This window comes from Pseudomonas sp. FEMGT703P (genome assembly GCF_002786345.1).
Classification (GTDB): domain Bacteria; phylum Pseudomonadota; class Gammaproteobacteria; order Pseudomonadales; family Pseudomonadaceae; genus Aquipseudomonas; species Aquipseudomonas peli.
On record NZ_PGCM01000008.1, the window covers coordinates 112,953 to 225,318 of the forward strand.

A 112,366-nucleotide genomic window follows, 5' to 3' on the forward strand; every position below is an offset into this window, starting at 1 on the left:
GGCCTTGGCCTCACCGATGCACAGGTTCAGCGGGTGCAGGTGCATATTGCGGGTGTTCTTCAGTGCGCCGCTGTACAGGTCGCTGGCCAGGTGGCTGCGCACGCCGGCGCGGTCGAGCAGGGTCACGTCAGCGCCCATGCCGCGACGCTGCGCTTCGGCGTAGGTGGCTTCTAGATCCTGCATGTGGGTGGGTTTCATGGCCGCGTGCAGGTGGCCGTGCTTGAGGTCGCACTGAATGCCGTACTTCTCTACGCGGTTCTTGATGATCTCGTGACCGCGCCAGCGCAGGTGCCAGATAAAGTCTTCGACTTCCTCGCCGAGGGTGTTGCGCATCTGCTTGGTCATCGCCGCGTCGCCCGACAGGCTGCCAGTGACCTGGCCGCCGTTGCGCCCGGTGGCGCCCCAGCCGATCTTGTTGGCCTCGACAATCGCCACCTTGAGGCCGCGCTCGGCCAGCTCCACGGCAGACGCTACGCCGGTAAAACCGCCGCCGATGATCACCACATCGACGCTGACCTCGCCTTGCAGGGTCGGGTAATCGGTTTCTTCATTGAGGGTGGCGCTGTAGTAGGACGGGCAGCGCACAGCGGCGGGCGTTGCAGGTTTGAGGGCGGCATTCATAAGCAGCTTCCTGGTAGACGACGGGAATGGACAGAGGGTCAGGGCTGAGCGGTCCAGTCATCCGGCGGGCGCGCGTGGCGGCAATGCCACAACGCCCAGAACGCCAGGGTATGCGGCAGTTTGACCTGGTCACGCGGCGCGGCTGCGTGCAGGGGAACGGGGGAAAACACATGAGAAGAGCGCATGGCCACAAGGTTCACACAGGGCCATGCGTTGGTTAAATGCGGTTTTTTACATGCTTGGTTGCTGTTGGGCTAAACATTACGCGCGTCCATCAGCCACCGCGTAACTGCGCCATCACCCGCTCGGCATTCTCGGCGCAGGGCATGCCCTCGGGTTTGCTTTCGATGCTGGCGATGATGCCCAGCAGTTGCGCCTTGTTCTGCGCCAGCCGTTGCTGCATGACCTCGATCTCACCGACTTTACGCTGCAGGCTGGCCAGCAGCTCCGCGTGCGCCAGGCCCTGTGAGTCGCCTTGCGGCAGCAGACGGCGGATTTCGTCGAGGCTGAATCCGGCTTGCTGCGCGCAGCTGATGATGCCCAGGGTCTGCACCGCCTGTTCCGGGTAGCGGCGGTAGCCGTTGGCCTGACGTTGGGCGCTGATCAACCCACTGGCCTCATAGAAACGTATGCGCGACGCCGCCAGCCCGGTACGGCTGGCCAGTTCACCGATTTTCATCCTAACTACTCCGGGCTATTGACCTTAAAGTTGACTTTAACCTTAGCCTTGCGCCATCTGCTACCACGGAGTACGCCATGACTGCCTTTCAACCGCTGCACCTGCCCAACGGTACTGTCATCCCCAACCGCATTGCCAAGGCGGCGATGGAAGAGAATTTGGCGGACGCCAGCCAAGGTCCGTCCGCTGAATTGCTGCGCCTTTACCAGGCCTGGGCCGAGGGTGGTGCCGGGTTGCTGATCACCGGTAACGTGATGGTCGACCGCCGCGCCATGACCGGCCCTGGCGGCGTGGTGCTGGAGGATGAGCGCCAGCTGGATAAATTCCGCGAGTGGGCCCGGATCAGCCGCGCTCAAGGTGGGCAGGTCTGGATGCAGATCAACCACCCTGGTCGGCAAATGCAGGCCAACCTTGGCCAGCAGACCGTCGCGCCGTCAGCGGTCGCGCTGGAGCTGGGTGGCCTGTCGAAAATGTTCCCCGTGCCCAAGGCGCTGGATGAAGCAGAAATCCAAAGTCTGATTCAGCGCTATGCGCGCACCGCACAGTTGGCCGAGCAGGCCGGCTTTACGGGCGTGCAGATCCATGCGGCGCACGGTTATCTGCTCAGCCAATTCCTTTCGCCGATCAGCAACAAACGCACCGATCGCTGGGGTGGTCCGCTGGAAAACCGTGCGCGCTGTCTCCTTGAGGTGGTCAAGGCGGTACGGGCTGTGGTGGCACCCAGCTTCTGCGTGGCGGTCAAACTCAACTCGGCGGACTTCCAGCGTGGCGGCTTCGACGCGGCCGATGCCAAGCAGGTGGTGCAGTTGCTCAATGAGCTGGCGGTTGATCTGGTCGAGCTGTCCGGCGGCAGCTATGAAGCGCCGGCCATGCAGGGTGATGCCCGCGACGGGCGAACCCTGGCGCGTGAAGCCTACTTCCTGGAGTTCGCCGGTGAGATTGCCGCAGTGGCGAGCATGCCGGTGATGGTCACCGGTGGGATTCGCCGTCTGCCAGTGGTCGAGCAGGTGCTGGCCAGCGGCGTGGCCATGGCTGGGATAGCCACGGCCTTGGCGATCAACCCAGCGCTGCCGAAACAATGGCAGGCCGGGCAGCCTAGCAGCGCCGAGCTGCCAGCAATCCGTTGGAAGAACAAGGCGTTTGCCTCCCTGGCATACATGGCCGTGGTGAAGTATCAACTGCGCCAGCTCAGCCTGGGCAAGCACACCCACGCTGGGGTCTCGCCGCTACGCGCGCTGTTGTTGGAACAGCTGAAAAGCGCGCGACGTACCCGCCACTACAAACGCCTGATGGCAGCGGGTTAATCGGGCAAATGCCCGGTTTTGACCCAGATCAGGCAGCCTGCTTCGCTGAACGGTGTGTGCTGTGACAGGTGTGGGCTGCGCAGCCAGCTGCCGGCCGGGTAGTCGCCGAACTCGTCCTGAAAGGTGCCTTCGAGTACCAGGATTTCTTCGCCGCCCCAATGCCGGTGTGCATTGAAGTAGGTGCCGGGCGCCCAACGCACCAGCGCCACGTGCTCGGTACCGTGCTGGTGCAACGGCAACACCTGAAGGCCCGGCACCATTCCGGGTCGCCATTGCGCCTGGGTGCTGTCGATCACCACTGGTTGATCATCAGCTTCATCGAACTGCATCAGTTTGACGAAGATCGTGCAGCCTTCGCGGCTGAAGGGCGCGTGATGGCTGCCAATAGGATTACGCACATAGGTGCCGGTGGGGTAATCGCCGCGTTCATCGGAGAACACCCCGTCGAGCACGAGAAACTCCTCGCCGCCGGGGTGGTGATGCTCGCTGAAGCGCGAACCTGCCGCGTAGCGCACGATGCTGGTGGCGCGTGCCACCTCCTCGCCGATGCGGTCCAGCATGCGCCGCTCCACCCCTGGCATGGGTGAAGCCACCCAGGGGCTGTCGGCCGGACGTATCAAGGCGCGCTGACTAAAGTCGGCATTCAGTTGCATGGTCGCCCCCTTCACTCCGTCTGATTCAGGCCTGCTTGAGCAGGTGGATCAACGCGTCGGCGGTGGCATCCGATGAGGCCGGGTTTTGCCCGGTGATCAGCAGACCATCTACGGCTACATGGCTCTGCCAATCGTTCGTGCTGGTGTAATGGCCACCGTTGGCGATAAGCATATCCTGCACCAGGAATGGCACCACGTCGGTTAGCTGCACCGCCGCTTCTTCGCTGTTGCTAAAGCCGGTGACTTTCTTGCCGCTGACCAGCGGCAGACCGTTGGCCGCTTTGACATGACGCAGCACACCCGGAGCGTGACAGACCGCCGCCACCGGTTTGTTTTGTGCCTGGAAGTGTTCGATCAGTGCGATGGAGGTGCGGTCTTCGGCCAAATCCCACAGTGGGCCATGGCCGCCCGGATAGAACACGGCGTCGAAATCATCGGCCTTCACCTGGCTCAGCGGCACGGTGTTGGCCAGCGCCTGTTGCGCTGCCGGATCAGCACGGAAGCGCTCGGTAGCGGCGGTCTGTGCATCAGGGGCGTCGCTCTTAGGGTCCAAAGGTGGCTGGCCGCCTTTGGGCGAGGCCAGGGTCAGTTGCGCGCCGGCATCCTTGAACACGTAGTACGGCGAGGCGAATTCCTCCAGCCAGAAACCAGTCTTCTGCCCGGTGTTGCCCAGTTGGTCGTGAGAAGTCAGTACCAGCAGGATCTTCATGGGTATTCCTTGGGGCGCAGGCCCTGATGAGCAAAGAGGCATGCAGCTTACGCGCGTTAGCCGCTGGCGATAATGTAAACGGCTTAATGGTGCCTATCACGTGCAGGCATACAGCGCCGATCAGGGTTCGGGTTTGTATCCGAGACGAATGCCGCCCCAATGCCGACCGTTGACCATAATCGGCACCGACAGGTCATGCATCAGCTCACCGGTGTCGCGCATATAGGTCTGCAGCAGCACCGGTTTCTGATGGCTGCCACAGCGGATGCCAGTGCGGTCGTTGAACAGGCGCTTGCTGCGACTCTTCAGCGTGTCCACCGCGCGGTCACCGCATGGTGGGTGGTTGAAGGCATTGTTGTGCGTTGGCACGTAGCCTTCGGCGGTGCAGGCGATGGCGAACACCAGGCCTTCGTGCTGGCTGAGCAGGGGTTCCTGAATGGCCGGCAGCACCTGATCGGCATAGCCGTCAAAGCGCGTTTTGTACTTGGCCGGGAAGCTGCCGGCAATCGGTTGGTAATGACGGTCGAACAGGTCACTGGCGCTGATCCGTCCGCTTTGCAGGTCAGCCTCGAACTGCGCGGCAATCTGCGCCGCGGCGCTGCGCGCGAGGTCGTAGATGCGCTGGTGGTAGTCATCCAGGCCGACTTCGGCGAGCTGTTCGCTGACGCTTTCGGCCTGCGCGACTAACCGCTCGGCGGCGCTGCTGAGTTGACGGGTCTGCCCTTCGCTGTCGCTGACATCGCCGCGCAGCTGGCCGACCGCCACGGACAGTTCAGCCAGGCGTTCGTGGTTCTGCCGGGTGCCGCTGTCGATCTGGCTGACCTGATCCTCTACATTTGCCGCCAATCCGGCAATGCCTTGCAGTTGCGCGCCGGTGTGCTCGACCTGCTGCGCGGCCAGGGTCAGTTGTTCGGCCTGCTGCTGCATATGGCTGACCACCGCCGCACTCTGTTGGCGGATATCGCTGACGATCTGCCCGACCTCCTCGGTGGCGCTGCTGGTGCGGCCGGCCAGGTTACGCACCTCATCGGCGACCACCGCAAAGCCGCGGCCGAGTTCACCGGCACGGGCCGCCTCGATGGCCGCATTGAGCGCCAGCAGGTTGGTCTGGCTGGCAATCGACTGGATGACCTGGGTGACTTTCTCGATCTGCTCGGTGCGGCTGCTCAGGCCGTCAATCAGTTCGCGGCTGGTGGCGGTCTGCGCACTCAGGTGCTGCATGGCGTCGATTGCCTGACGCAGCTCCTGCTGCCCGCTGCTGCTGTCTTGCCGCACGCTTTGCGCGGCAATCAGGGTCTGTTCGGCGCGCTGGGCACTGTCCTGTTCGGTGTGGGTGATGGCCTCGGCGGCCTGGTTGATCTGCTCGGTGGCGCTCAGTTGCGATTGCAGTTTGCCGGCCAGCTGCTGCGCCGCATGCGCCACTTCAGCGGCGGCCAGGGCGTTGTGGCAGGTGTGCCGCGACAGGTTCTGGCTCAGGGTGCTGAACGCATCATGTGGCGTCTCGGCGGATACGGGCAGCTCTTCATGCTGGCGCTGCCAGGGCCCCAGCCACGGCCACAGGGCCAGCAGCAGAAAGGACGGAATGCTGATAAACCAGGGCAGCTGGATCTGCTGGTATGTCACCATCAACCCGGCCAGCCCGATGGCATGCAGCAGGCAGGCCTTGGGGTAGGTAATAAACGCAGAACGCATGACAAACCTCGTTATTTTTATTCGGGTCGAATCACGACCAGAAACTGCCTGCGGCACGCCAACATGAAGTGGACGGGCCATGCCTGCTGAAATGGGAGTGCGTGCAGCTGGAGATGCCTGGGTAGGCAATCGGCCGCTGTCAGCGAATCTATAGACCATAGCGGGTGTCGCTCCCTGCGGCCAACCTTTGCTGGGAGGATGATTCGAGCACCCGTGGCGGTTCAGGGCCATGGCACTTTGGTCGCAGGTGGATCAGTCCTTACAGGCGATGGCGCTGAATAAAGCCCTTGTCGAGAAAATCCTTCCAGCGCCCGTAGAAACGCCCGCCGGCACTGTGTCCATGCCAGTCCAACAGGGCACCGCCGTCGCCAGTGGCCAGCAGCGCTAAGCTCTGGCGTTGCGGCCGGTAGCGTTTGAGAGGCAGGCCGCGCAAGGCGGCGCTGAGGTTATTCGCCAGCACCGGCCCCTGACGCACCGCGTACACCCCGCTTTTGCGTGCGCCGGGCAGGCTGGCGCAGTCGCCCACGGCGAAAATCGTCGGGTGGGTGTAGCTCTGCAGCGTCGGCGCAATCAATACAAAGCCCTGCTCATCGCAGCCCAGCCCGCTGTGCGCCGGCCAGGCAAAAGCCTTGGCGCCGCTGGCCAACAGCAGCCGTTGACCGCGCCAGACCGGTTCGTCGCCGCTGAACAGGCAGTCGTCCTCGATACGGTTGATTGGGCAATCCTCGCGCACCCACACACCACGCTGACGCAGATGGCCGAGGGCACGCAGACGCACGCCAGCAGACAAACCATCGAGCAGATGGCCGGCACAGAACAGCGCCAATTGCGGCACCTTCCCGGCCAAGGCCAACGCCAGTTCAACTCCCGCCGCGCCGCCGCCGAGAATCGCCAAGGGCTGAGGCTCGGCCTGCCAGCGTTGCCAACCATCAAGAAATGCCGCGAAGGGTTTTACTGCCAACACCTGCATGCCATCACCGTGCTGCGCAGGTGCAGAGACCTGCGCGCCGACATTCAGCGACAGCCAGCTGCCATTCAAGGTTTGCCCATTGGCCAGTTGCACCTGTTGCTGTGCGGCGGACAGGCTTTCCAGCGGGCTGACAATCAACTCGACCTTTGCCGCGCGGCACAGCGCCTGCAGCTCGACCTGGCAATCCTCTGGCCGATGCCGCCCAGCCAGCAGCCCCGGTAGCATGCCGGAATACCAGGCCACCGGACCGGCACTGAGCAGCGCAATGCGCCCTGGCGGCCGCTCGACCAGGGCCCAGCGCCGCAGCACGCCGAGGTGGGCGTGGCCGGCGCCGATCAATAGAAGGTCGTAATGAGTGCTCACACGCGGACGTCCATCAGGTAATCGGTGTGCGCTAATGGTACGAGCTTGCGCCGCGGCCCGTTAGCGCTGCAACTGCGGCAAGGCAAAATAGCTTTCGGCCAACTCCTTGGTGTTGTCGCTGTCGGCGGCAAACACCACACCAAGAATCCTGCGCGGTGCGCTGCCAAAGGCGGCGATGGCATCGGCATTCACATCGCGGCTTTCGCTGAGCCATTGCCCCAGCGGCGCTTCCGGGCCGCGCAGCACGTGCATTTCCACCGTCTCGGTGTAGGCGCTGCGCGCGTGGGTGCCGGGTGTCGCGCGGTTGTCCCAGACATAGCTGAGGGTTGCCGCTGGCAAGTCGGGATCAAAGAACGTACGCGCCAAGCGCAGCTTCTGTCGAGTGACAAAGCTCAGCGAATCCAGCGGGTAATCCAGCAACACATAAACCCGCGCCGCGTAGTCGTCACCTTCACGGGTGGCGAAGCGCGCCTGTTCCAGTTTGCGCTCGGTGCGCCACTGCCAGCTCAGTTGCCAGGGCTGATCGCCGGGCAGGTCCAGCGGATGCAGTAAGCCGCCTGCGGCGGCATCGGCCTGAATGCGCAACACCTGCTGGCCATCCTGCTCGACCAGCGTACGCGCGGACGGTTTGAGTTTGGGGATATCCGCCAGGCGCCAGGGCGCTGACCATTCGCCGTTGGGCGGGCCAGCCGTCCATGGCGTCAGTTGGTTTTCGGCTTGCGCCAGCGGCGACAGCATCAGCAGGGCCAGCAGTAACCCGCGCATCAGCTGCGGCGCCAGGTATGGAAACGCTCGACCAGGCGCAGCAGGCCTTGCGGAGCATGAGCGCGCTTCCATTCGCCGGCTGCGTATTTGTTGGCCTCAGCCATAGTCGGGTAGGTGTGGATGGTGCCGAGAATCTTGTTCAGGCCCAGGCCATGCTTCATCGCCAGCACGTATTCGGCGAGCAGCTCCCCGGCGTGTTCGCCGACGATGGTTACGCCGAGAATCTGATCTTTGCCCGGTACGGTCAGCACTTTGACAAAGCCGTGGGCAGCCTCGTCGGCAATCGCCCGGTCGAGGTCGTCGATGCCGTAGCGGGTCACCTCATAGGCGATATTCTGCGCCTTGGCTTCGCCTTCGGAGAGGCCGACGCGGGCGACTTCGGGGTCGGTAAAGGTGCAGGCAGGAATCACCCGGTAATCCACCTTGAAGCGCTTGAAACCTGAGAACAGCGCATTGACCGCCGCATACCAGGCCTGGTGCGCCGCCACATGCGTGAACTGGTACGGCCCGGTGACATCGCCCACCGCGTAGATATTGGGGAAGCGTGTCGCCAGGTATTCGTCGGTTTCCAGGGTGCCGTTAGGCCGCACCGTCAGGCCCAGTTCCTCGACGCCGTAGCCGCTGACATTGGCCACCCGGCCGAGGGCCAGCAGCAGGCCATCGAAGGCGATGGTCACCTCCTCGCCGGTGTCCACGCGGCGGGCGACCATGCGCTGTTCGCCATTGACCACTTCAAAGCGTTCGGCGCGGTGTTGCAGGCGCACATCCACGCCGTCGGCACGCAGGCTATTCAGTACCAACTCGCTGGCGTCGGCATCCTCGCGCGGCAGCAGGCGTTCGGCCAGCTCCACTTGAATCACTTGGCTGCCGAGGCGCTGGAAGGCCTGGGCCAGCTCGCAGCCAATCGGCCCGCCGCCGAGGACCAGTAGCCAGCGCGGCTGTTCGCGCAGGCTCCAGATGCTGTCCGAGGTGTAACTCTGCACCTGCTCCAGGCCAGGGATTTTCGGCACCAGTGGCCGCGCGCCGGCGGCGATAACCAGGTTGCGGCTGGTCAGGGTCTGGCCGTTCACTTCCACGCTCCAGGGCGAGAGGATCTTCGCTTCGCCCTGAATCACTTCGACGCCCAGGCCGGTGTAACGCTCGACCGAATCATGCGGTTCGATGTCGGCGATCACCCGCTGGATGCGCTGCATCACCGCCGGGAAATCCACCGTGCCCTGCACGCCGGTAAAGCCCAGTGCCGGGCCCTTTTTCAGTTCATTGGCCAGCTTGGCCGAACGCAGCAGCGCCTTGGACGGCACGCAGCCGGTGTTCAGGCAGTCACCGCCCATCTGGTGTTTTTCGATCAGGCTGACCTTGGCCTTTACCGCCGCCGCGATATAGGCGCTGACCAAGCCACCGGCACCGGCGCCAATTACCAGCAGGTTACGGTCAAACGTCTTCGGTTTATGCCAGCCGGCATACACCCGCCGCGCTTGAATCAGCCCCAGCAGCTTACGTGCGATCAGCGGGAATACCCCGAGCAGCACGAAGGCACCCAGCAGCCCGGGCGAGAGGATGCCAGCCAGGGAGTCCAGCTGGCCCAGTTCGCGGCCGGCATTTACGAACACCAGTGTGCCCGGCAGCATGCCGAGCTGGCTGACCCACCAGTAGGTGCGCGCCGGCAGGCGGGTCAGGCCCATGGCCAGGTTGATCAGAAAGAACGGAAACAGCGGCACCAGGCGCAGAGCGAACAGGTAGAACGCGCCTTCACGTTCGATGCCCGCATCAATACCGGCCAGGCGCTGGCCGAAGCGGCTTTGCACCCAATCGCGCAGCAGAAAACGGCTGCTGAGCATGGCCAAGGTCGCGCCCAGCGTCGAGGCGAAGGACACCAGCACAAAGCCTTCGAGCAAGCCGAACAGCGCGCCGGCCAGCAAGGTCATCAAAGCCGCGCCGGGCAGCGACAGCGCCGTGACCGCGACGTAAGCGATAAAGAACAGCCCCGCCGCTAGCCAGGGCTGCGCGGCCACTTGAGCATTCAGCGCCGCTTGCTGCGCTTTGAGTGCTTCCAGGTTGAGGTACTGGCCGATGTCGAAGACAAAGAAGCTGCCCAGCAGCGCGAGGATCAGGCCCATCAGGGCGAGTTTGCGGCTATTCATCAGTCAGCGCCTCCAAGGCGCAAAGGCTTTGGCACAGGCTAAAACCGGCCAGCAGAGCAGTCTCTGGGCGGTCGGTTAGTTGGCCGAGCACCCGCGAACGATAGGACAACGCCGCCGGGCTATGGGCAGGCCACTGGCGGTCGAAGTCGGCGAGAAAAGCAGTGTGGTCGTAGTTCAGCGGCAGCGCTTCGATAAACAGGCCGTCACGCTGGCAACGGTAAAGCGCCGCCGGGTGTGGCGTGGTGGCGATGCGACTGAGCAGGCCATAGCGGCCGCCGGCAAAGTTCGGCAGTCCGGCCGCGCCGTTATTGATCAGCGCGCCATGCTCCAGGTTCAAGGCCGCGGCCGAGCAGGTATGGCTGGTGGCGAGCACTTGCACCCTGTTGGCGGTAAACCAGGCGTCCAGTTGCTCCTGACGCTCCGGCTCGCTGAGCGATTCCCGCGAGCAGCTCCAGCCAGCCAGGGACTGCTCGTCGCCATGGCTAATCGCCACGCGCTGGCCGGCCACGCTGACCAGTGCGGTGCTCGGCCTTGCGGCCAGGCGTTCGGCCATGCCGGGCAAACCCTGCACGGTTTTATTCAATTCCTGCTGAATGGTATTGGAGCGCTCGACCACCGCCTCATCCACCGTCATCGGGTAGGCACAGCCGCAGCCGGCACCGCTGTCTTTGGCACGGCCCAGCTCGGTTTCGACATTGCCACGCAGGGCCACATGGGCGCTGATGCCCTGCTCAATCTGCTGGAAAACCTGCGGGTCGCGGTCGAACCAGTGGGCGTCGCCGTTAAACACCACGTGTGCATTTGGCTCGGCGGCCAAGCGTCGCTGCAGGGCGGCCAGGGCCTGGCGATTGCCATACAGGCCGCCGACCACATAGAGGGTGTCGCACTCGAATAGCGGCTCGCCGCTAAAGGCATCCCGCGTCAGGCGATAGTCCAGCGGGCAATCGCGGCCGGCGCGCATCAGGCTGTACCTGCTTTGCGCTGCTGCAACCAACCTGGCACTAGATAACCCAGCACGCAGAGGCCCAAGCCATACAGGTTGGTGCCCAATAACAGCGCGTATTTACCATCACCGATGGCCCAGCTCTGCGGAATCCAGTTCAAGGTCAGGGCAACGCCCAGGCCCAGGCCGGTCCAGAAGCTCAGGTGAAAGCCCAACCGCGTCGGAGTGGTCAGGCCGTGCAGGACGAATACCGGGGCCAGGCCGATGACCATGGTGCCGCTGATGGTGGTGGCCTTGAGAATATCGGTGCCTGCGATCATTGGCAGGTTACCGAGCAGGGCGAACACCACCATCACCGCCATGCCGACGCCAATGGCTTTCTGTCCGAGGTCGCGCCCGGCCAGCTTCGGCAACTCGCGTCCGGCCAGTTTGGCCAGGCTGGAGAAGGTCGAATCCAGGGTCGAACCAGCAGCGGAAACCATCACCACGGTCATCACCAGTAGCGCGCCGATGCCCAGGCTCTTAGCCAGGGCGGCGGGTACGTTGTCGGAGGCGGCCAGGCCGGTAAGTTGGGCGTGCACGCCGATCAGGCTAAAGGCGAGGATGGCGATAAAGCCCAGCACCCCGGCAATCACGAAGGAGCGGCGCATGGCCTTCTCTTCGCTGATAAAGCCCCTATCTGTCAGTACCGGATCATGGAAGCCGTAGCTGAAGGCCTGCAGGCCGGCGACCAGCAGCAGGTCGACCCCGGCATTCAGCGCCCAATTGCTGGTGCTGGCCAGCTCAGTCGGCGAATGCTGCGGCAGCACCAGGCCGAGCACCCAGACCAGGGCAATCACGAAGATCGCCGCTTGCGCCGCGTCGGTAAGGATCGAGCTGCGCAGCCCGCCGCGCAGGCTGTAGGCCAGAGTCACTGCGGTAAACAGCAAAGCCGAGGCGATAAATTCGAAGCTGCCGGAGTCGCCGTAATAGCCGCCTACCACAGCGGTGTTGCTCCATACCTCGTTAAACAGACGAATCAGAATCGCGGCGGAAAACGCCAGCGCTGCGCCACGGCCATAATGGCTGCTCAGAAAGCTGACCAGGCCGGTCGCCGCAAAGCGCCGACGCAGGCGGTAGATGACAAAGCCAGTGAGCGGAATTGACAGCCAGTACATGGCATAGGCCAAGCCGCCGACCAGGCCATAAGTCGCCCCCAGATTGGCGGCATTGGTCACCGATTTGGCGAAGATCCAGCTGATAAAGATGCTGGAGGTAATCAACCACGGGCTGGCGCTGCGGCCCTGGTTGTCCTCGCCATTAAAGAACCCGCCCAGGGTTACGGCGCGTGGCGACAAGGCCAGCATCAGCGCGCCGTAGACCACAAGAAAGCCCCAGAAGAACAGCCCGGTGAGACTGGTTGGTTGCATGGATTGATCCTTAGGAAGTTAACGAGCCGCCGCAGCTGGAGCCCTGTCCGGCGGTGCAGGCATAACAATGATCACGGGTCACGATGGGGTTGCCGGCCAGTGTTGCACTAAGCAGATCGCGCAGGTGCGGCCGATCACGGCCGATCACCTCTGGCAGTTGCAGCGGCAAATCGAGCATCTGGTTGAAATCGCAGTCGTACAGGTAGCCCTGCCAATCGACGCTGACCAGGCTGCGGCACATCAAGGGTTCGAGGTTTTCCGGCCGGTAGCTGTCGCGTAACAGCTGCATATAGCCGTTGAACTGGCCCTTGCTGACCAGGGTGCTGCCAAAGCGCGCAATCGGCTGGTTGGTGATGGTCAGCAGGTGGTTGAAGACGATGCCGAAGTCCTCGACCAGGTGGCGTTTGTAATCGGCTTCCAGCGCCGCTTGCGGTGGCGGCAGGCTCGGCCCTTGTGGGTTGTACACCAGGTTGAGGATCAGGCCGCTACCCGGCTGGCCGTAGCCCAGGGCATTGAGTTGTTGCAGGCCTTTGATGCTGGCATCGAACACGCCGTCGCCGCGCTGCTTGTCGACGTTATCGCGTGAGTAACAAGGCAGCGAAGCGCTGATTTCCACGCCCTGGTCGGCGAGAAACTGCGCCAGGTCTTCATAGCCCGGTTCACTGAGGATGGTCAGGTTGCAACGATCGATCACCCGCAGGCCTTCGCGGCGCGCGTGGTTGACGATCTCGCGAAAACGCGGGTGCATCTCCGGCGCGCCGCCGGTGAGGTCGAGGGTGTGCACAGGGTGGGCGTCGATCACCTGATGCAGCAGGGCCAGGCTTTCATCGGTCATGGCCTCGGTGCGGGTCGGCCCGGCATTGACGTGGCAATGCAGGCAGCGCTGGTTGCAGCGGTAGGTCAGGTTGATCTGCAGTGCTTCCAGCTGGCCACGGCGGATGGCCGGAAACGCCAGTTGGTCGAGCAAGGGAAGCATGGCATGCACGGTGTCTGTTTCCTTGATGCTGATGCGTCGGTTGATTATGTCAGCCGCTAAGTAGCCACTATAGAGAGTGCCCGAGCGCTTTTGTTACGCGTGTAGGCAGAAGAATGTTACGCAATTAGTTATACAAATCTTATACAGATAGGGCAGTATCGGCTGATAATTCTCAGCAAAGGATGTGTCGATGCTACGTCTTAGCTTGTTCTTTGTAGCGGGTTTTCTGGCCGTGCCGTTCTTTCATCAGCCGGTTTTGGGCGTGTTGCATGCCTTGGCTGTGGTGCCGTTTGCGCCGTTCAACTTGACTCCAACGGCGCCGCTGGGAGTGCCGTCATTGCTTTCGGCATCCTTCTGGGGCGGTGTCTGGGCGGTGGTGATGCTGCTGGTGTTGCGCTGGGATGCACACAAGCCACAACCCTGGATCAAGGCCCTGCTGTTTGGTGGTATCGCCCTGACTACTGTTGCCCTGCTGGTGGTGTTTCCGCTCAAGGGTATGGGGGTTGATCCGGCGCAGTTGCCGGGCCGCTTTTTGATTGGCTTTCTGCTCAACGCCACCTGGGGCGTGGGCACCCTGATTCTGGCCCGGACCCTGCTTCCGCGCTAAAGGAGATCACCATGCTTGTGCGCCTCACCTACGCCAGCCGTGCCAGTCACGGCGTTTCTTCCGAGCTAATCCGCGAGATTCTCGACAGTTCACAGCGCAACAATCCAGGCAAAGGACTGACCGGTATCCTCTGTTGCAACGCGGATATCTTCCTGCAGGCGCTGGAAGGCCCGCGTGCAGAGGTGAACGCCCTGTACAACCGATTGGCAGATGACAGTCGGCACAAGGACCTGACCATTCTCGATTACGCGGAAATCAGCATGCGCCGTTACGGCAACTGGAGCATGGGCTGGGCTGGTGCGAAGCAGGCCAACCGCGAGTTGTTTCTGAAATATTCCTCCAGCGACCGTTTTGACCCCTTCAACATGAGTGCCGAGCAAATTACCGGGCTGTTACTGGAGCTGAGTGAGACCGTCAGCGCAATCAAATCGCCAGTTCTCAGCTAGAATTCTCGAGCGTCAACTCGCTCTAGCCGGCGAGCTGTGTTCACCCTGAGCCTTGGCGCACCTCGCAGTTTATTGAGGCGCCAGGATGCTCCGTTTGCTCAACCTTCCTTTGCTGGCTGCATTGCTCTGCTTTGCACTGGGCAGCGCTTCGGCGTTTGCTGAGCTGCCATTGTTGGTGCTGAGCAACAAACAGCTCACGCGGCCGGTAGAAGTGCCGGCCAGTTTGGTGCTGGAAGACCCCAGTGGCAATTTGACCGCGGCCGAAGTGCAGCAGCGAATTGACCGCGAAGGCACGCGAATGGATGGCGTGCCGCGCCTGGGTTACTCCGCCAGCGCCTGGTGGTTGGCGTTTCGCCTTGATGCACCGGTGGCCGAACGTCTTGACCTGATGATCGACCGGCCTTTTCTCGACGACATCGAAGTCTGGCTATACGACCGTGAGCGGTTGATCGCGCCCTTCTACAGCGGTGACCACCGCGATTTTCTTTTGCGTGGTGCGCCCTCACCACATTTTCTGCTCAATCTGCCGCGCCTTGGCGAAGGTCCGCATACCTTGTTACTGCGGGTGCAAAGCGGTTCGGCGGTGAGTGTGCCGATGCAGCTGGTGGCGGCTGAACAAAGCCCGCTATTGCTGGCCGAACACTGGATGCGCAGCGGCTTGCTGTTGGGTGCGCTGCTCAGCCTGACCCTGTTCTTCCTGGTGAAATACAGCGCGTTGCGCGAAACGCAGCTGGTGTGGTTCTGCCTGACGGTGGCCAGTGTGGCGCTGTACAACGCCAGCATGCACGGCATCATCAGCCTGCTGGCGCCGCAGTGGGTGTGGTTGTCGGCTCAGATGGCCAATTTGGCCAACCCTGGCATGTTGATCTTCAGCAGCCTGTTTCTCGCCAGCTCGCTGAAACTGGAGTTGGGCCGTGTGCGCCATCTGCGCAACGTGCTATTTGCTGTGACCCTGCTGGTGTGCGGTTGGACCATCGTCAGCTATGGCCACTTCCGCTCCTACCAGGCACTGAATGTGCTGATCCTGTTTAACGGCATGTTCCAGCTGCTCTTGTTGATTCTCGGCGTGTACCAGCGGCGGCCTTATGCCATCGGTTACCTGCTGTGCTGGAGTTCGGCCCTGTTGCTGATGCTGTTGGTGCCCCTCGGCCGCACGGGAGTGATTCCCTTGCCGCCGGGGTTTAACTACATGCATGCCTACCTGCCAGTGCTGAGCATGCTGCTGTTTGGAGCCATCCTCGATAAGCAACTGGAGCATATCCGCCGTGCCTTGTTGCAAAGCAAGGCTCAGGCGCTGGGCAATCTGGAGCAGTACCAGGCGTTGTTCAGCAGCAGTGGTGAGGGCATTTTCCGTTGCACCCGCAGCGGCGCCCTGATTGAAGCCAACCCCAGTTTTACCGCGCTATTGGGGCTGGCACAGGACAGCCGCGAGCTGTCCATGCAGCAGCTGTTGGGCACCGAGCAGTGGGCCGAGTACGTGGCCCAACTGCACAACGAGCAACCGGCCACCAGCCAGGAATGTCAGATTCATGGCCTCGACGGGCAGAGCCATTGGGTGTACCTGTCGTTGCACCTGCGCCCGACCCAGGATTGCATTGAAGGCATCGTGGTCGACCTCAGTGAGCGCCGCGCGCTGGAAGAGCGCCTGCAGTACCTGGCTGCACATGACTCGCTGACCGGCCTGCTCAACCGCCGCGAGTTGGAGCGCCTGCTGCGTGAAAGCCTCAAAGGCCAGAGCACGCCGCGCTACAGCCATTTGTTGTGCCTGGACCTGGATCAGTTCAAGCAGGTCAATGACCTTTGCGGGCATTCGGCGGGTGATCAGCTGCTGCGCCAATTGTCTGGCCACTTACGGCACCAACTGCCGCGGCATGCCGAACTGGCGCGCATTGGGGGCGATGAATTCGCCGTGCTGCTGCGTGAAATCAATAACGAAGCCGCTCTGGAACATGCAGAAAATCTGCGCCACTGCGTTGAGCAATTCGTCTTCAGCTGGCAAGGCCGACCATTCCGCGTGCAGGCCAGCATCGGCCTGCTGGAGCTGGACAGCGGCGTCAGCGACTGGGAAACCGCATTGAACTGGGCCGACAGCGCCAGCCAGCTGGCCAAACACCTCGGCCGCAACCGCGTGCAGCAGTTCAACCCGGCCGATGGCGTGCTGCTGGAGCATCAGCGCCAGCTGCAATGGATCACCCGCCTGCGTGAGGCCATCGAACTGGGCCATTTCGAGCTGTTCTATCAGCCGGTAATGGCGCTGCAGAACGCCAGCGATGGCCTGCGCTATGAAGTGCTGCTGCGCTACCACGACCCGCACAGTGGCGAGTGGATCAGCCCGGGGCAGTTTCTCGGTGCCGCCGAGCGCTACGGCTTTCTCGGTGCCATCGACCGCTGGGTGGTGATGCGCCTGCTGCAATGGCTGGCGGACAACCCGCGGCATGTGCAGCAATTGGCTCAGGTGAATTTCAACCTGACTGCCAGCTCGCTGCTCAACGCGCACTTCCACGAGATGCTCCACAGCGAGCTGCTGCGGCACAACTTGCCGGCGCACAAGCTGTGCATCGAAGTGACCGAGATGGTCGCGTTGGGCGAGCTGGGGGTGTCTGCGCAGTGGATCAAGCAGTTGCGCAGCCTGGGCCTGAAAGTGGCGCTGGATGACTTTGGCAGCGGCTTTGCCTCCTACGCTTACCTGCGCCATCTGCCGCTGGATATCGTCAAGATCGACGGCAGTTTTATCCGCGGTATCGAGAGCGATCCGATCAACCAGGCCATGGTCGGCTCGATGCAGCAGATCGCCAGCCAGCTGGGCTTGAGCACGGTGGCCGAGTTTGTCGAGACCCAGGCCACGTTAGACTGCGTGCAAACGTTGGGGCTCGACTATGCCCAGGGCTACTGCATCGGCCATCCGCAACCACTGACTCAGCTAAGCGATGCGGCCGATGCAGAAGTGCAGATGCAGCTCGCCCTCGACCGTCGTTGATCCAGCTCAACCTTTATCTGAGGTTGCCGAAATAAGCTGTATTGCCGGTAGTTCCGGCTGCTGTCTCCTGCCGTCTTTTTGGAGTTGCGTGCACCATGTTTGACCGTAAATGGCGTTTGCGTTGTGAGAGTCTGGAGCAGGAAGTCAGTCGTCTAGGTCAGGAAAAATCCGCCATGCAGCGCGAGTTGGACGAGCTGCGCAGCTGGCATCAACAGAGCCAGCAGGAGCGCAACGAGCTCAATGGTGTGACCCGTTATCAGCATGAGCTGCATGGCAAACTGAGTCGCTTTGAAGATTCCCTCTCGCAGACCCGTGATGGCGTGGTGGCCCAGGCCGAACAGCTGAACCAGGAAGTCGCCAAGCTCGAACAGCACAGCGGCATCTTCCAGCAAACCTCAGTGCTCCTGGCAGGCTTCTCGGACTCCCTGAGCAGCATGGCGGTGCAGGGCGTGAGCAGCGTGCAAAGTGTCGATCTGCTACAGCAGCGGGTCAGCGAGATCAGCCGGATTGTTGAGCTGATCAAGGCGATTTCCGACCAGACCAACCTGCTCGCGTTGAACGCCGCCATCGAAGCAGCCCGCGCCGGTGAACAGGGCCGTGGCTTTGCTGTAGTAGCCGATGAGGTTCGCGCGCTGGCGCAGCGCACCAGTCGGGCTACCCAGGAAATCAGCACCTTGGTCGGCAGCATCAATCAGGAAACCGACAGTGCCAGCCGTTCCATCGGCAGCCTGTCCAGTGAGGCTACGCGCTTATCCGGGGATGTTTCGCACTCGGCGCAGACCCTGGATGAAATGGTCGTGCTGGGCGAACACATGAGCCAGCTGATCGAAAGCATCGCCCTGGGCTCGTTCTGCGAGGCGGTCAAACTCGATCATCTGCTGTTCAAACTCACGGTCTACCAGCGCCTGTTCCTGCATGACGGCAACACCCAGCTGAGCAGCCACACCAGCTGTCGCCTCGGGCAGTGGTACCAGGGCAGCGACACCAACGCGCGCTACGGCAAGCAGCGCAGCTTCCAGCAGCTGGAGCAGCCGCACCGGGTGGTCCATGACAGCGCGCATGAGGCCCTGTACGCCGCCCAGGCGAAGGAGTGGAGCAAGGTGCTGCGCGCCGTCAGCGATATGGAGAAGGCCAGCATGGAGGTCAATTCGCTGATTTCGGAGTTGGCGGGTAGCTGATTCGCTGCTATGCAGCGTTACCTGCACGCTACACCGAAGGCATGCGTTCCAGCAGGCTGAGGTCCAAGCGCAGCATGCGCACACAACGTTCATCGCGCAGCTCTTTGGGCGACTGGTTACTGCGCAGGCGCAGCACCTGGCAGACCAGATTGAGCACCAGCGCCTCGCGACTAAACACCCCGCTGCCCAGGTTGTAGAACGCCGCGATCAGCTCACGCAGGCCAAACGGCAGACGCCAGCGGATGCGCAGCGCCGAGCCGAAGCTGGCGGCGCGTTGCTGGAAGCTCTGGTGAATATCCTCATCGCGCAATACGCCGCCGGCGTCCTGCCAATCCTGCAGGCTGCGCAGCAGGGCCAGCTCGCCGATGTTGTGCAGCAGCGCGGCGGTAAAGCACAGCTCGGCATCCAGTTGCAGCTCGTCGGCCAGCCAGCGCGCCAGTTCGGCGCTGCGCTGTGCGCTGTCCCAGGCGCTGCTGGCCAGCTCGGCGAGGCGCGGATCACTGAGCAGTGCATTGCGTTGTACGGCCATGCCCAGTACCAGATTCAGTGTACGCGCGAGCCCCAGGCGCGGCAGTGCCTGGCTGAGTGTCTGGCAGGGTGCGCCCTGGTGCTGGGCGGCGCTATTGGCGGCGGCGATAAGTCGCGCGGTGATCTGCGGATCACGGGCAAACACCTCTTCCAGCTCACGCAGATCGCTGTCGTCACCGTTGAGGCACTGGCTCACCGAGTCGCGTACCGAGGCCAGCAACGGCGCGCCCTGACCTTCTTCGCGCACCGCATTGAGGTAATCATCCAGGCTGTCGACCAGCAAGGGTGCCGCTATCGCTGTTGCGCTGGCGGCGGCGCTGCCAAGAATGCCGAGCAGGCGCTGGCGCAGTTGTTCGGCATTAAACGGCTTGGCCAGGTAGGCCGCCGGTGCCAGCGGCCGCGCAGCGCGCACGCTGCTGGCATCCAGGCGACTGCTGATCAGGATAAACGGCAGCGCCGGAGTGCGTGGATGGCGGCGCAACTGGCGCAGCAATTCCAGACCATCAAGGCCCGGCAGGTCGCCATCGGCAATCACCAGCGCCGGCAGGCGGCGTTTGCATTTGGCCAGCGCTGCCTCGCCGTCGGTGACTCTTATAACTCGCGCATCAGCGCGTACATCGAGTACCAGTTGCACGAGCAGATCGGCAGTCCAGGGGTCTGCTTCGGCGATCAGAATCTCCGGAGCGTTGGCCAGGGCAGTCATGAAAACCTCAGGGAAAAGCGTGATGGCAAAATAATGGCGCCATCGATATGGCGGCGCGCAGTGTACGGGTTGGTTACTTTAAAACCAGCGTCGCCCGACGAAATGCTGAGTCTTTAGTCAACTTTGTAAGTTTGCCTGAAAATACCGCAATAGAGCGGTCTGGTTGTCCTACAAAGCGCTTTTTGAACGCTTCAGGGACAGTAATGGAGGGATGCTGCCTTGGGTGCTTGTGCACTGGCGGATAGCGCCGTGCTGACTGTTTGATCACCGGGGCAGACGCAGAACGCAAAAGACCCGCCGAAGCGGGTCTTTTGTATGAGCGCTGCGGGCTTACGCCAGTTCGTCGAAGCACTCGGCGATGATCGCCAGGCCACGGTCGAGCAGCGCATCTTCAGCGGTCAACGGCACCAGCACGCGCAGGACGTTGCCGTAAGTACCGCACGACAGCAGGATCAAACCCTTCTCGCGCGCCTTGGCAACAATCTGCCCAGTCAGAGCGGCGTTGGGTTTGTGCACGTCGCCACCTTCACAAAGCTCCATGGCAATCATGGCGCCCAGGGCGCGCACTTCGCCGATGCTGTTGTGCTTGGTTTGAATGGCCTTGAGGCCAGTGACCAGGCGCTCGCCCACTGCTTTGCAGCGATCCAGCAGCTGCTCTTCCTCAAACACTTCCATCACGGCCAGGGCTGCGGCGCAGGCAATCGGGCTGCCGGCGTAGGTGCCGCCCAGACCGCCTGGGGCGATGGCGTCCATGTATTCAGCTTTGCCGCACACGCCCGCCACCGGGAAACCGCCGGCGATGGATTTGGCAAAGGTGGTCAGGTCGGCGGCGACGCCCATCTGTTCCATGGCGAAGAAGGTGCCGGTACGGCCCGCGCCGGTCTGCACTTCGTCAGCGATCAGCAGGATGCCGTGCTGATCACACAGGGCGCGCAGGCGCAGCATGAAATCTTTTGGCGCGACGTAGAAACCGCCCTCGCCTTGCACCGGCTCGATGATGATCGCGGCGATGTCGCGCGGCTCAGCATCATTCTTGAAGATGCGCTCGATGCTGGCGATGGCGTCATCGGTGCTCACGCCGTGCAGCTCGCACGGGTACTGGGCGCGGAAGATGCCGCCCGGCATCAGACCCATACCGGCCGAGTACGGCACGACTTTACCGGTCAAACCCAGGGTCATCATGGTGCGGCCGTGGTAGCCGCCGGTGAAGGCGATCACGCCAGCACGGCCGGTGGCAGCGCGGGCGATTTTGATCGAGTTTTCCACGGCTTCGGAGCCGGTGGTGACCAGCAGGGTCTTCTTGGCGAAGTCGCCTGGCACGCGTGCGTTAACTTTCTCGCACAGTTCAACGTACGGCTCGTACGCCAGCACCTGGAAGCAGGTGTGAGTCAGTTTGGTCAGCTGTTCTTGCACCGCCGCCACCACTTTCGGGTGCAGGTGGCCGGTGTTGAGCACCGCGATGCCGCCGGCGAAGTCAATAAACTCGCGGCCTTCAACGTCGGTTACGGTGGCGTTCTTCGCCGATTCAGCAAAGATCGGGTGGATCTGGCCCACGCCGCGTGGAACGGCAGCGGTGCGGCGTTGCATCAAAGATTCGTTGGTCTTGCTCATGATGTCCTCATTCGCCGGTTAATCTCGGCGTGGTTCAAGGATGTGTTACCGGCGGCGGCTTGGCAGTATTCGATGATCGACTGCCACAACACGCCCGGCCACAGCTATGTCCATATAAAGCCGAAGGCGCAGCGCTCTCGTGCGTCTTCGGCGGGGTTACTGCTACGTCGCCGGGATTAGATACCCAGGCAGAGGTATTTGATTTCCAGGTAATCCTCAATGCCGTACTTCGAGCCTTCGCGGCCAAGGCCCGAGGCCTTCACACCACCGAACGGCGCGACTTCATTGGAGATCAAACCGGTGTTGACGCCGACCATACCGTATTCCAGGGCTTCCGCCACACGGAACACACGGCCCAGGTCACGGGCGTAGAAATACGAAGCCAGGCCGAACTCGGTGTCGTTGGACATGGCGATCACTTCGGCCTCGTCCTTGAAGCGGAACAGCGGCGCCAGTGGGCCGAAGGTTTCTTCCTTGGCCACCGCAGCGTTCTTCGGCACGTCGACCAGAATGGTCGGCTCGAAGAAGCTGCCGCCCAGGGCATGCGGTTTGCCACCGGCGAGCAGGCGCGCACCTTTACTCAGGGCATCGGCGATGTGTTCCTGCACTTTGGCCACTGCCTTGTCGTCGATCAGCGGGCCAGTCGTGGTGCCTTCATCCAAACCGTTGCCGATCTGCAGTTTGGCCACGGCGGCGGCCAGTTTCTCGGCGAAGGCGTCGTACACACCGTCCTGAATGTATAGGCGGTTGGCGCAGACGCAGGTCTGGCCGTTGTTGCGGTATTTGGAGATCAGCGCGCCTTCGACGGCTTTATCCAGATCGGCATCGTCGAACACGATAAACGGCGCGTTGCCGCCCAGTTCCAGCGAGACCTTCTTGATGTCCTTGGCGCATTCGGCCATCAGCTGGCGACCGATTTCGGTGGAGCCGGTGAAGCTCAGCTTGCGCACGATCGGGTTGCTGGTCAGCTCGCCACCGACTTCACCGGCGCTGCCGGTCACTACGCTCAGCACGCCTTTTGGAATGCCAGCGCGCTCGGCCAGAGCAACCAGAGCCAGGGCGGAGAACGGCGTCTGCGAAGCCGGCTTGATCACCATGGTGCAACCGGCGGCCAGGGCCGGGCCGGCTTTACGGGTGATCATCGCCGCCGGGAAGTTCCACGGGGTGATGGCGGCAGTGACGCCGATCGGCTGCTTGATCACGATCAGGCGCTTGTCCGGCTGGTGGCCAGGGATCACGTCGCCATACACGCGCTTGGCTTCTTCAGCGAACCACTCAATAAAGGAGGCTGCGTAGGCAATCTCGCCCTTGGCTTCGGCCAGTGGCTTGCCCTGCTCCAGCGTCATCAGGCGGCCGAGGTCGTCCTGGTTCTCGATCAGCAGTTCAAACCAGCGGCGCAGCTTATTCGAGCGTTCTTTGGCGGTCAGGGCACGCCAGGCTGGCAGCGCACGGTCGGCGGCTTCGATGGCGCGACGGGTTTCCGCTGCACCCATTTTCGGTACGGTACCGATGATTTCGCCGGTGGCCGGGTTGTTGACCTTGATGGTCTGGCCGTTGTCGGCGTCCAGCCAAGTGCCGTCGATATAAGCCTGCTGACGGAACAGCTGGGTGTCTTTCAGTTGCATGGCAGTCTCCTAAATTCCGACACCCTGGCATCGGTACGTGTCATCGAATGTGCCGTACTGCAGCGCAGCTGGGCCTAATTTGTAGGGCTGGTGCTGGCCGTGGGCGGGCATGAGGTGCGCCGCGCACAATTTCAGCAAGAGCGTTTGAAATCTCAAACGAATCCTAGGGTCAAGAGGGGTAAAGGGCAATAGTCTGTTCGAAAAAATTAACGGAATATTGTCCTTATTCAAGGGATTTATACGAATAGACAGCTGGCGGTCGCTTAGCGTGCAGAATCACGAACAAGGCAGCAGCATGGACGCCCGCCAGCGACATGCGTATGATTGCGCCCGCGCTGCACCAGTAGCTCAGCTGGATAGAGTACTGCCCTCCGAAGGCAGGGGTCGTGGGTTCGAATCCCGCCTGGTGCGCCATATAAAACAAGGGCTTAGGTGAAAACCTAGGCCCTTTTTTTGCCTGAATGATTATGCGCGATGCCGTCTTTTGAGCCCTGCCAGTGATCCGGTGTTGAAAAATCGGTTCATTGTTTGGCCATATCGATCCGTCTGCTCAATCGCTGCACGCCATTGCCTGATGTGGCGCGCGTTCTGGCGATGTGCTGAATCCAGGCACCACAGGCGTTCAGTGCTTCGAGAGCTGAGGCCGTTTGCAGAGGCTTGTTGGCAGAGCCGCGCTGGGCCTGCAACTCAGTGCGCATTGGCCAATGCTTTGTTGATGTCGTCCGCCAGATCGGCCGCCACTTCATCAATGTTGCGGTTCAGTGCGCGACGTTCCAGCAGGAATTTTGCCGCTGCCAGCTGAGGGTTGCGCGTAACCAGCGCACCCGGCAGGCGTTTGGAGCGGTCCTGGGCTGTCAGTTGCTGCTGTTCTTCGGCGGCAAGGTCACTGATCCAGGCGTGCGCTTCAACATTGCTGGCACCTGCGCCGAAGCCAACAACCGTGCGTACCAGGCGCCGACCGGCTTCGCTGGACACCTGCCCTTGCACTAACCAGCCGCGGGTCGGCAATGCCGCCTGCGGACTGACGGGCTTGACCTGAATCTGGCGAGCCTGCAGCGCCCGAAGGAGCGCCTCATCCAACTGCGCCGCACGCTCACGCTGTTGGCTGTCTGCCGGGTTGTCCACCGCGAAAGCCGTCAGGTAGATGACGTTGGTGGGTTCAGTGGCGGCCGCGATCATCGGCAGCAAGAGGGCAAACATAGCGAGCAGAATCGGGCGCATAGAAACCATTGGCAGAGTGTGGAAGCTGCGACGCTAGAACATGCACGAAGAACTGTCGAGCCGCAGGCAGCGAGTTGCTCAGTGGCTGTGATGAGCGAAGCACGGCGATACCGTGGCGACCCTCAGAGTGTGTTTGGGATCACCAAGCCTTTGCGTCGGTATGCCTCTATATCAATGCCAAAGGCGCCGCTGCTATGCACCTCATGGATGCGATAGGGTTTGCCGCTGGGGTCCTTGGCGGTTTTGCCCAGGTCGATGATGCTTTCCTTGCAGGGTTGCTTCTGCCCGTCGAGCACGCGCAGTACCCTGGGTTTGAGTTTGTTGCCAGGCGGGCAGCCGATGATGATGCCGACTTCGCCATTGGTCAGCTCGACGATTTCCCCTGGCGGGTAGATGCCGACCATGCGGATAAAGCAGCCCACAATCTCTTCGTCGAAATGGCTGTTGACCGCTTCCAGCAGGATGCGCAGTGACTCCAGGCTGGATTTGCCCTTGCTGTACACGCGGTCGCTGTTGATCGCGTCATAGCTGTCGGCCACTGCGATGATCTTGGCGAAATAAGGGATCTTGCTGGCATCCAGGCCGCGTGGGTAACCCTGGCCATCCAGGCGCTCATGGTGTGAGTAGGCGACGTCGACGGTGGCGGCAGTGACCTGCTGGTTACTCATCAGCAGTTTGCGGCCCTCGGCGGCATGGCTCTGCATGATGCACAGCTCTTCGGCGGTCAGCGCGCCGGGTTTGTTGAGGATTTCGTTGGGCACCTTGATCTTGCCGACATCATGGAGCATGCCGCATACGCCGATTTGCTCAAGCTGATAGACCGGCAGACCCAGTTCCTTGGCCAGGGCAATTGAAAGGATGGACACACGCAGCGAGTGCTCGGCGGTGTATTCGTCGCTGTTCTTGATGCGCGCCAGCCAGAGCATCGCCGCAGGGTTGCGCAGGATGCTTTCAACACAGTCTTTGATGACGGCTTTGACCGCTTCAACATCCAGCTCCTGGCCGAGCTTGACCGCCTGCAGAATCCGCAACGACTCGTCGCGTGCAGCGCTCCAGGTGGGAGCGGCCTGGAGCATTTCCAGGTTGAAATCGACCTTGGCGATGGCCGGTTGCAGGGCTTCGGGCTGGGCGATATTGGCCGTGACCTGATCGTGTACCGTCACAGATTGCCGAGCATCCACCCAGACGTAGCTGCAGACTTCCTGCAGCAGGCGTATGTCCAGCTGCTGGCGGATGCGAAAGCCTTGAAAGAGGAAGGTGGTGTCTGTCCAGGGCCGGTCCAGCTCCACCACGTACATGCCGATGGTCAGTTGCGCAGCGTCAACTTTGATACGGTCTGGTTTGGCTTCGTCGGCCATGGGGCTTTCCAAAGGAAGTCGCGAAATACTGGCCATTAGCTACCCGTGGTGTGTGGGCAGCAAATTGCATTTACCTATTGATGGCGCTGGGTTGCAGCATCAGCGTGCTGAACGTGTGCCACTTCCTCAAGATTAGCCACCAATCGGCTGTTGTGGGGCACACCGTCGGCTGCTGTGCGATTAATGCGACAAGCCCAGGCGCTTGGCCAGGCGGATCAGATTGGCGCGGTCGATGCCCAGCTCGCGGGCGGCGGGGGCCCATTTGTGTTGATGGCGCTCCAGCGCCTGGCTGATCAGTTGTTTCTGGTAGGCGTCGATGGCTTCGCGCAGTGGCCGTTGGCTGTGTGGCTCTGCTGTGCGTTGAGTCTCAGGTGCTGCTGTTGGCTGGCTGCTCGGCAAATCCAGATGGGTGCTGTCAATGCTGAGGATCCGTGGGCGCTCGCTGCAGCCTGCCAGTGCCTTGAGCGCGGCGCGGCCAATCAGGTGTTCGAGTTCGCGCACGTTACCCGGCCAGTTGTACGCCAGCAGGCTGGCCTGAGCGTCGGTCGTCAGGCGCAGGCTGCGTAGGCCCAGGCGGGCACGGTTTTCTTCGAGGAAGTAGCCGGCCAGCAGCAGTACATCACGGCCGCGTTCGCGCAGCGCCGGCACTTTCAGCGGGTAGACGCTGAGGCGGTGATACAGGTCGGCGCGAAAACGCCCGGCGCGTACTTCCTCTGCCAGGTCGCGGTTGCTGGCGGCCAGCACGCGTACGTTGACCCGCTGCTCCTGGTCGGCACCGACGCGTTGCAGTTGGCCGCTCTGCAGCACGCGCAGCAGCTTGGCTTGCGCGGCCAGCGGCAGCTCGCCGATTTCATCGAGAAACAGGCTGCCGCCATCGGCCAGTTCGAACTTGCCGCGCCGTTCGTTGTGCGCGCCGGTAAAGGCGCCGCGCACGTGGCCGAACAGTTCGCTTTCCACCAGGTTGTCGGGCAGCGCCGCGCAGTTGAGGCTGATCAGCGGCTTGGCTGCGCGTGTGGATGCGGCATGCAGGGCTTCGGCAACCAGCTCTTTACCGACCCCAGTTTCACCGCTGATCAGCACGCTCAGTTCACTGTTGCCGACCAGCGCAATCTCCGCTGCCAGGCGTTTGTGCACGGCGCTCTGGCCGATCAGTTCGCGCGGGCGTTGCTGGACGGCGGCCTGCTTGTAGGCTTCGGCCAACTGGTGCTGATCCTCGGCGCGTTGCAGCAGCGCGTTGATCCGCTCGCTGGCCATCACGGTGGCGGCAGCCAGGCTGGCGAAGGCCTGCAGGTTGTCGAGATCGACCCGGCCGAAGCTCGCCGGATCCAGCGAATCGAGGGTCAGCAGCCCCCAGGGCTGGTCCTGCACATACAACGGGCAGCCGAGGCAGTCATGCACGGGCAGGTGGCCGCGATGGCCGTCGACCAGGCCGTCATAGGGGTCGGGCATCTCGCAATCGGTGGCAAAGCGGGTCGGTCCGCGTTGCGCCAGAAGCGCTTGCAGGCGCGGGTGTTCGTCCAGCTTGAAGCGTCGGCCGAGGGTGTCGGCGCTCAGCCCTTCAACGGCCAGCGGAATCAGCACATCGCCGTCGAGCTTGAGCAGAGCCACGGCGTCGCACGGCAGCAGCTGCCGCAGCGCCTGTAGCAGACGGCGATAGCGCTCGACTTCCGGCAGCTCACGAGACAGATCGGCGACCAAGGGAATCAGCGCGGTAAGCAGTGGATTTGCTGTCATAAGGACACGCTAGTTGTCATTAAGACTCAAAATTATTGCTGTCATAAAGACACAATAATTCGTAAGCCTATGATCTATATAAGTAAAATAATTGGCACGCTTCCTGTAGTAGTCAGAGTGATATGAACCGAACCGCTGCGCAAGTGCAGCGTGTCGCCCTGACGAGGAAGCGCTATGTTGACCCCTGCACAAACCGCCCTGATCAAAGCCACCGTACCGCTGCTGGAAAGCGGCGGCGAAGCCCTGACTCGGCACTTCTACCAGATGATGCTGAGCGAGTACCCCGAGGTGCGCGCGCTGTTCAATCAGGCGCACCAGGCCAGTGGCGGCCAGCAGCGTGCCCTGGCCAATGCGGTGCTGATGTACGCCCGGCATATCGATCGGCTGGAGGCGCTGGGGCCGTTGGTTGGGCAGATCGTCAACAAGCATGTGTCGCTGCAGATCCTGCCCGAGCATTACCCGATTGTCGGCAGCTGCCTGTTGCGGGCGATTCGTGAAGTGCTCGGTGCGGAGATTGCCACCGATGCGGTGATCGAAGCCTGGGCCGTGGCGTATGGGCAACTGGCAGACATCCTGATTGGCGCTGAAGAGGCCGCTTACAGTGCCAACGCCAATGCCGAGGGTGGCTGGAGCGGGGCGCGCAGTTTCCGCCTGAGCCGCAAGGTGCAGGAGAGCGAGGAGATCGTCTCGCTGTACCTGGTGCCGGCCGACGGTGGCGCGCTGGCGGCATTCCAGCCCGGCCAGTACATCGGCCTGCGCCTGCTGCTGGACGGCGGCGAACAGCGCCGCAACTACTCGCTGTCGGCTTTGAGCAATGGCCGCGAGTACCGCATCAGCGTCAAGCGCGAGGTCGGCGGCAAGGTCTCCAATTACCTGCATGACCAGCTGCAGGTCGGCGACAGCCTGGAGCTGTTCGCCCCAGCGGGGAATTTCGTCCTGCGCGAGTCGGCCAAGCCGCTGGTGCTGATCACCGCTGGCGTCGGTATCACTCCGGCGCTGAGCATGCTGGAAGCGGCGCGCGACACGGGCCGCGATATTCACTTTATCCACTGCGCGCGTCACGCCGGCGTGCATGCCTTCCGCGACTGGGTTGAGGCGCAGCGTGCTGAGCGTCCGCAGCTACGTCATTACGTGTGCTACAGCGAGCCGCGTGCGGGCGATCAGGGTGATGCCGAAGGCTTGCTCAGCCTCGAGCAGTTGGCTGAGTGGCTGCCTGAGCAGCGTGATCTGGATGCCTACTTCCTCGGCCCCAAGCCGTTTATGGCGCAGGTCAAACGGCACCTGCACAGCCTCGGCGTGCCGGCGGCGCAGAGCCATTACGAGTTCTTTGGTCCGGCCAGCGCGCTGGACAGTTAACAACGCGGCCTAGGAGGTGATTATGTTGGCGTATCTATCCTGCCCAGCGCGGGTACTGCAACTGGCGAACCGCATGCTGCTGGCTGGTGTGCTGCTGTTGCTCAGCGGCTTGCTGGGCGCTTATGGCCTGGAGGCGCAGCTGAGCATGGGCAGCCTGGTTACGGCGCACTCGCTGACGATCATTGGCCCAGGCCTTCTCAAGCTCGGTTATGTGCTGCGCCTGGCCGCGCAGCAACATCTGCGCAAGCAACAGGAGCCCTGCTGTGCAGTTGCGTGATCGCCAGCAGGAACTGGCCATTGCGCCACTGTGGCGGCTGGGTTTTCGCCCGTTCTTTCTCGGTGGCGCGCTGTTTGCCGTGCTGGCAATCGGTCTGTGGGCGGCGGCATTACTGGGTTATCTGCCGGGTTGGCAGCCGGTGGGCGGCAGCCTGGCGTGGCACCGGCATGAGCTGCCGTTTGGTTTTGCCGGGGCGATCATTGCCGGCTTTCTGCTCACCGCCGTGCAGAACTGGACGGGGCGGCCGGGCCTGAGTGGTTGGCCGCTGGCGGCGCTATTCGGCCTCTGGTTACTGGCGCGGCTGGGCTGGTTGCTCGGTGCGCCGTTGCCACTCTTGCTGGCGCTGCAACTGCCCTTTCTACCGCTGCTGGCGTTGTTGCTTGGACGGCAGCTGTGGCAGGTACGCCAGTGGCGCAACTACCCGCTGGTGGTTGTGGTGTTGCTGATGGCTAGCTGCGAGTGGCTGCTGTTGTATGGGCTGGCGCTGGGTGATGACGCTTTGCAGCGGCGCGGTGCATTGGCCGGGTTGTGGCTGATTGCTGCGCTGGTGAGCATCATCGGTGGGCGGGTGATTCCGTTCTTTACCCAACGTGGCCTTAATCGAGCGGAGCCTGCTGCACCGCGGCCGCGCTTGGATCTGCTGGTGCTGGTGTTGTCGCTAAGCCTAGCGCTGCTGTTTGCCAGCGGCTTGGCTTTGCAACCCTCGCTATGGCTGCTGCCGCTGTTGCTGGCTCTGGTTGCGCTGCATGGTGTGCGTTCGTGGCACTGGTACGACGCCGGGATCTGGCGCGTACCGCTGCTCTGGTCGTTGCACTTGGCCTATGCCTGGCTGCCGCTGGCGTTACTGGCCCTGGCGGCCTGGCATACCGGTTGGTTGCACAATGTCAGCCTGGCCTATCACGCCTTGGCATTGGGCACGGTGGGCGGGGTGATTCTGGCGATGTTGGCGCGGGTCAGCCTTGGGCATACCGGTCGGCCGTTGCAGCCGCCGGTCGCGATGGGCTGGGCGTTTGCCAGTCTGCAGCTGGCGGTTTTGGCACGGGTGCTGCTGGTGCCGTTTGCGCCGGCAACGGGGTTGGGTCTGTCCAGCCTGTTGTGGATCGCGGCCTTTGCCCTGTTCGTACGCTACTACGCGGTGATGTTCTGCACTTCGCGCGTGGATGGGCAGCCGGGTTAGCGCGCTCTACAGCACCCCAGCTTCACGCAAGGCGGCGATCTGCTCGGCGCTCAGGCCCAAGTGACGGGTGAGTACCTGCTCGGTGTGTTCGCCGAGCAGGGGTGGTGCGTTGCGGTATTCCACCGGGGTTTCGGACAGGCGTAGCGGGCTGGCGACCTGGGGTGTTGTGCTGCCCAGGCTATTGGGCAGGTCAAGTCGTAGGCCGCGCGCTTGTACTTGAGGATCGGCAAATACCTGAGCCAGGTCGTTGATCGGCCCGCAGGGTACGCCGGCGGCTTCCAGCAGCGTCACCCATTCGGCGGTGGTTTTGAACACCGTGGCCTGACGCAGCAGCGGGATCAGCTCGGCGCGGTGGGCGACGCGGGCCTTGTTTGAAGAAAAACGCGGGTCATCGGCCAGCGCCGTCAGGCCGGCAACCTCGCACAGCTTGCGGAATTGTCCGTCGTTACCCACGGCGATAATGAAGTTGCCGTCGGCCGAGGGGAAATCCTGATAAGGCACGATATTCGGGTGGGCGTTGCCCAGGCGTTTGGGCGCGACGCCAGTGTTAAGGTAGTTCATCGCCTGGTTGGCCAGGCAGGCGACCTGCACGTCGAGCAGTGCGACGTCGATATGCTGACCGAGGCCGGATTGTTCACGTTGGTTGAGTGCCGCCAGCACGCCGACCGTGGCGTACAGGCCGGTGAGAATATCGGTGAGGGCGACGCCGACCTTTATGGGGCCGGCGCCCTCCTCGCCGTCGGGCTTGCCGGTCAGGCTCATCAGCCCGCCGAGGCCCTGGATCATAAAGTCATAACCTGCTCGCTTGGCGTAGGGCCCGTTTTGCCCGAAGCCAGTGATGGAGCAGTAGATCAGCCGTGGGTTGATGGCTTTCAGTGAGGCGTAATCGAGACCGTAAGCCGCCAGGCCACCGACCTTGAAGTTCTCCAGCAGCACGTCGCAGTTCTGCACCAGCTCGCGTACCAGGCGCTGGCCTTCGGGCTGGGTGAAATCCAGGGTCACCGACTGTTTGTTACGGTTGGCGCTCTGGAAGTAGGCCGCCTCGCGCGAGTCATTCCCTTCGGCATCTTTCACATAGGGCGGGCCCCAATGGCGGGTGTCATCGCCGCTGCCGGGGCGTTCGACCTTGATCACCTCGGCACCGAGATCACCGAGAATCTGCCCGGCCCAGGGCCCGGCGAGTACGCGGGACAGGTCGAGTACGCGGATATGCGAGAGTGCGCCGGGCATAGGGATATCTCGAAAGTGGAAACGTAGGATGGGTCGGGCCGTGCAGGTTGAGCGCAGCGATACCCATCGGCCGAGTGATGGGTTACGCCGCTGCGCGGCTAACCCATCCTCCGAAGCGTTTTAGAAGAACGCCTGCAGGCCAGTCTGCGCGCGGCCGAGGATCAGCGCGTGGACGTCGTGGGTGCCTTCATAGGTGTTGACCACTTCCAGGTTGACCAGGTGGCGGGCCACGCCGTACTCGTCGCTGATGCCGTTGCCGCCGAGCATGTCGCGGGCCATGCGCGCGATATCCAGGGACTTGCCGCAGCTGTTGCGTTTCATCATCGAGGTGATTTCCACCGCAGCGGTGCCTTCGTCCTTCATCCGGCCCAGGCGCAGGCAGCCTTGCAGGGCCATGGTGATCTCGGTCTGCATGTCGGCGAGTTTCTTCTGGATCAGCTGGGTTTGCGCCAGCGGGCGGCCGAACTGTTTGCGGTCGAGGGTGTACTGACGCGCGGTGTGCCAGCAGAACTCGGCTGCACCCAGCGCGCCCCAGCTGATGCCATAGCGGGCGGAGTTGAGGCAGGTGAACGGGCCTTTCAGGCCGCGCACGTCGGGGAAGGCGTTTTCTTCCGGGCAGAACACGTTGTCCATGACGATTTCACCGGTGATCGACGCACGCAGGCCGACTTTGCCGTGAATCGCCGGGGTGCTCAGGCCCTGCCAGCCTTTTTCCAAGACAAAGCCGCGGATTTCGCCGGCATCATCTTTGGCCCAGACCACAAATACATCGGCGATCGGGCTGTTGGTGATCCACATCTTCGCGCCGGTCAGGCGGTAGCCGCCGTCGACCTTTTTCGCGCGGGTGATCATCGAGCCAGGGTCGGAGCCGTGATCCGGCTCGGTGAGGCCGAAGCAGCCGATGTATTCGCCGCTGGCCAGTTTGGGCAGGTATTTCTGCTTGGTCGCTTCGTTGCCGAATTCATAGATCGGCACCATTACCAGCGACGACTGCACGCTCATCATCGAGCGGTAGCCGGAGTCGATGCGCTCGACTTCGCGAGCAATCAGGCCGTAGCACACGTAGTTCAGGCCGCTGCCGCCGTACTCAGCGGGGATGGTGGCGCCGAGCAGGCCGGTGTCACCCATCTCGCGAAAGATTTTCGGGTCGGTCTGCTCATGGCGGAAGGCTTCGAGCACGCGCGGGGCCAGCTTGTCGGCGGCAAACTGCTGTGCGCTGTCGCGCACCATGCGCTCTTCTTCGGTCAGTTGCTGGTCGAGCAGCAGCGGGTCGATCCAGTTGAAGCTTGCCTTGGCCATCGCGAAAACCTCGAAATCAGACAGTGAAAGGGCGGGTATCTGCGCAGCCGTGCTGCGCTCGCCGGTGAGTGGATTGATCCTAGGCCGCTTGTGGCAGGCAGGCAAACGAGTATTGCGCACGCAGTTGTGCAATTTGCTCACTTCGAGATAGCTTTAGTGGGCCTATTTAACCGATCAAAGTGAGGGTGACGCACAGATGCGCCGCAAGATTCCCAGCACCGCCGCCCTTATCGCGTTCGAGTCCGCTGCTCGGCACCAGAGTTTTACCAAGGCGGCGCAGGAACTCAGCCTGACTCAGGGCGCTGTATGCCGGCAGATAGCCGCGCTGGAGGCCTTCCTTAATATCGAGCTGTTCCGCCGTTCGCGCCGTGGCGTGGTGCTGACGGAGGCCGGGCAATCCTACGCGCGGCGAGTGGCCGGACAGCTTGATGCGGTGGAGCGCGACACCCTGGCGGTGATGGGCCAGCAGGGCGCGATGAGCATCGAACTGGCGGTGGTGCCGACCTTTGGCACGCAATGGTTGCTACCGCGCTTGAAGGACTTTCAGCGACTGCATCCGGAGATCACGGTCAACCTGACCAACCGCACACGGCCCTTCCTGTTTGCCGATACCGAGTTCGACGCGGCGGTGTACTTCGGCGATGGCGATTGGTCCGGTACCCAGGCCCATCTACTGATGGGCGAAAACCCGATGCCGGTGTGCAGCCCTGCCTTGCTGGCGGGGCAGGCGGCGCTCAGTGCCGAGCAGATCGCCAGCTTACCGCTGTTGCAGCAGACCACGCGGCCTTACGCCTGGCGCCAGTGGTTCAATGCCCAGGGGGTGAGTACCGTGCGAGACATGACCGGGCCGCGTTATGAGCTGTTCTCCATGTTGGCCCAGGCGGCCATGCATGAGATGGGAGTGGCGCTGATCCCGCCGTTTCTGATTCGCCATGAGTTGGATGAAGGGCGGTTGGTGATTGCTGCGCCACTCAGTCTGCCGACGGATAAGGCGTATTACCTGATGATTCCGGAGCGCAAGTTGGAGTCAGCAGCTCTTATGCTCTTGCGGGATTGGCTGGTGCGCGAGGCACACGCTTATGCCTTGACCCATGGCCTGAAATAGACAACAGCCTGTCAGGTTGTTGGCGAAAAAGACCGTCAAGGCTTCGGCGGCAACTGGTCGTAAAATACTTTATCTCCCGAGACTGGCCGTCTAGAGTACGCGCCGGAGATATGTTGACCCCGTAGTCAGCTATCTGGATGGCTACACTTTCGCTACCTACAGCAGGTACAGGGTGTTGCATTTTTTGCACACAAACACCGCTGCAGCCCACTGAAACAGGGGTTTACTGCGCGAATAACCGCAACGCCGTTGATCTGATGGCGCTGTATTTGTTTCAAGAATGCATCGGTCTCGATTTATCCCAGCGAAAACGCTGCAGGCCTTTATCCAAAAGGCTTGCAAGGAATTGGCTGCCTATAAGGTCATGCAGTGACTTGTAGTTATCGCAAGGTTTTACTTCATAACGCCTTGAAGGCAATGGCTATCGCCTGCAAAATGCCGCGCCCCGCCATTGTGCAACTGAAGCCTGAGCGGGTTTGTGCTGATCCTCCCTAATGCCCGCGTGCCACCCGCAGTGCGCCGGTTCACCAAAAAGATCACGCAGGAGAATTGAAGTGCACATCGGTGTTCCTCTCGAAACCCATGCTGGTGAGACGCGCGTTGCCGCAACTCCCGAAACCATCAAGAAGCTGATCGGCCAAGGCCATCAGGTGACTGTTCAGACCGGTGCTGGCGTTAGCGCGAGCATTCCGGACAGCGCCTATGAAGCGGTTGGCGCGGCTATCGGCAACGACGCTGCTGCTTTTGGTGCCGATCTGGTGCTGAAAGTGGTTGCCCCAACCGATGCTGAGCTGGCGCACATGAAAGCCGGTGCCGTATTGGTGGGCATGCTCAATCCGTTCAGCAACGAGACCATCGCGCGCATCAATGCTCGCGGCGTGACCGCCTTCGCCCTGGAAGCTGCCCCGCGCACGTCCCGCGCGCAGAGCCTGGACGTGCTCAGCTCGCAGGCCAACATCGCCGGCTACAAGGCTGTGCTGCTGGCCGCGCATCACTACCCGCGCTTTATGCCGATGTTGATGACCGCTGCCGGTACCGTGAAGGCCGCGCGTATTCTGATTCTCGGCGCTGGTGTAGCTGGCCTGCAGGCCATCGCCACGGCCAAGCGCCTGGGTGCGGTGATCGAGGCTTCGGACGTACGTCCGGCGGTGAAGGAGCAGATTGAGTCGCTCGGCGCCAAGTTCGTCGATGTGCCATTCGAGACCGATGAAGAGCGCGAATGCGCCCAAGGCGTGGGCGGCTATGCCCGTCCGATGCCAGCCTCGTGGATGGAGCGTCAGGCCAAGGCGGTGCATGAGCGCGCCAAGCAGGCTGATATCGTCATCACCACTGCACTGATTCCGGGCCGCAAGGCACCGACCCTGCTGCATGCCGCCACCGTGGCGGAAATGAAGCCGGGCTCAGTGATCATCGACCTGGCTGCAGCGCAAGGTGGCAACTGCCCGCTGACCGTCGCTGAACAGGTGGTGGTGCAGCATGGCGTGACCATCGTCGGCCACAGCAACTTGGCGGCTCTTGTGCCGGCTGATGCTTCGGCGCTGTACGCACGCAATCTGCTGGACTTCCTCAAGCTGGTTATCGACGGCGAAGGCAAGTTCCACCTCAACCTTGAAGACGACATCGTCGCTGCGTGCCTGATGTGCCGTGACGGCAACGTCGTGCGCACTAACGGCTAAGGGGAGCACCGCTCATGGATATGATTTCTGACGGCATCTACAACCTGATCATCTTCGTGCTGGCCATTTACGTGGGCTACCACGTGGTGTGGAACGTGACACCGGCCCTGCACACCCCGTTGATGGCAGTGACCAACGCAATTTCCGCCATCGTTATCGTCGGCGCCATGTTGGCTGCCGCGCTGACCGTGACCCCGCTGGGCAAGACCATGGGCACCCTGGCGGTGGCTCTGGCTGCGGTTAACGTGTTCGGTGGCTTCCTGGTAACCCGGCGCATGCTGGAAATGTTCAAGAAGAAAGCGCCTAAGGCGCAGGTGGAGAAGCACTGATGAGCATGAATCTGATCACTGTTCTCTACCTCGTCGCCTCGATCTGCTTTATCCAGGCGCTTAAAGGTCTGTCGCACCCGACAACGTCGCGTCGCGGCAACCTGTTCGGCATGATCGGTATGGGCATTGCCGTGCTCACCACCGTAGGCCTGATCTACAAGCTGGGTGCGGAAATCGCCACCCAGGGCATTGGCTACGTGATTGTTGGCCTGTTGGTCGGCGGTACTGCCGGTTCGATCATGGCCAAGCGCGTGGAAATGACCAAGATGCCGGAACTGGTCGCCTTCATGCACAGCATGATCGGCCTGGCAGCGGTGTTTATTGCCATTGCCGCTGTTGTTGAACCGCAGTCGCTGGGTATCGTTGCGGCGCTGGGCGATGCGATTCCGGCCGGTAACCGTCTGGAGCTGTTCCTCGGTGCGGCCATCGGTGCCATCACCTTCTCCGGATCGGTGATCGCCTTCGGCAAGCTCTCGGGCAAGTACAAGTTCCGGCTGTTCCAGGGCGCACCGGTACAGTTCAAAGGCCAACACTGGGTGAACCTAGCCATCGGTCTGGCGATTCTGGGCTTGGGCTTGGTGTACACCTTCACTGGTGATATCACCGCCTTCGCCATCCTGCTGGCCCTGGCCTTCGTCATCGGCGTGCTGATCATCATCCCGATTGGCGGCGCGGACATGCCGGTCGTCGTGTCGATGCTCAACAGCTACTCGGGCTGGGCAGCGGCCGGTATCGGCTTCTCGCTGAACAACTCGATGCTGATCATTGCGGGTTCGCTGGTAGGTTCTTCGGGCGCGATCCTCTCGTACATCATGTGCAAGGCGATGAACCGTTCGTTCTTCAACGTGATCCTCGGTGGTTTCGGTGGCGCGGCTGAAGCAGCTGGCCCTGCCGGTGCTCAGGAAGCGCGTCCGGTTAAGTCTGGCTCATCTGACGATGCGGCTTTCCTGCTGACCAACGCCGACACCGTGATCATCGTTCCGGGTTACGGCCTGGCAGTAGCCCGTGCCCAGCACGCGCTGATGGAGCTGGCTGAGAAGCTGACCCACCGTGGCGTGACCGTGAAGTACGCGATCCACCCGGTTGCCGGTCGTATGCCTGGCCACATGAACGTACTGCTGGCTGAGGCTGAAGTGCCTTACGAGCAGGTGTTCGAGATGGACGACATCAACTCCGAGTTCGGCCAGGCCGACGTGGTGCTGGTGCTCGGTGCCAACGACGTGGTCAACCCGGCGGCGAAGAACGATCCGAAGTCGCCGATCGCTGGCATGCCGATCCTCGAGGCTTATAAAGCCAAGACCGTGATCGTCAACAAGCGCTCGATGGCCAGCGGCTACGCCGGCCTGGACAACGAACTGTTCTACCTGGACAAGACCATGATGGTCTTCGGCGACGCCAAGAAAGTCATCGAAGACATGGTTAAAGCGGTCGACTAAACCTCGCTGCGACGCTGTAGAAAAAGCCCGGCTCAATAGCCGGGCTTTTTTCTGTCCACTCGATCAGAAAAGTGTTTTTCTCAAGGCAAAATCTGAAAAACAGGTCAGCTGTCACATAAGTGCAATTTGAAACTGTACCTATATGGTTTCACTGAAATTCAGTGCTAACCGCAGGTCTTTCATCTGCTTTTGTACCGTTTTTAGGCTAAAGCACTTATGGCCAGTACAGCTGAGTGTAAAACAGGTCAAGCAGTTACAAAGCAAACTATCTATTTGTGCTGCAATTTCATTCAGCTGTGGCTACAGCGAAGTGGGGGCAACAGCAATAATTCTCCCATCGCAACACACCACTGACCCGCCACAAGCGGAAGGATGACCACCATGGAACGTACCCTCAGTTCCGACCTGTTTTTCGATCACAGCCAATCCACCGGCTCCAGCGCTCTGCCGCTGCGCATGCTGGCTTCTGTTCTGCAATGGCAGCGCCGCGTTGTTAGCCGCCGCCAGCTGGCTCGTCTGGACTCCCGTCTGCTCGCAGACGCCGGTATCAGCGAAGCACAGCGTCACGCTGAACTGAGCAAGCCCTTCTGGCGTTAACTGCTGCCAGACACCGATTTCTGCTCCTCCCTTAATGGGATTTTTGAAAGCTCCAGCGCCCTGCGTGTTGGGGCTTTCTTTTTATGTGCCGTGGAAAGCGCTGAAGCAATTGCGTAGCTGCAACAGTCTGCTGTGCTGTTAAGCGGTACAGTTCTTATAAAAAGCTTACTGCGCCATAACAATTTTCAGGTGCTGTCTCTGACCCTGCTGTCAGCTTGCGCGCACCATGGACTGCCCTCTTCTGTCTCTGACAAGGAATTGCGCCATGGAACGCACGCTCAAACACCCATCCAACGCAACGGCTCGGGTAAATCAACCGCTCTGGTTGCGTGTCTATGCCGCGCTCTGTGGCTGGCAGCGTAATCTGCGGACTCGAAGCCAATTGGCGCGCCTCGATAGTCGTCAGCTGGCCGATGCAGGTATTACTGAGGCGCAACGACAGGTGGAGCTGGCAAAGCCGTTCTGGAGATAAATTGCCTGGCAACCAACCCGCATCGTCAAGGTCTACACTGAACCCAGCCTGTCTGTTGGGCCTTTTCAGGAGCGTGGATATGAATGCGATAAAGACCTTGAGCCTTGCGGCATTACTGGCGTTGACCGGCACGGCTAGCGCCACCAGCTTTGTGGTCACCACTGATGCGGTTGTGGGTGCGGTCGGGGCGACCTCGGAGGCGAGTTCCGATGTGTCGTCTTCCTTTACCGACGATAAGATCGTCTTGGCCGCGCGCGACGATGCTGCCGCGTTTGTTGCCAGCCAGGGCGACATCCGTGGGGCGCGCCTGGAGGCCGCTCTGCAACATATCCGTCAGCAGGTGCCGACGTTACAGGGCGACGATATGCAGTTGGCGACGGCCATCCTCAGCCTTTGAGCGCACACCGCCGGCGCTTAGCCAGAAGCGCTGGCGGAACTGTGTGGCACACTGCTCGTCTAAGCCAGTCCAAACGACGTGATGGCTGATTATTGGAGATGTATATGCGCCCTATCTTGCTCAGTGCCGTAGTTGCAGTTGTTCTGTTCAGTGCCACTGCACAGGCGCAAACCCTGGTAGCGACCAGCAATATCATCGTACGCGCGCTGGATCGCACCTTCGACTTCACCTCAGATACCACCACCTCGGTGCGCGACTCGAAAGTCGTGCTCGCGGCGCGTGACGATGCGGCCAGTTTCGTCGCCAGCCAAGGGCAGATCCGCGGCGCTCAGCTGGAAGCCGCTATAAGCACCATCCGCAGCCAAGTGCCTGAGGCGCAAGGCGCTTCCGACCTGGTATTGGCCGAAGCCATCCTGGCGCTGTGAGTTGGCCGCGTACCTGGCTGCTCGGGCTGGCGTTACTGGCCAGCACCTGCAGCCAGGCTGAGTTGCGCCTGCAGCTAGCGGACGCCGAGCTCAGCCCTGCTGAGCGCCAGGCCAGCCAGCAACTGCTGCAAGACGCCTTGGCTGCTTTGCCACCACGCCTCAAGCAGCAACTCGACCGCCGCGTCAGCGTGCGCTGGCGCAATCTGCCCGCTCAGGTGTATGGCCGCGCCGGGCGTTTCAGCGGCATCGAACTTAATGCCGCGTTGCTCCAAGGGTTAAGCGACGGCAGTAGCGCCACCACCCTAACCAATCGACCCCATGGCAGCGTTCGCCAAGAGTTGCTGGCGACCGTGCTGCATGAAATCACCCATCTATATGACCGTGCCCAGCTCTGGCCGCCGGAGGATCGGCAGTTGCAGCGCCAGTGTCGCCAACGCGAACAGAGTCTTGGAGCCGTTGGCTTGCCGGATCACTGCCGCGGGCAAACCACGCGGCGCTTCACCCTGAGCGATGATCCGCTACTGCTGGACCTGGCCGGCTGGCCACAGCAGGTCGGGCGCCGTGGTGCGCGCGAGCCGGACAATCATCAGGTCGCGCGCAGCCCGGATAGCTATGAGCTGAGCAACTCGCGCGAGTTTCTTGCGGTGAATATGGAGTACTTCCTCCTCGACCCCAGCTACGCCTGTCGCCGGCCCTCGCTGGCGCGTTACCTGAGCGCGCATTTCGCCTGGACACCGGCCAATCAGCAGCCCTGCGCCGAAGGTCTGGCTTACCTGAATGCCGGGCGCGACTTTGCCCGCCAACCGCTGGGCAGCATCGATCCGCAGCGGATTTACCAGGTCGATTACCTGCTGGCCGAAGCCAACGATGCACTGGCCAGCCGCTGGGGCCACAGCATGTTGCGACTGGTGATTTGTGCGCCTGGTCGACCGCGTGGGCCGGATTGCCGGCTGGATCTGCAAGAGCATCTGGTGCTGTCCTACCGCGCCTTTGTCGGCGACGTGCAGCTATCGAGTTGGGATGGTCTGACCGGTGTTTATCCGTCGCGGCTGTTCGTTCTGCCGCTGGAGCAGGTGATCGAGGAATACACCAAGGTCGAGCTACGCAGCCTGGCCTCGGTGCCGCTCAAACTGGACCGTATGCAGCTGGAACAACTGGTGACCCGCGCTGCCGAGCAGCACTGGAGTTATGACGGCAACTACTGGTTTATCTCCAACAACTGCGCCGTGGAAACCCTCAAGCTGCTGCGCAGCGGCAGCCAGCACCCGCGTCTGCACGCGCTCGACAGCATCATGCCCAACGGCTTGCTCGACACTCTGGTGGCGCGCGATTTGGCCGACCGCAGCGTGCTTGACGATTCCGCCGAAGCCCTGCGCCTGGGTTATCGCTTCGACTCGTTCCGCGATCGCTATCAGGCTATGTTCAGCGTGCTGCAGACGCAGCTGCCGATTGAGCAAACGCAGGTTGAGGACTGGCTGACCCAGCCAGCCGAGAAGCGCCAACCCTGGTTCGACCGCGCCGATCTGCGCACCAGCGCGGCGCTGTTGTTGCTCGAACAGGCGGCACTGCGTCGGCAACTGTTATTGGCTCAGGATGAACTCAAGCGCCGCTACCTCAGCGGCCGTGATGGCGTTGATCCCACGGTGAACAAGGCCGGCGGCGCGCTGCAGCAGATCCTCGCCAACAGCGGCTTTCTCAGTCGCCCGGCCGAGTTGCTCGAGGGTGGCTACGGCCTGCCACAGCGCGCCGAATGGCAGCGCCTGGAAACCGAAAGCCAGGCGCGCCAGCAGCAACTGCGCCAGCTCAGCGACAACCTCGACCAGGAAGTGCGCACCCTGTTGGAGCCGGCTCGCCTGACCGAATTACAGGCCACTGAAGCCAACCTGACGCAACTGGGCAAGCATCTGCGCACGTTGCATAAAGCCAGCGGCGGCCTGCAGTTGCCCTAGTCCATGAGTTCCTGATCTTCCTCGGGCAGCTGCGGGTCGAGGTGCAGCCACGGCAGACGGCTTTGCACCCAGATATGCCGATCCGCCGGGGCCTGCTCCGGCTCGTCCAGCGTCGCCACGGTCACATCCAGGGTCTTCGGACTGAGCTGGGTGAACAACGCCAGATGCGCGCCGCATTGCCCACAGAAATAACGCGTACAACTGGATGATGAGGCGTACTCACGTGGTGTGCCGGCCAGCCAGCGAAAGCTCGCCAGCGGCACGGTGATCCATGTGGTGACTATGCCCCCTGTACTGCGTCGGCAGATCGAGCAATGGCAGTGGGCAATGTCCTGCAGTGGCGCCGCGAACTGATAGCGCAATGCGCCGCACTGGCAGCCACCTTGATGAATAGCAGGCATGGCGTGTCCTCATCGCAACGGGCAGGTAAGCCAGCCTAATCCCGACATCATCCTTGCGTCACCCCTGTTGGCTGCTCAAGATGGCGGCTTAGCTGTGGCTGGAGGTTGCCGTGCTGGAGTTGCTGTTGGCCTTGTGGCCGTTGTTTGCCTTAATCGTCGCTGGGTATTACCTGCGACGCTGGGCGTTCCCCAATGAGGCGTTCTGGCCGGGTGCTGAGCGGCTGAACTATTTCATGCTGTTCCCGGCGCTGCTGTTCAGCAGCCTGGCGACGGCGCCACTGGATAATCCAGCGTTGCCGCGCCTGGGTCTGGCCGTGCTGCTGGCGCTGGGCATCGCCTGGCTGGCGCTGTTACTGGTGCGGCGTTTGCGTGGCTGGCCGGCGGGGCGCTTTGGGGCCTTTAGCCAGGGCATTCTGCGGTTCAACACCTACCTCGGCCTGGCAGCGGTGGGCAGCCTGTTTGGTCAGGACGGCCTGACCCTGGCTGCCATCATGCTCGCCCTGATGGTGCCGACGGTTAATGTGCTGTCCGTCTGGTCGCTGACCGCCGAGCGCGGCGTCAGCGCGCGCAGCCTGTTGCTGCCGATCCTTAAGAATCCGTTGATCCTCGCCTGCCTTTGCGGCGCGCTGGTCAACCTCAGCGGTCTCGGCCTACCGGGCGGCAGTGACCGGCTGCTCAGTCTGTTGGCTGCCGCCAGCCTGCCGCTGGGCCTGCTTTGCGTGGGTGCGGCGCTGAAACCTGAACAGTTGGGTGGTGAGATTCCGGCCCTGGGGTGGAACAGCCTGCTGCGTCTGCTGGGCATGCCGATGCTGGCCTGGGCGGTGGCCTATGGTCTGCACCTGCCGGCGATGGAGAGCACTGTATTGGTGCTGTTCTTCGCTCTGCCAACTGCACCAACGGCCTATGTCTTGACCCGCCAACTGGGCGGCGACAGCCAGCTGATGGCCGGCATCATCACTCTGCAGACGTTGCTGGCAGCGGCCAGTTTGCCGCTGTTGTTGCTGCTGGTGGCTGGCTGACTCATATTCCGGGAAAGGTCGGGCGGACGGTCGGTGCTTGGTGATGCATACAAATTACTGTATTTATATACAGTAATTTATGGAGCCAGCCCATGTCCGTTTCTTTGCCGCCGCGCGGTCGCGGTACCGCCAGTAATCCGCATAACCGTTTTGCGCCGCTGCGCATTATCGCCAGCGATGACGGCTGGTTTCAGGAGGTGCCGGCGAGCCGGGCGACCGAGGTGCGCAGCGAAACTGCAAAAAGCATCATCACCCGCAACCAGTCGCCGGACCTGCCGTTTGACCGCTCGCTCAATCCCTACCGTGGCTGCGAACATGGCTGCATTTATTGTTACGCCAGGCCCAGCCACGCTTACTGGGATCTGTCGCCGGGGCTGGATTTCGAAACCAAGCTGATCGCCAAGACCAATGCCGTGGCCCTGCTCGAACAGCAGCTGAGCAAGCCTGGCTATGTCTGCGCGCCGATCAACCTGGGTTCCAATACCGATCCCTATCAACCGATCGAGCGCCAGCACCTGCTTACCCGCAACAGCCTCAAGGTGTTGCTCGACTACCGTCATCCCGTGACCATCATCACCAAGGGTGCCTTGATTCTGCGTGACCTTGATCTGCTTACTGAGCTGGCGCAGCAGCGGCTGGTGGCGGTGATGATCAGCCTGACCACCCTGGATGACGAACTCAAACGCATCATGGAGCCGCGCACCGCTGCGCCGGCAGCGCGCCTGCGGGCGATCCGTGTGTTGCGTGACAACCGTATTCCGGTCGGCGTGCTGTGCTCGCCAATGATCCCGATGATCAACGATATGGAGCTGGAGCATTTGCTGGCAGCGGCCAAGGACGCTGGCGCGCAGAGCGCCAATTACATGCTGCTGCGTCTGCCGCGCGAAGTGGCACCGTTATTCGAGGAGTGGTTGCAGGCGCACTACCCGCAGCGCGCTGAGCATGTGCTCAGCCTGATCCGGCAGAGCCGTGGCGGTGCGCTGTATGACAGCCGCTTCGGTCTGCGTTTTCGGGGTGAAGGGGCGTTTGCTGAGCTGCTCGCGCAACGCTTTGCCCTGGCCAGCAAGCGCCTGGGGCTGAATCGACGTGAGGGGTTCAACCTGGACTGCACGCGCTTCTGTCCGCCGGGTGGTCAGCTGGCGCTGCTCTAATGGGCAGGTAGCGTTAAAGATTGCCGTGAGGGTTCAGGGCAGTAACACTTGGCATGTGACTTGCCAGCCTGCTTGGCTGTCGCTTTAGCAGGTTTTTTCAGGTTCAGAGGTCGCAAACATGCCATACAAGCATCAGTTGATTCCGCTGCAAGGTCGCACAGGCACTGAGAGTGCCGAGGAAGCCCTGCAGACCATCGTTGATGGTTTCAAGCGCTTTCGCAGCGAAATCTTTCCGCAGCAGGAAGACCTGTTCAAAAAGCTCGCCACTGCGCAGAACCCGCGTGCGATGTTTATCACCTGCGCCGACTCGCGGGTGGTGCCGGAGTTGATCACCCAGAGCTCGCCGGGCGACCTGTTCGTCAACCGCAACGTTGGTAACGTGGTGCCGGCTTACGGCCAGATGATGGGTGGGGTGTCCACCGCCATCGAGTACGCGGTGCTGGCGCTGGGCGTGCAACACATCATCGTCTGTGGCCACTCTGACTGCGGTGCGATGAAGGCCGTATTGGCCCCCGAGACCCTGGAGAGCATGCCGACGGTGAAAGCCTGGCTGCGTCACAGCGAAGTGGCGCTCAAGGTGGTCGAGGCGAACTGCGGCTGTGAAGGCCATGACAGGCTGGGCATTCTCACCGAGGAGAACGTGGTGGCTCAGCTCAATCACCTGTGCACTCACCCGTCGGTGGCGGCGCGGGTGGCCAGCGGCCAATTGTTTATTCACGGCTGGGTGTACGACATCGAGACCAGCGAGATCAAAGCGTACGACGCGGTGAAAGGTGAGTTTCGCTTGATTGGCGAGGGTCCGCTGCCGATGGCCACCCCCCGTGCGCGCTATCTGCCGAACAGCTAGCAGGCTGTTGAATAACCACCTGCCTAGGCAAACGCGCGCTGGGTTTAAGGCCAGTCAACCCGTCGCGCGGGTTTCATTCAGCTGCAGCTCCACACCGAGCTGCCGAGATAGGCATGGCCAGCGCTTCCAGGCCGCATCTGTTTGCGGGTTGTTCAGGCGTTCGCGGTAGGCTTGCACTGAGTCTTGAGCAAAGCTGGCCTCGTCGAGCATGCCGTCGACCGCATGGTGCACGGCCTCGTCCAATTGGTTGGCAAAGGCCTCGCCGATCAATTGGTGGGCGATCAGGTTGGCCACTGTGGTATCCAGCGGAATCAACGGCGCGCCCAGGTGGGCGATGTAGCGATCATTCACTTCCTCGACCAAGCGATGGGCCAGATAGGCCTCGTCGAGTAATCCCTCAAGCCCCTCATGGCCGGCCATCAGCGCTGGCGGTTGCAGAAAAAACTGCTCAGCCACCTTGAGCACCGGTTTGATCTGCGCCTCGATTCCTGCTTCCAGCGAAACCTCATGGGCCGCCTGCAACAGTTCTGGCACCTGTTCGATATACGCGCTGACAAAACGCTGCAACACGCCGTGGGTGTCTTCATTGGGCAGGCGAATGGAGGGGTGCAATTGACCCAGGTGGGCTTGCATCTGACTGGCCAGCTGACCCGTGCTGGCTTCGTGTTGGTGCGCACGCTGAATCAGTACGTGCAAAGCGGCGATGTTCATGACTGCTCCTGAAATGAGGACATGGGCGAGAACCTTAGCTGGCTGAGCGTCTTGGCTAAGACCCGATTGTCATAATTATTAAACAGTTATGCGAGTCGGCTATATGTCGCAGCGCCAACCTCCGGCGATCCCGTGTCAGCCGTGGTCTTTAGCGTGTGGTCTGCCGTGCATGGCTCATTTCGGCTTTCGCGTTGCCAGGTGTAAGTCCGTGTCTATACTCGAATTCGAAAGGCAGTACCTGATAACTCCGAATCGGCTCTGGCATGGACAGTCCTCGCAGGCATTTTCACCGTAAAGATCTGCGCTTGCTGAGCCACTGACCGATTCGGCGGGATAACAAGAACAATTAAGGGGAACCCGCAATGATGCGACATCCACGAGTCTGGATGGGCCTCCTGTTGTGGTTGGTATTCAGCTCGGCACACGCCAGCTGGGGCATCAATATGACGCCCGGTGCCACCGAGGTCAGCCGCTCAGTATTTGATTTGCACATGACCATCTTCTGGATCTGCGTCGTCATCGGCGTGATCGTGTTCGGCGCGATGTTCTGGTCGATGCTCGTCCACCGTCGCTCAACAGGCCAACAGCCCGCGCACTTCCATGAAAGCACCACGGTCGAGATTCTCTGGACGGTCGTGCCGTTGGTGATTCTGGTGCTGATGGCGATACCGGCGACCAAGACCCTGATCGAGATCTATGACTCCAGCGAATCCGAGCTGGATATTCAGGTCACGGGCTATCAATGGAAATGGCACTACAAATACCTGGGTGAAGACGTCGAGTTCTTCAGCAACCTGACCACGCCCAAGGATCAAATCAACAACAAGGCCACCAAGGGCGAGCACTACCTGCTCGAGGTGGACGAGCCGCTGGTGGTGCCGGTCGGCACCAAAGTGCGCTTCCTGATCACCGCCGCCGACGTGATCCACTCCTGGTGGGTGCCGGCACTTGCGGTGAAGAAGGACGCCATCCCTGGTTTTATCAACGAATCTTGGACACGTATCGACGAGCCCGGCATCTACCGTGGCCAATGCACCGAGTTGTGCGGCAAGGATCACGGCTTTATGCCTGTGGTGGTTGAAGCCAAGTCGAAAGAGGACTACGCCGCCTGGCTCGCCGAGCGCAAGGTGGCAGCTGCCGCTGAACGTGAGCTGACCACTAAAGAGTGGACCATGGACGAGCTGATGGCGCGTGGCGAGAAGTCCTACCAGACCAACTGCGCATCCTGCCACCAGCCAACCGGTGAAGGCCTGCCGCCGATGTTCCCTGCACTCAAAGGCTCGGCGATTGCCATGGGACCTGCGGCCGGTCATATCGGCATCGTGTTCAACGGCAAGTCGGGCACTTCGATGGCCGCTTTTGGCAAGCAACTCTCGGAAGTCGATATCGCCGCGATCATCACCTACGAACGCAATGCCTGGGGCAATGCGGTAGGCGACATGGTCACGCCGAAAGACGTCCTCGCGTTCAAACAGGCTCAGGAGTAAGGACATGAGTGCAGTGATCGATCCGGGCCACGCTGGCCACGGTCATGCCGGACATGACCATCACCACGGCCCGGCTAAAGGCCTGATGCGCTGGGTGTTGACCACCAACCATAAAGACATCGGCACCATGTACCTGTGGTTCAGCTTCGCCATGTTCCTGCTGGGTGGCAGCATGGCCATGGTGATTCGTGCCGAGCTGTTCCAGCCGGGCCTGCAGATCGTGCAGCCGGAATTCTTCAACCAAATGACCACCATGCACGGCCTGATCATGGTCTTCGGTGCGGTGATGCCGGCGTTTGTTGGCCTGGCCAACTGGATGATTCCGCTGATGATCGGCGCGCCGGACATGGCCCTGCCACGGATGAACAACTTCAGCTTCTGGCTGCTGCCTGCTGCGTTCGGCATGTTGATCAGCACATTGTTTATGGAGGGCGGCGGACCGAACTTCGGCTGGACCTTCTATGCACCGCTGTCGACCACCTACGCGCCTGAATCGGTCACCTTCTTTATCTTCGCCGTGCACCTGATGGGCATCAGTTCGATCATGGGCGCGATCAACGTGGTCGCCACCATCCTCAACCTGCGCGCCCCCGGCATGACCCTGATGAAGATGCCGCTGTTCGTCTGGACCTGGCTGATCACGGCCTTCCTGCTGATCGCGGTCATGCCGGTACTGGCCGGTTGCGTCACCATGATGCTGATGGACATCCACTTCGGCACCAGCTTCTTCAGTGCCGCTGGTGGCGGTGACCCAGTGCTGTTCCAGCACGTGTTCTGGTTCTTCGGTCACCCCGAGGTGTACATCATGATCCTGCCGGCGTTCGGCGCGGTCAGTGCGATCATTCCTGCCTTCGCCCGTAAGCCGCTGTTTGGCTACACCTCTATGGTTTATGCGACGGCGAGCATCGCCTTCCTGTCGTTTATCGTCTGGGCGCACCACATGTTCACCGTCGGCATCCCACTGACTGGCGAGCTGTTTTTTATGTACGCGACCATGCTGATTGCAGTGCCGACTGGGGTGAAGGTGTTCAACTGGGCCAGCACCATGTGGCGCGGCTCGATGACCTTTGAAACGCCCATGCTGTTTTCGGTGGCCTTCGTCATCCTGTTCACCATCGGTGGCTTTTCCGGCCTGATGCTGGCCATCGCCCCGGCGGACTTCCAGTACCACGACACCTACTTCGTGGTGGCGCATTTCCACTATGTTCTGGTGCCTGGGGCGATCTTCGGCATCTTCGCCTCGGCCTACTACTGGCTGCCGAAGTGGACCGGTCATATGTATGACGAAACCCTCGGCAAGCTGCATTTCTGGATGAGCTTTATCGGTATGAACATGGCGTTCTTCCCGATGCACTTTGTCGGTCTGGCCGGTATGCCGCGGCGTATTCCGGACTACAACATGATGTTCGCCAACTTCAACATGGTCTCGAGCATCGGCGCCTTTATGTTCGGCGCCACTCAGTTGCTGTTCCTGTTTATCGTCATCAAGTGCATCCGTGGCGGCAAGCCCGCTGCGGCCAAGCCTTGGGACGGTGCCGAAGGGTTGGAATGGACAGTGCCGTCGCCGGCGCCTTATCACACCTTCTCCACACCACCTGAAGTGAAATAGGGAGCCGACCGATGAGTGAAGCCCTGTCGACTCGCCGTCTAGTTATCCGCCTGTCACTGGTGGTGGTCGGCATGTTCGGCTTCGGCTTCGCTCTGGTGCCGATCTATGACGTGATGTGCCAGGCCTTTGGCATCAACGGCAAAACCGCCGGTGCCTATGAGGCTGGGCTGCAAAGCACCGATGAGTCGCGCCAGGTGCGGGTGCAGTTTCTCGCCACCAATGCCGCTGAGATGGTCTGGGAGTTCGGTCCCCAGGCCGACGAGGTTCTGGTGCATCCGGGTGACAGCACGCAGATGCTGTTTGTCGCCTACAACCCCACCGACAAGCCGATGACCGCGCAGGCGATCCCCAGTGTGGCGCCGTCCAAAGCCGCTGCCTATTTTCACAAGACCGAGTGTTTTTGCTTTACCCAGCAGGTACTGCAACCCGGTGAGCGTATCGAAATGCCGGTGCGGTTTATCGTCGATAGAGACTTACCGGCAGATGTTCGCCACCTGACCCTGGCCTACACCTTGTTTGATATCACCGTGCGCAAACCGCCGGTGGCACAAGCGACCCTTACCCGGGCGGCTCCATAAGGAGAACAATAAATGTCGAGTCACGAAACTCACGAAAGCTATTACGTCCCGGCCCAGAGCAAGTGGCCGATCATCGCCACCCTGGGCATGCTGTTCTCGGTGTACGGCGTAGGCACTTGGTTCAACGACATGAAGGCCGATCGTGCCGATTCCAACGGCCCGCTGATCTTCTTTATCGGCGGCCTGTTTCTCGCCTATATGCTGTTCGGCTGGTTCGGCAATGTAATCAAGGAAAGCCGCTCCGGCATGTACAGCCCACAAATGGACCGCTCATTCCGCTGGGGCATGAGCTGGTTCATCTTTTCCGAGGTGATGTTCTTTGCGGCGTTCTTCGGCGTGCTGTTCTATGTGCGTACCTGGGCCGGCCCCTGGCTTGGTGGGGAAGGCGACAAGGGCATCGCCAATATGCTTTGGCCGGGCTTCGAGTACAGCTGGCCGATGCTCAATACGCCTGACCCGAAACTTTATCCGGCGCCGAGTGGCACCATCAGCGCTTGGGGTTTGCCGCTGATCAACACCATTCTGCTGGTCACTTCCAGTTTTACCCTGACCTTCGCCCACCACGCGCTGCGCAAGAACCACCGCAAGCCGCTGACCCTGTGGCTGGCGCTAACAGTGATTCTCGGCATCGCCTTTCTGGTGTTGCAGGTCGAGGAATATATCCACGCTTACACCGAACTGGGCCTGACCCTGGGTTCGGGCATCTACGGCGCGACCTTCTTTATGCTCACCGGCTTTCACGGCGCCCACGTAACCCTGGGCGCGCTGATGCTGAGCATTATGTTGATTCGGGTTATTCGCGGCCATTTCAGCCCCGAGCAACACTTCGGCTTCGAGGCGGCGGCCTGGTATTGGCACTTTGTCGATGTGGTGTGGATTGGTTTGTTCGTCTTCGTTTATGTGCTGTGACGAGCCTTACCAGGTGACATGCGAGACCAGTTGGCCACTGTAGAAACCCCAGGCAATAAGGGCGACGGTCAAGGCAGTGAGGCTCACGCGTACAGTCAGCGCGTTGACCACACGGGAGGTTCTACCTTCGTCCTTGACCAGAAAGAACAGGCCACTGAATAGGCTGACCAGAGTAGCCAGTAGTAACAGGACGATCGCGGCTTTGAGCATGCGTGACTCCCAAGCGGAACTTCGGGGGAAGGGAAATGCGCTTCAGGTGCAGTATAGCCAGCTTGTTCAGGGCTTTAGGAAGGTTGCCATGAGCGCCTTCCGTCCTGGCTGGCTGCCCAGCGTACTGGTGCTGCTGCTATTTCCCTGCCTGGTCGCCCTGGGCTTCTGGCAGCTGTCGCGTGCAGAAGAAAAGCGCGAGCTGTTGGCCGCGCATCAAGCCCAGCAACTGGCCGCACCGATCAGCATCGATGAGCTGGAGCGCCAGCCCAATCCGGCTTACCAACGTGTGCAGCTGCAGGGCTTTTTCGATGCGCGGCATACCCTGCTGCTAGACAACCGCACCCGCGACGGCAAGGTTGGCGTGGAAGTGCTGCAACCCTTCTATGACCAAACCAGCGGTCTCTGGCTGTTGCTCAATCGCGGCTGGCTGCCCTGGCCGGACCGTCGCATCAGCCCAACTTTCGCCACCCCGGATACGCCGCTACGCCTGCAAGCCACGGTGTATGTGCCGCTGGGTGAAGCGTTTCAGCTGCAGGATGCGCAACCTGCTCCTGGCTGGCCGCAGGTGGTCAGCGAAGTCAAGCCGGATGACCTCTGGCAGCAACTAGGGCGTGGTGGCCTGAGCTATGAGGTGCGCCTCGAACCGGGTCCAGCTTCATTTCAAAGCGATTGGCCGGTTATCGCCATGAGCCCCGACAAACACCTTGGCTATGCCGTGCAATGGTTCGCCCTGGCGGCGGCCTTGCTCTGCCTGTTTATCTATTTAGGTCTATCTAACGCGCGGGAGACTCGCCATGAACCCAGCCATCGCCCTGCCTGAAGTGTCACCCAGCCAGCGTCGCCGTGGGCGGCTGCAACTGATCCTGATTCTGGCCGTGGTTATTGGCCCGATGATTCTCGCCAGCGCCATGTATCAGTGGCGCTTCTGGGTGCCGGAAACCCGCAGCTACCACGGCGAACTGATCGGCACCGGGCAGACCCGCGCCGACCTCGGCGTGGTCGGTGCCGATGAGCAGCGCTGGCAACTGTTGGTGACCGTGCCGGATGTCTGCGATGCCGCCTGCAAGGAACTGGTGTTCCTCGCCCGTCAGGTGCATATCGGCCTCAACCGTGATGTTGGCCGCGCTGCCCATGGTTTGGCCAGTGCCCAGCCCATCGTCGGCGATTATGACGCCCAGCTACGCCGCGAATACCCGCAGCTGACGCGCTATCAGCTGCAGCTGGATGCTTACGGCAAAACCGCCGGCGCCGCCTCCGGCGCGCAGCTGTGGATCGTCGATCCACACGGCAATCTGGTGCTGCGTTATGACGCCACCAGCAAGGGCAAGGCGATTCTCAACGACCTGCGGCACCTGCTGAAAATTTCGCAAATTGGTTAATGCTGCCCACGGCTAAGGACTGATGATGAGCAAGCCCGGTTACCGTTTTGCCCTGTTCGCCACTGTGTTGGCGGTCGTGGTGGTGCTGCTCGGTGCCTATACCCGCTTGACCCACGCCGGCCTCGGTTGTCCGGACTGGCCGGGCTGCTACGGCTTTATCGGCGTGCCGATGAGCGAGCATAAACAGACCCTGGCCGAGGCGCGTTTTCCGGAAGCGCCGGTCGAAGTCGCCAAGGGCTGGTACGAGATGATCCACCGCTATTTTGCCGGCGTCCTGGGCTTGGTGATTCTCGGCCTATCGGTACAGGCGCTGCGCCGCCGTGGCGAGGTAGATCAGCCACTCAAACTGCCCCTGTTTTTGCTGGGCCTGGTGACGCTGCAAGCAGCCTTCGGCATGTGGACGGTGACCCTGAAACTCTGGCCGCAAGTTGTTACGGCGCATCTGCTCGGTGGTTTCGCCACCCTTAGCCTGTTGTTTCTTCTAACGCTACGTCTATCCGGTAAGGCGGCCGCCTTGGCCAACCTGCCCGCACGCCTGCGCAGCCTGGCGGCGCTTGGTTTGCTGCTGGTTGTCGGGCAGATCGCCCTCGGTGGCTGGGTCAGCAGCAACTATGCGGCGGTCGCCTGCGTCGATCTGCCGACCTGTCATGGCGAATGGTGGCCAGCGATGGACTTTGCCAATGGCTTTCACCTGACCCAGCATATCGGCCCCAACTACCTCGGCGGCCAGCTCGACAGCGATGCGCGCACCGCCATTCATATGACCCACCGCATTGGCGCGCTGCTGGTGACCCTGGTGCTGCTGCTGTTGGCCTGGCAACTCAAACGCCATGGCCTGGCGCGGTTGGCCGGGTTGCTGGTGCTGGCGCTGACTGTGCAGATCAGCCTGGGCATCAGCAACGTGGTGTTTCACCTGCCGTTGCTGGTGGCGGTGGCGCACAACCTCGGCGGCGCTGCGCTGCTGCTGACCCTGGTACTGATCAATTACCGGTTGCGCAGCCCTGCACGGCTGGCATCCCCCGTGACAGATACGCCCGTCGGCTTCACTGCGCTGCCCGGCAAATAACCAGAACAATCGAGGAGAGACCTTATGGCTACTCTAGTGCGCGAACAGCAAGCCCACGCCACGTGGCGCGATTATCTGGAGCTGACCAAGCCCCGCGTGGTGGTGCTGATGCTGATCACCTCTTTGGTCGGCATGTTTCTCGCCACCCGCGCAGGCGTCGCCTGGGAGGTGTTGATCTTCGGCAACCTGGGTATCGGTCTGTGTGCCGGCGCGGCGGCGGCGGTCAACCATGTGGTCGACCGGCGTATTGATTCGATCATGGCGCGCACCCATAAACGACCCGTAACGGCTGGGCGTTTGTCGCCGACCGCGGCGCTGGGCTTTGCCCTGCTGCTGGCGGTGGCCGGGATGGCGCTGCTGCTGACCTTTACCAACGAGCTGGCGGCCTGGCTGACCCTGGCCTCGCTGCTCGGTTACGCGGTGCTCTACACCGGCTTTCTCAAGCGTGCCACGCCGCAGAACATCGTCATCGGCGGCCTGGCCGGCGCTGCGCCGCCGTTGCTCGGCTGGGTCGCCGTTACCGGGCACGTCAGCGCCGAACCGCTGCTGCTGGTGCTGATCATCTTCGCCTGGACGCCGCCGCATTTCTGGGCCCTGGCCATCCACCGCAAAGAGGAATATGCCAAGGCCGATATCCCCATGCTGCCGGTGACCCATGGCGAGCACTACACCAAGGTGCATATCCTGCTCTACACCCTGGTCATGTTTGCTGTGACTCTGTTGCCTTACGCCATTCATATGAGCGGGCTGCTCTATCTGGCCTGTGCGGTGGTGCTGGGTGGGCGCTTCCTGCATTGGGCGGTGGTGCTGTACCGTGACAGCAAACCGCATGCGGCGATCAACACCTTCAAATACAGCATCTGGTATCTTTTCGCGCTGTTTATCGCCCTGCTGGTCGACCACTATCTGCTGTTAAACCTGTAATCGTTGGTGCCATGACCCGAACCCAGATCACCGTTTTTGTTCTCGTTGCCATCGTTGCCCTGGTGCTGGGCCTGACCGTCAACAAGGTGCTGACCAGCAAGGGCCAGGGTGATCCCACGGTGCTGCTGGATGCCGGCATCGTGCTGCTGCCACAAAGCCGCAACCTGCCAGAGCTGAGCCTGACCAATCAGGATGGGCAGACCGTGGCGGTTGATCAGCTCAAGGACCAGTGGAGCCTGCTGTTCTTCGGTTACACCTTCTGCCCGGACATTTGCCCGGCCACCCTCGCCCAGCTGCGCCAGCTGCAGGGCCAGCTACCGCCGGAAACCCTGGCCAAGCTGCGTATCGTGCTGGTTACGGTTGACCCGAACCGCGACACCCCGGAGCAGTTGAAGAAGTACCTAGAGTATTTTGATGCCGGTTTTATCGGCCTGACCGGCGAAGAGGCGATCATCCAGAAGCTGGCCAACGGCGTCAGCATTCCGTTTATCCCGGCTGATACCAGCAAGGAAAACTACACCGTCGATCACAGCGGCAACCTGGTGCTGATCGGCCCGGACGGCAAGCAGCGTGGCTTTATCCGCGCGCCGATCAACAACACCAAGCTGGCCGCGCAGCTGCCCGGCCTACTCGATCGCCCGTAACCAACTATTTGGCAAATAGCTGGCTGATGTCCTTGAACGCCTTGAACTCCAGGGCGTTGCCGCACGGGTCGAGCAGGAACAACGTGGCCTGCTCACCGACCTGGCCGGCGAAGCGCACATAGGGTTCGATCACAAATGGCGTACCCTTGGCCTGTAGCCGCGCCGCCAGTACCTGCCAATCATCCCAGCCCAGCACCACACCGAAATGCGGCACCGGCACGTCGTGGCCGTCCACCGGGTTGCTGTGCGCGGCTTCCTGATAGGCCATCTTCGGCGCATGGTGGATCACCAGCTGGTGGCCGAAGAAGTCGAAATCCACCCAGTGGTCGCTGCTGCGGCCCTCCGCGCAGCCGAATACCTCGCCATAGAAATGCCGTGCGGCAGCCAGGTCGTAGACGGGAATTGCCAGGTGAAAGGGTGCGAGAGCCATGTTGAGATTCCTGAAAGGGCGGTCTGCTGATTCTCAGCAACAGCGATTCTGATTAAAAGCGAATATCCTTGCTCGCAAGCACAAACAAAATTGATCAGTCGAGGCGTCGATGCTGCGCGAGTTGAAAACCTTTGTGGCGGTGGCGCGGCATGGCACCTTTGCGGCAGCCGGCCAGCAGGTTGGCCTGACTCAGTCGGCGGTGAGCGCGCAGATGCGCGTGCTGGAGCAGGGGTTGGGCGTCCGTCTGTTCGAGCGCAGTGGACGCTCGGCGGTGCTCAATGCGGCCGGTCGGCATGCCTTGCCGCTGGCGGAGCAGATGCTTGGGCTCTATGCGCAGATGGCCCTGCCGACCAGCGCGGCCGAGTGGCAGGGCGAGCTTAAGGTCGGCGCGATTGCCACGTTGCAGACGGGGCTGCTGCCCGAAGCCCTACCGCGATTCCGCGCGGCCGCCCCACGGGTCGAGCTGAAGCTGGTGCCGGGGGTGTCGTTGAACCTGCTGAGCCAGATCGATGCCGGCGAACTGGACCTGGCGCTGCTGATCAAGCCGCCGTTTGAGCTGCCCAAGGAGCTGCTGCAGATCAGCTTGGCGCGCGAGCCGTTTGTGCTGATCACTCCGCTCGGCGTAACGGCGGATGATCCATTGCAGATCCTTGCCGAGCAGCCGTTCGTGCGTTACGACCGACGCTCGTTTGGCGGGCGACGGGTCAACCAGTTCCTCCGCGAGCAGCGTCTGGTGGTGCAGGAAGCGCTGGAACTGGATGAGCTGGAGGCCATCGTAAGGATGGTCGAGTGCGGGCTTGGTGTGTCACTGATTCCGCGCGCGGGTCTGTGGCTGCAGCGGCCAACACAGTTACGGGTGATTGAGCTGGGCGAGCTGACCTTCCACCGCGAACTGGTGGCGATATTGCGCCGCGCTCAGCGTCAGCCCGCTCTGGACTGCCTGCTGGACTGCCTGCGTGACGCGGCCGCCGGCCCCTAAACGACAAACCCCGCACGAGGCGGGGTTTGGCAGAGGGGGCAGCTAACGCGGCGTCTTAGAACGCTGGAACCACAGCGCCTTGATACTTCTCAGCGATAAAGGCTTTCACTTCGGCGCTGTTCAGCGCCTTGGCCAGTTTCTGCAGGGCGGCGTTGTCCTTGTTATCGGCACGCGCAACCAGGATGTTGACGTACGGCGAGTCGTTACCTTCGATGATCAGCGCATCCTTGGTCGGGTTGAGCTTGGCTTCCAGGGCGTAGTTGGTGTTGATGAGCGCCAGATCGACTTGGGTCAGCACGCGCGGCAGAGTAGCCGCTTCCAGCTCACGCACCTTGATGGTTTTCGGGTTTTCGACGATGTCTTTTGGCGTGGCGAGGATGCCGGCTTCCGGCTTCAGGGTGATAAGCCCGGCCTTTTGCAGCAGCAATAGGGCACGGCCGCCATTGGTGGCGTCGTTCGGGATCACCACGTTAGCGCCTTGCGGCAGGTCGGCGAGATTTTTGTGCTGGCTGGAGTAGGCGCCAAAAGGTTCGACGTGTACGCCGGCTACGCTGACCAACTCGGTGCCACGGCTCTTGTTGAATTCATCCAGGTACGGCTGGTGCTGGAAGAAGTTGGCATCCAGGCGCTTCTCGGCAACCTGCACGTTCGGCTGCACGTAGTCAGTGAAGACCTTGATGTTCAGCTCAACGCCTTCTTTGGCCAGGGCCGGCTTAACGAACTCGAGGATTTCCGCGTGCGGTACGGCAGTGGCCGCGACGCTCAGGCTTTCGGCCTGGGCGGAGAAGGCTGCCAGGGCAGCGAATGCAGCGATCAGTTTTTTCATCGTAAAGCTCCTTGTGGGATGTGTGCGGAGTCCGGCAGGTAACCGGTATTCCGCTATTTTGTGTGCCCCGTGGGGCACCTTATTTTCTGGAAAAGTGCACCACCAGCTTGTCGCCGACGGTTTGTAGAATCTGTACCAGCACCAGCAGCAGGATCACCGTCACCGCCATCACGTCCGGCTGATAACGCTGATAGCCATAACGCACGGCCAGGTCGCCGAGGCCGCCGCCGCCAATCAGGCCGCTCATGGCGGTGTAGGACACCAAGGTAATTGCCGTCACGGTGATGGCGGCGATGATCCCGGGCAGCGCCTCGGGCAACAGGGCGTTGACCACGATCTGCCGGGTGGTCGCGCCCATGGCCTGGGTCGCTTCGATAATGCCGCGGTCGACTTCACGCAGCGCGGTTTCCACCAGGCGCGCGAAGAACGGCGTGGCCCCCACCACCAGTGGCGGGATGGCCCCGGCGACGCCCAGCGAGGTGCCGGTGACGATCACCGTGAAGGGGATCATCACGATCAGCAGGATCACGAACGGCACCGAACGCAGAATGTTCACCAGCAGCGACAGAAAACCGTAGAAGGCCTTCTGTTCGAACATCTGCCGTGGGCTGGTGAGAAACAGCAGCACACCCAGCGGTAGGCCGAGCAGCACAGTAAACAGCATGGAGCCGCCGAGCATGCTCAGGGTGTCCAGGCTGGCATAGCCGATCTCCGCCCAATCAACGTTGGGTAGCAGACGAGTCAGTAAGGCTTCCATTAGCGCAGCACCTCCAGATGAACGTCGGCGGCTTCGAAACGCGCCAGCGCGGCGTCGAGATCACCGCCGGTCAGGGCCAGGGTCAGCTGGCCGTAGGGGGTGTCCTTGATGCGGTCGATACGCCCCGCGAGGATGCTGTAATCCACTCCGGTTTCGCGGGCCACGGTGCCCAGCAGCGGCGCGTAGGTGGCCTCGCCCTGGAAGGTCAGGCGCAGGATGCGCCCGGCGACATGGGCAAAATCGTCACGCTGTTCGTTCTCGTCGATCTGCTCGGCTTCCTGCACGAAGCGCTTGGTGGTGGCGTGCTGCGGATGCAGAAACACTTCGGCCACCGGGCCGGATTCGACGATAACGCCGGCATCCATGACGGCAACGCGGTCGCAGACGCGGCGGATCACGTCCATCTCGTGGGTGATCAACACGATGGTCAGGTTCAGCTCGCGGTTGATCTCGGCCAGCAGCTGCAACACCGAGGCGGTGGTTTGCGGGTCGAGGGCGCTGGTGGCTTCGTCGCACAGCAGAATCTTCGGTTCGGTGGCCAGGGCGCGGGCAATACCAACGCGCTGCTTCTGCCCGCCAGAGAGCTGCGCCGGGTACTTGTTGGCGTGATCCTGCAGGCCGACCCGTGCCAGCAACTCAGCCACGCGGGCATTGATCGCGCTGCGCGGTAACTCGCCTGCGAGTTTCAGCGGCAGAGCGACGTTGTCGGCAACGGTCTTGGAAGACAGCAGATTGAAGTGCTGGAAGATCATTCCGACCTGCTGGCGAAAGCGCCGCAGGCCTGTGGCATCGAGCGCGGTAACGTCTTCGCCGTCGATCTCGATACGCCCGCCGGAAGGCTGTTCCAGGCGGTTGATCAGGCGAAGCAGAGTACTTTTACCGGCGCCGGAGTGACCGATGATGCCGAACACTTCGCCCCGGGCAATCTGCAGATCGCTCGGTTGCAACGCGGGGATGTCCTGACCACTGACGCGATACGCCTTGTGGACCTGGTGAAAATTGATCACGGGATAAACCTTTTGGGTTTTTCGGGCTGCCGGGTAGGCCGAAACGGCGGCTAGTCTACCCGGCGCTGTTTAGGTCGCAAAAATCTTTGTAGACCTATGGTTATAGCTAAATTGCATTAGATGGCTGACTGCTATGGGCAGTGTAGCCAGCGCCAATGCAAACGACCGGGCAAGCCCGGTCGTGATCGCAGCGCAACGTGGTTAACGCTGCGGGCTAAGCACCAGCTGCGGCACCTGAGCGGGCTTGATCACCTGGCTTATGCGCGGGCTGAAACTTGGGTCCAGGCGCTTGATCCGCGCGTTGAGCAGGGAGGCGACCCAAGGGAAATCCTTGGCCTGGCGCACTTCGATGCGCACCGCGCAGTTGAACGCGACCATATCTGCCGCCACACCGTCGAGCAGGCTGCGCAGGCGCTCGTTGTCCTGGTTATCCAGCATCGGCATGCCAATCACGCTGCTGGCGGCGGTCGGGTTGATCAGCCTCGCCTGCGGCTTTGCTGGTGCGGGCTCTTCGGCTGGCGGGGTATTCGGCAGCTGAGTGGCCTGAATTGCGGCGGCCTGTCGTTCGGCCGCCAGGCGCAACTGACGCGCTTGCTCCAGACGGGCGGCTTCGGCTTGGGCAGCCGCTTGCTCGGCGGCACGGCGACGTTGTTCGGCAGCGGCCAGTTCGGCTTCACGGGCCTGGGTGATGGCGCCATCCAGGCCGGTGGTCAGTGCCGGCGCCTGTGGCATCAGGCTGCGAGCGCGGCTCAGGGCTTTGGTGGCGTTATCCAAATCACCGGCCTGCAGGGCTTTCTGGCCCTGTTGCAGATGGGCTTCGGCGAGTTGGCGCTGGTATTGCTCCAGACGGGTATCGCCGGCGGCGCGTTGCTGCAGGCTGCCAAGCTGGCTTTCGGCGTTGCTCAGGTCGCCGCTGGCCAGGCTCTGGTCGAGCTGGCGAAAAGCGCTGACCAGGTCATCCACCGGCAAGTTGGCCGGTTGCTGCGGCGCACTTTGGCAGCCGGCCAGCAGCAGAACCAGGCTCAGGGCAAAACCACGGAAAACGAACGATTTCATGACTGCGCGTCTCGAATTGTGCAAAAAACGCGCAAGTTTACACTGCGCCGCCTGACACAACCAATTTTTCAGGCGGTGCGTCTGGGAAGGGCAAAACTCAGTAGAAACAACGCTGCGGCGCTGACCACAATGGACGGACCGGCCGGCGTGTCCTGAAACCAGGACAGGCTCAGCCCAGCGCATACCGCGACGATGCCCAGTAGGCTGGCGCCGAACGCCATCTGTTCCGGGGTGCGCGCATGGCGCTGGGCGGCAGCGGCCGGAATGATCAGCAGGGAGGTGATCAGCAGCACGCCGACGATCTTCATCGCCACGGCGATCACCACCGCGATCAACAACATCAGGCTCAGACGAATTGCCGCCACCGGCAGGCCTTCGACCTTGGCCAGCTCTTCATGCACGGTAATCGCCAGCAATGGCCGCCACAGCAGGGCCAGCAGCACCAGCACCAGGGCGCTGCCGCCGATGATCCAGGCGAGATCAGTGGGGCCGACCGCCAGCAGGTCGCCAAACAGATAGCCCATCAGGTCGATGCGTACATCCTGCATAAAACTCAGTACTACCAGGCCCAGCGACAAGGTGCTGTGGGCGAGGATCCCGAGCAGGGTGTCGGAGGCCAGCGGCTGGCGGCTTTGCAGGGTCACCAGCAATACCGCCAGGAGCACGCAGCCGACGGTCACCGCCAGGGTCGGGCTGACGTCGAGCATCAGGCCCAGGGCCACGCCGAGCAACGCGGCATGCGACAGAGTGTCGCCGAAATAAGCCATGCGCCGCCACACCACAAAGGAACCCAGCGGGCCGGCGACCAGCGCCAGGGCGAGGCCGGCGAGCAGGGCGTTTAGCAGAAAATCAGCCATGCTTGCAGCCATCTCCGTGAATATGCGGTTTTACCGGGCCTTTGATGCTCAGGCCCGCAGGTGCCTCGGTAACTACCGCGCCATGCAGATCGTGCTCATGGTCATGGTGGTGGGTGTAGACGGCCAGGCTCTTGGCGTCCTCGCCGAACAGCTCGACAAAGGCCGGATCGAAGCTGACCTGTTCCGGATGGCCGGAACAGCAGACGTGACGGTTGAGGCAGACCACCTGATCAGTGGTGCTCATCACCAGGTGCAGGTCGTGGGAGACCATCAGCACACCGCAGCCATGACGATCACGCAGCTGGGTGATCAAGCGGTACAACTCAGCCTGGCCGGCAACGTCGACGCCCTGCACCGGCTCATCCAGCACCAGTAGTTCCGGCTTGCGCAGCAGGGCGCGGGCCAGCAGCACGCGCTGCAGTTCGCCGCCGGAGATGCTTTGCAGCGGGCTGTCGATTACCTGTTCCGCGCCCACTTCGGCCAACGCATCCTGCACATCCGCGCGGCTGACGCCCGGCACCAGGCGTAGAAAGCGCAGCACCGAGAGCGGCAGGGTGGCATCGACATGCAGCTTCTGCGGCATATAGCCGACGCGCAGTTTGGGCTTGCGCCAGACGCTGCCGCTGTCCGGCTTGAGCAGGCCGAGTACGGCGCGCACCAGGGTGGTTTTGCCAGCGCCGTTGGGGCCGATCAGGGTGACGATTTCACCCGGCTTTACGCTGAGCTGTACATCCTGCAGCACATTCTGCCCGGCGAAGGTCACGCCCACTCCGGTGAGGCGGATCAGGGCATCGCTCATGTCGGCTCCTGGCAGCCTGCGCACAGGCCGACCACTTCCACCGTCTGGCTTTCCACGGCAAAGCCGACACCGGCCGCGCTGCTGATAATGGCGTTGCTGATCGTGGCCTGTTCCAGCTCAATGGCCGCATTGCAGCTTCGGCAAATCAGGAACTGGCCTTGATGAGCGTGTTCCGGGTGGCTGCAGCCGACAAAGGCGTTAAGCGAGGCAATGCGGTGCACCAGGCCGTTTTCCAGCAGGAAATCCAGGGCGCGGTACACCGTCGGCGGCGCGGCGCGGCGGCCGTCTTCGTCGCTCAACACGCCGAGAATGTCGTAGGCGCCCAGCGGTTTGTGGCTGGCCCAGACCAGTTCCAGCACGCGTTTACGCAATGTGGTCAGGCGCAGCCCATGGCGCGTGCAGATGCTTTCCGCCTCGGCCAGGGCATGGCTGACACAATGAGAATGGTCGTGTGGGCGTGAAGCCAGAGGCGCTTGAGTCATGGGCAACGACGAATAAGGTGAGAGACGTTATTATATTACCTGTTCCTTCCCGCTTGAGTGCTCTCCGTGTTGCGTCTTTTTCCGGCTTTTGCCCTGTTGTTTATCACTTTTCCCCTGAGTTTCGCGGTTCACGCCGATGTGCGCGTGCTGACCAGCATCAAACCGCTGCAGCTGATTGCCGCTGCTGTGCAGGATGGCGTCGGCCAGCCTGAAGTGCTGCTACCGCCGGGCGCCTCACCGCACCACTACGCGCTGCGCCCCTCCGATGTGCGCAGCGTGCGCGAAGCCGACCTGCTGTACTGGATCGGCCCGGATCTGGAAAGCTTTCTGCCGCGCGTGCTGGCTGGCCGCGATAAGCCGAGTGTGGCGGTGCAGGATGTTCCAGGTATGTCCTTGCGTCATTTTGGCGACAGCGATGCGCAACACGCCGAGCATCAGGATGATCACGCAGATCACGCAGATCACGCAGATCACGGACATGCCGCCGACCAGTATGACCACGCCCACCGCCCCGGCAGCCTGGACGCGCACCTCTGGTTGCTGCCGGCTAATGCCCGGGTGATTGCCGGCAAGATTGCCACTGATCTGGCGCAAGCCGACCCGGCCAATGCCGCGCGTTACCAGGCCAATGCCAAGGCATTCGGCGAGCGTCTGGATGCTCTGGATCAGCGCCTGAAAAGTCGCCTGAATGGTCTGGCTGGCAAGCCCTACTTCGTTTTCCACGAAGCCTACGACTACTTCGAGGCCGCCTATGGCCTCAAGCATGCCGGCGTATTCAGTGTGCTGGGCGAGGTTCAGCCCGGCGCCCAGCACGTGGCCGCCATGCGTGAACGCTTACAGCAGGCCGGGCCGAGTTGTGTGTTCAGCGAGCCGCCATTTCGCCCGCGTCTGGCGCAAACCCTGACGGCCGGCCTACCGGTTACCTTGGCCGAGTTGGACGCCATGGGTGGCGCCTTGCCAGTGGATGCTGGCGGCTACGAAGCCCTGCTGGAAAACATGGCGGGCGAATTGGCCGGGTGTCTAGAAGCGCTGTAATCAGCGCCCGGACTTTAGAAGGCGAACGGTAGCGCCAGCTCAACCTGCTGACGCTGGGCCAGGCGGCGCTGGAATTCTGCCGGGTCGTGGATCAGCACTTCTTGGCCGGCGAAGGATTCGGCAGCGATCAGGCGTGACAGCCAGAAGCGCACACAGGCGATGCGCAGCATGGCCGGCCACAGTTCAGCTTCGGCCGCAGTAAAGGGTCGCAAGCCGGCGTAGGCGCCTAGCAGTGCCTGCGCGCGCTTGCTGTCGAGGCTGCCGTCATCCCGCGAGCACCAGTCGTTCATGGCAATCGCCAAGTCATAGAGCATCGGCCCCGAACAGGCGTTGTAGAAGTCGATCACTCCGGCCAGGTGGTTACCGTCGAACAGCACGTTGTCGCGGAACAGGTCGGCATGCAGGTTGGCCTGCGGCAAGGCGAGGATGCGCGGCTTGAGCGTGTGGATCTCCGCCAGTGCATCACGCAGCAGTGGCACCTGTTCATCAGGCAACTTCAGGGCCAGGCTTGGCCCTTCGGCGAGCATCCAGTCCAGCCCCCGATCACTCTTGCGCGGCAGCGGCTGATTGCGCGTGGCCAGGTGGATGCGCCCCAGCAGCGCACCGACTTCCTGACAGTGATGCGGGTTGGCCTCATGTACATGCTTGCCGGCCAGGCGCGGTTGCAGCAACGCCGGTTTTTCCGCCAGGCTGCGCAGCGCTTCGCCGCTGGTCGTACGCAGGGCGTAGGGCACCGGCAGGCCGGCGTCGTGCAGCACGTCCAGCAGTTCTATAAAGAAGGGCAAGTCGGCGCTTGGGCCGCGCTCGATCAGGGTCAGAACGAATTCGCCCTGCTCCAGGCTGACGAAGAAATTGCTGTTCTCGCTGCCCGCAGCAATGCCCTGGAAGTCGCGCAAGCGACCCAGGCCATAGGGGGCGAGAAACGCCTCGAGCTCGTGGCGCTCAAGCGGGGTAAACACCGACATTGCAGAACTGCCTTCTTACCAGCTGAAAATTTCCCAGGCCGGAATCAACATATCCGGGCTGTCCGAGCGGACGAAGTTGCCATCGCTGCCATCGGCGCGTACCAGGAAGTACGGTTTGCCGCCTTTAGGGATGACCTTGACCGCGTAGAGAAAACCGTTGACCCGGTATTCATGGATGGTGCGGTCGCCGTCCTGGCGAATGGTTACATCCGGGTCGGCCGAAACCGGATCTTCGGCGTGGGCGACTAGGGTGGTGAATGCCAGCAGACTGGCGAGCAACAGGCGATTGAGTGCGCGCATGATAACCTTGTCCCTTTGATTCCAATGGTGCGGCCATTCTACCGCCGCCCCCGCCGAAAAGGTTGATCCTGCTCATGAGCCAAGCCCCTCTCGTTCTGGTTGACGGTTCGTCTTACCTTTACCGTGCCTTCCATGCCCTGCCGCCGCTGACCACCTCCAAGGGCTTGCCCACCGGTGCGGTGAAGGGCGTGCTGAACATGCTCAAGAGCCTGCGCAAGCAGTACCCGAAAAGCCCATTTGCCGTGGTTTTCGACGCCAAAGGGGGCACCTTCCGCGATGAAATGTTCGCCGAGTACAAGGCCAATCGCCCGTCCATGCCCGATGAGTTGCGCGTTCAGGTCGAGCCGCTTCACGCCAGTGTCAGAGCCATGGGCTACCCGCTGCTGTGTGTCGAGGGCGTTGAGGCCGATGACGTAATCGGTACCCTGGCCCGCCAGTGCGCGGCCGAGGGTCGCGACGTGGTGATCTCCACCGGCGACAAGGACATGGCCCAGCTGGTTTGCCCGCACGTTACGCTGGTCAACACCATGACCGGTAGCGTCTACGACATCGATGGCGTGAAAGCGAAATTCGGTGTCGGTCCTGAGCTGATCATCGATTACCTGGCGCTGATGGGCGACAAGGTCGACAACATTCCCGGCGTGCCGGGCGTCGGCGAAAAGACCGCGCTGGGCTTGCTGGTCGGCGTCGGCGGCGGTCTGGATGTGCTCTACGCCAATCTCGATAAAGTCCCGGAACTGCCTATCCGTGGCGCAAAGACCCTGCCGGCCAAGCTCACCGAGCATAAGGACATGGCGTATCTGTCCTACGCGCTGGCGACCATCAAGCTGGATGTACCGCTGAATATTGCCATCGACTCACTGCACCCAGGCGAGATGGATGTGCCGGCGCTGATGGAGCTGTACGCCGAGCTGGAATTCAAGACCTGGCGTGATGAACTGCTGCGCAGCAATCCGGCCCCGGCGGTCAAAGCCCCGGTCGCCGCGCCGGCCGATGATCTGTTTGCTCTGGCGCCCAGCGCCAGTGCCGCTGCTGTCCTTACTCCGGCCAATTCGGCCGCTGATGCTCCTACTGTCGAGGCCGAGGTTTCCGAGTTGCCCACAGCGGCTGCGTTGGGCGATTACCAGTGCGTTCTGACGCAGGCGCAGTTCGACGAATGGCTGGAAAAACTGCGCAACGCTGAGTTGATTGCCTTTGACACCGAAACCACTGGCCTGGATGCACAAAAGGCTCAGTTGGTTGGCCTGTCCTTTGCGGTCAAGGCCGGCGAAGCAGCCTATATCCCGGTCGCCCACTCCTATATGGGCGTGCCGACCCAGCTGGATCGCGATGCGGTGCTCAAGGCGCTGAAGCCGATTCTAGAGAACCCAAACAAGGTCAAGGTCGGCCAGCACGCCAAGTACGACATCAACATTCTCGCCAATGCCAGCACGCCCATCGCGGTGCAGGGCGTGGCATTCGACACCATGCTCGAATCCTATGTGCTGGATTCCACCGCCACCCGTCACGATATGGACAGCCTGGCGCTCAAGTACCTGGATCACAGCAACATCCGCTTTGAGGACATCGCCGGCAAAGGCGCCAAGCAGCTGACCTTCGACCAGATTGACCTGGCCCAGGCCGCGCCCTATGCCGCCGAAGATGCCGATGTGACCCTGCGTCTGCACCAGCACCTGTGGAGCAAACTGTCGGCCGAGCCGAGCCTGGCCAAGGTGCTGCAGGAAATCGAAATGCCACTGGTGCCGGTGCTGGCGCGTATCGAACGCCAGGGGGCGTTGGTGGATGCCAACCTGCTCGGCCTTCAAAGCAACGAATTGGGCGAAAAGCTGGTGGCCCTGGAGCGTCAGGCCTTCGAAATTGCTGGTGAGGAATTCAACCTGGCGTCACCCAAGCAGCTGGGCGTAATTCTTTACGAGAAACTGGGTTTGCCGGTGCTTAGCAAAACCGCCAAGGGTCAGGCTTCGACTGCTGAAGCGGTGTTGGCCGAACTGGCCGAACAGGACTTCGAGCTGCCCAAGGTGCTGATGCAGTACCGCTCCCTGAGCAAACTGAAAAGCACCTACACCGACCGCCTGCCAGAGCAGATCAACCCGCGCACCGGGCGCATCCACACCAGTTATCACCAGGCGGTGGCGGCGACCGGACGCTTGTCGTCCACCGACCCGAACCTGCAGAATATCCCGATCCGCACCGCTGAAGGCCGGCGTATTCGCCAGGCCTTTGTCGCGCCGAAGGGCTACAAGCTGCTGGCGGCGGACTATTCGCAGATCGAGCTGCGCATCATGGCCCACCTGGCCAAGGACGAAAGCCTGCTGGATGCCTTCCGCCATGGCCGCGATGTGCACAAGGCCACCGCTGCCGAAGTGTTCGGCGTGCCGTTGGAGGAGGTCACCAGTGATCAGCGCCGCAGCGCCAAGGCGATCAACTTCGGTCTGATCTACGGCATGAGCGCGTTCGGCCTGGCTAAGCAGATTGGCTGCGACCGCAAGCAGGCGCAGGCCTATATCGATGTGTATTTTGCCCGTTACCCCGGCGTGCTTGCCTATATGGAACGCACCCGCGAGCAGGCTTCCGAGCAGGGTTTTGTCGAAACCCTGTTCGGCCGTCGCCTGTACCTGCCGGATATCCACGCGAAGAACCAGGCGCTGCGTAAAGGCGCCGAGCGCACCGCGATCAACGCGCCGATGCAGGGCACGGCGGCGGACATCATCAAGCGCGCCATGGTCACCGTGGACAACTGGCTGAGCGAATCCGGCCTGGATGCCAAAGTCATCCTGCAGGTGCACGACGAACTGGTGCTGGAAGTGCGCGAAGATCTGGTCGAGCATGTACGCGAGCAGATCAAGCCGCTGATGGGCAATGCCGCCGCGCTGGATGTACCGTTGCTGGTGGAAGTGGGTGTGGGCGATAACTGGGATGAAGCCCATTGATTCGCGCGACGCAATTTGGCTGCAGCGTCCGCATGGCGGGCGCTAAAGGCGTATGAGTATCAATACGGCCCCGCTTATAACTAATTAATTACGCCACGATCCTGAACTTTGCCTCGGCTTAACCACTCAGAGTTTATGAATGGCCTAGACAACCATTCGATGCTCCTTTGTTGTGTTAAGTGTTGGCAGATTCTGGACCCCGCCCTAGCGGTTCGGATGTTGAACCCCGAAACTTCCCTCCCCCATAAGAAGTTTCGGGGTTTTTTTTGCCTGCTATCCGGGGTGGCTGCCCTTCGGCCGTCTGGATCAGGCTTCGGTTTCTTCGTCATCCGGCAGGGCAAACTCGCCCAGTTGCATCCATTGCGCCAGTACTTCCTGAGCGTCTTCGATGCCAATGCGCTTGGGCGCAGAGAACAATTGGATGCTGACGCGATCACCCCAGCCCTTTTGAATATCCTGACGCACTTTGAGCAAGGTGTTCTTCGCTGCACCAAAAGCCAGCTTATCGGCCTTGGTCAGCAGGATATGCATGGGCATTTCGCTGGCAACCGACCAATCCAACATGAGGATATCGAACTCGGTCAGCGGTTTGCGGATGTCCATCATCAGCATCAACCCGCGCAAGCATTCGCGGCTGCCCAGGTAGGCTTCCAAGTGTTTCTGCCAGTGCAGTTTCAACGGGATCGGCACCTTGGCATACCCGTAACCCGGCAAGTCGACCAGGCGGCGCTCTTCGTCAAGTTTGAAGAAGTTGAGCAGCTGGGTGCGCCCCGGCGTCTTCGAGGTGCGTGCCAGACTGGCGTGGGTCAGGGTGTTCAGCGCGCTGGATTTACCGGCGTTGGAGCGCCCGGCGAAGGCCACTTCATGGCCGAAATCTTCAGGGCACTGGTCAACTTTGGCCGCGCTGATAAGGAAAGTAGCCTGTTGGCACAGACCGATAATGGGGTTCTTGGCTTGCATCTGGGTATCCGTGAGGGCGGGCGTAGAGTGGCGTTACAGGCGCGATGCCCTTGCGACATTTGCGCGCAGCCTGCCTGTTGCCGCATAGCGGGCAAGCTGCGTCGTTTCCGTTTCAATGACGCCAGTATATAATGGCGCAGATTTTGTGTGCGCTTTCTCCCGCTTTTGGATAAGTGTTCACGGGAACGATTTAGATCATCTGCCCATAGAAAGCAGTACGTTCCCCTCCCTGATGAGGTTGATCTGATGAAAAAATTGCTGATTGCAGCCAGTGCGTTGATGCTGTCGTTGAGTGCTCAAGCTGCACAGGACCCGGAAGCCGTCTACGCCCGTGCGTGCGGTGTGTGCCATAGCGGCGCCATCCCAACTGCGCCCAAGCGTGGTGATAAAGCTGCCTGGGAGCCGCGTCTGGCCAAGGGCATGGATGCACTGGTACTGAGCGTCACCAATGGTCTAAATGCCATGCCGCCTCGCGGCCTGTGCATGGATTGCTCGGCCGAGGATTACCAAGCGGTCATCAAACTGATGTCCGAGTAGGCCTGGGCACAAACTCTTTTTCTTAGTCGCAAATTGGATTAGCTGATGAACAAAGTACTCGTGAGTCTGCTGTTGACCCTGGGCCTCACTGGCTTCGCACATGCTGCAGGCAATGCTGAAGCTGGCCAGGGTAAGGTGGTTGTGTGTGGTGCGTGCCATGGTGCCGATGGCAACAGTGCTGCGCCGAACTTCCCGAAACTGGCTGGGCAAGGCGAGCGCTACTTGCTCAAGCAGCTGAAGGACATCAAATCGGGTGCCCGTCCAATTGTGGAAATGACCGGTTTGCTGGATAACCTGAGTGATCAGGATCTTCAGGACATCTCGGCTTACTTTGCTAGCCAGCAAATGAGCGTGGGCGCCGCTGACCCGAAATTGGTCGCGCGGGGCGGCGAGCTGTTCCGGGGCGGCAAATTGGATGAAGGCATGCCGGCCTGCACCGGCTGCCATTCGCCTAACGGTGCTGGCCTGGATGCCGCCGGTTACCCGCAACTGGGTGGCCAGCATGCAACCTATATCGCCAAGCAGCTGACGGATTTCCGCGAAGGCAACCGCACCAACGATGGTGACACCATGATCATGCGCTCCATCGCGGCCAAGCTGAGCAACAAGGATATCGAAGCGGTTTCCAGCTTTATCCAAGGTCTGCATTGATTCGCGAATACATGCGACATGTTGTGATGAAATTAGGGTGGCCCAGGCCACCCTTTTTCATTGTGGGCATCGCTACAATGCACGGAACCCCAGTTTGCTTCGCAGGTCGAACTCCGGTTCGCCATCACGCGCCGTTTATAGCCAAGGAGTAACGCATGCGTAACCTGATCCTCAGTGCCACTCTCGTCACCGCCAGCCTGTTTGGCTTGAGCGCTCATGCCGAGCCAATTGAAGCGGGCAAGCAGTATGTTGAGCTAAGCAATCCAGTACCGGTTGCCAAGCCTGGCAAGATCGAAGTGGTTGAGCTGTTCTGGTACGGCTGTGGCCATTGCTACAAATTTGAAGAAACCATCAACCCATGGATCGACACCCTGCCGGATGACGTCAACTTCGTCCGTATTCCGGCCATGTTCGGTGGCATGTGGAACGTACACGGTCAGATGTTTATCACCCTGGAAGCGATGAAAGCCGAGCACAAGGTGCATGCCGCAGTGTTTGACGCCATCCACGTACAGGGCAAGAAGCTCGCCACCCCGGAAGAAATGGCCGACTTCCTGGCTGCCGAAGGCATCGACAAGGACGCCTTCCTCAAAACCTACAATTCGTTTGGTGTGAAGAGCCAGCTGGAAAAGGCCAAGAAACTTGCTATGGCTTACCAGATCACTGGCGTGCCGGTGATGATCGTCAACGGCAAATACCGTTTTGACATCAGCAGTTCGGGCGGTCCGCAGCAAACCCTGCAAGTGGCGGATCATCTGATCGCCAAAGAACGCGCCGCGCAGTAATCGGCGTGCGCGGATAACGCGTAATGCTCAGGCGCTGGCGGGCCAGACGGGCGATTGACCTGTGCGATCCACAGGTCAATCCACGTTGCGCGCCAGCCGACGACTGGCCGCAAAATGGCAGCCTGCGGTTGCTCAGTTTCAACATTCAAGTCGGCATCAGCACCCAGCGTTATCACCACTACCTGACACGCAGCTGGCAGCATCTGTTGCCGCATGCCGGGCGCAGCGGCAATCTGCAACGGATTGGCGATCTGCTTGGTGATTTCGACTTGGTCGCGCTTCAGGAGGTCGATGGCGGCAGCCTGCGCTCGGGCTACGTCAATCAGGTCGAGCACCTCGCGCATCTCGGCGCCTTCCCTTACTGGTACCAGCAACTCAACCGTAACCTTGGCCGTTTCGCGCAGCATAGCAACGGTGTGCTTAGTCGTTTGCGTCCTAGTTTGCTGGAAGACCACCCGCTGCCCGGCCCGCCCGGCCGCGGCGCGATGTTGCTGCGCATCGGTGAAGGACCGGACGCGATTGCCGTGGTGATGATGCACCTGTCCCTTGGCGCGCGTACTCGTACCCGTCAGCTGGCTTATATCCGCGAACTGCTCAGTGACTACCGGCACATGGTGCTGATGGGTGATATGAACACCCATGCCAATGATTTGCTGCTGCATTCGCCGCTGCGGGACCTTGGCCTGGTTGCTCCGCAGATCGAGGCGACTTTTCCAAGTTGGAGGCCGCAGCGCTGCCTGGACCACATTCTGCTCAGCCCGGAGTTACCCCTGGAGCGCTGTGAAGTGCTGTCGCAGCCTATTTCCGATCACTTGCCCGTGGCCGTGCAAATTCGTTTGCCCACTTCACTCTATGGGCCGGCAACGCCTATGCTGAGTGAGCCTTAAACGTGGACTGCAACCATGACTGACGATGCCCAGCGCTGGAAAAGCAAGTACCTGGAAAGCCTGGAACAACAAGAAAAGCTAGAACGCCGTTGGGATGCCCGGCTCGATCTGCTACGACGTGGCCTGGTGCGCAGTTCGCTGGCCGCCGAAGGCAGTGACAAGTCGGTTGACCAGTGCATGCAGGAGCTGCGCGACATTCTTCGTCGCGATGATATTGACGCCGGTCTGTCGGGGCTGATTCCTCGGCTGGAAAAAGCCGTGCTGGATTCGGAAAAGCGCCGCCAAGATCGCGTCGAACAGAACATCTCCGGCGTCACCAGCCTGACTGATCAATTGCTTGCCCTGGAGCCTCCGCGCGAAGTGCGCAAAGCGCTCAAGCAGTTTGCCAAGCGCATTGAAGAGCGTGCCAGCCAACCGCGTGAGCTGCCGGCACTGCTGAGTGAGTTGAGCAGCCTGCAGCAGCAAGCCTTGGCCGCGCTTGATGACGAGGCTACCCAGACCCGTCCGGGGTTCCTCCAGCGCTTGTTTGGGGGCAAGGACGCTGCACCCGTTAGCCCCGCCGATAGCGAGCCGGCAACCGCTGATGATGCGCAGCCCGTTGCCCCTGCTCCAAACGCTGTCGCACAGCCTGAGCCTCTTGCGCAGGCGGTTGAACCAACGCTGAAGGCGAGCAGTGAAGCGGCTGCGGTTGTGGCGCCGGTCACGCCAAATCCCGCCCCTACGCCATCACCTGCCGCCGTAACGTCCATCGCCGCCGTGACGCCCGTGTCCGCTATGCCTGCCCAGTCCTCCGGGGACCCGGCGTATGCGCTGCCAGAAATTCCCGAGCCGGGTTACAGCGCTGTAGCGCCGCATATTGGCGATAGCCTGATGGGCTTGCTCGATGAGTTGGATTTGCCGGAGCGTCATCGGCCGCAGGGTGAGGTGTTGCGTCAGCGCGTGCAGGGTGGTTTGAACTGGTATGAGCTGGTGTCGGTGCTGGACGATCTGGCGGTGCTGGTCTTGGCCGTTACTGACAGCGGTCAGCGTGAGTTTGCCAGCTACCTCAAGCAGCTCAATGAGCGTCTGGCATCGTTTCTCAGCACCCTCAGCGAGGCTCACGAGGGCTACAGCGAGTCGGCGGAGAGTGCGCGCACGTTCAATCAGGAGCTGCGCGATCAGGTCAGCGGTTTGCAGGCCAGTGTGCAGGATGCGGTTGATCTGCCGACGCTCAAGCAATCACTGGAAGCCCGCCTGGATGGCTTACTCAGCACGGTCAGCGAGCACCAGAAGCAGCGTGATGGCCACGAAGAGGCCGTGGCGCAGCGGTTGCAAAGCCTGACCCAGAAGGTTGCCGATATGGAGCAGGAAGCGCAGAGCTTCCGTGATCACCTCGAAGAGCAGCGGCAGAAAGCCCTGATCGACCCGCTCACCGGCCTGCCCAACCGTGCCGGCTGGAGTGAGCGCCTTGAGCTGGAGATGGCACGCTGGAAACGCTATGGCGGTGAGTTGCTGCTGGCGGTACTGGATATTGACCACTTCAAGCGGATCAACGATGGCTACGGTCATCTGGCGGGCGACAAAGTATTGAAGATCATCGCCGGTGAGTTGGCCAAACGTTTGCGCAAGACAGACTTTATTGCCCGTTTTGGCGGTGAGGAATTTGTTCTGCTGATTCCTTCCACCCCGTTAGAGGGCGGTCACCAGCTGTTACAAACCCTGCTGGATGGTGTGGAGCAGTGCCCCTTCCACTTTCGGGGCGAGCGCGTGACCATCACCCTGTCGGCCGGTCTGACGGCCTTTGCCAGTGGAGAGGACAGCGACAAGGTCTTCGAGCGGGCCGATCAGGCGCTGTATCGCGCCAAGAGCGGCGGGCGCAATCGGGTTGAACTGAACTGAGCCGATTCAGGCCACTGCGTGCAGGTAAGGCTTCCAGCTCTCCGGAATGCTGTCCAACTGCGGGTAGCCAAGGCTGCGCAGGTGACCGCCGGCGAGTAGGAAAGGCGTATGACGCAGCGCTTGCGGTACGTCACGCAGTTCCGGTAGCCAGAGGCTGACGTACTGCGCATCAGGGTCATACTCACGGGCCTGGCGCAGGGCATTGAAGACACGGTTGTGCCGTGGGTCGTTGCCCACACCGGCCAGGTAGGCCCAGTTACCCCAGTTGCTGGCCGGGTCGTAATCGATCAGGTGCTCTTCAAACCAGGCTGCGCCATGGCGCCAGTCCTGTTGTAAATCATTGATCAGGTAGCTGGCGACCACCTGACGACCGCGATTGGACATAAAGCCGGTGGCGGCCAGTTCGCGCATATTGGCATCCACCAGCGGCATGCCCGTGCGACCCCGTGACCAGTCCTGAAACCGCTGGTCCAGCTGCTGTGGTGCCCGTTCAGTGGCTTTCAGGCCGCCCGCCTTGAACAGTGCGCTGCCATGGCGAAGCAGGGTCCAGCGGAAGAAGTCGCGCCAGAGCATTTCGACCCATAGCCAGTAGGTCGAATCATTGCGTTTGAACTGCGCTTCATGCCGACGCAGTTCGGCCACCACGCGGCGTGCCGAGAGGCTGCCGTTAGCCAACCAGGGTGAGAACTTCGACGAGTACTCACTGCCGACCATGCCGTTGCGGGTGTCTTTGTATTGCCGCACCGCCTGGGTTTTCCACAAGTAGTCGCGTAACCGACCCAGCGCCGCGGGTTCGCCGCCGGCGAATGGGAACGCACTGGCGGCCACGCTGAGCGGTTCGCCGAGGCCCAGCTGCGACAAGGTCGGCAGCGGCTGCATCAACGCCAGCGCACCATCTGGTAGCCCCGGTAAGCGGTCGGGCGCATGGCGCGGTTGGAATACCTGCAGGCGCTCTTCCACTAGGCTGCGGAAGCGGCTGAACACATGTGGCAGCTGATCGACACTGAAGGGGAGTTCATCTGGGCGCAACAGATTGTTGGCGGGCGCCTGTTGCAACGTGACATCGCCGAGTTGTCGGGCGACGCGGGCCACCTGGGCACGTTCGTCGGGCGCGATTTCCTCCAGGGTCAGCACCTGATCCAGATTAAACTGGGCCACCAGTTGCGGGATCACCTGCTCCGCCTCGCCGATTACCAGCAGCAGATGTGAGCCGCGTTGGCGCAATTCACCCTCCAGCGCCACCAGGCTTTCCAGCAGAAAGCGCGCACGATGGACGCCCATGCGGCGCATGCCAAACGCGTTGAGTTGCAGCAGTGCTGGGTCCAGCACATACACCGGTAACAGGCATTCAGCCGTTAGGCCCGCCTGCAAGGCGGGGTGGTCATCAAGACGTAGATCCTGTTTGAACCACAGCAGTGCGCGCATGGTGCTGGTCTCCTAAGCAATACAAAAACTGTACAAGATATCCATATTTGTACAGTTTCCAGTCTAGCAGCGCCAATTGTGTCTTGCCCGGGCAATAGACCAGCGCGGCAAATCTGCCGGATCAAAGGTCTTTTCTACGCCGACAGCTAACCGCAGGGCGCTGGTTGAGCGTGTGGCTGTGGTGCTCGGTGGCGAATGTGACTCAGCACGACCGCCATGCTTGCTAGGCCCCATGCCTGCGCACACTAAGGCGCGTTCGCATTGCAACGGCAACAGGCCCTAAACTCTGCCGATCTGTTGAGGAGTCACTATGGATATTTTCGGCATCGCTGCGTTGATCTTTCTGGTCACCGATCCCTTCGGCAATATCGCCATCTTTATCGCCGCATTGAAAAACGTACCGGCCAAACGTCGCCTGTGGGTTGCAGCACGTGAGTTGCTGTTTGCGCTGGCGTTGTTGCTGCTGTTTCTTACCTTTGGTGACAAAGTGCTCAGCGCGCTGGGGCTGTCGCGGGAGGCAACTGCGATTGCCGGCGGTATCATCCTGTTTGTGATCGCCATGCGCCTAATCTTCCCTGGCCCGCAAGGGGTATTGGGTGATGTGCCGGATGGCGAGCCCATGCTGGTGCCGCTGGCCACTCCGGCGGTTGCCGGGCCTTCCGCTCTCGCGGTGTTGATGACCCTGCGCAATACCCACGAGGGTGAGCTTTGGGAGCTCTATGCCGCCGTCGTGTTGGCCTGGGCGGCGACTGCATTCATTTTGCTGCAGGCTTCATGGCTGCAGCGGTTTCTCGGACCTCGCGGGTTGACCGCAGTGGAGCGGTTGATGGGCATGCTGTTGATCATGCTCAGCGTCGATATGCTGCTGGATAACCTGCAAAGCGTGTTGCATATCAGCCCATGAAAGCTCTCTGTTTAAGTATTCTGGTGCTATGGCTGGCCGGCTGTAGCAGTGGCCTGCGCATCGATGACAGCTATACCGCCACCGGGCAGAACAGCCGCGTGCAGTACATCGTGCTGCACTACACCTCTACCGACATGGCGCGCTCGCTGCAATTGCTGACCGAGACCGACGTCAGCAGTCATTACCTGATCGGCGAAGCCCCGCCGACCATCTACCGCCTGGTCGACGAGAACCGCCGTGCCTGGCATGCCGGTGACAGCCAGTGGCAGGGGCGGACCTGGCTCAATGGCACCACGATTGGCATCGAGCTGGTTAACCAGGGGTTTTATGACACGCCCAGCGGCCGTTACTGGCAGCCCTTTGCTCCGGCGCAGATCGACGCGCTGATCGAGCTGCTTAAAGACATCATGCAACGCCACCAACTGCCGCCTGGCAGCATCTTGGCGCACAGTGATGTTGCGCCGCAGCGCAAGGTTGACCCCGGTCCGCTGTTCCCCTGGAAACGCTTGGCCGATGCCGGTCTGATGCCTTGGCCGGATGCCAAGGCTGTGGCGCGTCAGCAGGCGCTGTTCAGCGCCAGTCTGCCAAGCGTGCAATGGTTTCAAGAGCAATTGATGCGGCAGGGCTACGCGGTGCCGCTGAATGGTGAGCTGGATCAAGCCACGCGCAATGTCATCGCGGCCTTTCAGATGAAATACCGCCCGGCACGCTATGACGGCGAGCCGGATGCCCAGACGGCAGCGCTGCTGGTGGTACTGGCCGCAATGCTCTAAACCGAGGCCTACAGCGTTGATGATAAACGACCGCCGAAACAACGTGTGTTTCGGCGGTTTTTTATGTGTGCATGTTCGTTTCTAGACTGTGCATTCGATAATCGTTCTGCCGATGCTCTTTTGTCTGAAAATGTATACAAAGTTGTAGCCAAGAGCTTTTTGGTTTGTCTACATTAGTCGGACAAGAACAACAGCGAGTAACTCAGCATGACGACTTCACCTGTTACGCCGTCCTCCGCGCAGCGCCCGGAAGACGAAAACCTCGGTATCGGTGCCAACCTCGCCTATGGCCTGCAGCATGTGCTGACCATGTACGGCGGGATTGTCGCGGTTCCGTTGATTGTCGGTCAGGCGGCTGGACTGTCGCCGGCGGATATTGGTCTGCTGATTGCGGCCTCATTGTTTGCCGGTGGCCTGGCGACCCTGCTGCAAACCCTCGGCCTGCCGTTCTTCGGCTCGCAGCTGCCGCTGGTGCAGGGCGTGTCCTTTGCCGGTGTGGCGACCATGATCGCGATCATCGGCAGCGATGGTGCCGGCGGTCTCCCGGCAGTGTTCGGCGCGGTAATCGCGGCGTCGCTGATCGGCTTGCTGATCACCCCGGTGTTCTCACGCATCACCAAATTCTTCCCGCCGCTGGTCAATGGCATTGTCATCACCATCATTGGCCTGACGCTGATGCCGGTGGCGGCGCGCTGGGCCATGGGCGGTAACAGTGCCGCGGCGGATTTCGGTAGCATGGCCAATATCGGTCTGGCCGCGCTGACCCTGGTCACCGTGCTGCTGTTGAGCAAACTGGGCAGTTCGAGCATCTCGCGCCTGTCGATCCTGCTGGCCATGGTCATCGGCACCCTGGTGGCCGTGGCCCTGGGTATGGCGGATTTTTCCAAGGTGACTGAAGGGCCGATGGTGGCGCTGCCCAGTCCGTTCCATTTCGGCATGCCGACCTTCCATGTCGCGGCCATCATTTCGATGCTGATCGTGATAATTGTCACCCTGGTGGAAACTTCGGCGGACATCCTGGCGGTCGGTGACATCATCGAAACCAAGGTTGACTCCAAGCGGCTGGGCAACGGCCTGCGTGCGGACATGATCTCCAGCGTGTTTGCGCCGATCTTTGGCTCGTTCACCCAGAGTGCCTTTGCCCAGAACGTCGGCCTGGTGGCGGTGACCGGAGTGAAAAGCCGCTATGTAGTGGCCTCGGCCGGCTTGATTCTGGTGACCCTCGGCCTGCTGCCGGTGATGGGCCGTCTGGTCGCTGCCGTGCCCACGGCGGTGCTCGGCGGTGCGGGCGTGGTGCTGTTCGGCACCGTGGCGGCCAGCGGTATCCGTACCCTGTCCAAAGTTGATTACCGCAACAACATGAACCTGATCATCGTCGCCACTTCGATCGGTTTCGGCATGATCCCGATTGCTGCGCCGACCTTCTACCACCACTTCCCGGCCTGGTTCGAAACCATTTTCCATTCGGGCATCAGTTCGGCGGCGATCATGGCGATTGTGCTCAACCTGGCCTTCAACCACTTCAAGACCGGCAACTCGGACCAGCAATCGGTCTTCGTGGCCGGCCATGAGCGGACCCTGCGTTACCAGGATATTGCCGCACTGAACGATGGCGATTACTTCAAAGGCGGCAAGCTGTTCGATGCCGAGGGCAAGGAAGTGCCGCTGATCAAGGAAGCGTCAGGGCATTAGCCGGGCTTGCCACCACGCGTTTAACGCGGCGTGGTGGCGATCAGGCGTGAGTCGGCCAGGGCGGCCGTGCGGTGTTCGGTAGCCGCGCGGTACTCCGGATCGGCAAGCATGCTGAGAAAGGCCGCCTTGGAGGGGTAGCGCACCAACAGCAGTTCATCCCACTGTTCACCCTCCGGGGCAATCAGGGCCGCTTGTGCGGCGGCCATGACCTGCACCTCACCCCCCACCCCGCGCACTTTGCGTAGCGCCGTTTGGCTGTAGCGTGCATAGGCTTCGCGCCCGCTGCAGGGGGTATGGCTGCTGCCGCTGGAGTAGCTGGCCTGGGCCTGAAAGCGCAGCAGGTTGAGCATCAGCAATGGCGTATCGTCGGCTACTGCAGCGCTAAAGGCAGCCAGTTGGGCAGGGCTGGGGTTGATGCTGGGCATGACAGCGCTCCTCATGTGTGGAGCGCCCAGTGTCGGCCTGCGTAGGCTCACAGGCAATCTGCATCAGCCAGGCTGATTGCCTGTAATCGAAGCTTTAAACCGGCAACGCCACATAAAACTGCGCACCCTGACCGGCGCGTGAATGCACGCCAATCTGTCCGCCATGCAGCTGGATGATTTCCTTGCACAGCGCCAGGCCGAGGCCGGCGCCGCCTTTCTTGCGGCTGACCTGCACGAAGGGCTCGAAGATTCGCGCCTGCTGGCGATAGGGAATGCCCTCGCCGTTGTCTTCCACACTGAGCACCACCCGATCATCCTGCTGCCGTGCCTGCAGGCGGATATGTCCGCCGGGGTGGCTGTGGCGCAGGGCGTTGCCGATCAGGTTATCGAGCACCCGCTCGATCTGCAGCGGATCGATCTGCACGTCCGGCAGATCGCCGTGCACTTCACAGGCTAGGCTGATTTGCAGCTCGTCGGCCTGGGTGGTGAATCGTTGCTGGGTCTGTTGCAGCAGCGTGCCTAAGGCACAGGTAGAAAGCTCCAGGGTCTGCAGGCCATTCTGGTAGCGCGAGAAATTCAGCAGATCGTTGATCAGGCGCAGCAGGCGGTGCATTTCCTCATCCACGGTATTCAGTAGGTCGGCTTCACGGGATTCTGCGGCAAACTGCAGGCGCTCCTGCAGCAGGCCGAACGCCATCAGCATGCCGGTCACCGGCGTACGCAGTTCATGCGAGGCGCGCAGCACGAACTCGCTGCGCACCCGTTCAAAGGCGCGCTGCTCGGTCACATCGCGCAGCACCATCACCGCGCACATAAAGCGCCCTTCGCTGTGATGGACGCCAGACAGGCTGTAGGCCAGCACACGTTGCTCGCCATCGACCTCGGTCTGCACATCGTCCAGCACCTCATCCAGGCTTTCGCCCTGCAGCAACTTGTGCAACTGCTCGGCCAGATCGGCGCGATTCAGGGCCACGTCGAGGGTCTGCCCGAGCTGCTCGGCACCCCAGCCCAACTGGCGCAGGGCCACCGGGTTGACGTGCTCGACCCGGCCGGCGCAATCGAAGATCAGCAGGCCGTCGTCGATGCTGTCGAGCACCGCTTGCAGGCGCTGTTGCTCGGCCTGCAGGGCGGCCACATCGCTGCTCTTGAACTCGCGCAGGGCCTCGGCCATCAGGCCGAAGCGCTGGCTTAGGGCGGACATTTCCGCCACCGGGGTCAGGGGCAGGGTGACCTGAAAATCGCCCTGGCCGATCTGGTCGGCGGCCCGCGCCAATGCCTCGATGGGCCGGCCGAAGCGCTGGGCGATGCTGTGCGCGGTGACAAAGCCGATCACCAACACGGCCAGGCCGATCAGCCCAAGCAGCCCGACGATCAGCCAGGCGCGTTCACGGGCGCGTGCTTCCTCCTGTTCCACTGCGCTGACGTAACGCATCTGCACGGCGTTGATCCGGTCGCGCAGGGCCTCAATGGCCCGGCCGAAGCTGTCATTGCTGAGCAACTCACGGCGCACGGTCAAGGGCTTGGCCAGCAGGTCATCGAAGCTGGCGTAGGCGCGCTCAATTTCGGCAACCGCCTGACGGTCGCTGTCATCGGTGGCGCTTTCGGCGGCGCGCTGTAGCCAGCGTTTGAACTGCTCATCGGAGGCTTTCAGTGCCTCGCGGTCGAGGTCCTCGGCGAGCAGCAGAATCACCTGTTTGCCCAGCTCCTGACGCAGGCCCAGGCTGGCATCGATGATCTGCAGGTTGCGGGTCATCGCCTGGCTCTGCACCTGGGTCAGCTGTAGCACGCTGAACATCCCCAATAACAACCCGACCAAGGCGACGGTGAGCAGCGCACTGCTGCTGATAAACAGCCGGCTGCGCAGGTTCACAGGCTGAGCTGCTTGCGTTTGCGGTACAGGGTTGAGGCATCGATGCCGAGGGTTTTCGCCGCCTGGTCGAGGCTTTCGCTGTTGGCCATCACGGCGCTGATATGGGCTTTTTCCAGGGCTTCCAGGCTCAGCTGATCACCGATCTGCGGCGCACATGGGTTGGCCTGGGCGTTAAGCCCGAGGTGGCTGACCTGCACCAGTTCTTCGCTGCAGATAATGCTCGCGCGTTCGATCACGTTGCGCAGCTCGCGGATATTGCCCGGCCAGGCGTAGGTGAGCAGCGCCTCGCGCGCTTCCTCGCTGAAGTTGCGCGCCGGCCGCGCATACTCGACGACGAAGCGCGCCAGAAAGCGCTCGGCCAGGTCGAGGATATCCTCGCGACGCTCGCGCAGCGGCGGCAGGGTCAGGGTGATGACGTTGAGGCGATACAGCAGGTCCTCGCGGAAGCGCCCTTGCTGGACCATTTCATCCAGGTTGAGGTTGGTGGCCGCGAGAATCCGCACATCAGCCTGACGAGTCACCGGGTCGCCGATGCGCTCGTATTGCTTGTCCTGAATAAAACGCAGCAGCTTGGGCTGCAGCGCCAGTGGGAAGTCACCGATCTCATCGAGGAACAGGCTGCCACCATCGGCCTGGTTGACCCGCCCCAGGGTGCTTTCGCTGGCACCGGTAAAGGCGCCGCGGTTATGCCCGAACAGCTCGCTTTCCATCAGCTCGGCGCTCAGCGACGGGCAGTTGATGGTGATGCAGGATTTCTTCGCGCGCTTGCTCCAGCGGTGAATGGCTTGCGCCAGCTCACCCTTGCCGGTGCCGGACTCGCCGAGAATCAGGATGTTGGCGTCGGTATCAGCCACCTGCTTGGCCGTCTGCAGCACCGCCATCAGCGCCGGGCTCTGCGAGTCGAGGCCATCGCCGGGCTTGCGCACATAGCCTTCCAGACGTTCCAGGCGTTCAACCAGTTGCCGCGCTTCCAGCTGTTTGGCTGCGGCCAGGCGCAGCTGCTCCGGGCTGCAGGGCTTGACCAGATAATCCGCCGCGCCGGCCTGAATGGCATCCACCGCAGTGTCTACCGCCGAGTGCGCGGTGACGATCACTACACGCATCCAGGGCGCCTGCAGACGCATCTGCGCCAGCACCTCCAGGCCGTCGTCTGCGCCCAGGCGCAGATCGAGAAAGCACAGATCGAATACCTGCCGCAGCAGCAGGGCATCGGCCTGTGCCGCGCTGCTCGCGGTACTCACCTGGTAACCCTGATCTTCCAGGCAGTAGCGGAAGGTGCGCAGGATGGCGGTCTCGTCATCCACCAGCAAAATGCGCCCCAGGCTGTGTTCTTCCGTGCTTGCGTGCATAGCCATCTCCTTCTTATCCCGCACGCAGTCATTGCGTGCACAGGGTTAGTCCGCGGCGCGTCGTGCAAGTTGCACGGCTGTTCTGTGGCGATCATGCAAGCTGCAAGCTTTGCGTGTGCGCTAATCAAGGTTAAGTAACTGATTTATATGAATTTATTAAGATTAAAAAAGCTGGCATGCGGCTTGCGATCTATCAGTAACGACGGCGACAAACGGCCGTCTGCTTGATCGTTATCCATTGGAGGAACTGCCATGCATCAATTGAAAACTCTGGCCCTGGCCACTGCGACCGCCGGCCTGATCGGTCTGGCGCCTTTCGCTGCCTATGCTGCCGAGGGCGATGCCAGCCGCGAGCTGAGCGAGGCGCGCCAGGAAGGCTCGATCTGGACCGCGTTTGCCCTTAACCGCCACCTCAACCCCTTCACCATCGATGTCGATGTGGAGAACGGCAGCGCCAAGCTGACCGGTAAGGTGGAAACCGATGTTGAGCGCGACCTGGCCGAGCAGATTGCTCTGGGTATCGAAGGGGTGAAGAAGGTCGACAACCAGCTGACCCTCGACCCGGCCTTCGAAGCCAAGGCCAGCGCCGAGCCGAACCTGTCGCAGCGTTTTGACGACGCGACCCTGGTCGCCACGGTGAAATCCAAGCTGCTGTGGAACAGCAATACCGAAGGTCTGGATATCAACGTTAATGCGGACAACGGCAAAGTCAGCCTGACCGGTAACGCGCAGACCGCCGAAGCCAAGGAACTGGCTGGTCGCTTGGCGGCCAACACCGATGGCGTGCGTGCAGTGAACAATCAGCTGAGCGTCAGCGCCACTGACAGCACCGCTGCCAAGGCGCAGAACGCGGCCGATGACACCGCTGCGGTGATCAGCGATGCGTGGATCACCAGCAAGGTGAAATCCAGCTTTATCTACAGTCGTAACCTCGACGGTCTGGATATTTCCGTCGACACCCAGAAGGGCATGGTCAGCCTCAGCGGCACCGTGCTGAGCAACGCCGAGAAGCAACTGGCGATTGAAACCGCCCGCAATATTCGTGGCGTGCGCGGCGTTGACGCCGATGCTCTGCGCATCGATAGCTAATTCATCCGGGCGGCGGCCATACCGGTCGCGGCCTGTTGTCTGAGGCTGCCTTGGCAGCCACTACAACTCATAGGAGATCCACCATGACTGATAAAACAGAGCAACTTAACGAACTGATCGAAATCACCCGTGACGGCCAGCGCTTCTACCAGCACGCCCACGATGAAGTGAAGGACGTGCGCCTGCAGGTGCTGTTCCGCGACATGTCGCAGAGCAAGAGTGAGCTGATCCGCGCGCTGTCGGTAAAAGTTGCTGCCAACCAGGAAGTCCCGGCCAGCGGCGGCACCTTTGTCGGCAAGCTGCGTCAGGTTTACGCCGATACCAAAGCGACCCTGGTCAGCGACACCGAAGCCACCTACGTGTCGCAGCTGGAAGAAGCCGAAGACCGCATCCTGCATGCCTTCGAGGATGCGCTGGAAAGTGCCGAGCCGGACGTGCAGGCCCTGCTGACTGCAGAAATGCCGAAAGTGCGCGCCAACCATGACCGCATGCGCACCCTGAAACAGTCCATGCAGTAAGCCCGGTCCGGTGTGGTTTGCGCCACACCGGGTCTTACCGCGCCGCGGCGCACACTGAGTAAACAAGGAGTATCGCCATGCTGAGTTGGGCCATTACCTTTCTGATTATCGCCATCATCGCTGCAGTTCTGGGCTTCGGTGGTATCGCCGGCACCGCCACGGGTATCGCGAAAATTCTCTTCGTGGTGTTTCTGGTGATGTTTATCGTCTCGTTCATTATGGGCCGCCGCCCACGTGGATAGAGGAGCCGCTATGACCATCAAGACGCTGCTTGCCGCCCTCTTGCTGGGCGGCAGTGCGGCGGCTTTGGCCGCGGATACCGATGGCCAATTCCGCCTCAATGAACTGCTCGCCAGTGACCCTGCCTATCAGGAGACCTGGCAAGAACTGGTGGAAGACGAAAGCCGTTTGCCGGAGTGGGTGATGAACCTCAGCGGCATCGCCAGCCCCATGCAGGGCCTGGATGACGACGGTGACAAGTACCTGGTCGGCCAGCTGTGTGAAGCGCACAACTGCTTTAACCAACGCCTCTACGTGGCCTTCAGCTGGGACAAGGAGGACGCCTACGCACTCTATGTGCAACTGCCCGACGGCCTGCCGACGGACAAGGCACCCAGCCAGCACGCCACCCTGCGCTGGCTCGGCGAACCGGATGAAGCGACTCAGCAGTTGCTTCAAGAGCAGCTGAGAAGTGACCCGAACTGGTACTAAGAGTCTCTTTACGATCTGCTGCGCGTCGGCCCTGCTGCGTTAAAAACAGGCTCGGTAAGCCGCTTGCGGCTAACGCGCTTTAGCGCGGCCCGGAGGGCGAGTAGAACGAGTAATGCTCATGTACAACAGTACACTTCGCTTGATTCGCTGCGCTCACCCTACGGGCCAGCCGTTGGCTGTTACTCCGCTGCGCTACGTTTCTCGTCTGTTTTTGCCTTGCAGGACTCTAGCTCGCAAGCTCGTAAAAAGACTCTCTCCATCTCCTTTGTATAAGCCGCTGTATAAGCCGCGCTATCATCCCGCTCATTGATCTGGGGGAGAGACGGCATGCTCAATTGGCTGTGGCTGGGGTTTTTCGTGGTGGCGGCCATTGCCGGCTTGTCGCGCTGGTTGCTCGGTGACGACCCTGCGGTGTTCGCTGCCATGGTCGAAAGCCTGTTTGCCATGGCCAAGCTGTCGGTCGAGGTCATGGTGCTGCTGTTCGGCACCCTGACCCTCTGGCTCGGCCTGTTGCGTATCGCCGAGAAAGCCGGCTTGGTCGATGCCCTCGCGCGCATGCTCGGTCCGCTGTTTGCGCGGCTGATGCCGGAAGTGCCGCGCGGCCATCCGGCCCTCGGCCTGATCACCATGAACTTCGCTGCCAATGGCCTGGGCCTGGACAATGCCGCCACGCCGATTGGCCTGAAAGCCATGCGCTCCCTGCAGACGCTAAACCCCAGCAGCACCACGGCGAGTAATGCGCAGATCCTGTTTCTGGTGCTTAACGCCTCGTCGCTGACCCTGCTGCCGGTGACCATCTTTATGTACCGCGCCCAGCAGGGTGCGCCTGATCCCACTCTGGTGTTTCTGCCTATTCTGCTGGCCACCAGTGCGTCGACCCTGGTCGGCCTGCTGTCGGTGGCGCTAATGCAGCGCCTGCGCCTGTGGGACCCGGTGGTGTTGGCGTACCTGATCCCCGGCGCGCTGCTGCTGGGCAGCTTTATGGCTGTGCTGGCGACCATGTCCGCCACGGCGCTGGCGGCCCTGTCGTCGCTGGCCGGCAACCTCACCCTGTTCGGCATCATCATGCTGTTTCTGCTGCTCGGCGCGCTGAAGAAGGTGGCGGTGTACGAGGAGTTTGTCGAAGGCGCGAAAGAAGGCTTCGACGTGGCCAAAAGCCTGCTGCCCTACTTGGTGGCGATGCTCTGTGCGATTGGCGTATTACGCGCATCTGGCGCCTTGGAATTCGGCCTCGACGGTATTCGCTGGCTGGTCGAGGTGTTCGGTTGGGATACGCGCTTTGTCGAAGCGCTGCCCACCGCGCTGGTCAAGCCGTTCTCCGGCAGCGCAGCGCGCGCCATGCTGATCGAAACCATGCAGACCCAGGGAGTCGACAGCTTTCCCGCGCTGGTCGCCGCGACCATTCAGGGCAGCACGGAAACCACCTTCTACGTGCTGGCAGTGTACTTCGGTGCGGTGGGCATCCAGCGTGTGCGCCACGCCGTGGGCTGTGCGCTGCTGGCTGAGTTTGCCGGGGTGGTGGCGGCGATCTTCGTCTGCTACTGGTTCTTCGGGTAGGTGTTCGGCAACGATCTGCTGCGCGTCGGCCCTGCGGCGTTAAAAACAGGCTCGGAATGCTCATGTACAAAAGTACATTCTGCTTCCTCGCCTGTTTTTGCCTTGCAGGACTCTAGCTCGCGAGATCTCAGATTGGTTTAGCCACGTTATTCCTCCACGCGGAAGCGTTGTAGCCGCGTTGGGCTTCGTCGCTGTGCTCCTCAACGCCAACCTACCCGCTACTCCACCACCTTAAACCGCAGCACCCCAATCATCTGCCCGGCTTCGGTCAGCACCTGCACCTGCCAGCGGCCTACGGCGTCGGCGGGGAAGTTCTGTTTGTGGGTCCAGGCGCGATAGCCTTCCTTGCGCCCGCCGTGAATATCTAGGGCGATGCGCTCGACCTCGCCGCCATCGCGGCGCCAGACGTGATAAATCCGCTCATTCAGCCCACGCGGGGCGTTGATCGCGGTGTAGGCGAACAGGCCCTGGCTGCGCAGCTGCGCCACGCTCAGTTCCTTGATGCTTTCGCCCGGCGCGCGGTTCTGGTTGTCGAATTCACTGGTGACCGCCACCTCGGTCAGCCACAAGGTCGCCGGTGGCACCCAGGTGCGCGCCAACCAGCCGCCTGCGCCGATGGCCAGGGTCATGCCCACCAACAGCAGGCCACGCCACCAACGGCGCACGGTGATGATCGCGAACAGCGAGGGAAACGACAGCAATACCGCCGCCGCCAGGGCCAGCTGGTAACTCTGCGGAGTGGTCAGTTTGAAGATGATCGGCAGCGCGGTGAGCAGCACCGCGAACAGCGCCAAGGTGTGATAGGCGAGAAACAGCCAGCGCTTAGGCGCCAGCCACTTGTAGTACAGCGGATCAATGATCGAAATCAGCGCCGCGCAAGCCAGTAGGCCGCTGAACAGCAACTGGCCGCTGTTCCAGGTGGTGGTGATAAAGAAGAACGGCAGAACGAAGAACAGGCTCTCCTGGTGGATCATCTGCGTGGCATAGCGCAGCAGCGGCGGCGGTAACTCGAAACCGAACCACTGGGCGATGCGCTCGCGCAGGATGTTTTCCAGAATTAGCCACAACCAGCTGACCAGCATCACCAGCGCCAGCACCTGCGCCAGTCCGGCATGCCGCTCGACCAGCAGAAAGCTCGCCAACCCCGAGGCAAAGCCAAAGATCGCCACCATCCCCGGATTGCGCTGAATCAGGGCGATCAGTTTGAACACCTGTTGTTTCACTGCTTGCATGGGACGTCCGATTACTCCGACCACACGGCCAGACGATTACCACTGGGATCGCTGAACTCGAAGCGTCGCCCGCCGGGGAAGCTGAAAATTTCCTGAGTGATCTGCCCGCCTGCCGCCGCCACCTGGGTGCACACAGCCTGCAGATCCGTGGCGTAGATCACCACCAGCGGCCCGCTACCCGCTGTGCTGTCAGTGGTAAAGCCGCCCGTCATGCGCCCGTCGGTAAAACTGCTGTAGTGCGGGCCGTAGTCGGTAAAGCGCCAGCCAAAGACCTGTTCATAAAAATGCTTGAGCGCCGGCAGGTCGACGGCGGCGAACTCGATGTAGTCGATACGCAGATTCTGTTCGGCTTGGCTCATGGCGGCATACCTGGGCAAATGGCGGGGCGCAGAGCATAGCGCGCCCAGCCGGCCAGGGCACATGCATCTGTCGCCTTTCGCCACGCTGTTTGGCCAGCCTTGCCACTGCCTCCGCGCAACCCGCTGGATAGCCTGTAATGGGGTATCACAGTCGTTAGAAATGCAGCACTCGCACCTTTGTGCGGTGCTGGGTACGGAGAGGGAAATGCGTGTTTTGATCACCGGCGCCGCTGGCTATATTGGCCAGCAGCTGCTTAACCAATTGGCCATACAGCACCCGCAGTGGACGCTGATTGCCGCTGATATCCGCCCGCAAAGCCGCGCGGGGCTAAAACTGAATATCGAACCGGTACTGCTTGATACCAGCAACTCAGCCGCCGTGGCGAGTTGTGTCGCCACTTGGCGGCCGCAGGCGATCGTTCATCTGGCCTCGGTGGTCACACCGCCGCTAGGCATGAGCGAAGAACAGCTGCATGCCATCGATGTCGGCGGTACCCAATCGTTGATCCAGGCGGCTGCGGCCCATGGCGTCGAACAGTTGATCGTTACCAGCTCCGGCGCCGCCTACGGCTATGATCCACAGAATGCCGAGTGGCTGGATGAAGACCAGCCGCTGCGCGGCCATGCACAGTTCGCCTACGCCAAGCACAAACGTGAAGTGGAGATGCTGCTGGCCGAGGCCCGCACGCAGCACCCGCACCTCAAGCAGCTGGTGCTGCGCCCCGGCACCATTCTTGGCAAACAGGTGAACAACCAGATCACCGAGCTGTTCAAAAAGCCGTCAGTGCTGGGTATTCGCGGCAGCGATAGCCGCTTCGTATTTATCTGGGATCAGGATGTGGTGGACATCATCTGCCGCGGCCTGCGCCAGCAGAGCGCCGGCATCTTCAACCTGGCCGGCGATGGCGCGCTATCGCTCAAGGAAATCGCCGAACTGCTTAACAAACCCTACCGCGCCCTGCCAGCCTGGCTGATCCGCGCCGCGTTGCACGTGCTAAAGCCACTGGGCTTAAGCCCCTACGGTCCTGAGCAAGTGGATTTTCTGCGTTATCGCCCGGTACTGAGTAACCGCCGGCTGAAACAGGACTTCGGCTTTAGCCCACGCTACAGCTCGCGCGAAGCGTTTCTGGCGTTTTTACGGGCGCAGGGGATTTAATCGCTGCTGTGCGGCTTCATCCCGCAGTAAATTAGAGCGCTTTGTAGGCGTTTGCGATTTCAATATTGATCTGTGTGGCAAGGGTCTGCGATTCGCGCATGAGCGCCTGCACTCGCTCTAGATTATTTTGGTGCTGCGTCCACACATCACTCCCAACAATTTCTGAAAAATCCATTTTTGTTGGGGTCCTGTAACTCTCGTAAGCCTCCAGCCTCCTGATTCGTTCAGGTATGTCTCTAATTCCGCGAGCGGTTGGCGATAGTTTCGCGGTGCTGAGCATCCAGGCTCTCCATTCTTTGTTGCCTTTTGACTGGTTGCACTTTCCGCAGGATGGCACGAGGTTGTGGATTTCAGAGATGTAACCGGTTGGCTTCTTTTCTTTGACAAGCGGGCGAAGATGATCCCATTCGGAAACACCGCCACCACAGTATGCACACTGAAAAGTTTCGGGAGTCATACCGAGTACTTCCAAGGCTTGCCTTACTTCTTCGGCGCTTGGACGGACGATAGGAATTATGGAATTGATGAAGGCGTTGGTGATGCTTGAAGAGCGACCAGTGATCTTCATTGGGGTTGGCATGCGAAACAACGACAAATATTCCATAGAGGTGCGCTCTAACAGTCTTTTATTGAGCTTTCTGCCGCGCCCGATACTCGCCCGGCGTTAACCCAGTCCATTGCCGAAACGCGCGGAAAAATACGCTGGGTTCTGAGTAGCCCAGCAGCAGGGCGATTTCTGCGGCGGGTAAGTCGCCGGTGCTGAGGTGTTGTTCGGCCAGTTGCTGGCGGGTGTCGTTAAGCAGTTGCTGGTAGTTGCAGCCTTCATCGGCCAGACGTCGTTGCAGGGTTCGTTCACTGAGGTGCAGATGGCGCGCCAGTTCGCTGCGGTCCGGCTCGCCGCGCGCCAGTTGCTCACCCAGTAAGGCCACTACACGGGCGCTTAGCCCTTCGCTGGGCAGGCGTGCCAGCAGGGCTTCGGCATGCTGGCGCAGCAGATTTTGCAGCGGCGGGTTGGCCTGGATCAGCGGCGCGCGGGCCAGGCTGCGCGGCAGAACGATGCCGTAATCACTGGCGGCAAATTGCAGCGCGCAGGCGAAAGTCTCGCGGTAGCTGTCCAGCGTTGACGGTTGTTCGTGAACAAACTGCGCGCGTAGCAGCTGCCAGTTATCCAGCAGCGGGTGGAGCATCTGTACCCAGCAGGCCATCAGCGCCAGTACGCGGGTGCGGGTGGCCGGTAGTTCGGGATGCAGTGGGCGGTAGAGCAGCTGCAGCTCCTCGCCTTGTTCGCGCAGTTGTACTTCGCCACCCTCACCGACTAGGCGCTGATAGCGCAGCCCGGCCGCCAGCGCGTCGCCGAGGGTCGGGCTACTCTGCAACAGGTAACCGAGCACGCTGAACGGGCCAGGGGCGAGGTTGCAGCCCAGGGCCAGGCCGGGTTCGGCATGCTCAATGCGGCTGAGGTGTTGCCACAGTTGTTCCTGAGTGGCGAAAGGCACGCGCGCATCGGGGTCGCTGAGTTGGCTGTCGTGCAGTTCGCAGGCGCTCATCAATTGAGCGCGATCAACGCCCAGGCGGCTGGCGGCATGCAGCACCGCCAGAGTGATGCTGGCGCTAACCGAGGTGTGGAGTGAGTCGAGTGGGTTCTTGAGCATGGCTTGATTCTGCCCAAAGCTGTGGCCTGAAGGTAGCGTTAAGACGTCTAGGGTTTGTTCCATTCGCGCCGCCGCGAACGAAACGGCAACAGACCCTCGCTAACACTTGGTTACCAGGGGAGCCGGTATTACTCCGTGCAACCTGTGGCTGAGCGGTTAGACTCTTGCTCTCTGGACGCACTCAAAAGGTGCGTTCGGCTTAAAAATAAACAGAAAAGGAGAACTCCCATGAAAGGTAAATCCCTGGCATGGGCCCTGTCCGCTGCACTCGCAGGTATTACCCTGAGCAGCGCCGTACAGGCCGAAGAGAAATTCGTCACCATCGGCACCGGTGGTCAAACCGGCGTTTATTACGTTGCCGGTCAATCGATCTGCCGTTTCCTCAATCGCGGTGCGGCTGAGCACGGCATCAAGTGCAACGCGCCAGCCAGCGGCGGCGGCGTGGCCAACGTCAACGGCATCCGCAGTGGCGAATTCAATTTCGGCATCATGCAGTCAGATCACCAGTTCAAGGCCATGAAGGGTGTCGCGCCGTTCGAGAAAGAAGGCGCCATGGAGGACATCCGTGCCGTGTTCTCGCTGCAGAGTGAGGTGTTCACCATCCTCGCCCGCCGTGATGCCAACATCGCCAGCTTCGATGACCTCAAAGGCAAGCGCGTAAACATCGGCAACCCAGGTTCCGGTCAGCGCGACACCCTGGAAGAGATCATGCAGGTCAAGGGCTGGGATCGTTCTGCCTTCTCCCTGGCCGCCGAGCTGAAGCCGGCTGAGCAGGCTTCTGCCCTGGGCGACAACAATATCGACGCGATGACCTACTTCGTTGGCCATCCGAATGGCGCGATCCAGGAAGCCACCACCACCACCGACGCGGTACTGGTGCCGGTGACCGGTGCGGAAATCGACAAGCTGCTGGCCGAGAAGAGCTACTACACCAAGGCCGATATCCCAGGCGGCGTGTACAAGGGCAGCGATGCGCCAACCCCGTCGATTGGCGGCAAGGCGGTGCTTTCCACCTCGGCCAATGCCAGCCCGGAAGTGGTTTACCAGCTGGTTAAGTCGGTATTCGACAACATTGATCGCTTTAAGCGTCTGCACCCTGCATTTGCCGACCTGAAAGAAGCAGACATGATCAAAGTCGGCCTCAGCGCCCCGCTGCACGAAGGCGCCGTGCGTTATTACAAAGAGCGCGGCTGGTTGTAAGCAGCCCACGCTGCCCGCTTAAACGGGCTAGTGTTTTCAGATAAGCAAACCCGCAGCTGCAAGGCTGCGGGTTTTGCCGTTTTCCGTACTCTCGAATGCAGGTTCAACCCATGCATGACAAGCAACTGTCCACCGAAGAACTGATTGCCCAGGATGTCGGTGCGCGTTCCCCGCTTGGGGCCATGGCGCAGGTGATCACCGGCCTGGCTCTGCTCTGGTCGCTGTTTCAACTGTGGATCGCCTCGCCGCTGCCGTTTGTGTTCGGTATTGGTGTGTTCAACGACACCGAAACCCGCGCTATCCACCTGGCGTTTGCCCTGTTGTTGGCGTTTCTCGCCTACCCGGCTTTTCGCAAATCGCCGCGTGATCGCGTGCCGCTGCTGGATATCGCCTTGGGCTTGGTCGCTGCAGCCAGCGCCGCCTACCTGTTTATTTTCTATCAACAGCTGGCTTTACGGCCCGGCAGCCTGACCACGGCTGACCTAGTGACGGCCTGTATCGGCATCCCACTGTTGCTGGAAGCTACACGCCGCGCCCTGGGTCCGCCCTTGGCGATTATCGCCCTGCTGTTCCTTGTTTACAGCCTGGCCGGGCCTTATATGCCAGGGCTGCTGGCGCACCGTGGGGTCAGCTTCAATGCCATGGCCAACCACCAGTGGATCACCACTGAAGGCGTGTTCGGCATCGCCCTCGGCGTATCCACCAGCTTCGTATTTCTCTTTGTGCTGTTCGGCGCCTTGCTCGAGCGCGCAGGCGCGGGGCATTACTTTATTCAGCTGGCCTTCAGCATGCTCGGCCACTTCCGCGGTGGTCCGGCCAAGGCCGCAGTGGTTGCTTCGGGGCTGACCGGTCTGATTTCCGGCTCGTCGATTGCCAACGTGGTGACCACCGGCACCTTCACCATTCCGATGATGAAGCGCACCGGCTTCTCTGCCGAGAAGGCCGGCGCGGTGGAAGTGGCGTCGTCGGTGAATGGCCAGATCATGCCGCCAGTGATGGGGGCAGCGGCTTTTCTGATGGTCGAGTACATCGGCATGCCCTATGTCGAGATCATCAAGCACGCCTTCCTGCCGGCGACGATTTCCTATATTGCCCTGCTGTATATCGTCCATCTGGAAGCGCTGAAGCTCGGCCTGCAACCAGTGGGCGGCAATCAGCCCAAGCCCTGGCTGCGCCGCCTGACAGGCTTCGCCTTCGGTGCAGCGCTGATCAGCGGCCTGTCGCTGGCGGTGTATTACGGCCTCGGCTGGCTCAAGCCGGCGCTGGGTGAATACGCCCTGCCGGGTATCGGCGCGCTGCTGGCGCTGATCTACCTGGGCCTGCTGAAAATCGCCGCCAGCGTACCGGTGCTGCCCGAGGAAGACCCGGATGCGCCGCTCGACAAACTGCCGCAAACCCGCGCCGTACTGCTTTCCGGTTTGCACTTTTTGCTGCCGGTGGTGGTGCTGGTCTGGTGCCTGATGATCGAGCGTCTGTCTCCCGGCCTGTCGGCCTTCTGGGGCAGCGTCATGCTGGTGATCATCCTGCTGACTCAGCGCCCGTTGCTGAGCTGGCTGCGCACCGATGGCACCCATGCCCACGGCTCGTTTATGGACGGCGTGATCGACCTGCGTGAAGGCCTGATTGCCGGTGCGCGCAATATGATTGGTATCGGCATTGCCACGGCGGCGGCGGGCATCATCGTCGGCGCGGTGTCGCAAACCGGGGTGGGCCTAGTGCTGGCCGATCTGGTCGAGCTGTTGTCGATGGGCAACCTGCTGCTGATGCTGGTGCTGACGGCGATCTTCAGCCTGGTGCTGGGCATGGGCTTGCCGACCACTGCCAACTACATTGTGGTGTCTAGCCTGCTGGTGCCAGTGATCGTGACCCTCGGCCAGCAGAATGGCCTGATCGTGCCGCTGATTGCCGTGCACCTGTTCGTCTTCTACTTCGGCATCATGGCCGACGTGACACCGCCGGTGGGCCTGGCCTCGTTCGCCGCTGCCGCGGTGTCCAAGGGCGATCCGATCAAGACTGGTCTTGAAGCCTTCTACTACAGCCTGCGCACAGCGGTGCTGCCGTTCCTGTTTATCTTCAACACTGACCTGCTGCTGATCGACGTGGATTTCTGGCACGGGGTGCTGATTTTTATCATCGCCACCGTCGCCATGCTGATCTTCGCCGCCGGCAGCCAGGGTTACTTCCTAGTGCGCAGCCGCTGGTACGAGAACCTGCTGTTGTTGCTGGTGGCGTTCACCCTGTTCCGTCCGGGCTTCTGGATGGACATGGTGCACGACCCTTACCGTGACATCCCGCCCGCGCAACTGGCCCAGGCCCTGGGTGATGTAGCCGATGGCAGCCAGCTGCGTCTGCGCATCAAAGGCGAGGATGCCGTGGGCGATGCCCGCGAGTTCAGCCTGCTGCTGCCGGTGCCGGAAGGCGCCACGGGTGAAGAGCGCCTGGAGAAGCTCGGCCTGCTGACCTATGAAGAGGGCGGCAAGGTGCTGGTCGACAGCGTCACCTTCGGCAGTCCGGCGGCTGAAGCAGGCCTGGAGTTCGATCAGGAAATCCTCAAGGTACGGGCGCCAACGGATCGCTGGACCAAGGAGCTGATGTGGATTCCTGGCTTCCTGGTGTTCGCCCTGGTGGTCTGGTTGCAGCGTCGCCGGCGGGCCAACGGTACGGCTTGAGTCGAGCCTGACGCCTCACCCGCTGCGCAGCTTGTTGCGCAGCGGATTGTTGATAAGTCTCTGGGGATCAGGCTGTAGGTCTTGTCGCCATTGGCTTTGAGCGGGCTGCGCAGAAACTTGCGCAGCCCTGCGCAACAAGTTGCTCAGCTTTTAGTGATCTGGCGCACAGTGGGTTTGAGTTTGCGCTTTGAAAGATCACAAGATGCTGATTTATATGAGTTTTATTTAATTGGCATGCTTGTCGCTATAGGGTTAGTTCCCGGATCACTGCAGATCCATGACCCAAGGCAAGGAAAGCACTCATGCCAACACCCGCGTATCTGTCCCTCGAAGGCACCAAACAAGGCCTGATCACTGCCGGCACCTTCACCGAAGATTCCGTCGGTAACATCTTCCAGGAAGGTCATGAAGACCAGATCCTGGTTCAAGCCTTCAACCACCAGGTCATCATCCCGCGTGATCCGCAGTCCGGTCAGCCGACTGGCCAGCGCGTACACAAGCCGCTGATGATCACCAAAGTCTTCGACAAATCCTCGCCGCTGATTTTCAACTCCCTGACCTCCGGTGAGCGTCTGTCCAAGTGCCGTCTGGAGTGGTACCGCACTTCCTCCACCGGTACTCAAGAGCACTACTTCACCATCGAGCTGGAAGATGCCGTGATCGTTGACGTGCAGTCGCGTATGCCGAACTGCCAGGACCCGAACATGTCGCACTTCACTCACCTGGAAGACGTGTACTTCACCTACCGCAAAATCGTCTGGACCCACGAAGTCTCCGGCACTTCCGGCTCCGACGACTGGCGTACCCCGATCTCCGCCTAAGCATTGGCTGAGTTCGCGTAATACCGCAGCGGCCAGGCTTGTCCTGGCCGCTGCGTTTCTAGTGAGACCTGCGTCGCCAAACGCTGACAGGCATCGCGCAAAATCGCGAACAGGCACAGCTGCCAGGCCAAGCCTGGTTTAGAAATGCGCAGTGGTTTGATTCATGGAACGAAACGAGAGGAACAACGAATGTTCGCCGCCGCCAACCAGACGCATTTCAGCCTGACGATCGAAGGTGTGAGCCACGACCTGCAGGTGCTCGAATTCACCGGTCGCGAGGCGATCAGTCAGCCCTTCGAGTTCGAACTGGAACTGGTCAGCGAACGCCCTGATCTGGATCTGGAAAGCTTGCTGCATCAGGCCGCTTTTCTCGCGTTCGATCAGGCCGGCCACGGCATTCACGGGCAGATTTACCGCGTCGCCCAGGGCGAATCCGGCAAGCGCCTGAGCCGCTACCACGTGACCTTGCGCCCGAAACTGGCGTACCTGGCACACCGCAGCAACCAACGCATCTTCCAGCACCTGACGGTGGAGAAGATCATCAGCCAAGTGCTGCAAGAGCACGGCATTCAGGCCAACGCCTACCAATTCCAACTCGGCTCGATTTACCCCGAGCGCGAGTACTGCGTGCAGTACGACGAATCCGATCTGCACTTTGTCCAGCGCCTGTGCGAGGAAGAAGGTATTCACTACCACTTCCAGCACAGCGAGCAAGGCCATGTAGTGGTGTTCGGCGACGACCAGACGCCGTTCCCCAAACTTGCCCCCACTGCTTATCAACAAGACAGCGGTCTGGTCGCTGACAAGCCGGTGATCAAGCGCTTCGGCGTGCGCGTGGAAACCCGCTCAAGCCGGGTGACCCGCCGCGACTACGACTTCGAAAAACCCAAGCTGCTGATGGAGGCGGACGCCAAGAGCGCGTTCAAACCCGACCTCGAGGATTACGACTACCCCGGCCGTTTTGTCGACCGCGAGCGCGGCAAACACCTTAGCCAGCGCATCCTCGAACGCCACCGCCACGACTTCGAACTGGCGCAAGGCGACGGTGATCAGCCGCTGCTGGTCAGCGGCCATTTCCTGGCGCTGACCGAGCACCCGCGCGCTAGCTGGAACGACCTCTGGCTGCTCACCGAAATCCACCACGAGGGCAAACAGCCGCAGGTGCTGGAAGAGTCGGTGACCAGCCACACCGAGGCCAGCGATGGTTTCCAGCAGGGCTACCGCAACCGCTTTACCGCTACGCCCTGGACCGTGTTGTATCGGCCGCCGCTCAATCACCCGAAACCGCGCATCCTCGGCAGCCAAAGCGCGGTGGTTACCGGCCCTCCCGGTGAAGAGATTCACTGCGACGAGTACGGCCGGATCAAGGTGCAATTCTTCTGGGACCGCGAAGGCCAAGCCGACGATAAAACCAGCTGCTGGCTGCGTGTAAGCTCAAGCTGGGCCGGCGACCGCTACGGCGGCATCGCCATTCCGCGGGTGGGCATGGAGGTGCTGGTCACCTTCCTCGAAGGCGACCCCGATCAACCGCTGGTCACCGGCTGTCTGTACCACGCAGAACACGTAGTGCCCTACGCCTTGCCGGCGAACAAGACCCGCAGTGTGTTCAAGACCCTCAGCAGCCCCGGCGGTGGCGGCTATAACGAGCTGCGTATCGAAGACAAAAAGGGCGCCGAACAGATCTACATCCACGCCGAGCGCGACTGGGACGAGAACATCGAGCACGACCAGAAAATCCGCATCGGCAACGAACGCCACGACACCGTCGAAGCCAACAGCTACAGCGAATTCAAAGCCGAAGAACACCGCACCACCCATGCCGACCGCAAAAGCGAGATCAAAGCTAACGACCACCTCACCGTCGGCAACAACCAGCACATCAAAATCGGCATCGGCCAATTTATCAACGCAGGCCAAGAGATCCACCTGTCCAGTGGCCAGAAAGTCGTACTCGAAGCCGGCAGCGAACTCACCTTCAAAGCCGCCGGCAGCTTTATCAAACTCGATGCCAGCGGCATCACAATGGTCGGCCCGATCATCAAATTCAACTCCGGCGGCGCGCCGGGGAGTGGGTCGGGGGCTGCGCCGATTCTGCCGGGTAAGGTTAAGCCGGCGGATGCGGATAAGGCGGGGGAGCTGTTGATTCAGGCGCAGCGCCAAGCGCTGATGCGTAAGCAGCCACTTTGTGTGATCTGTGAAGCTGCCAAGCTGGAGTCCGCAGATGTTGGCTAACGATCTGCGTCAACTGCCTGCAGCCTTGCCCTGGGACGTTCCCGCTTATCTGTTACTGGACGGCATCAGCGTCGAGGCACTGCCGCAACATCTATATCAGTGGTCCGAGTCGCCTGACTTCGACGTGCTGTACCTGGATACCCCGTGGGCTGAGCTGAGCGATGTTTCCCCATGCCTGGTTTGCCTGACCGGGCAGCAGGATCCGGCACTTGTCGCCTTTGTTGAAAACAGTCGCGACGAGTGGGGTTACCTGCTGTTCACACGTGCCAGCCGGGCTGAGTTGCTGAATCACTTGCGCTGGTTGGTCAGCGTTCGTCATCCGTTGGGTGAAGACATGCTGCTACGTTTGGCTGATCCGGCAGTCGTTCATGCGTTACTCGAGCAAGCTGCGCGGGATAACGACGTAACCCTATTTGGCCCTATCGAACAGGTCGTTGCCGCAGACCGGGTTCAGGACTGCTGGCACCAGCATCACGGCACCGGCTCGACAGACGGCGCCCGCCATGATCGCCCCTACCAGTTGTCAGAGTCCCAACTGGAGATGCTCGGCGATGTGTCTTTTCGCGGCATCCTCATCCGGCTCGACGAACATATGCGTGACTACTTCCCCGGCTATCAGCATGCACTGAGCCGGCCTGAACGGTGGCAGCATTTACGGTTGTTGGCTGAGCAAGCCTATGCCCAAGGCTTCCACAGCGAACACGACATAACGCTTTACGCCAATATCTTCGGCCTACTAGGGACTGATGCGCTCAGCGCTCACAGTGACATCGCCGCATTGCTAGGCCAGCCCTCGTCGCTAACACCCACACAGCGTATTGAACAGGCCGCGGATATGGCATACGCCCGCGCCCAGTCAGCGGAAAGGATCTCCACATGACCCGCAGTAACCCAAACCACGCCGACAAGACCAAGAGTGATGCCAAGATTCCCGTCGGTGCCTGCCCGCTGATGAAAAACAAGGTGCAGCTACTGCCTTTGCGCTATGGCCTGGTTGAGCGGCTCGACCCTGCGGCGGAGTTGAGCTTGCCTTACAAACTCAAATCGCGGCCATTGGGCATCCGCCTGCTGCGCGACGGCTGGCTGTATGTGATCGACAACGAAACCGGCTACCTGCATGAGTACCGCGTCGAACAGGGCAACGTGACCAAGTTCGTCTGGCAGGGCAAAGAGGCCATCCAGGACCAACGGCAGGGCAAATCGGCGGAAAATAGCCTGGTCTTTGCGCGCGGCAGCACGCTGCATGTCAGCTTCTCCGAATTGCAATGGACGGCCTTCAAGTGCTCGCAGATGCTCAAAAGCCGTAAGGAGCGCGAGCATTTCATGCAGCGGGTGGAGTTATCCAAGGCTACCTGTGCTAATGGCGGCGACCACTTGCTCACTGCTAAGCAAGCAGAAAAGTGGCTTGCCGAGGTGGCTGAACAACCTGGCAGTTCACCCCGGCCGGCTGCTGCCAATCCCCAAGAGGGCGAAGACTACGTCTGGGAAAACGCACCGCTATACCGCAAAACCGCCATCGGCGCGATTAAGAAACAACTGCTCGCCACCTATGAACACGACCATCTTTATCTGGTGTTCAAGGACACTATCGGGGTTATGCGTGACCTCGCCCAGGAACAGGACACTGTTGTCGGCTGGATCGAGAACTGGGTCGAGCAGGGGCGTAATGATCTCAAGTATGTGGTCGGCAGCTACATCGAGACCCTCATGGTGGTAAACGATAAGACAGCGCGAGGCGCTGGCACCAGTGAGGCCTTGTTCGAGAAAACTACACCTGCCCAGCGTCAGACCATCTATGACTACATTAACGCGCGCAATGCCCTTAACGGTATGCGCAGTAGTAGCCCTGGCACCGCTCATTACCCCGGTCGCGGTTTTGATCCCAAGACCCGAGCCGCCAGGGCAGATGTCGCAGTCAAGAAAAAAACCATGGAGGCGGCGCTGGGCGCTGACCTTTATGACGAGCTGGAAGACGATATCGAAGCCATCGAAGACCACAGCGATGCGGCGCTCGAGGGTAAAGGCCTAGGTGCTCGCGGCATCCATGACCTGGTGCGGCATGAGCCAATGCGCCAATACCTCGATAAAGAGCGTGCTCACCTCAAGCGCTGGAATGCTCGTCTCGACCGCATCACCGAGGACCGTGTCGGCCTCTTCACCAAGGCCGAATACCATCGCAGCGCCTGGTACTTCGATCCCAAGGTGCCCGATCAACTGATGGCCGCGCTGGTCACCGAGCAAAATTGCGTGCGCGACATGTGCCGCACCGAGGACAGCCTTAAAGCGGTTAGCGAGTATTTTCACAAATACCCGTATTACATCCTGCCGGTCTTTGCTAGCCGCCTGGATTTGGATTTCCTGCTGAGCAAGTCGGGGGATCTGACCAAATGGCTCGACGATGCCCGCAACCTGAAAGGCGGCCTGGAAGATGCTCAGGTTCGCCTGCAAGAAGTCGGCGTTATGCTGGGCAGCCACTGGGCCAGCAGCCTCAACCTCAGCCCTAGTGCCCACAACGTCAGCCAGGCGGTAAACGCGGCCTATTCGCCAGCCATTGCCTTGCGCCTGCAGGACTGGCTGGCGGGTGTGCAGGGCAAGTTGAACAGCCCCGATCTGAAGGCCCACCTGGATAAGCTCGGCACCTACAGCAACCGCGCTCAGCGCCTGAGCAATCTGGCCGCCCTGACGACCGAAGGTGCCAACCTGTTGCTGGCGACCGAGCAGGACGCCACGCTGTTCAAATCCCGGCTCGCAACCCTTATCCAACTAATGGACAGCGAAGATCAGCTGCGCGTCCTACGCGACCAGGCCAAGGCCGACAGCAAGCGCAGCAGCCTCAGTGCGGCCGAGCAGCAAAACGCCAAGGTGCAAAAGCAGCTGTACAACCAGCAACTGGTCACCGTGCGTCAGCAGCGCAGCGCCCTGGTCAGCCAGCTTCAGGACGGCGTGATTACCACCAGTGCGGTGCAGGTGGGCTTTATCGGCGTCAAACTGAAAATCGACCCGGCCCAGCAAAGCCTGCTCAATGAAGAAATCCGTCGGCTACGCCTCGGCGCACGCGGCGCCTATGGCGAGACGGGCGCACATTCGGCGGCGTTGAAGAGCAGTGCACTGCCGCTGATTGCACTGACCCTGCAGTTGCGGAACTTGGGGGATGCGCTGGAGGCTTGGCGTGGCACTAGGGGGAATAGAACAATCAAGGACGATGCTTTGGTATTAGGCGCAATCTTTGCCCCTGTTGCATCCGCTCTATCGGTCTATCAAAACGCCCATATCGCCTTGGTGGATAAAGCCTTCAAGGCCATTATCGCCAGCTCCGGCGGCAAAGGCGGCCTGCAGTTCGCCGTCAAGCTGGGCAAGCTGGGGTTGGGCCTGGGGGTGGTTATCTCTCCGCTGGCTTTGTGGGGTTCGGCCGGCACCTCCTGGAGCAACTGGAACAAATGGCTGGATGCCATGCGCACCGGCACCACCGGCGAGCAGGCCGGCGCGCTAATGGCATTTGCCGGCGATACCGGCAGCACCGCCGTCAATGCGGCGATTACAGCTAAGGCATTTGCCGAGTTTGGTGGCTTGATGATGGAGGCCTCACGCGCCGCCCCCGGTCACCGAGCAGCGACCCTAGGCAGCGCCTGGGCGACCCGCGGCGTACGGTTCCTGAGCTTTTCCGCTCGCCTGACTCCTTGGGGCCTGGCAGCGACGGCCCTACAGTTCGGTGGTGAGGCGTTGTACAACTACAGCAATCTGGAGGATCAGCAGCGCTGGATGCTGGGGTGCTGCTGGGGCCTGGAAAGCCAGGGTTGGGACTGGCCCACCCATGCCCAGGGCCTGGCCGAGGCCACGCTGCGCCCAGTGATCACTGACAAGGGCCTGGTCAAGCGCCCACAGGATGGCGAACACTCGCGCCGCCTGTTGCTGAGCCTGCCGGGTGTGAGCTTGGCCAGCCTGCGCCAGCACCCGTTGCGCCTGACCGCGGAATGGCAGTACGAACTCCGCTGGCCGGCGAAGGATGTCGGGGCGATAGTGCGCAATGCCCTGCGCCAAGTCGGCGATAACCCGCTTACCCTCGAACTGGAACTAGCGGCCGACTGGGCGGGGCCGCAATCGCAACTGCGCCTGCGCCTGGCGGTGCAGCCGGAGCTGGCCAGCAAACCGCTCAAACAGAGCGACGCCCACCTGTACTATGCAATACCGTTGCGCCCCGCTGCCTCAAAGCAGCCGATCAAGGGCGTACCCGCTGCCGGCCCGACCCGCATCGCCCCGCAGTGGCTTGATATCATCCCGGAGTACCTGCATGCCTCAGAGTAAATACGACCGCCTACCCCGCACCGGGGACTTCGAACATGAAGGGGGGGCCGAAGTCTTCTACCTGTCGCCTAAACCCGTACCCACCGGTATGCCAGCCTTTAGTGGCCAGCAATTACACCAGGAGGCCAATGAGGTTTTTCTCGATGTAGGGGCGGGGCAGGCCAGCGTTGAGTTTGCAGCACGGGCCTATATTGGTTCGGTGATGTTTCTAATAATACTTTGCTTGCTGGCTGGTATCGGTTTAGGGGTTGATGATTATTTACATAGTGGTGCTCCAATATTCGACGTCCTTATAAGGCTGGTACTTACAAATTGGTTCGTGTGGGGTTTTATTGGCTTTATCGCATCTTTAGCCGCATACAACATGTTCCGCATTATCCGCAATGTCAGCGCCCGTTCCCCTGTGCGCTTTAACCGCCAGCGCCGCGAAGTGGCCCTGGTTTACCGAGGCGAAGCCCCTATCTATGTACCCTGGGAAGAGGTGATTGCCTGCGTGTCGGCCAGCCAGATCATCACCCAGTACGCCGTGATGCCCAGTTTTGCTCTGATGCTCGGTCTGCGTAATGCCGACACCGGCGACGTTTACTGGGTCACCATTCCCGGCGGCAACCTGGGCCTGGTGGTCAGCGAGTGGGAGGCCATTCGTGTGTATATGGAACAAGGGCCTGCGGCCCTGCCGGTACCGGTGCTGTCAGACGAGGAGTTTCAGGAAGGCACCGTGGCCTACTTCCATATGTGTCGCCAGGTTTACCGCAAGGAGCACTGGTGGCCACGTTATGCCTTCGGCTTTCTCGTTATCCAGTTTTGCAGCGGCTGGACTTTACCCTGCCATATCGCCCAATGGGTCAACCGCCGCCCTAAGGCTGTCTTCCCGCAGGCGGTGCTGGACTGGTCGCAACCTATGCCCAGCGAGCAACATGCCACACCCAGCGAGGCACTGCTTAAGGAAAGTGCCGAAGTGCGCAAAGCTTACGCCCAGGGCCAGACAATGCTGGACTACTACAAGGCCAGGTTTACCGAGCCAGCAGCCGAAACAGCTGCGGTAGCGGACTGACCACAAGAGTACCTGCATGCCTCAGAGTAAATACGACCGACTGCCCCGCACCGGGGACTTCGAACAAGAAGGGGGGGCTGAAGTCTTCTACCTATCGCCCAAGCCGGTACCCACCGGTATGCCGGCCTTTAGTGGTCAACAGTTGCATCAGGAGGCCAATGAGGTTTTTCTCGATGTAGGGGCGGGTCAGGCCAGCGTTGAATTTGCGGTGCGAGCCTATATTGGTTCGGTTATGTCGCTAGTGATTTTCTTCTTTCTAATAGGACTTGGCTTGGGGATTAGTGACCATTTGCGTCATGGTGCCCCTCCATTTGAAGTTCTTATAAGACTGATAACTCAAAACTGGTTCATGTGGGGCTTTATTGGCTTTATTGCATCTTTAGCCGCTTACAACATGTTCCGCATCATCCGCAATATCGGTGCCCGCTCCCCTGTGCGCTTTAACCGCCAGCGCCGCGAAGTGGCCCTGGTATACCGTGGCGAAGCGCCGGTCTATGTGCCCTGGGAAGAGGTGATCGCCTGCGTATCGGCCAGCCAAGTCATCACCCAATACGCCGTCATGCCAAGCTTTGCTCTGATGCTCGGTTTGCGTAATGCCGATACCGGCGACGTGTATTGGGTCACCATCCCAGGCGGCAACCTGGGCTTGGTGGTCAGCGAGTGGGAGGCCATTCGCGTGTATATGGAACAAGGGCCTGCGGCCCTGCCGGTACCGGTGCTGTCCGACGAGGAATTTCAGGAAGGCACTGTGGCGTACTTTCATATGTGCCGGGGTGTTTATCGCAAGGAGCACTGGTGGCCACGTTATGCCTTCGGCTTTCTTGTCATCCAGTTTTGCAGCGGCTGGACTTTACCCTGCCATATCGCCCAATGGGTCAACCGCCGCCCCAAGGCTGTCTTCCCGCAGGCGGTGTTGGACTGGTCGCAACCTATGCCCAGCGAGCAGCAGGCCAAACCGAGCGAAGCACTGCTTAAGGAAAGTGCCGAGGTGAGCAAAGCCTACGCCCAGGGCCAGACCATGCTGGATTACTACAAAATCAGGTTTACCGAGCAAGTTGCCGAAGCAGCTGAGGTCAGCGCCTGACCCGTTATTGCGTCAGCGTGCGCCTCCAGCTATACGGATGCGTCTTAGCAAGGTGGCGGTGTGGATCGTAGCGCCTGTTTTCTGTAATTAATCCCCCTCCGGCAACAACTCCGGCCCCTCCCTTTGCAGTTTGCTCTGCAGCATTTCCAGTTGCTCAAGCGCGGCGCGGGCTTCGTCGAGTTCGGTTTGGCTGCGTTCGCCGGATTGCGCGGCTTGTTCGATGCGTTCGCGGATGGCGGGGATCTGCTGCACGCCGCTGGCGTAGGCCATGATCTGGTCGCGGGTTTGCTGGTCTTCGAAGGCGCTGTACTGCGTCGGGTCGGCCAGCTGTGCGGCGGAGGCGGGTTGGCGCGGTTTGAGTTGGCCCAGGGTCGGGCTGCGTGGGTCTCCTTGGTCGGCCATTAGCTGGATCAGCATCTGTGCTTCCTGGGCATTCAGTTGCGGTTCGCTGGGCGGTTCTTCCACCGATTTTTCTGCGGGCGCTGGAATTGCAGCTGGCTGCTGTGTCGGTAGGGCAGCGGGCATCTCTGGCAAGCGGATGGGCGGGCTGATCGGCGTTGCAGCCTGTGCTGCAGCGGCTGGCGCGGTGTCGGCCTGGGGCGTGCGCACAACGACGATGGTCACCGCCGTGATCACGCCGAGAAGACCGATACCGAAGGCCTTCATAGCCCTTCCACCTTGGCGTTGGCCAGCAGAGCGTTAACGCGGGCCTGGAAGGCTTGGGTCAGCTGTTCCTTGGCGACGGCCTGGTTGACCTCATAACGCACGCTGGGATCGCTCAGTGGCAGCTGTCGATCCTCGCGGCTGCGTACTTGAACGATCTCGAAGGCGCCGTCGATCAGCATCGGCTGAGAAATGCTGTCCGCCTTCTGCAGTAGGGCGGTCTTGCGCAGAAAATCCAGCTGCGCATCCTGCGGGTGAATCAGGCCGAGGTCGCCGGGTGGCGTGTGGCTCTTGGTTTCCGCCAGTGAGTAGCGGCGCACTGCATCATCGAAGCTCAGACCCTTTTGCAGTTCGGCATACACCCGGTCGGCACTGGCTTGATCAGGCAGGCGGATATGGCTGGCCTGCACTTGGGCAACGTTGAGGTAGAGCTGCAGGTTGCGCTGGTAGTAGGCCTCGGCATCCGCATCGCTGACCCGGCTGGCGCGCTCGCGCAGGCTGGCGGTTTCATGGTGGAAGTCGTTGTGCAGGCCGAGCTGGTGCAGGTATTTGTGGCGGACGAGTTTGTCGCGCACCAGCTGGCGGATGCCGGCCTGCTCGTCCGGGCTGAAACCCTTCCGCTCAAGCTGATACCAGAGGTAGTCGCGCAGCGCTCGCTGACGCACCTGTTCGGCCAGGTACAGCAGATTGCCCTGTTGCAGCTCCACCCGGCCTTGCACGTTGTCGTCCTGATACAGCTCCAGCAGGTTCAGACGTTGTTCGGTCTGCCCAGGGAACTGCCAGCTGATCAGCTGCACCTGCGCGGCATCGGCCTGTTGTTGGGGGCTCAATTGCAGGCTATCGAGCACTACGCCTTGGGTTGGCGCGGTCAGCACCTGGCGCAGCCGCGCACTGCTCAGCGCTTGTGGTTGGCGCAGAAAGGGTCGGACATCGTGGTCGAACTGGCGGCCGTAGACCTGCTCGATCAGGTTGGCGGCTTCGCGCTCGACCAAGGCATCCAGATCGCTGCTGTATTTGCTGCTCAGTTCGGTTTCCACCTCGCGGGCCAGCAGGTGGTTTTCCGCCAGGCCTGTGCGCAGCAGGCGCAGGTCGGTGTTGAATTTGACCCGGGTCATGGCCTGCTCCAGCAGGCCGATGCTTTTGCCGGGCAGGCGTTCACCGTTGATACGCATGTCTTGGCTGCCCAGGGCCGACAGGCAGATGCCGGTCAGCCCCAGTACCAGCAAACTGCGCTGGATAAGCCCGCGCACCTTACAGGCCACCCTGGCCGTAGAAGGTGTTGGCACCCTTGGTCAGCACGCTGACGGTCAGGGCGATGGACTCCGGAATCAGCTCCTTGGCCACTCGAAGGCGCGTAGCGTAGCTGGTGTCATACAGCGGTTCGGGGCGCTGGTAGGCGACTTGGGCCGTCTGGGTCAGCAGATCGCGGATCGGCTTCTGTGCGTCATAGCTGCCGACGCGGTTGGCCACGGAGGCGATATTGTTCAGGCCTTCGCTGAAGTAATGGTCATCCACCCAGCCTTCCCAGCCGGAGTGGCCATTGCCCGACGTAACCCAGGCATGGTGCGGCTGCGCGACATCGCCGGTGGTGTGCAACGAGTAGCCGATGGTTTGCAGGGACGGCGCGTTCTTGAACTGATCGAACCAGTACTTGGCCAGGTTATCGATGGGCTGGAAGGCCGCCGTCTGGAAGTCGCCGTAGTGCGCCTGCCAGTTGGAGGAAGTGCCCTGGCGGTAATGCGCTTCGGTGGTGTCGAAGTCGCTTTTCTTCAGCTCGCGGTTGTACAGGTAAACCATGGCGTACCAGTCAACGTCGCCGCTCCAGCTGCCATCCACCTTGCGGTAGCGGTAGTCGTAACCGCCGTGGTCGTTACCGTGGGCGTCGCCCTGGCGGGCCATGTTGATAAAGTGCCAATAGGACGTGTAATTGACGATGGAGGCCGCTGCGCCATACACCGGTGCGTGCTCGTAGCCGACCCACCAGCCGCCCAGACGGGTGTCCTGGAAGTCATCGACGTCGTAGGCAGCCTGGCCGAGGATTTCCCCGGCACGGGCTTCGCTGCCGGCTGCGCCGACGTAGAACTGGTAGGCGCGTTTCATCTCGGGCGTGGCGTGCGCCGAGTTGAGGAAGGCCAGGGCGTCCTTGACGATGTTCTTGTGTGTAGGTTGCGACCAGGCGCTGGCGTGGCTGGCACTAAAAGCCAGGCCTAGACCAACGACCAGGGAGGTGAGGGTTTTCATAGGGAAGGCGCTCTTTTGTTGTTGGAGTTGAGCAGTATTAGCGGTCATTGATGGCAGAACTGTTGCAATGCCGCACGCCAACTTAAAACCTATGCGTCGGGTTGCCTCAACCCAACTAAGGTTTGGTGGTATAGACCAATTTTCTTGCGCGCCTTAGGCCGCGCCACTGTTTTTATGGTGCAAAGCCGTCTGGGTACTGGGGCATTGGCGACCTGAGCCAAGCTGCAGAACGTGAGCTGTGTCTCGCTTTGGAGCTGCGCATATCACCGACAATGCCGCGCCGGCCGGGACGCCGCTGCCTCTCGGCTACTCCATTGCCTCACTCCTCAAGGACGATGACCATGAAACTGCAGTTCTCCCTTTCCGCGCTTGCGCTTGCCACCCTGCTTTCCGGCTGCCAGAACATGAGCCCCGACGCCATGCTTAGCACCGGGCTGCAAACCATGCAGGCTGCCACTCTCAGCGATGCTGAAGTGAAGAGCATGGCCGACGACGCCTGCGTACAGATGGACGCCCAGTCGCCAATCGCGCCAGCCGATAGCAAGTACAGCAAGCGTCTGGAAACGATTGCCCACAACCTCGGCAGCCAGGTCAACGGGACGCCGGTTACCTACAAGGTTTACCTGACTGACGAAGTCAACGCCTGGGCCATGGCCAACGGTTGTGTGCGTGTGTACAGCGGCCTGATGGACCTGATGAACGACAACGAAGTGGAAGGCGTGCTGGGCCATGAGATGGGCCACGTTGCTCTCGGCCACACCAAGAAGGCGATGCAAGCGGCCTACGCTACTTCGGTGGCTCGTGGTGCCATTGCCTCCTCCGGCAACAGTGCAGCAATGGCGCTGTCCAGCTCGCAATTGGGTGATTTGGGCGAGGCGCTGATTAACGCGCAGTTTTCCCAGTCTCAGGAAAGCGCTGCCGACAACTTCTCCTTCGATCTGCTGAAGCAGCGCAACATTCCGCTGCAGGGTCTGGCCAGTGCCTTCGACAAGCTGGCTCAACTCGGCGGTGGCGACAGCAGCATGTTTGACTCCCACCCGGGCTCGGCCGAGCGCGCCGCACACATCCGCCAGCGCATTGCCGCCGGTAAGTGATCCATGAAGGGGCCGCAGCAGCGGCCCCTTCTGTTTCAGGAGTCACCCATGCATAACCTATGCGCTCTATTGATCTGTGCTTCTTTGCTACTAGCTACTCAGGTAAATGCAGCTAGCAGTGATGAGTTGGATGCTCGCTACAATGACTGCCTGGAGACTAGCGAGGGGCTTACTAACAGCCTGGTTGCAGCCTGCGCTGAGGGCGTTTCGGATGTTGCGAAGAAACAGATGAACCTTACTTACCAGCGCCTCTACCTCAAACTGCAGCAAGCCTCGTCGGAAGATGCCCAACAGCTCGAGGAGGCGCAGAAGGCCTGGCTTATCTATCGCAACGCGCATTGCGATATGCAGGGTAAGCACATTGGTTCGCCGATGTACTACACCTGCCCGATGGAGCTGAACATCGACCGGCTCGTCGAACTGGAATTTTTGCTCGATATCGGCGGCTAGAACTCCATCTTTCGCCCGAGGCTAACCCGCGGCAGACTACTCACCTGCTATGTCCTGACTGTGCAAGGCGCCTGTCTCGCTGCTTTCCAGCACCACATAGGCGCTGGCGCAGAACAGCGAGTTGAGGCGCTTCATATCGGCAATCAGCTCCATATGCAGGGCGCTGGTTTCGATGCTTTGCACCACCTGATGGTGCAGGCGGCTGACATGGGCGTGTGCCAGGCGGCGTTCCTGGGCGCGGAAGCGGCGTTTCTCGCGCAGCAGCTGGCGCGCGCTTTCCTTGTCAGCGGAGAGAAACACCGAGAGGCCCAGGCGCAGGTTGGCCAGTAGCTGGGCGTGCAGGGCGGTGAGTTCTTCCAGGCCGCTGTCCGAGAATGAATGGCGCTGCGCAGTTTTCTGATCCTGCACTTTGCCGAGCATGCGTTCGATGATGTCGCCGGCCTGCTCCAGGTTCACCGCCAGTTCGATGATCTCCGCCCAGCGCCGGCTGTCGTGCTCACTCAACACCTCGCGCGGCACCTGCGCCAGGTAGAGTTTGACCGCGCTGTAAAGCGCATCGACATCGTCATCCAGGCGGCGCAGCTCCTTGCCCAGGGCGGTTTGCCCGCCACTCAGGACTTCCAGCAGGTGATTGAGCATGGTCTCGATCAGGTCGCCGATGCGCAGGGTTTCGCGCACCGCATTGGCCAGCGCCAGGCTCGGTGTGGCCAACGCTGTGGGGTCGAGGTGGCGCGGGCGGGCGATACCGTTTTCGTCCGGGCGATCCGGTAGCAGCCAGTTGCAGAAGCGCGCCATCAGTCCGACCGTGGGCAGCATCAGCAGGCAGCGCAGGCTGTTGTAGAGCAGGTGAAAGCCGATCACCAGCTCCTCGGGCCGCCAGTTCAGGCTGTCTAGCCAGTTGGCCAGCGGATCGAGGAACGGCATCACCAGTAGCAGGCCGATCAGCTTGTACAGCAGGCTGCCCAGGGCCACGCGGCGTCCGGCTGGGGTTTGCAGGCTGCTGGTGAGAAAGGCCAGCACGCCGCTGCCGATATTCGCGCCAATTACCAGGCCAATGGCCACCGGCAGGCTGATCAGGCCGGCGCCGGTCAGGGTGGCGGTGAGCAGTACGGCGGCCAGGCTGGAATAGGAAATCAGCGCGAACAGCGCGCCGACCAAGGCATCCAGCAGCAGGTCGCCGGTCAGCGAGGCGAACAGCACGCGGATCCCCTGCTCCTGGGTGATCGGCGTAGCGGCGGCAACGATCAGCTCAAGCGCTAGCAGCATCAGCCCCAGGCCGATGGCCACACGACCAAGCTGACCGGCGCGGGTCTGTTTGCGCGAGAGAAAGAACACCACGCCGAGAAAGATCAGCAGTGGGCTCAACCAGCTCAGGTCGAGGGTCAGCACCCGCGCCATCAGCGCGGTGCCGACGTCTGCACCGAGCATGATCGCCAGCGCCGGAGTCAGCGCCATCAGCCCCTGAGCGACAAACGAAGTAACAAGCAGCGCGGTGGCATTGCTGCTCTGCACCAGCGCGGTCACGCCGATGCCGGCGGCAAACGCCAGCGGCCGCTTGCTGACGTTATGGCTAAGCACCTTGCGCAGGTGCGAACCATACACCCGCAGGATGCCGGTCCGGACGATATGGGTGCCCCAGATCAGCAGGGCGACGGCAGACAGAAGATTCAGCAGGGTGAGCATGGTGCTGCTCCCTGGCGCGCCCGCCCGGTTGCAGCGTGACGCGTGGTTTTTACTTGTTATAAAGGCCCATCTTGTAGAAGCGCAGACCCTGTATTTAGCTTTAGCTGGGGTTAGCACTCTGCGCCAGCGCGCGACACAGACTGTCGCGCAATCCCGCCAGGCTGTGTGAGCTGATAACCTTGCCCGCTACTGAACGGAAGCGACCCCCTCCGATGCTTACGCTTTATCACGCCCCCGACCTGGAAACCCTTGGCGAGCTGGCCACCGCCCTGCTCGCCACGCCGATGCGTGAGCCCTTTGCGCCGGCGCTGGTGGTGGTGCCGAGCCAGGGCATGGGGCGCTGGCTGACGCTGGAGCTGGCGCGCAAGCAGGGCATTGCCATGCAGCTGGAGGTGCAGCTGCCGGCCAAGTTCGTCTGGGACGTCTCGCGCCTGTGCCTGGGGCAACTGCCGGAGCAGTCGGCATTCAGTCCCAGCAGCCTGAGCTGGCGCTTGTATGACTGGCTGTGCGAGCCGGCCCAGCTGGCTGAAGCACCGCGTCTGGCGCATTACCTGGAAGGTGGCGATGAGCGCCGCAGGCTGTCATTGGCCGTGAAGATCGCTGACGTATTCGACCAATACCTGCTGTATCGCGACGACTGGCTGGCCGCCTGGGAGCGCAACGACTTGCTCGATCTCGGCCCGGATGAAGCCTGGCAGGCGCTGCTCTGGCGCGAGCTGACCAAAGACGGCCATCCACACCGCGCGCGGTTGCTGGAAGAGCTGCTCACCCGCCTGTATGACGCCACGCCCATCGCCGGGCTGCCCGAGCGCGTGCTGGTGTTTGGCATCAGTTCGCTGCCGCCGCACCATATGCGGGTATTGGAAGGCCTGGCGCGGCACACTCAGGTGATTGTTTTCGCCCTCAACCCGTGCCGTGAAGCCTGGGGCGAGATTCGCGATATTCGTGAGTTGGCCAGGCAGCCTGAACTCAGTCCGGACGATTGGTACCTGGATGTTGGCCACCCACTGCTGGCCAGCCTGGGCAAGCAGGGCCGCGATTTTTTCGACAGCCTGTTTAGCCTGGCCTCCAGCGAAGGCAGTCAGGAAATCGGCCTGTATTCCGAGGATGAACACCTGCACGACGCCAGCCTGTTGCAGGCATTGCAAAACGACATCCTGCGACTGCGCACCCGCAGCGCCGATGAGCGTTTGCTGCTGCGTGGGGACGATCGCTCGCTGGAACTGCACGTCGCCCACTCGCCGCTGCGCGAGGTGGAAATCCTGCATGACCAACTGCTCGCCCGCTTTGCCGCCGACCCCGCGCTGACGCCCGATCAGGTGGTGGTGCTGACCCCGGACATCGAGCGGTATGCGCCCTATATCGAAGCGGTGTTTGCCCCGCGTGAAGGTGTGCCGCGCGTGCCGTTCAGCCTGGCCGACCGCAGCCTGCGCGCGGAAATCCCGCTGATCGAAGCCTTCCTCAACCTGTTGGCGCTGCCGGACAGCCGCTTTGCTGCCGAAGAAATTCTGGCCTGGCTGGAACAGCCGTCTATTGCCCGCCGCGCAGGTATCGAAGCCGAAGATTTACCGCTGCTGCGCGACTGGCTGCGCGACGCGGGCGTGCGCTGGGGCCGTGATGAAACGCACCGTGAGCAACTGGGCCTGCCGGCCGACGCGGCCTTTACCTGGCGGCAAGGGCTGGACCGCCTGCTGCTGGGTTTTGCCGCGCCGCCGCAGCTGGCCGGTCTGGCGGCGCCGTTGCTGGGCGACAGTTGGCCGCTGGATGCGCTGGAAGGCGGCCGCGCACAACTGCTCGGGCGCTTGGCCGGTTTTGTCGAGCGCTTGGCCGTGCTGGCGCAGAGCCTGCAACGGCCGCGCGCCCTGGGCGAATGGGCCGAATCCCTGCAAGGGCTGATTGATCAGTTGTTCGATGAGCGCGAGGCCGGTGACACCCTGTTGCTGCTGTCCAAAGCCTGTGCGGCGCTCAAAGAACAGGGCGACGCCTCGGGGGTTGAACGGCCGATTGAGCTGGCGCTGATCCGCCAGCAGCTGACCGCTGCCCTGGAGCAGGGCAGCGCCGCCTCTGGCTTTCTCACCGGCACGGTGACCTTCTGCACCATGGTGCCGATGCGCAGCCTGCCGTTCCGACTGGTCTGCCTGCTTGGCCTGGATGACGGCGCATTGCCGCGCCGCACCCCGGCAGCGGGCTTTGACCTGATCAGCCAGAAATCCCGCCGTGGCGACCGCGCACGCCGTCTGGACGACCGTTACCTGCTGCTGGAAACCCTGCTCTCGGCCCGTGGCGGCCTATACCTGAGCTACGTCGGCCGCGACCCGCGCAGCAACGCCGAGCTGCCGCCTTCGGTTTTGGTCAGCGAATTGCTGGATGTGGTCGACCTCACGGCGGTAGATGGCAACGGCCCGGCCAGCGCAAGGGTTACTCACCACCATCCATTGCAACCCTTCGCGCCGGGTAACTTCGCCGGCAACCGCCATGCCGGCTTTGCCGCGCCCTGGTTCCACGCTGCGCAGCGTTTGAGTCAGGCGGTGCAAGCCCCCGCACCCTTTGCCAGTCCGTTGGATAAACCGGATGAAGATTTGCCGGGCGGCGTTCCGCTCTCTATCGAACCCAGCCAGCTGATTCACTGTTTCAAACACCCGGCGCGCTACCTGCTGGAACAACGCCTTGGCCTGCGCCTGGCGCAGAGCGAGGAAACCCTGGCCGGCGACGAGCCCTTTAGCGTCGAGTGGACCAGTCAGCATGGCCTGCGGCAGCTGGCGTTGCAGGCTATCGAGAACGGTTGGAGTGAACGCCAGGAGCGCGCCGTAGCTGCGGCGTCCGGCTGGCTGCCAGTGGGCGAACTGGGCCAGGCGCACTGGGGGCAGATTCGCGGGCCAATCCGCGCCTTTGCGCCAACCCTGTTTGACGAGCGCCCGGATGACGCGCCGCAACCGCTGTTGGTCGATATCGAGCTGGCGGGTGTGCGCATCCACGGCTGGCTGGATGGCGTGACCAGCGCTGGCCTGTTCGACTACCGCCTGCGTGATCTCGGCGCCTGGGAGCTGGCGCCATTCTGGCTGCGCCATCTGCTGCTCAACTGCGCTGCCACGCCCGAGATCAGCCGTGACAGCCGTCTGCTCTCGCCGAAAAGCGAATGGCGTCTGGGCGCGCTGGCCAATGCCCGCGAGCTGCTGGTGCCCTGGCTCGAAGCCTACAAAAACGCGCTGTGCGAGCCGCTGCCGCTGTTCGCCAAGTGCAGCCACGGCTTTGCCCGCAAATGGCGTAGCCCCGGCAAGAAGGAGCCGATTGACGCTGCCCGCAGCGAAGCGCGGGTGATGTGGCAAGGCAATGACTTTATGACCGGCGAAGGTCAGGATCCCTGGAATGCCCTGGCTTTTCGCGACCGTGAAGCGATGGATGAACGCTTTGAAATGCTGGCCGAACAGCTTTACGGCCCGGCGCTGGATGCCCTGCAAGGCAGTGACGAGGACGAAGCATGAGCAGCGCCAGCCTGAACCTGCTGCACGACAGCTTCACCGGCCGCTCGCTGATCGAGGCCAGCGCCGGCACCGGCAAAACCTGGACCCTGACCGCGTTGTACGCGCGCCTGTTGCTGGAGAAGCAGCTCAACGTCAGCCAGATTCTGGTGGTGACCTTTACCACCGCTGCCACCGCCGAGCTGCGCGAACGCATTCGCAAGCGCCTGGCCGAGTTGCTGGCGGTGTATGAACAGGGGCCGGGCGACGACGCCTTGCTTAATGAATTGCATGCCCAGTACCCGGATGCCGCCAGCCACCGACGTCTGCTGCTGGCGGTGCACGGTTTTGACGAGGCGGCGATCTTCACCATCCACGGCTTCTGTCAGCGCGCCTTGCAGGACGCCGCGTTTGAAGCGGGTGGCGATTTCGACAACGAACTGACCCACGACGATCGCGAAATTATCGACGCCCTGCTCGCCGACCTTTGGCGGCATGAACTGGCCAGCGCCGAGCCGGAATGGGCGGCGTTTCTGGTGCAGCAGAAAATCACTCCGCAGGTCCTGCGTCAGCGTTTGCGCAACCACCTGGGCAAACCCTATCTGCGCATCGAACCGCAACCCGGTACGCGCAGTGAGATGAGCGCTCTGCGCGCCGCCTGGCAGCAGGCGCAGCGTCTTTGGCAGGGCGAAAGTGCCAGCTGGCTGGC

Annotated in this window: 104 protein-coding genes, 1 tRNA gene and 1 pseudogene (2 of these 106 only partly in view); 60 read left to right on the forward strand and 46 right to left on the reverse strand. The window is 61.5% G+C overall.

All coding sequences use genetic code 11. The annotated features are described in order from the left end of the window. From CUR33_RS12635 to CUR33_RS12645, 3 genes are all read right to left on the reverse strand, one after another. A protein-coding gene (locus CUR33_RS12635; RefSeq protein ID WP_289239871.1) for an NAD(P)/FAD-dependent oxidoreductase crosses the window boundary here: on the reverse strand, positions 1-621 show its 5' portion. The gene continues 693 nt to the left of window position 1, outside the view; the window shows 621 of its 1,314 coding nt (coding positions 1-621); it begins with the start codon at positions 619-621; its stop codon lies beyond the left edge, outside the window. A 38-nt stretch (positions 622-659) separates the two neighbouring features. Continuing rightward, positions 660-806 carry a hypothetical protein gene (locus CUR33_RS12640; RefSeq protein WP_167145976.1) on the reverse strand — a complete coding sequence of 49 codons (147 nt, stop codon included), beginning with the start codon at positions 804-806 and terminating at the stop codon, positions 660-662. A gap of 89 nt (positions 807-895) precedes the next feature. Continuing rightward, positions 896-1,300, reverse strand: a complete 405-nt coding sequence (locus CUR33_RS12645; RefSeq protein WP_282874460.1) for a MerR family transcriptional regulator — start codon at positions 1,298-1,300, stop codon at positions 896-898. A gap of 77 nt (positions 1,301-1,377) precedes the next feature. On the opposite strand from CUR33_RS12645, the gene CUR33_RS12650 reads away from it, so the two are divergent. Further along, a complete protein-coding gene (locus CUR33_RS12650) occupies positions 1,378-2,604 on the forward strand; it encodes an NADH:flavin oxidoreductase/NADH oxidase family protein (protein WP_289239872.1) in 1,227 nt (408 codons plus the stop codon). Here the strand turns inward: CUR33_RS12650 and CUR33_RS12655 are convergent. From CUR33_RS12655 to arsS, 9 genes are all read right to left on the reverse strand, one after another. Next, on the reverse strand, positions 2,601-3,257 hold the full coding sequence (locus tag CUR33_RS12655) for a cupin domain-containing protein (protein ID WP_289239873.1): 657 nt from the start codon (positions 3,255-3,257) through the stop codon (positions 2,601-2,603). The genes CUR33_RS12650 and CUR33_RS12655 overlap by 4 nt on opposite strands. A 25-nt stretch (positions 3,258-3,282) precedes the next feature. Continuing rightward, a complete protein-coding gene (locus CUR33_RS12660; RefSeq protein ID WP_090254298.1) occupies positions 3,283-3,966 on the reverse strand; it encodes a type 1 glutamine amidotransferase domain-containing protein in 684 nt (227 codons plus the stop codon). Positions 3,967-4,086: 120 nt separating this feature from the next. After that, positions 4,087-5,889, reverse strand: coding sequence for a methyl-accepting chemotaxis protein (locus tag CUR33_RS12665; RefSeq protein WP_448703161.1), 1,803 nt, complete (start codon positions 5,887-5,889; stop codon positions 4,087-4,089). 28 nt (positions 5,890-5,917) lie between these two features. Next, positions 5,918-6,991 (reverse strand): FAD-dependent oxidoreductase, encoded by a 1,074-nt coding sequence (locus tag CUR33_RS12670; protein ID WP_289239875.1) that lies wholly within the window; start codon positions 6,989-6,991, stop codon positions 5,918-5,920. A 60-nt stretch (positions 6,992-7,051) separates the two neighbouring features. Then, complete coding sequence (locus CUR33_RS12675) at positions 7,052-7,756, reverse strand: DUF3047 domain-containing protein (RefSeq protein ID WP_289239876.1); 705 nt, start codon at positions 7,754-7,756, stop codon at positions 7,052-7,054. Further along, positions 7,756-9,897, reverse strand: a complete 2,142-nt coding sequence (locus tag CUR33_RS12680; protein WP_289239877.1) for an FAD-dependent oxidoreductase — start codon at positions 9,895-9,897, stop codon at positions 7,756-7,758. The genes CUR33_RS12675 and CUR33_RS12680 overlap by 1 nt, the downstream gene beginning before the upstream one ends. Next, on the reverse strand, positions 9,890-10,858 hold the full coding sequence (locus CUR33_RS12685) for a hypothetical protein (RefSeq protein WP_289239878.1): 969 nt from the start codon (positions 10,856-10,858) through the stop codon (positions 9,890-9,892). The genes CUR33_RS12680 and CUR33_RS12685 overlap by 8 nt, the downstream gene beginning before the upstream one ends. Then, complete coding sequence (locus tag CUR33_RS12690; protein WP_289239879.1) at positions 10,858-12,249, reverse strand: sodium:solute symporter; 1,392 nt, start codon at positions 12,247-12,249, stop codon at positions 10,858-10,860. The genes CUR33_RS12685 and CUR33_RS12690 overlap by 1 nt, the downstream gene beginning before the upstream one ends. A 10-nt stretch (positions 12,250-12,259) precedes the next feature. Then, a complete protein-coding gene (gene arsS / locus CUR33_RS12695; RefSeq protein WP_289239934.1) occupies positions 12,260-13,225 on the reverse strand; it encodes an arsenosugar biosynthesis radical SAM (seleno)protein ArsS in 966 nt (321 codons plus the stop codon). 190 nt (positions 13,226-13,415) lie between these two features. Between arsS and CUR33_RS12700 the strand changes: the two genes are divergently transcribed. From CUR33_RS12700 to CUR33_RS20725, 5 genes and pseudogenes are all read left to right on the forward strand, one after another. Further along, positions 13,416-13,832 carry a hypothetical protein gene (locus CUR33_RS12700; protein ID WP_090254313.1) on the forward strand — a complete coding sequence of 139 codons (417 nt, stop codon included), beginning with the start codon at positions 13,416-13,418 and terminating at the stop codon, positions 13,830-13,832. Between the two features lie 11 nt (positions 13,833-13,843). Next, entirely contained in the window at positions 13,844-14,278 is a 435-nt protein-coding gene (locus CUR33_RS12705; protein WP_090254315.1) for a BLUF domain-containing protein, read from the forward strand. An 85-nt stretch (positions 14,279-14,363) separates the two neighbouring features. Beyond that, the gene (locus tag CUR33_RS12710; protein WP_289239880.1) at positions 14,364-17,255 is read left to right on the forward strand and encodes an EAL domain-containing protein; all 2,892 of its coding nucleotides are present in this window, start codon (positions 14,364-14,366) and stop codon (positions 17,253-17,255) included. 512 nt (positions 17,256-17,767) lie between these two features. Continuing rightward, positions 17,768-18,040, forward strand: a pseudogene (locus CUR33_RS20720) (methyl-accepting chemotaxis protein); the annotation flags it as partial. A gap of 27 nt (positions 18,041-18,067) precedes the next feature. Next, the gene (locus CUR33_RS20725) at positions 18,068-18,433 is read left to right on the forward strand and encodes a CZB domain-containing protein (protein ID WP_448703163.1); all 366 of its coding nucleotides are present in this window, start codon (positions 18,068-18,070) and stop codon (positions 18,431-18,433) included. Between the two features lie 28 nt (positions 18,434-18,461). Here the strand turns inward: CUR33_RS20725 and CUR33_RS12720 are convergent, their stop codons facing one another. From CUR33_RS12720 to gabD, 3 genes are all read right to left on the reverse strand, one after another. Then, on the reverse strand, positions 18,462-19,664 hold the full coding sequence (locus CUR33_RS12720; protein WP_289239882.1) for an HDOD domain-containing protein: 1,203 nt from the start codon (positions 19,662-19,664) through the stop codon (positions 18,462-18,464). Positions 19,665-19,994: 330 nt separating this feature from the next. After that, positions 19,995-21,275 (reverse strand): 4-aminobutyrate--2-oxoglutarate transaminase, encoded by a 1,281-nt coding sequence (gabT, locus tag CUR33_RS12725; RefSeq protein WP_289238608.1) that lies wholly within the window; start codon positions 21,273-21,275, stop codon positions 19,995-19,997. Positions 21,276-21,451: 176 nt separating this feature from the next. Continuing rightward, entirely contained in the window at positions 21,452-22,900 is a 1,449-nt protein-coding gene (gene gabD, locus CUR33_RS12730; protein WP_167146019.1) for an NADP-dependent succinate-semialdehyde dehydrogenase, read from the reverse strand. A gap of 337 nt (positions 22,901-23,237) precedes the next feature. Here gabD and CUR33_RS12735 point away from each other — a divergent pair. After that, positions 23,238-23,314, forward strand: a tRNA-Arg gene (locus CUR33_RS12735). Positions 23,315-23,587: 273 nt separating this feature from the next. Here CUR33_RS12735 and CUR33_RS12740 read toward each other — a convergent pair. The 3 genes from CUR33_RS12740 to norR all read right to left on the reverse strand — a co-directional run bounded on the left by CUR33_RS12740 (position 23,588) and on the right by norR (position 27,213). Next, positions 23,588-24,100 (reverse strand): DUF4410 domain-containing protein, encoded by a 513-nt coding sequence (locus tag CUR33_RS12740; protein ID WP_289239883.1) that lies wholly within the window; start codon positions 24,098-24,100, stop codon positions 23,588-23,590. Positions 24,101-24,243: 143 nt separating this feature from the next. Next, entirely contained in the window at positions 24,244-25,479 is a 1,236-nt protein-coding gene (locus tag CUR33_RS12745; protein WP_090254338.1) for an HD-GYP domain-containing protein, read from the reverse strand. A gap of 180 nt (positions 25,480-25,659) precedes the next feature. Further along, positions 25,660-27,213, reverse strand: coding sequence for a nitric oxide reductase transcriptional regulator NorR (gene norR / locus CUR33_RS12750; protein ID WP_289239884.1), 1,554 nt, complete (start codon positions 27,211-27,213; stop codon positions 25,660-25,662). Positions 27,214-27,387: 174 nt separating this feature from the next. Between norR and hmpA the strand changes: the two genes are divergently transcribed. From hmpA to CUR33_RS12765, 3 genes are read left to right on the forward strand one after another with little or no spacing between them, the layout of a single operon-like run. Continuing rightward, on the forward strand, positions 27,388-28,569 hold the full coding sequence (gene hmpA / locus CUR33_RS12755) for an NO-inducible flavohemoprotein (protein WP_289239885.1): 1,182 nt from the start codon (positions 27,388-27,390) through the stop codon (positions 28,567-28,569). A gap of 22 nt (positions 28,570-28,591) precedes the next feature. After that, a complete protein-coding gene (locus CUR33_RS12760; protein ID WP_289239886.1) occupies positions 28,592-28,846 on the forward strand; it encodes a transmembrane sensor/regulator PpyR in 255 nt (84 codons plus the stop codon). Then, positions 28,833-30,023 carry an NnrS family protein gene (locus tag CUR33_RS12765; RefSeq protein ID WP_289239887.1) on the forward strand — a complete coding sequence of 397 codons (1,191 nt, stop codon included), beginning with the start codon at positions 28,833-28,835 and terminating at the stop codon, positions 30,021-30,023. The genes CUR33_RS12760 and CUR33_RS12765 overlap by 14 nt, the downstream gene beginning before the upstream one ends. A 6-nt stretch (positions 30,024-30,029) precedes the next feature. Here CUR33_RS12765 and CUR33_RS12770 read toward each other — a convergent pair whose 3' ends face one another. Both CUR33_RS12770 and CUR33_RS12775 read right to left on the reverse strand, forming a co-directional pair. Further along, a complete protein-coding gene (locus CUR33_RS12770) occupies positions 30,030-31,253 on the reverse strand; it encodes a CaiB/BaiF CoA transferase family protein (RefSeq protein WP_289239888.1) in 1,224 nt (407 codons plus the stop codon). Between the two features lie 120 nt (positions 31,254-31,373). Then, entirely contained in the window at positions 31,374-32,552 is a 1,179-nt protein-coding gene (locus tag CUR33_RS12775) for an acyl-CoA dehydrogenase (RefSeq protein ID WP_090254350.1), read from the reverse strand. 196 nt (positions 32,553-32,748) lie between these two features. Here CUR33_RS12775 and CUR33_RS12780 point away from each other — a divergent pair, with 196 nt between their 5' ends. The 9 genes from CUR33_RS12780 to CUR33_RS12820 all read left to right on the forward strand — a co-directional run bounded on the left by CUR33_RS12780 (position 32,749) and on the right by CUR33_RS12820 (position 40,938). After that, positions 32,749-33,657 (forward strand): LysR family transcriptional regulator, encoded by a 909-nt coding sequence (locus CUR33_RS12780; protein WP_289239889.1) that lies wholly within the window; start codon positions 32,749-32,751, stop codon positions 33,655-33,657. 554 nt (positions 33,658-34,211) lie between these two features. Next, positions 34,212-35,333: a Re/Si-specific NAD(P)(+) transhydrogenase subunit alpha gene (locus CUR33_RS12785; protein WP_090254353.1), complete on the forward strand. Its 1,122-nt coding sequence runs from the start codon at positions 34,212-34,214 to the stop codon at positions 35,331-35,333. Between the two features lie 14 nt (positions 35,334-35,347). Then, complete coding sequence (locus CUR33_RS12790) at positions 35,348-35,662, forward strand: NAD(P) transhydrogenase subunit alpha (RefSeq protein WP_090254355.1); 315 nt, start codon at positions 35,348-35,350, stop codon at positions 35,660-35,662. Beyond that, positions 35,662-37,098 carry an NAD(P)(+) transhydrogenase (Re/Si-specific) subunit beta gene (locus tag CUR33_RS12795; RefSeq protein ID WP_090254357.1) on the forward strand — a complete coding sequence of 479 codons (1,437 nt, stop codon included), beginning with the start codon at positions 35,662-35,664 and terminating at the stop codon, positions 37,096-37,098. Before CUR33_RS12790 ends, CUR33_RS12795 begins: the two co-directional genes overlap by 1 nt. Positions 37,099-37,479: 381 nt before the next feature. Next, a complete protein-coding gene (locus CUR33_RS12800; protein WP_090254359.1) occupies positions 37,480-37,695 on the forward strand; it encodes a DUF1127 domain-containing protein in 216 nt (71 codons plus the stop codon). Between the two features lie 265 nt (positions 37,696-37,960). Next, entirely contained in the window at positions 37,961-38,167 is a 207-nt protein-coding gene (locus CUR33_RS12805) for a DUF1127 domain-containing protein (protein ID WP_090254361.1), read from the forward strand. 79 nt (positions 38,168-38,246) lie between these two features. Further along, positions 38,247-38,564 carry a DUF2388 domain-containing protein gene (locus CUR33_RS12810; protein WP_090254363.1) on the forward strand — a complete coding sequence of 106 codons (318 nt, stop codon included), beginning with the start codon at positions 38,247-38,249 and terminating at the stop codon, positions 38,562-38,564. Positions 38,565-38,668: 104 nt separating this feature from the next. After that, on the forward strand, positions 38,669-38,989 hold the full coding sequence (locus tag CUR33_RS12815; RefSeq protein WP_090254365.1) for a DUF2388 domain-containing protein: 321 nt from the start codon (positions 38,669-38,671) through the stop codon (positions 38,987-38,989). Then, positions 38,986-40,938 (forward strand): DUF7844 domain-containing protein, encoded by a 1,953-nt coding sequence (locus CUR33_RS12820; protein ID WP_289239890.1) that lies wholly within the window; start codon positions 38,986-38,988, stop codon positions 40,936-40,938. The genes CUR33_RS12815 and CUR33_RS12820 overlap by 4 nt, the downstream gene beginning before the upstream one ends. On the opposite strand, the gene CUR33_RS12825 is transcribed toward CUR33_RS12820, so the two are convergent. Beyond that, on the reverse strand, positions 40,935-41,339 hold the full coding sequence (locus CUR33_RS12825) for a GFA family protein (RefSeq protein WP_289239891.1): 405 nt from the start codon (positions 41,337-41,339) through the stop codon (positions 40,935-40,937). The genes CUR33_RS12820 and CUR33_RS12825 overlap by 4 nt on opposite strands. A 92-nt stretch (positions 41,340-41,431) precedes the next feature. Between CUR33_RS12825 and CUR33_RS12830 the strand changes: the two genes are divergently transcribed. The 3 genes from CUR33_RS12830 to CUR33_RS12840 all read left to right on the forward strand — a co-directional run bounded on the left by CUR33_RS12830 (position 41,432) and on the right by CUR33_RS12840 (position 44,356). Continuing rightward, the gene (locus tag CUR33_RS12830) at positions 41,432-42,358 is read left to right on the forward strand and encodes an AEC family transporter (protein ID WP_289239935.1); all 927 of its coding nucleotides are present in this window, start codon (positions 41,432-41,434) and stop codon (positions 42,356-42,358) included. A 92-nt stretch (positions 42,359-42,450) separates the two neighbouring features. Continuing rightward, the gene (locus CUR33_RS12835) at positions 42,451-43,509 is read left to right on the forward strand and encodes a PA0069 family radical SAM protein (protein ID WP_289239892.1); all 1,059 of its coding nucleotides are present in this window, start codon (positions 42,451-42,453) and stop codon (positions 43,507-43,509) included. Between the two features lie 118 nt (positions 43,510-43,627). After that, positions 43,628-44,356 (forward strand): carbonic anhydrase, encoded by a 729-nt coding sequence (locus tag CUR33_RS12840; protein WP_090254374.1) that lies wholly within the window; start codon positions 43,628-43,630, stop codon positions 44,354-44,356. Between the two features lie 54 nt (positions 44,357-44,410). On the opposite strand, the gene CUR33_RS12845 is transcribed toward CUR33_RS12840, so the two are convergent. Further along, positions 44,411-45,067, reverse strand: a complete 657-nt coding sequence (locus CUR33_RS12845) for a hypothetical protein (protein ID WP_167146080.1) — start codon at positions 45,065-45,067, stop codon at positions 44,411-44,413. A gap of 362 nt (positions 45,068-45,429) precedes the next feature. Here CUR33_RS12845 and coxB point away from each other — a divergent pair, with 362 nt between their 5' ends. From coxB to CUR33_RS12865, 4 genes are read left to right on the forward strand one after another with little or no spacing between them, the layout of a single operon-like run. Then, positions 45,430-46,554 carry a cytochrome c oxidase subunit II gene (coxB, locus tag CUR33_RS12850; RefSeq protein WP_289239893.1) on the forward strand — a complete coding sequence of 375 codons (1,125 nt, stop codon included), beginning with the start codon at positions 45,430-45,432 and terminating at the stop codon, positions 46,552-46,554. Positions 46,555-46,558: 4 nt separating this feature from the next. Continuing rightward, positions 46,559-48,163: a cytochrome c oxidase subunit I gene (gene ctaD, locus CUR33_RS12855; RefSeq protein ID WP_167146084.1), complete on the forward strand. Its 1,605-nt coding sequence runs from the start codon at positions 46,559-46,561 to the stop codon at positions 48,161-48,163. An 11-nt stretch (positions 48,164-48,174) separates the two neighbouring features. Beyond that, a complete protein-coding gene (locus CUR33_RS12860) occupies positions 48,175-48,741 on the forward strand; it encodes a cytochrome c oxidase assembly protein (protein WP_167146086.1) in 567 nt (188 codons plus the stop codon). Between the two features lie 12 nt (positions 48,742-48,753). Continuing rightward, positions 48,754-49,650, forward strand: a complete 897-nt coding sequence (locus CUR33_RS12865) for a cytochrome c oxidase subunit 3 (protein WP_170050130.1) — start codon at positions 48,754-48,756, stop codon at positions 49,648-49,650. Between the two features lie 6 nt (positions 49,651-49,656). Here the strand turns inward: CUR33_RS12865 and CUR33_RS12870 are convergent, their stop codons facing one another. Continuing rightward, positions 49,657-49,860: a twin transmembrane helix small protein gene (locus CUR33_RS12870; protein WP_090254385.1), complete on the reverse strand. Its 204-nt coding sequence runs from the start codon at positions 49,858-49,860 to the stop codon at positions 49,657-49,659. An 88-nt stretch (positions 49,861-49,948) separates the two neighbouring features. Between CUR33_RS12870 and CUR33_RS12875 the strand changes: the two genes are divergently transcribed. The 5 genes from CUR33_RS12875 to CUR33_RS12895 are packed head-to-tail and all read left to right on the forward strand — an operon-like array spanning position 49,949 to position 53,873. Beyond that, a complete protein-coding gene (locus CUR33_RS12875) occupies positions 49,949-50,680 on the forward strand; it encodes an SURF1 family protein (RefSeq protein WP_289239894.1) in 732 nt (243 codons plus the stop codon). After that, positions 50,655-51,239, forward strand: a complete 585-nt coding sequence (locus tag CUR33_RS12880; protein ID WP_289239895.1) for a hypothetical protein — start codon at positions 50,655-50,657, stop codon at positions 51,237-51,239. The genes CUR33_RS12875 and CUR33_RS12880 overlap by 26 nt, the downstream gene beginning before the upstream one ends. Before the next feature lie 25 nt (positions 51,240-51,264). Continuing rightward, entirely contained in the window at positions 51,265-52,305 is a 1,041-nt protein-coding gene (locus CUR33_RS12885; RefSeq protein ID WP_289239896.1) for a COX15/CtaA family protein, read from the forward strand. Positions 52,306-52,329: 24 nt separating this feature from the next. Continuing rightward, on the forward strand, positions 52,330-53,229 hold the full coding sequence (cyoE, locus tag CUR33_RS12890) for a heme o synthase (RefSeq protein WP_289239897.1): 900 nt from the start codon (positions 52,330-52,332) through the stop codon (positions 53,227-53,229). Positions 53,230-53,240: 11 nt separating this feature from the next. Further along, positions 53,241-53,873: an SCO family protein gene (locus CUR33_RS12895; RefSeq protein ID WP_289239898.1), complete on the forward strand. Its 633-nt coding sequence runs from the start codon at positions 53,241-53,243 to the stop codon at positions 53,871-53,873. A 4-nt stretch (positions 53,874-53,877) separates the two neighbouring features. On the opposite strand, the gene CUR33_RS12900 is transcribed toward CUR33_RS12895, so the two are convergent. Then, entirely contained in the window at positions 53,878-54,303 is a 426-nt protein-coding gene (locus CUR33_RS12900) for a VOC family protein (protein WP_289239899.1), read from the reverse strand. A 109-nt stretch (positions 54,304-54,412) separates the two neighbouring features. On the opposite strand from CUR33_RS12900, the gene CUR33_RS12905 reads away from it, so the two are divergent. Next, positions 54,413-55,282 (forward strand): LysR substrate-binding domain-containing protein, encoded by an 870-nt coding sequence (locus tag CUR33_RS12905; RefSeq protein ID WP_289239900.1) that lies wholly within the window; start codon positions 54,413-54,415, stop codon positions 55,280-55,282. Between the two features lie 55 nt (positions 55,283-55,337). Here CUR33_RS12905 and CUR33_RS12910 read toward each other — a convergent pair whose 3' ends face one another. The 7 genes from CUR33_RS12910 to CUR33_RS12940 form a co-directional block, all read right to left on the reverse strand. Beyond that, a complete protein-coding gene (locus CUR33_RS12910; RefSeq protein ID WP_289239901.1) occupies positions 55,338-56,108 on the reverse strand; it encodes a MetQ/NlpA family ABC transporter substrate-binding protein in 771 nt (256 codons plus the stop codon). 79 nt (positions 56,109-56,187) lie between these two features. Continuing rightward, positions 56,188-56,865, reverse strand: a complete 678-nt coding sequence (locus CUR33_RS12915) for a methionine ABC transporter permease (protein WP_090254404.1) — start codon at positions 56,863-56,865, stop codon at positions 56,188-56,190. Then, positions 56,865-57,872, reverse strand: coding sequence for a methionine ABC transporter ATP-binding protein (locus CUR33_RS12920; RefSeq protein WP_275959924.1), 1,008 nt, complete (start codon positions 57,870-57,872; stop codon positions 56,865-56,867). The genes CUR33_RS12915 and CUR33_RS12920 overlap by 1 nt, the downstream gene beginning before the upstream one ends. A 201-nt stretch (positions 57,873-58,073) precedes the next feature. Next, positions 58,074-58,928, reverse strand: a complete 855-nt coding sequence (locus CUR33_RS12925; RefSeq protein ID WP_289239902.1) for a PA5502 family lipoprotein — start codon at positions 58,926-58,928, stop codon at positions 58,074-58,076. Positions 58,929-58,996: 68 nt separating this feature from the next. After that, positions 58,997-59,785 (reverse strand): zinc ABC transporter permease subunit ZnuB, encoded by a 789-nt coding sequence (znuB, locus tag CUR33_RS12930; RefSeq protein ID WP_090254410.1) that lies wholly within the window; start codon positions 59,783-59,785, stop codon positions 58,997-58,999. After that, the gene (gene znuC, locus CUR33_RS12935) at positions 59,778-60,584 is read right to left on the reverse strand and encodes a zinc ABC transporter ATP-binding protein ZnuC (protein ID WP_289239903.1); all 807 of its coding nucleotides are present in this window, start codon (positions 60,582-60,584) and stop codon (positions 59,778-59,780) included. The genes znuB and znuC overlap by 8 nt, the downstream gene beginning before the upstream one ends. Continuing rightward, positions 60,581-61,066, reverse strand: a complete 486-nt coding sequence (locus CUR33_RS12940) for a Fur family transcriptional regulator (RefSeq protein ID WP_289239904.1) — start codon at positions 61,064-61,066, stop codon at positions 60,581-60,583. The genes znuC and CUR33_RS12940 overlap by 4 nt, the downstream gene beginning before the upstream one ends. Before the next feature lie 66 nt (positions 61,067-61,132). On the opposite strand from CUR33_RS12940, the gene znuA reads away from it, so the two are divergent. Then, a complete protein-coding gene (gene znuA / locus CUR33_RS12945; RefSeq protein WP_289239905.1) occupies positions 61,133-62,101 on the forward strand; it encodes a zinc ABC transporter substrate-binding protein ZnuA in 969 nt (322 codons plus the stop codon). 14 nt (positions 62,102-62,115) lie between these two features. On the opposite strand, the gene CUR33_RS12950 is transcribed toward znuA, so the two are convergent. Continuing rightward, positions 62,116-63,066: a homoserine kinase gene (locus tag CUR33_RS12950; protein ID WP_289239906.1), complete on the reverse strand. Its 951-nt coding sequence runs from the start codon at positions 63,064-63,066 to the stop codon at positions 62,116-62,118. A gap of 15 nt (positions 63,067-63,081) precedes the next feature. Continuing rightward, positions 63,082-63,366 carry a DUF2782 domain-containing protein gene (locus tag CUR33_RS12955; RefSeq protein WP_090254419.1) on the reverse strand — a complete coding sequence of 95 codons (285 nt, stop codon included), beginning with the start codon at positions 63,364-63,366 and terminating at the stop codon, positions 63,082-63,084. A gap of 74 nt (positions 63,367-63,440) precedes the next feature. Here CUR33_RS12955 and polA point away from each other — a divergent pair, with 74 nt between their 5' ends. Then, positions 63,441-66,296, forward strand: a complete 2,856-nt coding sequence (gene polA / locus CUR33_RS12960; protein WP_289239907.1) for a DNA polymerase I — start codon at positions 63,441-63,443, stop codon at positions 66,294-66,296. Positions 66,297-66,602: 306 nt separating this feature from the next. Here polA and yihA read toward each other — a convergent pair whose 3' ends face one another. Then, positions 66,603-67,256, reverse strand: a complete 654-nt coding sequence (gene yihA, locus CUR33_RS12965) for a ribosome biogenesis GTP-binding protein YihA/YsxC (RefSeq protein WP_160086518.1) — start codon at positions 67,254-67,256, stop codon at positions 66,603-66,605. 246 nt (positions 67,257-67,502) lie between these two features. Here yihA and CUR33_RS12970 point away from each other — a divergent pair, with 246 nt between their 5' ends. The 5 genes from CUR33_RS12970 to CUR33_RS12990 all read left to right on the forward strand — a co-directional run bounded on the left by CUR33_RS12970 (position 67,503) and on the right by CUR33_RS12990 (position 71,994). After that, positions 67,503-67,793, forward strand: a complete 291-nt coding sequence (locus CUR33_RS12970) for a c-type cytochrome (protein ID WP_090254425.1) — start codon at positions 67,503-67,505, stop codon at positions 67,791-67,793. Between the two features lie 45 nt (positions 67,794-67,838). Beyond that, entirely contained in the window at positions 67,839-68,444 is a 606-nt protein-coding gene (locus CUR33_RS12975) for a c-type cytochrome (protein WP_160086520.1), read from the forward strand. Between the two features lie 155 nt (positions 68,445-68,599). Next, positions 68,600-69,229, forward strand: a complete 630-nt coding sequence (locus CUR33_RS12980; RefSeq protein WP_090254429.1) for a thiol:disulfide interchange protein DsbA/DsbL — start codon at positions 68,600-68,602, stop codon at positions 69,227-69,229. A gap of 23 nt (positions 69,230-69,252) precedes the next feature. Continuing rightward, entirely contained in the window at positions 69,253-70,116 is an 864-nt protein-coding gene (locus CUR33_RS12985) for an endonuclease/exonuclease/phosphatase family protein (protein WP_289239908.1), read from the forward strand. A gap of 15 nt (positions 70,117-70,131) precedes the next feature. After that, a complete protein-coding gene (locus CUR33_RS12990) occupies positions 70,132-71,994 on the forward strand; it encodes a GGDEF domain-containing protein (protein WP_289239909.1) in 1,863 nt (620 codons plus the stop codon). Between the two features lie 6 nt (positions 71,995-72,000). Here CUR33_RS12990 and CUR33_RS12995 read toward each other — a convergent pair whose 3' ends face one another. Then, complete coding sequence (locus tag CUR33_RS12995; RefSeq protein ID WP_289239910.1) at positions 72,001-73,419, reverse strand: DASH family cryptochrome; 1,419 nt, start codon at positions 73,417-73,419, stop codon at positions 72,001-72,003. Positions 73,420-73,729: 310 nt separating this feature from the next. Here CUR33_RS12995 and CUR33_RS13000 point away from each other — a divergent pair, with 310 nt between their 5' ends. The 3 genes from CUR33_RS13000 (at position 73,730) to CUR33_RS13010 (ending at position 76,788) form a co-directional block, all read left to right on the forward strand. Next, entirely contained in the window at positions 73,730-74,323 is a 594-nt protein-coding gene (locus tag CUR33_RS13000; RefSeq protein WP_090254436.1) for a MarC family protein, read from the forward strand. After that, positions 74,320-75,096, forward strand: a complete 777-nt coding sequence (locus CUR33_RS13005; protein WP_289239911.1) for an N-acetylmuramoyl-L-alanine amidase — start codon at positions 74,320-74,322, stop codon at positions 75,094-75,096. The genes CUR33_RS13000 and CUR33_RS13005 overlap by 4 nt, the downstream gene beginning before the upstream one ends. A 207-nt stretch (positions 75,097-75,303) precedes the next feature. Then, positions 75,304-76,788: a nucleobase:cation symporter-2 family protein gene (locus tag CUR33_RS13010; protein ID WP_090254439.1), complete on the forward strand. Its 1,485-nt coding sequence runs from the start codon at positions 75,304-75,306 to the stop codon at positions 76,786-76,788. A gap of 20 nt (positions 76,789-76,808) precedes the next feature. Here CUR33_RS13010 and CUR33_RS13015 read toward each other — a convergent pair whose 3' ends face one another. From CUR33_RS13015 to algB, 3 genes are all read right to left on the reverse strand, one after another. After that, the gene (locus CUR33_RS13015; RefSeq protein ID WP_170050110.1) at positions 76,809-77,213 is read right to left on the reverse strand and encodes a DUF1330 domain-containing protein; all 405 of its coding nucleotides are present in this window, start codon (positions 77,211-77,213) and stop codon (positions 76,809-76,811) included. A 94-nt stretch (positions 77,214-77,307) separates the two neighbouring features. Then, entirely contained in the window at positions 77,308-79,083 is a 1,776-nt protein-coding gene (locus CUR33_RS13020; protein WP_289239912.1) for a KinB sensor domain-containing domain, read from the reverse strand. After that, positions 79,080-80,432 (reverse strand): sigma-54-dependent response regulator transcription factor AlgB, encoded by a 1,353-nt coding sequence (gene algB, locus CUR33_RS13025; protein WP_289239913.1) that lies wholly within the window; start codon positions 80,430-80,432, stop codon positions 79,080-79,082. Before algB ends, CUR33_RS13020 begins: the two co-directional genes overlap by 4 nt. Positions 80,433-80,684: 252 nt before the next feature. Here algB and CUR33_RS13030 point away from each other — a divergent pair, with 252 nt between their 5' ends. From CUR33_RS13030 to CUR33_RS13050, 5 genes are all read left to right on the forward strand, one after another. Next, complete coding sequence (locus CUR33_RS13030) at positions 80,685-81,521, forward strand: BON domain-containing protein (RefSeq protein ID WP_090254445.1); 837 nt, start codon at positions 80,685-80,687, stop codon at positions 81,519-81,521. A gap of 83 nt (positions 81,522-81,604) precedes the next feature. Next, complete coding sequence (locus tag CUR33_RS13035; protein ID WP_090254447.1) at positions 81,605-82,039, forward strand: ferritin-like domain-containing protein; 435 nt, start codon at positions 81,605-81,607, stop codon at positions 82,037-82,039. Between the two features lie 77 nt (positions 82,040-82,116). Then, positions 82,117-82,281, forward strand: a complete 165-nt coding sequence (locus CUR33_RS13040; RefSeq protein ID WP_090379030.1) for a DUF1328 domain-containing protein — start codon at positions 82,117-82,119, stop codon at positions 82,279-82,281. 10 nt (positions 82,282-82,291) lie between these two features. Next, entirely contained in the window at positions 82,292-82,750 is a 459-nt protein-coding gene (locus CUR33_RS13045; protein ID WP_090254450.1) for an inhibitor of vertebrate lysozyme family protein, read from the forward strand. Between the two features lie 327 nt (positions 82,751-83,077). Next, complete coding sequence (locus tag CUR33_RS13050; protein ID WP_282874409.1) at positions 83,078-84,307, forward strand: nucleoside recognition domain-containing protein; 1,230 nt, start codon at positions 83,078-83,080, stop codon at positions 84,305-84,307. A gap of 218 nt (positions 84,308-84,525) precedes the next feature. On the opposite strand, the gene CUR33_RS13055 is transcribed toward CUR33_RS13050, so the two are convergent. Both CUR33_RS13055 and CUR33_RS13060 read right to left on the reverse strand, forming a co-directional pair. Continuing rightward, positions 84,526-85,539, reverse strand: coding sequence for a DUF5924 family protein (locus CUR33_RS13055; RefSeq protein WP_090254454.1), 1,014 nt, complete (start codon positions 85,537-85,539; stop codon positions 84,526-84,528). Between the two features lie 11 nt (positions 85,540-85,550). Continuing rightward, positions 85,551-85,898: a VOC family protein gene (locus tag CUR33_RS13060; protein WP_289239914.1), complete on the reverse strand. Its 348-nt coding sequence runs from the start codon at positions 85,896-85,898 to the stop codon at positions 85,551-85,553. 205 nt (positions 85,899-86,103) lie between these two features. Between CUR33_RS13060 and CUR33_RS13065 the strand changes: the two genes are divergently transcribed. Further along, entirely contained in the window at positions 86,104-87,054 is a 951-nt protein-coding gene (locus CUR33_RS13065) for an SDR family oxidoreductase (protein WP_289239915.1), read from the forward strand. Positions 87,055-87,085: 31 nt separating this feature from the next. Here CUR33_RS13065 and CUR33_RS13070 read toward each other — a convergent pair whose 3' ends face one another. Continuing rightward, positions 87,086-87,658 (reverse strand): HNH endonuclease, encoded by a 573-nt coding sequence (locus CUR33_RS13070; protein ID WP_289239916.1) that lies wholly within the window; start codon positions 87,656-87,658, stop codon positions 87,086-87,088. A 22-nt stretch (positions 87,659-87,680) separates the two neighbouring features. After that, the gene (locus tag CUR33_RS13075) at positions 87,681-88,706 is read right to left on the reverse strand and encodes an AraC family transcriptional regulator (RefSeq protein WP_289239917.1); all 1,026 of its coding nucleotides are present in this window, start codon (positions 88,704-88,706) and stop codon (positions 87,681-87,683) included. Positions 88,707-88,934: 228 nt separating this feature from the next. On the opposite strand from CUR33_RS13075, the gene CUR33_RS13080 reads away from it, so the two are divergent. From CUR33_RS13080 to CUR33_RS13115, 8 genes are all read left to right on the forward strand, one after another. Further along, complete coding sequence (locus tag CUR33_RS13080; protein ID WP_090254462.1) at positions 88,935-89,906, forward strand: TAXI family TRAP transporter solute-binding subunit; 972 nt, start codon at positions 88,935-88,937, stop codon at positions 89,904-89,906. Between the two features lie 110 nt (positions 89,907-90,016). After that, the gene (locus CUR33_RS13085; protein ID WP_289239918.1) at positions 90,017-92,575 is read left to right on the forward strand and encodes a TRAP transporter permease; all 2,559 of its coding nucleotides are present in this window, start codon (positions 90,017-90,019) and stop codon (positions 92,573-92,575) included. Between the two features lie 302 nt (positions 92,576-92,877). Further along, positions 92,878-93,396, forward strand: coding sequence for an Hcp family type VI secretion system effector (locus CUR33_RS13090; RefSeq protein WP_108490538.1), 519 nt, complete (start codon positions 92,878-92,880; stop codon positions 93,394-93,396). A 189-nt stretch (positions 93,397-93,585) separates the two neighbouring features. Beyond that, positions 93,586-95,628, forward strand: coding sequence for a type VI secretion system Vgr family protein (tssI, locus tag CUR33_RS13095; protein WP_289239919.1), 2,043 nt, complete (start codon positions 93,586-93,588; stop codon positions 95,626-95,628). Further along, positions 95,618-96,508 (forward strand): DUF4123 domain-containing protein, encoded by an 891-nt coding sequence (locus tag CUR33_RS13100; RefSeq protein WP_289239920.1) that lies wholly within the window; start codon positions 95,618-95,620, stop codon positions 96,506-96,508. Before tssI ends, CUR33_RS13100 begins: the two co-directional genes overlap by 11 nt. Beyond that, the gene (locus tag CUR33_RS13105) at positions 96,505-99,930 is read left to right on the forward strand and encodes a toxin VasX (RefSeq protein ID WP_289239921.1); all 3,426 of its coding nucleotides are present in this window, start codon (positions 96,505-96,507) and stop codon (positions 99,928-99,930) included. Before CUR33_RS13100 ends, CUR33_RS13105 begins: the two co-directional genes overlap by 4 nt. Before the next feature lie 364 nt (positions 99,931-100,294). After that, positions 100,295-100,984 (forward strand): hypothetical protein, encoded by a 690-nt coding sequence (locus CUR33_RS13110; protein WP_289239922.1) that lies wholly within the window; start codon positions 100,295-100,297, stop codon positions 100,982-100,984. A 394-nt stretch (positions 100,985-101,378) separates the two neighbouring features. Next, entirely contained in the window at positions 101,379-102,068 is a 690-nt protein-coding gene (locus CUR33_RS13115; RefSeq protein WP_289239923.1) for a DUF6708 domain-containing protein, read from the forward strand. An 87-nt stretch (positions 102,069-102,155) separates the two neighbouring features. Here CUR33_RS13115 and CUR33_RS13120 read toward each other — a convergent pair whose 3' ends face one another. Genes CUR33_RS13120 through CUR33_RS13130 form a run of 3 tightly spaced genes read right to left on the reverse strand, consistent with a single transcriptional unit; the run spans position 102,156 to position 104,972 of the window. Continuing rightward, entirely contained in the window at positions 102,156-102,734 is a 579-nt protein-coding gene (locus CUR33_RS13120) for a hypothetical protein (protein ID WP_289239924.1), read from the reverse strand. Beyond that, positions 102,731-103,981 carry a peptidyl-prolyl cis-trans isomerase gene (locus tag CUR33_RS13125; protein WP_289239925.1) on the reverse strand — a complete coding sequence of 417 codons (1,251 nt, stop codon included), beginning with the start codon at positions 103,979-103,981 and terminating at the stop codon, positions 102,731-102,733. Before CUR33_RS13125 ends, CUR33_RS13120 begins: the two co-directional genes overlap by 4 nt. Position 103,982: 1 nt before the next feature. Further along, positions 103,983-104,972, reverse strand: coding sequence for a hypothetical protein (locus tag CUR33_RS13130; protein ID WP_289239926.1), 990 nt, complete (start codon positions 104,970-104,972; stop codon positions 103,983-103,985). Positions 104,973-105,313: 341 nt separating this feature from the next. Here CUR33_RS13130 and loiP point away from each other — a divergent pair, with 341 nt between their 5' ends. Both loiP and CUR33_RS13140 read left to right on the forward strand, forming a co-directional pair. Continuing rightward, positions 105,314-106,066: a metalloprotease LoiP gene (gene loiP / locus CUR33_RS13135; RefSeq protein ID WP_289239927.1), complete on the forward strand. Its 753-nt coding sequence runs from the start codon at positions 105,314-105,316 to the stop codon at positions 106,064-106,066. Between the two features lie 48 nt (positions 106,067-106,114). Continuing rightward, entirely contained in the window at positions 106,115-106,516 is a 402-nt protein-coding gene (locus CUR33_RS13140; RefSeq protein WP_289239928.1) for a lysozyme inhibitor LprI family protein, read from the forward strand. Positions 106,517-106,552: 36 nt separating this feature from the next. On the opposite strand, the gene CUR33_RS13145 is transcribed toward CUR33_RS13140, so the two are convergent. Next, positions 106,553-108,199: a Na/Pi cotransporter family protein gene (locus CUR33_RS13145; protein ID WP_289239929.1), complete on the reverse strand. Its 1,647-nt coding sequence runs from the start codon at positions 108,197-108,199 to the stop codon at positions 106,553-106,555. 212 nt (positions 108,200-108,411) lie between these two features. On the opposite strand from CUR33_RS13145, the gene recC reads away from it, so the two are divergent. Together recC and recB are read left to right on the forward strand one after the other, a co-directional pair. Next, positions 108,412-111,681, forward strand: a complete 3,270-nt coding sequence (gene recC, locus CUR33_RS13150; RefSeq protein ID WP_289239930.1) for an exodeoxyribonuclease V subunit gamma — start codon at positions 108,412-108,414, stop codon at positions 111,679-111,681. Further along, a protein-coding gene (recB, locus tag CUR33_RS13155) for an exodeoxyribonuclease V subunit beta (protein WP_289239931.1) crosses the window boundary here: on the forward strand, positions 111,678-112,366 show its 5' end (the start). Its footprint extends 2,857 nt past the window's final position; the window shows 689 of its 3,546 coding nt (coding positions 1-689); its start codon is at positions 111,678-111,680; its stop codon lies off the right edge, out of view. The genes recC and recB overlap by 4 nt, the downstream gene beginning before the upstream one ends.

Bases quoted from the DNA above. Each gene is read 5' to 3' on its own strand.
- CUR33_RS12895 (WP_289239898.1), top strand. From the start codon at position 53,241: ATGACCCGAACCCAGATCACCGTTTTTGTTCTCGTTGCCATCGTTGCC.
- CUR33_RS12650 (WP_289239872.1), top strand. From the start codon at position 1,378: ATGACTGCCTTTCAACCGCTGCACCTGCCCAACGGTACTGTCATCCCC.
- yihA (WP_160086518.1), bottom strand. From the start codon at position 67,256: ATGCAAGCCAAGAACCCCATTATCGGTCTGTGCCAACAGGCTACTTTC.
- CUR33_RS13060 (WP_289239914.1), bottom strand. From the start codon at position 85,898: ATGAGCCAAGCCGAACAGAATCTGCGTATCGACTACATCGAGTTCGCC.
- CUR33_RS12845 (WP_167146080.1), bottom strand. From the start codon at position 45,067: ATGAACATCGCCGCTTTGCACGTACTGATTCAGCGTGCGCACCAACAC.
- CUR33_RS12795 (WP_090254357.1), top strand. From the start codon at position 35,662: ATGAGCATGAATCTGATCACTGTTCTCTACCTCGTCGCCTCGATCTGC.
- CUR33_RS12885 (WP_289239896.1), top strand. From the start codon at position 51,265: ATGAGCAAGCCCGGTTACCGTTTTGCCCTGTTCGCCACTGTGTTGGCG.
- CUR33_RS12995 (WP_289239910.1), bottom strand. From the start codon at position 73,419: ATGCGCGCACTGCTGTGGTTCAAACAGGATCTACGTCTTGATGACCAC.
- CUR33_RS13045 (WP_090254450.1), top strand. From the start codon at position 82,292: ATGACCATCAAGACGCTGCTTGCCGCCCTCTTGCTGGGCGGCAGTGCG.
- CUR33_RS13075 (WP_289239917.1), bottom strand. From the start codon at position 88,706: ATGCTCAAGAACCCACTCGACTCACTCCACACCTCGGTTAGCGCCAGC.
- CUR33_RS12780 (WP_289239889.1), top strand. From the start codon at position 32,749: ATGCGCCGCAAGATTCCCAGCACCGCCGCCCTTATCGCGTTCGAGTCC.
- CUR33_RS13005 (WP_289239911.1), top strand. From the start codon at position 74,320: ATGAAAGCTCTCTGTTTAAGTATTCTGGTGCTATGGCTGGCCGGCTGT.
- CUR33_RS13140 (WP_289239928.1), top strand. From the start codon at position 106,115: ATGCATAACCTATGCGCTCTATTGATCTGTGCTTCTTTGCTACTAGCT.
- CUR33_RS13090 (WP_108490538.1), top strand. From the start codon at position 92,878: ATGCCAACACCCGCGTATCTGTCCCTCGAAGGCACCAAACAAGGCCTG.
- CUR33_RS12905 (WP_289239900.1), top strand. From the start codon at position 54,413: ATGCTGCGCGAGTTGAAAACCTTTGTGGCGGTGGCGCGGCATGGCACC.
- CUR33_RS12835 (WP_289239892.1), top strand. From the start codon at position 42,451: ATGTCCGTTTCTTTGCCGCCGCGCGGTCGCGGTACCGCCAGTAATCCG.
- recC (WP_289239930.1), top strand. From the start codon at position 108,412: ATGCTTACGCTTTATCACGCCCCCGACCTGGAAACCCTTGGCGAGCTG.
- coxB (WP_289239893.1), top strand. From the start codon at position 45,430: ATGATGCGACATCCACGAGTCTGGATGGGCCTCCTGTTGTGGTTGGTA.
- CUR33_RS13015 (WP_170050110.1), bottom strand. From the start codon at position 77,213: ATGCCCAGCATCAACCCCAGCCCTGCCCAACTGGCTGCCTTTAGCGCT.
- CUR33_RS12910 (WP_289239901.1), bottom strand. From the start codon at position 56,108: ATGAAAAAACTGATCGCTGCATTCGCTGCCCTGGCAGCCTTCTCCGCC.
- CUR33_RS12655 (WP_289239873.1), bottom strand. From the start codon at position 3,257: ATGCAACTGAATGCCGACTTTAGTCAGCGCGCCTTGATACGTCCGGCC.
- CUR33_RS12840 (WP_090254374.1), top strand. From the start codon at position 43,628: ATGCCATACAAGCATCAGTTGATTCCGCTGCAAGGTCGCACAGGCACT.
- CUR33_RS12950 (WP_289239906.1), bottom strand. From the start codon at position 63,066: ATGTCGGTGTTTACCCCGCTTGAGCGCCACGAGCTCGAGGCGTTTCTC.
- CUR33_RS12980 (WP_090254429.1), top strand. From the start codon at position 68,600: ATGCGTAACCTGATCCTCAGTGCCACTCTCGTCACCGCCAGCCTGTTT.
- CUR33_RS12770 (WP_289239888.1), bottom strand. From the start codon at position 31,253: ATGCCCGGCGCACTCTCGCATATCCGCGTACTCGACCTGTCCCGCGTA.
- CUR33_RS12680 (WP_289239877.1), bottom strand. From the start codon at position 9,897: ATGAATAGCCGCAAACTCGCCCTGATGGGCCTGATCCTCGCGCTGCTG.
- CUR33_RS20725 (WP_448703163.1), top strand. From the start codon at position 18,068: ATGAGCCAGCTGATCGAAAGCATCGCCCTGGGCTCGTTCTGCGAGGCG.
- CUR33_RS12685 (WP_289239878.1), bottom strand. From the start codon at position 10,858: ATGCGCGCCGGCCGCGATTGCCCGCTGGACTATCGCCTGACGCGGGAT.
- CUR33_RS13145 (WP_289239929.1), bottom strand. From the start codon at position 108,199: ATGCTCACCCTGCTGAATCTTCTGTCTGCCGTCGCCCTGCTGATCTGG.
- CUR33_RS12800 (WP_090254359.1), top strand. From the start codon at position 37,480: ATGGAACGTACCCTCAGTTCCGACCTGTTTTTCGATCACAGCCAATCC.
- CUR33_RS12775 (WP_090254350.1), bottom strand. From the start codon at position 32,552: ATGGCCAAGGCAAGCTTCAACTGGATCGACCCGCTGCTGCTCGACCAG.
- CUR33_RS13110 (WP_289239922.1), top strand. From the start codon at position 100,295: ATGTTCCGCATTATCCGCAATGTCAGCGCCCGTTCCCCTGTGCGCTTT.
- CUR33_RS13040 (WP_090379030.1), top strand. From the start codon at position 82,117: ATGCTGAGTTGGGCCATTACCTTTCTGATTATCGCCATCATCGCTGCA.
- CUR33_RS13085 (WP_289239918.1), top strand. From the start codon at position 90,017: ATGCATGACAAGCAACTGTCCACCGAAGAACTGATTGCCCAGGATGTC.
- CUR33_RS12710 (WP_289239880.1), top strand. From the start codon at position 14,364: ATGCTCCGTTTGCTCAACCTTCCTTTGCTGGCTGCATTGCTCTGCTTT.
- CUR33_RS13070 (WP_289239916.1), bottom strand. From the start codon at position 87,658: ATGGAATATTTGTCGTTGTTTCGCATGCCAACCCCAATGAAGATCACT.
- CUR33_RS12700 (WP_090254313.1), top strand. From the start codon at position 13,416: ATGCTACGTCTTAGCTTGTTCTTTGTAGCGGGTTTTCTGGCCGTGCCG.
- CUR33_RS12915 (WP_090254404.1), bottom strand. From the start codon at position 56,865: ATGGAAGCCTTACTGACTCGTCTGCTACCCAACGTTGATTGGGCGGAG.
- hmpA (WP_289239885.1), top strand. From the start codon at position 27,388: ATGTTGACCCCTGCACAAACCGCCCTGATCAAAGCCACCGTACCGCTG.
- CUR33_RS13050 (WP_282874409.1), top strand. From the start codon at position 83,078: ATGCTCAATTGGCTGTGGCTGGGGTTTTTCGTGGTGGCGGCCATTGCC.
- CUR33_RS12975 (WP_160086520.1), top strand. From the start codon at position 67,839: ATGAACAAAGTACTCGTGAGTCTGCTGTTGACCCTGGGCCTCACTGGC.
- CUR33_RS12660 (WP_090254298.1), bottom strand. From the start codon at position 3,966: ATGAAGATCCTGCTGGTACTGACTTCTCACGACCAACTGGGCAACACC.
- CUR33_RS12645 (WP_282874460.1), bottom strand. From the start codon at position 1,300: ATGAAAATCGGTGAACTGGCCAGCCGTACCGGGCTGGCGGCGTCGCGC.
- loiP (WP_289239927.1), top strand. From the start codon at position 105,314: ATGAAACTGCAGTTCTCCCTTTCCGCGCTTGCGCTTGCCACCCTGCTT.
- CUR33_RS12870 (WP_090254385.1), bottom strand. From the start codon at position 49,860: ATGCTCAAAGCCGCGATCGTCCTGTTACTACTGGCTACTCTGGTCAGC.
- CUR33_RS12740 (WP_289239883.1), bottom strand. From the start codon at position 24,100: ATGTTTGCCCTCTTGCTGCCGATGATCGCGGCCGCCACTGAACCCACC.
- cyoE (WP_289239897.1), top strand. From the start codon at position 52,330: ATGGCTACTCTAGTGCGCGAACAGCAAGCCCACGCCACGTGGCGCGAT.
- CUR33_RS13065 (WP_289239915.1), top strand. From the start codon at position 86,104: ATGCGTGTTTTGATCACCGGCGCCGCTGGCTATATTGGCCAGCAGCTG.
- CUR33_RS12990 (WP_289239909.1), top strand. From the start codon at position 70,132: ATGACTGACGATGCCCAGCGCTGGAAAAGCAAGTACCTGGAAAGCCTG.
- CUR33_RS12925 (WP_289239902.1), bottom strand. From the start codon at position 58,928: ATGAAATCGTTCGTTTTCCGTGGTTTTGCCCTGAGCCTGGTTCTGCTG.
- CUR33_RS12745 (WP_090254338.1), bottom strand. From the start codon at position 25,479: ATGGCCGACGAAGCCAAACCAGACCGTATCAAAGTTGACGCTGCGCAA.
- gabT (WP_289238608.1), bottom strand. From the start codon at position 21,275: ATGAGCAAGACCAACGAATCTTTGATGCAACGCCGCACCGCTGCCGTT.
- CUR33_RS12675 (WP_289239876.1), bottom strand. From the start codon at position 7,756: ATGCGCGGGTTACTGCTGGCCCTGCTGATGCTGTCGCCGCTGGCGCAA.
- norR (WP_289239884.1), bottom strand. From the start codon at position 27,213: ATGACAGCAAATCCACTGCTTACCGCGCTGATTCCCTTGGTCGCCGAT.
- CUR33_RS12690 (WP_289239879.1), bottom strand. From the start codon at position 12,249: ATGCAACCAACCAGTCTCACCGGGCTGTTCTTCTGGGGCTTTCTTGTG.
- CUR33_RS13115 (WP_289239923.1), top strand. From the start codon at position 101,379: ATGTTCCGCATCATCCGCAATATCGGTGCCCGCTCCCCTGTGCGCTTT.
- CUR33_RS12900 (WP_289239899.1), bottom strand. From the start codon at position 54,303: ATGGCTCTCGCACCCTTTCACCTGGCAATTCCCGTCTACGACCTGGCT.
- CUR33_RS13080 (WP_090254462.1), top strand. From the start codon at position 88,935: ATGAAAGGTAAATCCCTGGCATGGGCCCTGTCCGCTGCACTCGCAGGT.
- arsS (WP_289239934.1), bottom strand. From the start codon at position 13,225: ATGCTTCCCTTGCTCGACCAACTGGCGTTTCCGGCCATCCGCCGTGGC.
- CUR33_RS13000 (WP_090254436.1), top strand. From the start codon at position 73,730: ATGGATATTTTCGGCATCGCTGCGTTGATCTTTCTGGTCACCGATCCC.
- CUR33_RS13100 (WP_289239920.1), top strand. From the start codon at position 95,618: ATGTTGGCTAACGATCTGCGTCAACTGCCTGCAGCCTTGCCCTGGGAC.
- CUR33_RS12880 (WP_289239895.1), top strand. From the start codon at position 50,655: ATGAACCCAGCCATCGCCCTGCCTGAAGTGTCACCCAGCCAGCGTCGC.
- CUR33_RS12720 (WP_289239882.1), bottom strand. From the start codon at position 19,664: ATGACTGCCCTGGCCAACGCTCCGGAGATTCTGATCGCCGAAGCAGAC.
- CUR33_RS13130 (WP_289239926.1), bottom strand. From the start codon at position 104,972: ATGAAAACCCTCACCTCCCTGGTCGTTGGTCTAGGCCTGGCTTTTAGT.
- CUR33_RS13120 (WP_289239924.1), bottom strand. From the start codon at position 102,734: ATGAAGGCCTTCGGTATCGGTCTTCTCGGCGTGATCACGGCGGTGACC.
- CUR33_RS12815 (WP_090254365.1), top strand. From the start codon at position 38,669: ATGCGCCCTATCTTGCTCAGTGCCGTAGTTGCAGTTGTTCTGTTCAGT.
- CUR33_RS12940 (WP_289239904.1), bottom strand. From the start codon at position 61,066: ATGACTCAAGCGCCTCTGGCTTCACGCCCACACGACCATTCTCATTGT.
- CUR33_RS12875 (WP_289239894.1), top strand. From the start codon at position 49,949: ATGAGCGCCTTCCGTCCTGGCTGGCTGCCCAGCGTACTGGTGCTGCTG.
- CUR33_RS12790 (WP_090254355.1), top strand. From the start codon at position 35,348: ATGGATATGATTTCTGACGGCATCTACAACCTGATCATCTTCGTGCTG.
- CUR33_RS12970 (WP_090254425.1), top strand. From the start codon at position 67,503: ATGAAAAAATTGCTGATTGCAGCCAGTGCGTTGATGCTGTCGTTGAGT.
- CUR33_RS12955 (WP_090254419.1), bottom strand. From the start codon at position 63,366: ATGCGCGCACTCAATCGCCTGTTGCTCGCCAGTCTGCTGGCATTCACC.
- CUR33_RS13010 (WP_090254439.1), top strand. From the start codon at position 75,304: ATGACGACTTCACCTGTTACGCCGTCCTCCGCGCAGCGCCCGGAAGAC.
- polA (WP_289239907.1), top strand. From the start codon at position 63,441: ATGAGCCAAGCCCCTCTCGTTCTGGTTGACGGTTCGTCTTACCTTTAC.
- CUR33_RS13035 (WP_090254447.1), top strand. From the start codon at position 81,605: ATGACTGATAAAACAGAGCAACTTAACGAACTGATCGAAATCACCCGT.
- CUR33_RS12985 (WP_289239908.1), top strand. From the start codon at position 69,253: ATGCTCAGGCGCTGGCGGGCCAGACGGGCGATTGACCTGTGCGATCCA.
- CUR33_RS13055 (WP_090254454.1), bottom strand. From the start codon at position 85,539: ATGCAAGCAGTGAAACAACAGGTGTTCAAACTGATCGCCCTGATTCAG.
- CUR33_RS12810 (WP_090254363.1), top strand. From the start codon at position 38,247: ATGAATGCGATAAAGACCTTGAGCCTTGCGGCATTACTGGCGTTGACC.
- CUR33_RS13105 (WP_289239921.1), top strand. From the start codon at position 96,505: ATGACCCGCAGTAACCCAAACCACGCCGACAAGACCAAGAGTGATGCC.
- algB (WP_289239913.1), bottom strand. From the start codon at position 80,432: ATGCACGCAAGCACGGAAGAACACAGCCTGGGGCGCATTTTGCTGGTG.
- znuB (WP_090254410.1), bottom strand. From the start codon at position 59,785: ATGGCTGATTTTCTGCTAAACGCCCTGCTCGCCGGCCTCGCCCTGGCG.
- CUR33_RS12760 (WP_289239886.1), top strand. From the start codon at position 28,592: ATGTTGGCGTATCTATCCTGCCCAGCGCGGGTACTGCAACTGGCGAAC.
- CUR33_RS12860 (WP_167146086.1), top strand. From the start codon at position 48,175: ATGAGTGAAGCCCTGTCGACTCGCCGTCTAGTTATCCGCCTGTCACTG.
- CUR33_RS12705 (WP_090254315.1), top strand. From the start codon at position 13,844: ATGCTTGTGCGCCTCACCTACGCCAGCCGTGCCAGTCACGGCGTTTCT.
- znuC (WP_289239903.1), bottom strand. From the start codon at position 60,584: ATGAGCGATGCCCTGATCCGCCTCACCGGAGTGGGCGTGACCTTCGCC.
- CUR33_RS12665 (WP_448703161.1), bottom strand. From the start codon at position 5,889: ATGGCCCTGAACCGCCACGGGTGCTCGAATCATCCTCCCAGCAAAGGT.
- tssI (WP_289239919.1), top strand. From the start codon at position 93,586: ATGTTCGCCGCCGCCAACCAGACGCATTTCAGCCTGACGATCGAAGGT.
- ctaD (WP_167146084.1), top strand. From the start codon at position 46,559: ATGAGTGCAGTGATCGATCCGGGCCACGCTGGCCACGGTCATGCCGGA.
- CUR33_RS12640 (WP_167145976.1), bottom strand. From the start codon at position 806: ATGCGCTCTTCTCATGTGTTTTCCCCCGTTCCCCTGCACGCAGCCGCG.
- CUR33_RS12825 (WP_289239891.1), bottom strand. From the start codon at position 41,339: ATGCCTGCTATTCATCAAGGTGGCTGCCAGTGCGGCGCATTGCGCTAT.
- CUR33_RS12805 (WP_090254361.1), top strand. From the start codon at position 37,961: ATGGAACGCACGCTCAAACACCCATCCAACGCAACGGCTCGGGTAAAT.
- CUR33_RS13030 (WP_090254445.1), top strand. From the start codon at position 80,685: ATGCATCAATTGAAAACTCTGGCCCTGGCCACTGCGACCGCCGGCCTG.
- gabD (WP_167146019.1), bottom strand. From the start codon at position 22,900: ATGCAACTGAAAGACACCCAGCTGTTCCGTCAGCAGGCTTATATCGAC.
- CUR33_RS12865 (WP_170050130.1), top strand. From the start codon at position 48,754: ATGTCGAGTCACGAAACTCACGAAAGCTATTACGTCCCGGCCCAGAGC.